Here is a 115,343-nt window from a genome sequence, read left to right as displayed (position 1 = left end):
TGGTCCGGACAAAATCGCGATGTGTTCGATCTCTATGGATGAGAAAGAATCTATTTTTACCGAGACGGTAAAGATTGACAAGTTGGATCTGTCAACGCAATTTCACGAAGGACTGGGTAAAGAGTCAGAGTTGTACAAGAAGTATGATTTAAGAAAAGGTTTCAAGAACTTCTTGATTAACGACGAAGGAGTGATAATCGCCGCCAACGTCACCCCGGAAAAACTGACCGAGATTCTGAAAGCAATTTAATCAGTATTATTTAGCAAAGAGGGCTGTTCCACTTCAAGATGGGACAGCCTTTTTTTATCGATTCACGAGTTTTCGTTTCGAGAAGATGAAATAGCATGTATAGTCTGAGAAGGAAATGTACACTTTCTTTTTAAGTCCGTGTTTATTATTAACTCTTTTTGATTTATTAACCCTAATGGATAGGGTGATTGAGAAGGTCCTCTGTCTTTACTGTAAATGAACAACTAACATCCTATAAATAATGAGATCTATACTTTTCTTTATTTGTTTGATCTTTACCTTTGAGGGACAGGCGCAAAAGGTAGAAAAATCCCATATGTGGAAAGTAGAACTCTCCGGTGCCTTGAATAATAATTCAGCATGGGAGGTAGAGCCATCTGTTACTTATCTACCGATTCCTTATGTGGGAATTACTATGGGGTTGCTTTTCTGTAATACGATTGAGAAAGATAGTTATACGGGGTTTTCAAGAGATAATCAGTGGTTCTGGGATTCAGATGAGAGTAATCCGGGCTGTCATTTCTTTGCGTTACGTCCGGCCATCCAGTTAGTAACTCCCGCTTTTAAATTCGGGAAAGACAAGGATACGGGACTCTCTTTGGTCGTTTCACCCGGATTAACCATTCCTTTGCCTGTCAATCAAGAGTTTAATATAAGCTATGTTCCAAACACTCCCGGGGTATGGATACCTCAAAAATTCGATCATATAAAGAACAAGGGAGGTAAATCGTTATTTTATCATATTAAAAGTATGTTGAGCCTTGATATAGACCAGCGGTATATATTCTCTTTGGGGTATATATTCTCGAATTTTGATTTATATAGTGGAGGGCGAAACTTCGTTGTAGAGGGAAAAAGGCTTAGTATGCCCCGGATTCGTTTTATGCATTCGTTCTTTCTAAGTATTGGATATCGCTTTTAAATCGTTTCATACATTGTCTTTCTCGTTTAGCCCAAAAAGGGAGAGCTGTTTTAAGGCTCCCCCTTTTGCATAAGCTTATATATAATAATGTATAGGATTTATCGAATTGCTTCTACTTCTTCCGTACGCAAAGGGATCTTCTTTCCTAATAGACGAGCGCCGTTCTCGGTAATCAGATAGTCTTCCTCGTTACGTATGCCACTGAAATCTTTATATGTAAACAACTTCTCGTAATTGATGAATTCGGTGAACTTGTTCTGGCCTCTCCATAAATCCATTAATTCGGGGATGAAGTATACGCCCGGCTCGATGGTCAAGACAAAACCCGGTTCCAGCTTACGTCCCAAGCGCAATGACTTACGTCCGAATTCCGTACTCTTCGGTTGTCCGTCATAACCAACGTATACCTCTCCCAGATTCTCCATATCATGTACATCCAATCCCATCATGTGGCCTAAGCCACAAGGCATAAACATGGCGTGAGCACCGGCTTTTACGGCCTCCATCGGATCTCCTTTCACGAAACCAAGGTCCTTTAAACCCTCCATGATCACTTTACAAGACAACTCATATACATCCACGAAAGGAATACCCGGGCGCAAAGCCGCTACGGCAGCCTCATGGGCGGCTACTTGAATATCATAGATGTCTTTTTGACGGGTCGTGAATTTTGAGTCGGCCGGGATGGTGGATGACATATCTCCGGCATATCCCATCTCAGTCTCGGCACCGGCGTCCAATAACAGCATATCGCCGCTCTTAATCATATGACTATGATCATGGTTGTGCAAAGTCTGCCCATTGATCGTGGCGATGATAGGGAAGGAGAGCTGGTAATTGTTGGCGAAAGCTACTTCCGCAACGGCAGCCGCTACATCCGACTCCCGGATTCCCGGACGTACGGTACGCATGGCAGTCAGGTGCATATCGGCGGTTACGATACAGGCTTTCTCGATCTCGGCGATTTCTTCCTCGCTCTTATAATTCCGTTGGTTTACGACACCCATGATGAAAGGTACGGAAGGTTTCTCCGCACCGGGTACGATACCCAACCATTGGAATAACTTGATCTGGTGTTCCGCACGATACGTCGGCAGATAATGGATTGGCTGGCCTTTTTGCTGGGCATTCTTCAAGTATGTCTCGATCTCCTTGAAAGGACGGACCTCCTTGATACCTGCGGCCTCGCTCTTCTCTTTTAGGGTGGGCTGCGTACCCATCCATACAATCGCGTCTATAGTCAACTCATCGCCAAAGATGATCTCCTTATCGTTATCGATATCGATGATAGCGGATAACCCGGCGTATGGCAATCCGAAGAAATACAAGAAGGTAGAGTCTTGACGGAAGTGATACGTATTATCGGCGTAGTTCATCCCACTCTCGTCGTTTCCAAGGAATAGCAACAAACCGGAACCTATGGTTTGTTTCAGCTTAGCCCGGCGGGCCATATAAGTTTCTTTACTGAACATAAGGATTATTTTTTGTTAGTGTACCAAAGATAGTAATTAATGTAATATACTAGGCCGACATTCGAAATTATTTCTTACATTAGCCCATGTAAAATGTAACCTCTGGTACCTTATGAAGATTCAAAGAATTCAAGAACTTACCGATGCCTCCATCGTCTGTGGCTCAGAGAAACGGGAGAACGATGTGCAGTGCGCTTTTGCCAGCGATCTGATGAGTGACGTGCTTACGCTGGATTGTGGCGATGTGCTGTTGGTGACAGGACTTTGTAATTTGCAAACGATCCGTACCGCGGAGATGGCGGAAGTTTCTTATATACTTTTCGTGCGGGGGAAGAAAGTAACCCCGGATATGCTGGAGCTGGCTCGTGAGAACAATATGGTTCTTCTGGAGACAGATCATTCTATGTATCATACGGTCGGAGAGCTTTATAGCGCGGGGCTCCTTCCTATATATTAAGAAAGGAGGTCGTGAGATATGCTATTTAAGTTTGAGTTGGAGGGCGGTAATTTCTCGAAGGCGGGTTATGCGTCTAGCCAGATAAAGAAGGTCTTGAAGCAATTGGCTATCGATCCCCGGATCATTAAGCGGGTGGTCGTGGCGCTTTATGAGGCGGAGGTGAATATCGTGGCTCACGCTTGGAGAGGAACGGTTGTCGCTGAATTGGACGCTGATAAAATATCTTTGGAACTGAAGGATGAAGGGCCCGGAATCCCGGATATATCGCTAGCTATGCGTGAAGGGTATTCGACGGCATCCGAGGCCGTGCGTGAGATGGGATTTGGTGCCGGAATGGGACTTCCAAATATGAAGAAGAACGTAGATGAATTAACGATCGAGAGCCAAGTAGACGTAGGTACCACGGTACGTATGGTCACATGGTTTAATAAAGAAGGAGCGTAGACCATGGAGGAAGCTAATTTTTATCATGCCTTGAAGATTGACAATGACCGCTGTATAGGCTGTACGCATTGCATGAAAGAGTGCCCTACGGGAGCGATCCGTATCCGGGATGGTAAGGCTTTGATCCATAAGGATTGGTGCGTGGATTGCGGCGAGTGCTTGAAATCGTGCCCGACAGAGGCTATCTATGTGGAGCAGGATGACTTCCAGCGTATATTTGATTATAAATGCAGGGTAGCGTTGATGCCCACGGTATTTATCGGGCAGTTCTCAAAGTACACGACCGAGAAGGAAATTATCAGCGCCGTTATGGAACTGGGCTTTACCCATGTTTTCCAAGTAGAGTTTACCGCCGATATGATCCATAAGGAAATGGTACGGCAGATGGAAAACGCCGAGGAAAAACCGGTGATCAGTTCTTTTTGCCCCGCTATCGTCCGGTTGATACAAGTCCGTTTCCCTGCGCTGGTGGATAATATCTTATTGGTGAAAGCGCCGGTAAACGCCTCGGCCACTTATTATCATAAGATATTGGAAGGGCAAGGTGTTCCCTCGGAAGAGATCGGTATCTTTTATGTTACGCCTTGCGCGGCGAAAATCGCGGCGTTGAAGGGAGCGGAAGGTTATTCATCTACGATCAAAGGCGTGATAAATATGGATACCCTATATAATAAGGTATACCATATTCTTAAGAATCGCCCGAGAGGATACGAGCCGGAATGTGAGCTTCCTCCGCCATTAACGAAAAAAGAGATGCGATGGAGCCAGACAGGAGGGGAGGCCAAACATTTCTCCGGTCGTTGCCTCGCGATCGATGAGATCCATAATGTGATCGATTTCTTGGAACGAATGGAAACGACCAGCGAGGTACGTAACGTAGACTTTCTGGAACTGAGGGCTTGCGACCGTAGCTGTGCCGGAGGTGTATTAGCCGTAGCGAACCGTTTCCTCACGGCCGAGCGTATCATGAAGCGATCCATGAACCGGGATAAAGTACCGATGATATACGCCGCCGATAATTTCGAGGCTTTATCCTATTTGAGGCAGCATATTACGATCCGTCCGGTGCAACCGAATCCCAAACGGTTGTACGAAGGAACGATCGATGAGATGCTGAAGAAAATGGAGCAAGTGCGGAAATTGATGTGTTACCTACCGGGAATCGATTGTGGCGCTTGCGGTAGCCCGAACTGTCAAAGCTTGGCCGAGGATATCGTACGCCACGAGGCTCAATTCAGTGATTGCGTATTTATGCAACGTAATATGGAGAAGCACGGTAAACTAGACCAAGAGCATGCCTTCCGTATCGTTGAGAAGACATGGGGGAAAGATCGTTTAAATAAGGATTGTTATAAGAAAGGAGCTAAATATGAAGGTTTGTGATTTAGTGAAGATGTTGAATCTTACTGTATTTTGTGGAGAAGAGGGCCTTGATACAGAGATAACCGGGGGCTATACGAGCGATTTACTAAGTGATGTCATGGGACATATCGAGGAGGGTATGCTATGGATTACCATGCAAACGCATCAGAATATACTGGCCGTGGCTACTTTAAAAGACGTCTCCGCGGTATTGATCGTGAACGGAACCTCTCCGGATGATGAGACCTTACAAAAAGGTAGGGAAGAGGCTGTCCCTCTTTTAGGAACTACACGTTCCGCGTTCGAGGCTTCCGGTATGATTTACCGCTTATTACAGAATGAGAATGGATGAAACAGTATTTAGCTGATTTACATATCCATACTTGCCTGTCGCCATGCGGCAGTCTGGAAATGAGTCCATCGGAGATCGTGCGTCGTTCCTTAGCGAAAGGTTTGGATGCTATTGCCATTACGGACCATAATACGACCTTACAATGCCCGGAGATTCAATCCCTTGGCGAGAGATTCGGACTAAGGGTCTTTGCGGGCGTAGAAGTTACGACCCGTGAGGAAGCGCATTGTCTGGTTTATTTCCCGACCGATGAATCCCGTAAGCGATTCCAACGATATTTAGAAGAGCATCTCCCTCCAATTCCAAATGATCCGGAACGTTTTGGCGATCAAGTTTGGGTGAATGCGGAGAATGAGATTCTAGGAGAAGTACCCTATCTTTTGCTCTCCGCCTTGGATCAAAGCGTAAACCAAATAGCCGCTCAAGCACGTAAGGTGGATGCTCTATTTGTAGCCGCCCATGTAGAACGTCCGTCATTCAGCTTGATCAGTCAATTAGGTTTTATAGACCCCTGCTTATCTTTAGATGCTATTGAATATAATAATCAGCAAAGATACAGTAAGTTATTGTCTATTCACGGGTATTTGAAAGAGCAGACTCAATACTCAGCCTCGGATGCTCATTGCCCCGAACAAATAGGTACTCAGCCCTCCATTTGGCAAACGGAGGAATTAACCTTCGATGGCTTACGAAAGGCTTTTGATCAAAAAGACAATCACTTAATTTTCGCCTCTCATGGATAATCTCTCGTTTCATATCACGGATATAACCGCTAATAGTATCAGAGCAAAAGCTTCTGACATAGAGATAGATATACAGATAAAGGACACATCCATATGTATTCGTATCGCGGATAATGGCTGTGGTATGGATCCGGAAACAGTCTCTCTGATCCGTAATCCGTTTTATACGACTCGCACGACACGAAAAGTGGGTCTAGGCTTACCTTTCTTGATACAAAACGCGGAGCAAACAGGCGGGAATGTGGAAATATCTTCCATACAGGGAAAAGGTACGGTAGTTGTTGCTTGTTTTGTCTCATCTCATATTGATTGTCCACCTTGGGGAGATTTGGCGGGCACGATGGCTATGCTTATAGGCAGTAATCCGGACATAAACGTTCATTTCTCATATCATTCAGATCAGGTTTCATTTGATATCAGTACGCGAGAGCTTAAAGAAATCCTAGAGGACATGCCATTAAGTCATCCGAAAGTCATGCTTTATTTGAAGGAGTTAATAGCGAATCAAATAGTTGCGTCAAGTTGAATTAATCTTTTCATATAGGTGATCTGATCTTTTCACAGCTGTGATACGATCTTTTCACATCCATGAAACAAACGTTTCACAGCCGTGAAAAGATCTGTGTCTTTACTCAAAGCAGCTACAAGCTTTGCTTGAATGCACTAATTTATCCTTATCTTGCTATTAATTTTATAATTCCCATTATGTTTAATAGTATTATGAACGATCAAAAAATGACTACTCCGCGATACATGATACACAAATAAAAAACCGCCTAGTAACCTTATATTACTAGACGGTTCCATTTATTCTGAAAGAAGAAATTACTTATTCATCTCTGCTTCAATAGCATCGAATTTATCACCCATATTCAAGTTGTAGTAAATACCTCTTAAAGCGGTCATATATTCTCTTTCTTCTGGTTTCATTTGGTGAGCTTTCTCAAAGTAAGGAAGAGCTAGCTTAAAGAATTCCTTAGCTTTGCCTAATTCCTCTTGATATTGTTTTGCGTCGTTGATCATATTAGCCTCACCTTGCTTGTTTACACCTTGGTTGTAATATACACGACCTAAGTTAGAGAGAGATTCGATATAGTCAGGATTGATCGCCAATGCTTTCTTGAAATACTCTTCAGCTTTAGCGTAATCTTTCAAACCAGTCTCATAAACACGGCCCATTACATCGTAAAGCTGTGGATTGTTGGAATCCTTAGCGATAGCTGTGTTCAAATATTCAATAGCTTTCTCATTTCTATTAGAATAGATGTAATTGTTTATAAGGCTCATTAAGAAATACTGTTCCTCAGGGAATTTATTCAAACCTTCTTCCAAAGTCTTCTCTAAATTCACGGTATCTTTAGCTTGCTCATACTCATAGCATAAGTATTGATATACCTCGCTTGCTCTATAATCCGTATTTTTAGCACGCTCTAACGCTGCGATAGCTTTTTGAGAATCGCCAAGTTGGGTCGCTGCTACAGCGGCATAGAACTGAACTGTCATGAAGTTTGAATCTCTTTCAGCGACAGCCTCACCTTTAAACATTGGCATATCAGATATTTTCAGGTATTGCTCGAAGAAATCGTAAGCTTTGTTATAATCTTTCTGATCGAAATAGTAAGCACCACCATTGATGTAATATACGTGGTTTGCTCCTAGGATACCTTTGATATCTTTCGTGAACTTAGGTTTAACTTTTCCTTTTTCATTAGGAAGTTGATCTAACTCATATGCTTTCTCAAAGTATGGCAAAATACTACCCAATGCCTCGTACATAACAGGCTCGTCCGGTTGTTGGCCCAAGACTTGTTTAGTTCTTTCGTTGCTGAACTGTTGATCCTCGATAAAACCGGCAACATACCAAGTTTTAGCGTCATCCTTTGTTTCAGGGTTTTCCAAAGCTCCTTTAATAAGAGTTCTGGCTTCCGAGAAATCAGGAGTTGTCCCCTTAGCTATACTTTGAGCCTCATTTACAGCTTTTTTCTGTGCAAAAGAGACCGATGCTGCGACACATAGTGCCACTGTTAATAATACTCGTTTCATTGCGATAGTAATTTTGAGATTAATATTTCTATTTGTTTGAAATTATTCAGTTATTTCTTCGTTATCATTTTGTTCGTTATCCTCCTCTGATTCCGGTAGATCAACATCGGTACCTAGACTAGCTTGATTCTCACTCAACTCTCTTCCCTCATTCTCTTGTCTGGCTTCTTGTTCCGCTTTTTGCTCGGCAATCTCCTCTTCACTCTCAGACAATACTTTACATACAGAAGCGATTTCGTCGTTGCGCTTTTCTAGATTAATCAAACGAACACCTTGAGTAGCACGTCCTATTACGTTCAAATCGGCCACTTTCATACGGATAGCGATACCCGACTTATTGATAATCATTAAATCGTTCTCGTCCGTAACATTCTTGATGGCAACTAATTTACCGGTCTTCTCCGTGATATTAATGGTTTTTACGCCTTTACCGCCACGATTCGTTATACGATAATCCTCGATAGAGGAACGTTTTCCATATCCCTGCTCTGATACGACGAGTACGGTCTCTTTTTCCTTGTCCTTGATACAGATCATACCAACGACTTCATCGGTATTATCCTCGTCCAAAGTCATACCTTTCACTCCGGAAGCCGTACGGCCCATTACACGTACCGCGCTTTCATGGAAACGGATCGCCCGGCCATTACGGTTCGCTATGATCACCTCGTTGTTGCCATTCGTCATACATACTTGGATCAAGCCATCGTCTTCACGCAATGTAATAGCGTTCACACCGTTTTGACGAGGACGGGAATAGGCCTCCAACAAGGTCTTTTTGATCACACCTTTCTTCGTACAGAATAATAGGTAATGAGAATTAATGAATTCCGTATCGGTGGTTAATTTCTTAACACGTATAAAGGCTTGTACCTTATCATCCGGCTCGATATTCAGAAGATTCTGGATCGCACGTCCTTTAGCGTTCTTAGCTCCTTCCGGAATCTCGAATACCTTCAACCAATAACATTTACCTTTTGCCGTGAAGAATAATAAGGTCGCGTGCATGGATGCCGGATAGATATACTCAACGAAATCCTCGTCTCTAGTCTCGGAACCCTTCGCTCCTACACCACCACGGCCTTGCGCACGGAACTCACTTAACGGGGTACGTTTGATATATCCCATATGAGATACGGTAATGATCATCTCATCATCCGCATAGAAATCCTCCGGATTTAATTCCTCAGAGGCGTAAACGATATCCGTCTTACGTTCGTCGCCAAATTTATCCTTGATTTCCAATAATTCATCTTTGATAACCTTCATACAAAGGTCCTCATTCTCCAGAATCTCATTCAAATAAGCGATCAACTTCTCGATCTCCTCATATTCCGCACGCAATTTGTCTTGTTCCAGACCTGTCAACTGACGAAGTCTCATCTCGACAATAGCACGTGCTTGAAGCTCAGATAAAGAGAAACGTTCGATCAAACGCTCGATAGCCTCTTGCGGGCTCTTGGAAGACTTGATAATCGCGATTACCTCGTCTATATTATCGGAAGCGATGATCAAGCCTTCCAATATATGAGCTCTCTCTTCCGCTTTCCTCAATTCATATTTTGTACGCCGGATAACGACCTCATGACGGTGCTCAACAAACGCCTTGATTAAGTCTTTTAAGTTAAGCAACCTCGGACGGCCGTTCACCAAAGCGATATTATTAACGCTGAATGAGGATTGCAGAGCCGTAAGCTTATACAATTTATTCAGTACGACACTCGAGTTCGCGTCACGTTTCACGTCAACTACGATACGCATACCGCTACGGTCGGACTCGTCATTGACATTGGAAATGCCATCGATACGCTTCTCGTTTACTAGGTCAGCGATATACTTGATCAACTCAGCCTTATTTACCAAATAAGGAATCTCGGTAATAATAATCTTCTCATGATTATTCTCCACCTCAATCTCGGCTTTACCGCGAAGGATGATACGTCCCCTACCCGTCTCGAAAGCGTCTTTCACGCCTGCGTAGCCATAAATTGTAGCGCCTGTAGGGAAGTCCGGAGCCTTGATATATTGCATTAAGCCTTCTACCTCGATATCTCCCTTGGCATCGATATAAGCGATACAACCATCTAATACCTCGCTCAAGTTATGAGTCGGCATATTCGTAGCCATACCAACGGCGATACCCGATCCACCATTTACAAGTAAGTTAGGAACACGAGTCGGCAATACGGTCGGCTCCTTCAACGTATCATCGAAGTTAAGCTGGAAATCTACCGTGTCCTTATCGATATCCCGGAGCATTTCTTCGGCGAGTTTACTCAGTCGTGCCTCTGTATAACGCATAGCGGCAGGACTATCACCGTCCACTGAACCGAAGTTACCTTGTCCGTCTACTAACGGATAACGCATAGACCATGTCTGGGCCATACGAACCATGGCGAAATATACAGGCGAGTCGCCATGTGGATGATATTTACCTAAAACTTCACCAACTATTCTCGCAGATTTTTTATAAGGTTTGTCGGATGTGTTACCCAGTTCATTCATTCCAAATAAAATACGGCGGTGAACCGGCTTAAAGCCATCCCTAACATCAGGAAGAGCACGTGAAACAATGACAGACATTGAATAATCAATGTATGCCGATTTCATTTCCTCTTCGATGTTAATCTTAATAATTCTGTCTTGATCAACCATTTAGTTTTATATTAATTACACTCAATATCTCACCTCTGAAAAATTGCACTAAGGTAAGGTTTTTCCGTATACTACGAAAGAATTTGTCTTGAAATTTTGCGCCTCTGGGCTTTTCAAGGCTTATTAAGGAATAATGGCACGAAATTTGATGATAGTTGGAATAGATTATGTAACTTTGCGTAATCAGTACATATATAATATAGTATGAAAAATTATTCGAAAAGATTGATTGACGTGATTGAGTATAGCCGTGAAGAAGCGGCTAGGCTCCAGAATAGCTATATCGGGCCGGAACATTTGATGCTAGGCATCATTCGGGAAGGCGAAGGCGAGGCAATGCGTGTCTTGCGAGAGCTACATACCGATCCGATGGATATTAAACGCAAGATTGAGCAAGAAATAAAGAACACATTCGATTCTGAGGATTCTGTCCAGCATGAGATCGCTATAAGTAAGACTACAGAACGTGTCTTGCGTATGAGTATGCTGGAATCTCGTTTATTCAAGGAAGATGAGACCGATACGGAACATCTCCTATTGGCGATATTGAAAGAGGAGTTTAACGTAGCCGCCAAGGTGTTGAACGATGCGGGTATTACTTATCGTTCCGCATATAATATATTAGTAAGCGGAACCGGTTTGAATAATATGGAGGAATTCGACGAGATCAGCGACGGATATACGGATGATGACGAAGATGACGAGGACGAAGGTTTCTCCTCTCGTCGTGAGGCATCTCGCCCCTCTTCCGGTACTGGAGCGGGAGCCGCTCAACCGAAATCCCCTAATGATACACCTGTTCTGGATAACTTCGGAACGGATATGACACGTGCCGCCGCAGAAAACCGTCTAGACCCGATTGTGGGACGTGAGAAGGAGATCGAGCGTTTGGCCCAGATATTAAGCCGTAGGAAGAAAAATAATCCGGTATTGATTGGTGAGCCGGGTGTGGGTAAGTCGGCTATCGTAGAGGGATTGGCTTTACGCATTATTCAGCGTAAGGTTTCCCGGGTGTTATTCGATAAGCGTGTGATTAGCTTGGATATGGCTTCTATTGTCGCCGGTACGAAATACCGCGGACAATTCGAGGAACGTATTAAGGCTATCTTGAATGAGTTATCGAAGAACCCGAATATCATCCTCTTTATCGATGAGATTCATACGATTGTTGGCGCTGGTTCCGCTTCCGGATCTATGGATGCGGCGAATATGCTGAAACCTGCGTTGGCTCGTGGTGAGATTCAATGCATTGGCGCTACTACTTTGGATGAATATCGTAAGAATATCGAGAAAGACGGTGCGTTGGAACGTCGTTTCCAGAAAGTGATCGTTGATCCGACTACGGCGGAAGAAACTTTGCAGATCTTGCGTAATATCAAACCTCGTTATGAGGAGCACCATAATGTGATCTATACTGAAGATGCTTTACAAGCGTGTGTAAAATTGACAGAAAGATATATCAGTGACCGTAATTTCCCGGATAAGGCGATCGATGCTTTAGACGAGGCCGGTTCCCGTGTACATATATCTAATATCATTGTTCCGAAAAGTATCGAAGAGCTTGAGGCAAAGATCGAGGATACGAAGAATGAGAAATTAGCGGCCGTGAAATCTCAGAACTTTGAGTTAGCCGCAAGTTTCCGCGATAAGGAGCGTCAGTATTTATTGCAACTGGAGGCCGCGAAAGCTAAATGGGAACAAGAGCTTCAAGAACATCGGGAGACCGTTGATGAAGAGAAGGTCGCTGAAGTTGTTGCCATGATGTCTGGTGTGCCTGTTCAACGTATCGCTAAGGCAGAGAATGTCAAGCTTCTGGAAATGGCGGACGTATTGAAAAGTAAGGTGGTCGGGCAGGATGATGCTGTTCAAAAGATTGTAAAGGCAATTCAACGTAACCGTGTTGGCTTGAAAGATCCGAATAAGCCGATCGGAACTTTTATGTTCCTAGGACCGACGGGTGTAGGTAAAACTCACTTGGCCAAGAAGCTTGCTGAATATCTATTTGATTCGGCGGATTCTTTGGTACGTATCGATATGAGTGAATACTTGGAGAAATTCGCTGTTTCCCGTTTGATCGGAGCGCCTCCCGGATACGTTGGTTACGAGGAAGGTGGCCAGTTAACAGAGAAAGTACGTCGCAAGCCCTATTCAGTGGTCTTATTGGACGAGATCGAGAAGGCGCATCCGGATGTATTTAACTTGCTGCTGCAAGTCTTGGATGAAGGCCGTTTGACGGATAGTCTGGGTAGACGTATTGATTTCAAGAATACGATCTTGATCATGACTTCCAATATTGGTACCCGGCAATTGAAAGATTTCGGCCGTGGCGTTGGTTTCAATACCCAGATGGCTGGTGAGCCGGATAAGGATTTCTCCCGTAGCGTGATCCAGAAAGCGTTGAATAAAGCATTTGCTCCAGAGTTCTTGAACCGTGTGGATGATATCATTATGTTCGATCAGCTTGATAAAGCCGCTATTCATAAGATTATCGATATTGAGTTACAGGGTCTGTATCAGCGTGTATCAAATCTGGGCTATGAGTTGTCGATCACAGACGAGGCAAAAGATTTCATTGCGACAAAAGGCTACGATATCCAATTCGGTGCCCGTCCGTTGAAGCGTGCGATCCAGAAGTATCTGGAAGATGAGATGGCGGAGATGATTATCCGTGCCTCAGTAGGTGAAGGCGATACGATTATCGTAGACTTTGATAAGGAAGAGCAGAAAATCACGACTTCGATAAAAAAGAAAGATGCTGAATAAGTTTGTCTATGAATATAGAAGCCGGGCGTGAGTCCGGCTTTTTTTATGTTCGTCCATCTTATTCGTCTGTCATTTTGACACACAAAAAAAGCATGACCTAATTGAATAGATCATGCTCTTATTTCTTTTTTTACTTAAGTACGCAGGATGAGACTTGAACTCACACGCCGTAACCGGCACTACCCCCTCAAAGTAGCGTGTCTACCAATTCCACCACCTGCGCATTTTAGGAAGGGTGCCCAGAACAGGACTCGAACCTGCACGATCGCAAAACCACTCGCACCTGAAACGAGCGCGTCTACCAATTCCGCCACCTGGGCAATCAATACGAGAAAGAGCGGAAGACGGGACTCGAACCCGCGACCCTAACCTTGGCAAGGTTATGCTCTACCAACTGAGCTACTTCCGCATATACAACCGCTTTGTTCTCGATTGCGAGTGCAAAGGTAGTGATTTCATTGAAACCACCAAGCCTTTGCGTTACTTTTTTATTGGATTTTTTTGACCAATTCCGTAAATAGTTGTGTCATAACAGATGCTGCTTTATTAGCCGCTACGATAACATCGGCACCATCATTTACAAAGTCGTCAGCGAAGTGATAACCTTCGTTCGTGATGACAGACATACCGAATACACGCAAGCCCGCATGACGTGCCACGATTACTTCCGGTACCGTACTCATGCCGATCGCATCTCCCCCGACTTTTCCATAGAAAGCGTACTCGGAAGGAGTCTCGAAGGAAGGGCCTGTCAAACCTACATATACACCTTTCTTTAACGGGATAGATCGGGAGGCGGCTATTTCTTCCACATAGCGGATAAATTCACGATCATAAGCACGGGTCATATCCGGGAAACGAGTGCCGAAATCCTCATTGTTCGGACCGATCAGCGGGTTCGGCATCATATTGATATGATCCCGGATGATCATCAGATCACCTACCTTGAACGTATTATTGATACCTCCGGCGGCGTTCGAGACCAAAAGGTTCTTGATTCCTAAGAGCTTCATTACACGTACGGGAAAAGTGACCTGTTGCATTGTGTAGCCCTCATAGTAATGAAAACGGCCTTGCATAGCCAAGACTTGCTTATCCCCTAGTTTGCCACAAATAAAATTCCCCTTATGCCCGGTAGCGGTAGATTTCATAAAATGTGGGATCTCCGCATAAGGTATCACTATAGGATCTGTTATTTGATCGGCTAAAGAGCCTAAGCCACTACCAAGGATAATGGCGGTCTCCGGGTTACCTTCGATCCGGCTAGCTAAATAGGCGGCCGCTTCCCGATATTGTTCGGTTTTAATCATTTCCATATTTAATCAATTTAACGTTTCATCAAGTTATAAGCTATCTCTGTCGCTTTCTCCATAATCTCGTCCTCTCCCGGTACCTTCTTATTCTCCATCAATATTTTACCATCACAGATAACGGTATCCACGCAACTGCCGTTGGCGGCGTATACAAGATTTGAGACGAAATTGAAGTTCGGGGTAAAAGCGGGGGTGTTGAGATCTATCAAACATAGATCGGCTAAATACCCTTCCTTGATCTGCCCGGCTTTTAAACCGAACATAGCGGCTCCTTCCGCAGTAGCGGCTTGCAGCATCTCATTTGCGGTCAAGGCTTCGGGATCCTTTCGCCAAGCTTTTCCTAACAGGGAAGCCAGCTTCATCGCCTCGATCATATCCAAGTTATTGGAAGAGGAACAACCGTCCGTTCCCAATCCCACGGTAATACCCAATTGGCGCATTTCCTTAAACTTAAAATGAATACCGGAAGCCAGTTTCATGTTTGAGGCCGGGTTATGTACGACTTTCACCTCGTGATCGGCCAACATGCGAAGCTCGTCATCATCGATGTAAATTCCGTGAGCGATAATCAAACGTGGAGAAAGCACACCTAACTTATATAAATAACGTACAGGAGTGAGTCCGAATCTATCGAGAGAGTCTTTCACTTCCCCCTCTGTCTCTGCTAGATGCAGATGGATCGGGATTTGATGTTCCATAGCGAACCGATGCGCCCATTTCAGAAGCTCACCGGAAACGGTATAGATGGCGTGCGGCCCGATCGAGAAGCGAACCCGTTTGCTGTAGTTATCCACATCTTGGATCAGTCGCTCGTTATGGCGTTTGCATTTCTCCGCCTCTTCTTTATCAAAACCATCGAAGCAAACGCCGGCTATGATACCTCGCAATCCCATCTCCTCCGTCACATCGGCCGTGACACGAGGGCGTTGATACATGTCGAAGAAAGTGGTCGTGCCACTTTTTATCATTTCCAAGCACGCTAATTTCGCTCCCCAATATACATCCTCACGGGTCATTTTCGCCTCATTCGGCCAGATCTTTTGCTCAAGCCATGGCATAAGCGGCATATCATCGCCGAAGCCGCGGAACAAAGTCATGGCAGCATGTGTATGAGCGTTCACGAAACCGGGAATGACGGCTTTACGGCTACCATCCAGTATCTTATCGGCAGGAAAAGACAAGCCCTCTCCTATTTGCTTGATCTCTTTTCCTTCGATATAGATATCAATCGTCCTATCGTTAAACAGGACATTCTTTATTAATATACTCATCTTCTTCCTTCTTATTTATATAAACGGTAGAATTCCGCTACCGACTCGATTCCCTTGAAGAAGATATCCAACTCCTGACTCTCGTTGGGCGAATGGATCGCGTTTTGCTCCAAGCCGAATCCCATCAGTACGGTCTTGATACCTAATACCTGCTCGAATGTAGAGATAATAGGAATGCTACCTCCGCGACGAACCGCCAACGGTTTCTTCCCGAATGCGATGCCAACAGCCTTTTCTGCCGCTTGATAAGCTGGCAAGTCTATCGGACAAACATATCCTTGCCCGCCATGGCTGGGCGTAACTTTCACTTTAACATAAGGTGGGGTCACACGAGCTATATACTCCTCAAACATTTGGGAGATCTTGGCATGATCTTGGTGTGGAACCAAACGAGTGGAAACCTTGGCATAAGCCTTTGAAGGCAATACAGTTTTGCTTCCTTCCCCCGTATATCCGCCCCAAATACCACAGATATCGAAAGAAGGCCGACAACTATTACGTTCTAGCGTAGAATAGCCTTTCTCTCCGAAAAGAGCGTCTACCCCGATCGCTTTCTTATATTTTTCCTCGTCGAATGGGATTTGGGCGATCATCTCCCGTTCTGCGGGAGATACATCCTCCACGTCGTCATAAAAACCCGGGATCGTGATGCGTCCATCCACGTCGGTGATATCTGCCATCAATTTGCAAAGTACATTGATCGGATTCGCTACGGCTCCGCCAAAATGACCGGAATGCAAATCGCGGTTCGGTCCGGTTACTTCTATTTCCCAGTAAGCCAAACCACGTAAGCCTGTCGTGAGCGACGGTGTTTCAGCGCTGACCATGCTTGTATCGGAAACGAGGATTACATCCGCTTTCAATAATTCTTTATGTTCCCGGCAAAAATCTTCCAAGCTAGGAGAACCTATCTCCTCCTCTCCTTCGAAAATAAACTTCACGTTACACTGTAACAAGCCTTCTTTAATCGCTGTCTCAAAACCTTTTACTTGAATCATACCCTGTCCCTTATCATCGTCTGCTCCACGGGCCCAAATGCGTCCGTCCCGGATCACCGGCTCGAAAGGTTCACTCTTCCACAATTCCAAAGGTTCGGCGGGCATCACGTCGTAATGAGCGTAAACCAATACGGTCGGAGCATTGGGAGATACCATTTTCTCGGCGTATACGACAGGATTGCCTTTCGTAGGCATTACCTCGGCCTTATCCGCACCAGAAGACAACAGCACCTCAGTCCAACGCTGGGCACATGTCAACATGTCCGGCTTATTCTCATGCTTGGCGCTGATTGACGGAATGCGGATTAAAGAGAACAATTCCTCAAGAAAACGATCCTTATTGGATTCGATATAAGATTTTACTGACATAGCGTTTTATTTTATCAAGTTTATAAATTGTAGCAAATATAACGAAACAGATGGGGATTGCAAGGAGTTTTATGGTATTTTAGCCGTGTTACTACAATAGGCGTGCAGTAACACGGCAAGGCGGGTTGCAGTATACGAAAGAGTTTCATCCCATGATCCATTTAGCTCGTTCACCTAATATACGGTACATGAACCAAGTAAACGCCCATGAGATTATGAAAATCAAAAGTGCCATTATGGGTACTTGCAAAGGTATCGGTAAATCAAACTTCCCGATCAAGATAAAGATCGGACCTACGACAAAATAATGTACGATATAGATTCCGAAACCATATTTGGATATTTTCGATAGTTTTTTAGCTATGAGAGTATTATGAATACGTACCTTTTGAAGAAGAATAAATACAGCTGCCGTCATTAAGACTACATTCGGACTACAGAAGGTGAAAAATAACTCCATATCCAATTCTGTTGCCTCGGGATTCGCTGCGGCCGAACTGAATCCACAATAGGTTATGGCATAACCAACCACAAACATGGCTGCGCAAATAGCGAAGGTTTTCCAAATATTCCAATTATTACCTTGTTTTAAGTAATGTCCTAATAGGAGATATCCGTTGAATCCTGCGAAATAATAAAACATGCCGAATTGATTCCACGTCGCTTCCCCGTATAAATATTTGCTGATATAGGCAGACATATAAGGCAAGAAAAGAGATACGAACCATATCCCTAAATAGACCCTCTCTTTGGAACGATCCGCCTTCTCGATCCATGCGGAGAAGAATGGCATATACAGATACAATCCGATAAGTAAATAAATATACCACATATGGTTTTCCTTAAAACTGAAATTGAACGGGATCATGGCGATGTCTTTCAATGCGTCGGATAAGGATTGTGACTCATTTCCTTGCACATAGCAGAAAAACTCACCGATTATCTCTTTCGGCAAACCTAATAGCCCTGTAACCCAAGGGAATATATTGTATAATACAGACCATATCAAAAAAGGAAATAATACCCTATATATTCTCTTTTTATAGAAAACACCTAAAGATTGTTCCCGTATAGGCAATAGTAAAAGTCCCGTCATCATAACGAAAAGAGGAACGGAGGGCCGTAAAAGAGAGCCGTAAACAGCGGCCCAATGTTTATATTCCGGTAAACTTCCGAGTGTAGGTGAGATATAAAAAGGATCTATACAATGTACTCCAATAACCATCAGCATAGCTACGGTTCGTATTACATCGAGCCACACGATATGTGACTGTGTTGTTGCGTTGTTCATGGATTTATGTGTTAAATTTAAAAGATGGGTGACAAAGATAGAGCTTAGTATGAGAATTTTGTTTATCTTTATTGTTAATTTATTGTATCAAGTATTATGGTCAAACGAATTATCATTATCGGCGCTACCTCCGGTATCGGCTATGAGGTTGCTAAGATTTATTGGAAACGAGGATATCAACTGGGATTGGCTGGTCGTCGGGTTGATCGGTTGGAGGAGTTTCGTAAGCAAGATCCGGAGCATATCCAGATAAAGCAGTTGGACGTGACCGCCGAGGATGCCGCTGATCGTTTAGACGAATTAATCCGTGATTTGGGAGGAATGGACATCTTCCTGCTTAGTTCAGGGATCGGCAACCAGAATAAAAACTTAGATACTTCCATTGAACAAGCTACGATACAGACGAATGTGACAGGCTTTACACGTATGGTACTAGCGGCCTATCGTTATTTTTCCAGTCAAGGTGGCGGGCATATATCTGTAATCAGCTCTATTGCCGGAACCAAAGGATTAGGTGTCGCTCCCTCCTACTCGGCTACCAAACGATACCAAAATATTTATATAGACGCTTTAGCCCAACTTTCCCGTATGGAGAAACAGCCTATTATACTTACGGATATCCGTCCGGGATTTGTCCGTACGGATTTATTGAAAGACGGCAGGAATTATCCTATGCTGATGTCTCCCCAATATGCCGCCCTGCGTATCGCCAACGCTATAGACCGGAAAAAGAGAAGGGCGATCATCGATTGGAGATACGCTATCCTTGTCTTTCTCTGGAGACTGATCCCTGAATGGCTTTGGGAACGGCTGCCGATACGGAATTAGGATCGGATATGTTAGAGGTTCATCTTTTTTGCTTCTACATTAGATTTTCTCTTGCGCCGGGAGCATGCTGAAGGACCGCACCGACTATCTGGCAACTATCCAATTCATCACAATCGCCACATGTATTAAAGCCTTTTCCGGATACACATTTGCATATTTCACAATAATCACTGCAATACGCAAATTTCACTCCGTCCGCACGACAACCCATACAGTTTATAGTTGCGGCTGTAATTTCGGGCGCATTGTTCATGGCGCTCCACTTTTGTGCGGTTTTTTCTCTTAGCTCATTATCATTCTTAACTGTGGCTATGCGGGCATCGCAACTTTCGCAATCTAATCCGCAACAGGCTATCAATTGTTTCATTATTTAGTTGTCTATTTATTTTCTTGTTTGTTTCTGTCCTTGCTTTTACTTTTCGGCAAACATAATAAAAATTCCTACCTTTGCGCCCAATTACTAATTTTTTAATCTATACAGATGGGTTTATTTATTAAGAAGCCTTTAGCGGATTTGATGACCGAGGCAAATGATTCGGGCAGTAAATCGCTGAAGCGTATCCTTGGCCCGTGGAGTTTGATCGCCTTAGGTGTCGGTGTTATTATCGGTGCCGGATTGTTCTCCATTACGGGTGCGGTGGCCGCCGGGTATACGGGGCCTGCCATTACTTTATCTTTCGCTATCGCCGCCTTGGGCTGTTGTTTCGCCGGGTTATGTTACGCCGAGTTCGCTTCCATGATCCCGGTGGCAGGTAGCGCATATACCTATTCGTATGCCACGATGGGTGAGTTGGTCGCTTGGATTATCGGTTGGGATTTGGTGCTCGAGTATTGCGTGGCCGCTACGACCGTTAGCATAAGTTGGAGTCGGTATTTGGTCGTTTTTCTGGAAGGATTCGGAGTACATTTACCGCAAGCCTTGACGGCTTGCCCTTGGGATGGCGGTATCGTGAATATCCCGGCTTTCGTGATCGTGGTGTTAATGAGTATTTTGTTGATACGAGGGACGGAAGGAAGTTCTATCTTCAATGGGATTATCGTATTCTTGAAAGTCTCCGTAGTCTTGGTGTTCGTAGTCTTGGGATGGAAATATATCCGTATGGAGAATTATACGCCTTATATACCCGCTAATACGGGGACCCTAGGCGAGTTCGGTTTCTCCGGTATCCTACGAGGGGCGGCTATCGTATTCTTTGCTTTCCTCGGTTTCGACGCTGTAAGTACGGCGGCGCAGGAAACCAAGAACCCGAAACGGAATATGCCGATCGGGATCTTGATGTCATTAGTGGTTTGTACTATATTATATATGTTGTTTGCCCACGTGATGACCGGAGTCGTACATTACTCAGCGTTTGCTGGCCAGAATGGAATCGCTCCTGTGGCAATAGCTATCGATCATATGGGGCAAATGGATGCTTCTGGTGTGATTCGTCCGGATTACCCTTGGATGAACCGGGCGATCGTAATAGCTATTTTACTGGGGTATTGCTCGGTTATCATGGTAACGTTATTAGGACAGAGCCGTGTATTCTTGAGTATGAGCCGGGATGGGCTGCTCCCTCCCCTATTTTCCCATATCCATGAGAAATTCCGCACGCCGGCACGAAGTAATTTCCTGTTTATGTTATTGGTCGGTGCATTGGCAGCTTTCGTTCCGGCGAGCGTAGCGGGCGAGATGTGTAGTATCGGGACTTTGTTCGCCTTTACGCTAGTTTGCGCCGGGGTATTGATTGTCCGTAAGACAATGCCGGACGCTCCCCGGTCTTTCAAGACCCCGTTGGTTCCGTTCGTGCCTATCGCCGGTATCATAACTTGTCTGGTGATGATGCTTTTTCTCCCGGCTGATACATGGATTCGTTTGGTATTATGGATGTTAATCGGTCTGGATATATATGTCTGCTATGGCATCAAACATAGCAAACTGGAACATATGCAGAAACATCGCTCGGGACAGACCACATTGGATATGATCGGTATTACCCTATCCGTGCTTTGCGTGATTACGGGGCTTTGGCACCAGCAAACCGTGGGATGGGGCGAAAGTAAAGTCTTATTGATTATCTCATTCGTATTCGCTTTTACGCATCTAGCTTTCTATCTTTACAGACTCGGGAAGCAGTTTACGAGCCTTACCCGTTAGCGATTCAGCACGATTAGTCTCGATGGTCAACACCAGTAGTGGTGAAGGCTTATGCGAATAGTCGCGTTGACCTTCACCACTACTGGCGTACTATACCACTTCCTTTGATACGATTTATCGGATTCTAGCTCTTAAAAGTAAGCCTCTTATTCATCATAAAATTAACGGCTCCGTAAACGAAAAGTCCAAGGAACTGACCCAGATATTCATTTAGATCGATCACCTCCACCATTAAAAGCAAGAATATGAATTGAGTAGCGTAAGCGCAACCAAAAGCGATTAGGAATAAAGGAATCTCCTTCCAGAAATTACCTTTCCCGGAAGAAAATACCCAGTATTTACTCCAAAAGAAGTTATTCACCAAGGCAGCCACATATCCAGCCATGTTCGACCACAAGTAATTACAATCCAGAATATCCATTAATATCCAGATTACCAATGCGGTGATCAAAGCGTTAGAAGAACCTACAATGGCGAAACGAAGAATACGAACAGATTCCTTCATGCTGTTAATTATACGTTTCGAATGACAAATATACGGGTTTATTTCTATATTTGTGCTGTACTTTTGATCAAGTATGTAACATTCTTAAAACAATTATGAGTATGATTAGACTAAATGTATTTATTCAAGTAAGTGAGGAGAATCGTCCCGCCGCATTGGAGACTGCGAAAGAATTGGTTGAAAAGTCTTTGAAAGACAATGGCTGTATAGCTTATGATATTTTCGAGAGCTCTACTCGTAGTGATGTATTGATGATTTGTGAGACGTGGAAAGACGCTGAATCCTTATCAGCTCACGAAAAAGCTGAGCATTTCGTAACGTTGGTTCCTAAATTGCAAGGATTAGGTGCGATGAAACTTGAGAAATTTACATTTTAAGGGTTTTATGTAGGATCTTATTATAAGCCTGAACATGCTAAAAAATCATAGTTATGAATCCTTCAACTTATAACTATGAATGAAAGAAAACATAACTATGATTTTTTTAGTGTTATCGCTCGTTGATTGAGATATATTCCCTATCGTCCAAAACGTTCTTGTAAGCCGGACGGATGATGCGTTTTCCGTCAAAGTTCAACTCCTCGATACGGTGAGCGGTCCAACCCACGATTCGGGCCATGGCGAATAAGGGCGTATAGATTTCCTGTGGCAAACCGATCATCTCATAAACGAATCCGGAATAGAAGTCCACGTTCGAGGAAACCCGTTTCTTAGTTCCTTTATGCTTGGCGAAACATTCGATCGCTCTTTCCTCTAATAACTCAAGGAAGGCGAATTCCTCAGAGCGACCTTTCTCTTTTGCCAGATCACGAGCCAGTTCCTTTAATACGACCGCACGGGGATCGGAAATCGTATAGACCGCATGGCCGATACCATAGATCAAGCCTGTCTTGTTATAAGCCTCTTTGTTAAGCATCCGCATGAAATAAGTATCGATCTCGTCCACGTTCTTCCAATCCGCGATATTCTCTTTTAAATGATGGAACATATCTACTACCTGAATATTGGCGCCTCCGTGCAACGGGCCTTTCAATGAGCCGATACCAGCTGCGATAGATGAGTACGTATCCGTTCCCGTAGAACTAGTGACGCGTACCGTGAACGTAGAGTTATTACCACCACCATGTTCTGCTTGCAATACCAAGAGCAAATCCAACGTACGTGCGTCCAGATCCGTGAAATCACGTTTCAGCATGTGAAGGAAATTTTCTGCGATCGATAAGTTCTCGTGCGGATGACGGATGTGTAAAGAACGCCCCTGTGTGCTATGACGATAAATATTGTAGGCATAAGCGATAATCGTCGGGAACTTAGAGATCAATTCAATAGATTGGCGCATTAAGTTATCTCGGGAGGTGTCGTCCGGGTTTGCGTCGAAGGTATACATCTCCAATACGCTACGAGCCAATATATTCATGATGTTCTGTCCTTCCAGATCCAGAATATTCATCTTGGTCTTTTGCTCCAAGGGCATATTATCGTTCAACAGTTCTTTAAAGGCTGATAATTCCTCTTTATCGGGGAGTTTACCAGAAAGTAATAAATAAGCCACTTCCTCAAAACCGAACCGTTTTTCCTTGATGAAATCACGAGCTAAATCCTCTACGTCGTAACCTCTATAGAATAACTTACCGGGGATCGCTTTAAGACCGCCCTCTGGCAAGCGTTCGTATCCTACTACATTACCGACTTGGGTCAATCCTACTAACACGCCGCTACCATCCTCGTTACGAAGGCCACGTTTCACATTATACATCGGGAAAAGTTCGTTGTCAATCTTGCAAGCCTCTCTGGCAGCCTCGGACAATTTGTAAATTAAATATTCTTTCTTCAACATTACTATACTAATTTAATTGTTTCGATAATAGAGATGATACGATCACCAAATTCTTTGGTGCCTAGAGATTTGCCGTTCGGCATAAAACGAGCCAAGTCATGAGTGGCCTCTCCAGCGGAGAAAGCTTGCTCCATAGCGGATGTAATCAGGTTAGCCGCATCACTCCATCCCATATATTCCAGCATCATCACGGATGATAATAATAAGGAAGAGGGGTTTACGAGATTCTTTCCCGCGATATTCGGAGCGGTTCCATGTGTTGCCTCGAAGATCGCATGACCACTGTTATAGTTGATATTAGCGCCGGGAGCAATGCCAATGCCACCTACCATCGCCGCTAATTGATCGGAGATATAATCGCCGTTCAGGTTCAAAGTAGCGATCACGGAATATTCTTCCGGAATTAATAGAGTGTTTTGCAAGAAGGCATCGGCTATGACATCCTTGATAATGATTTTACCGGCCTTTGAAGCTTCCACTAAGGCGGTATTGGCCGCTTCCTCGCCTTGCTCTTTCTTGATCTTCTCATATTGAGGCCATGTGAAAGTGAGATCCGCAAACTCCCGTTCCGCTAAAGCGTATCCCCATAGTTTGAAACCACCTTCCGTGAATTTCATGATGTTACCTTTGTGTACCAAAGTCACGCTCGGTAACTGATGCAATATCGCGTATTCGATAGCGGCACGCACCAGACGCTCCGTACCTTCCACAGAAACCGGCTTGATGCCGAAAGAGGAAGTTTCCGGGAAACGTATTTTCTTCACTCCCATTTCCTCGGTGAGGAACTTCAATAACTTTTGTGCCTCCGGAGTCCCTTGTTGCCATTCGATTCCGGCATAGATATCTTCCGTATTCTCACGGAAGATATACATATTCACTTTCTGCGGCTCCTTTACCGGAGATACGACTCCTTTAAACCAACGAACCGGACGGAGACAAACATATAAATCCAACGTCTGACGGAGGGCCACATTTAATGAACGGATACCTCCACCAATCGGAGTTGTCAACGGTCCCTTAATACCGACGATGTATTCACGGAATGCTTCCATAGTCTCATCGGGAAGCCAACTTCCGGTTTGCTTAAACGCCTTTTCACCGGCTAAGACCTCTTTCCATTCAATGGAACGGGTTCCGTTGTAAGCTTGCTTGATGGCAGCGTTTACTATCTTTTGGCTAACGGGAGTGATCTCATGCCCCACGCCATCTCCTTCAATATAAGGGATCGTCACGTGATCCGGAACGAAAATATGATTACCTTTCTTTGTTATCTTACTCATGATATCAAGATTTTTTTGTTTGTCTTAGTGAGCTGTATTTAAAGCGGAACCCGCCTTGAACCATTTAATTTGTAAATCATTATACGTATGGTTAACCGGGAATGATTCTTGCGTACCATCCGCATGAAGAAGAACGGCCGTCAACGGTTTGCCCGGCTGAAAATCTTTCAATCCGATGATCGAGATATGGTCATTCTCACGGATCTTGCTATAATCCTCCTTATCGGCGAAAGTCAGTGCTAACATTCCTTGTTTCTTCAAGTTTGTCTCGTGGATACGGGCGAAACTCTTGGCTAGGATCACTTTTACATTTAGGAAGCGAGGCTCCATGGCTGCATGTTCCCGGGAAGAGCCTTCACCATAGTTTTCTTCCGCTACGACGATCGAGGAAATACCATTTGCCTTGTATTGTTTCGCTACGGCAGAAACTGCTTCATATTCATTGTTCAGTTGATTCAATACAGAGTTTGTCTTCCCATTGAAAGCGTTTACGGCTCCCATCAACATATTATCCGATATATTTTCCAAATGCCCACGGAAACGTAACCATGGACCGGCCATCGAGATATGATCCGTCGTACATTTACCTTCAGCCTTGATAAGAAGGGGCATATTCGTGAAATCCTCTCCGTTCCAAGGAGCGAAAGGCTTTAATACCTGTAGGCGATTGGATTCCGGATCGATGTTCACCACTACGTTCTTACCCGTAGGTGCCAGATAGCCGTTATCCTTTACCTCGAAACCTTTCGGCGGAAAATCCGTGCCTTTCGGTTCTTTCAGTTTCACAACCTTACCATCCTCTGTCTTCAAGGTATCGGTCAAAGGATTGAAACATAGATCACCTGCGATGGTCAAGGCCAGTGTCAGTTCCGGAGAAGCGACAAAAGCATGTGTATTCGGATTACCGTCCGCACGTTTAGCGAAGTTACGATTGAATGAAGTAACGATCGAATTCTTACGGGTATTATCATCCGTATGACGTTTCCATTGTCCGATACAAGGACCACAGGCATTCGCCATAATGGTTGCGCCAATCCGTTCAAAATCACCGATAATACCATCTCTTTCCGCCGTATAGCGGATTTGCTCGGAACCCGGGTTGATGATCAAGGGTGCCGCTACCGGTATTTTATCCTCATAAGCTTGGCGAGCAATGGATGCCGCACGGCTTAGATCTTGATAAGAAGAGTTGGTACAGGAACCGATTAATCCGACCTCCATCTTTCGGGGATAGCCATTCGCTTTTACTTTTGCGGCAAACTCCGAGATAGGCGTAGCTGCATCCGGCGTGAACGGACCGTTGATATGCGGCTCCAATTCGGAAAGGTTAATAACGATTACACGATCGTAAAACTTATCTGGCTCGGCACGAACGTCCATATCCGCTTCCAGATATTCACCGATAGCTTCGGCCCAGCTCGCTACCTCGTCACGTCCCGTGGCACGAAGATATTGAGCCATTGTATTATCGAATGGAAATAAGGAAGTCGTCGCTCCTACCTCGGCACCCATATTACAGATCGTAGCTTTTCCGGTCGCTGAGATTGAGGCGGTGCCCGGACCAAAATATTCGATGATAGCGTTCGTTCCACCTTTTACGGTTAAGATGCCCGCTAGCTTAAGAATCACGTCCTTCGGCGAGGCCCAACCATTCAAATTACCAGTTAACTTAACACCAATTAGTTTCGGCATCTTCAGTTCCCATTCCATTCCGGTCATGACATCCACGGCGTCGGCTCCTCCTACTCCGATAGCGACCATTCCAAGTCCTCCGGCATTCGGGGTATGTGAATCAGTTCCTACCATCATACCGCCGGGAAACGCATAATTTTCCAATACCACTTGATGGATAATGCCTGCTCCGGGTTTCCAAAAACCGATTCCATATTTATCGGAGACCGATTTCAAGAAATCATAGACCTCGCTATTGCTTTTGGTAGCCGTATCGATATCCGTCTTGGCTCCCATATTCGCTTGGATCAAATGGTCGCAATGCACGGTAGCCGGTACTGCGGATTTTTCTTTTCCGGCGTTCATGAATTGTAAAAGCGCCATCTGAGCGGTGGCATCTTGCATAGCCACACGGTCGGGACGGAAATTCACATAATCCTCACCTCTTTTGAAAAGGCGAGTCGAGCTTTCATCGTATAGATGCGCATATAAGATTTTCTCGGCCAAGGTCATCGGGCGACCACCGATACGTTCGCGGGCTGTGTCCACTCTTCTGGGGAAATTTGCATAGAAATTTCTAAGCATGTCAATGTCGTACACCATATTCATATTCGTTTTTTATTGTAAGCCTTTTCGCAAATATATTTATCTATAACCAGCTAAAATGTAATAAATAAGACATCTGCCAATGAGTCTTTGTTTTTATTATCAACAAATATATAATATAATGAAATACAATTTGTTCGATAATTTCTATGAGGTTATAGAGGTTATTTATAATCTCCCGGATAACTTAGAAAAACGGGCTAATCGCACGTTTATTAATAAAACGTACCATTAGCCCGTTTTGTTCAAGCCTTGGAGCTGTTTTTTCTACTTATCGAGACTTTCTTTCCATCTTTGGGCATAACTATGCAAAATAGATGCGATACCCTCTCCGATCCGGACATAATCTTCCCGTTTAAGGTTGGCTAAAGATGCGCGGATAGACCACTCGGGAGCATCAAAACCTCCTCCGTTCAGTAAAACCAAGGAAGTTTCCTGTGCCAGACGGAAAACGACATCCAGAGGTTCGTAATTCTTTTTTAGATATTCCACGAAATCATCCCCATAGAATTTCTTAGCCCAGACAAGCATATCGATCTCACTATAATATCCCGCACGCAAAGGGTCGTCTAATAAGGTGAATCCGGTGCTTTCCCACAATGTGTGTAAACGCTCGTGGATCATATCCTGCATCCTTTTCTTATAGGTATTTTCCGCATCTAATAGAGCGAAAGACGCAAACAGAGACATTTGTGTTTGCTGTGGCAAGGAAAGACCGGCCGTATGATTCAAGGCTACTTGACGGCTATCGGCTACCATACGATCAATAAAGCGGATATCCTCGGGATGTAAGGATAGACTGCTATATCGTTTTTTTAGAAGCTCCTGTTTATCTCTTGGCAATTCACGGATCATTCGGTCGTAAATATTATCTTGATGTAAAGCGATTACCGCCAATCTCCATCCGGTTGCCCCGAAATATTTGGAGAAAGAGTAGACACATAACGTATTCTTTGGTAATTCGGCCATCATCGAGCGAAAATGCGGAATAAATGTCGCATACACATCATCCGTAATAATCATGAGGTTGGGATTGTCGTTCCGTACGATCTCAACGATCCTATTCATCAATGCTTTTGTCAATCCGTATGAAGGCGGGTTGCTCGGGTTTGTTATGAAAGCGGCTTTCACGCTAGGATCTTTCAGGACATCTAAATCTTTTTCTTGATATTGCCACGTGTGATAGCCGTCTTTTGTCATCTTCAAGGCTTTTATCTCTATGACATTAAAAAGATAACGAGCCTGTTCCGGAATCTCTATATAAGGAGTGAATACCGGAGCGAAGAGAACGATGTTGTCTCCCTTATTCAACAAGAAATTCTGCTGCAAGGAATCGAAGATATAACACATGGCGGCAGTTCCACCCTCGGTAGCGAAAAGGTCGAATATTCCCTCAGGGGGCTGGTTATCACATAATTCTTGGTCTAAATAATCCCGCACGAGCATTTCTGTATATTTCAAGATACGATCGGGAACCGGATATTGATCACCAATGACACCTTCCGCCCATTCATATACAAGCTCATTCTCATCTACACCTTTTTCCGTGACCAGATATTCATAGGTACCCTTCAATAAAGTAGCGCCGGGAGATTGCGCATGTTTCTTTAGGAACTGTACGAAGCGAGACGCGATCCTTTTCCGGTTGGGAATCCCTGCGGCTCCGGCCATCTCATCTGCCAATTCGGTTTCCCGCTGGCATTCCTCCAAGGCGAACTGCCCTAATAGGAAGAACGCCTCCCGTGGAACCGTACTGATCCAGTTTGGATTTCCCCTTCCGGCGTTCAGCATGATGTGCGTACTTTTACGAGCGCTTTCATCCGCTAACTCTATCAAGATGTTCTTTAGCTCGAAAGGGCTAATCTCCGACATCTTTTTCTCATATTCTCTCGTGATCTGTATTTTCTTCTTTTCCATACATTATATATATTACATGATTAGTACGATAACGACACCCCAGATAATTAATAAAGTATTACCTACCGCATAGGTAACGGTATAGCCCAAGGCTGGAGTCTCACTTCCTACGGCATCTTCCACCGCTCCCAACGCTGCGGTTGTCGTACGTGAGCCTGCCGTACAACCTAAAGTGATAGCCGGATGGAACTTAAAAACGTAACGTCCCATCAGAATACCGATGATAAGCGGGATAGATGTCGCTAAAGCGCCGATAATAAATAAACTTATACCGACTTCCTTCAATCCGGTCACGAAACTGGGACCCGCCGTGATACCGACTACGGCGATAAACATATTCAATCCCAAATTATTTAATATCCAGATGGAGGGTTCCGGAATACGCCCGAACGTCGGATGCTTAGAACGAAGCCATCCAAAGATGAGTCCGGCTATCAAAGCACCTCCACTCGTACTTAGGCTGATCGGGACACCCCCGAAATGAATTGCGAGCGAACCTAAAATTCCCCCTAAGAAAATACCGATACCCACGAAAATCAAATCGGTCTGATTGGTTGGGCGATCGGGATATCCCAAAGCCGTAGCCGCTTTATTTACCTCTGATTTCATGCCTACCAATTCCAGCATATCACCGGAATCTATTACCGTAGCGGCCAAGACCGGGATATTGATACCCGCACGCCTTATGGACTTGATGCTAACACCATGCATGAACGATTGATTGCGTAGATAGGAAATCTTTTTCCCCACGTATTCCTTATGGATCACTAGTACGGGTAACGTCTCCGCCGGAAAATCGAGCAATTCAATGTCGTTGACCTCGTCGCCAATCCAATTCTCCTCTCCGATCACGAATTCCCGGCGGCCACTTAGAACAACCTCATTTCCGGTATGTAAAACCAAATCCGGTTTAACATCGGTCACTACATTATTAATACGGACACGCTCCACGAACAAATGCCGTCCCAATTGGTCCAGATATTCCTCCAACTGCTTTACGCTTTTACCCTCCTTGAACCATTCATTACTAATCTTATAGGCCCGGAAAGTTACCGGACGGGCGGCAGGCATAAAGCCCGGTTGCTCGCTCTCGTCGTTATTTCCCATTTTAGCCTCTAGTTCTTTACACGCTTTTTTCACGTAGTCGAGTCCTCCTAAAAGACGTGGCCCGATATCACTCACCAACCATGCGGACCCTGCCGTACCGAAAATATAAGTTACCGCATAGGCCACGGGCATCACGTTGACCATAGCGCTTTTATCCGTATCGCTAATATTCATCTGTCCGATCGTATCTTCGGCAACTCCTAATACCGCCGACATCGTCTGGGAGCCCGCCAATAATCCTGCGGCCTCGCCTGCGTTATATCCCATAAGTTTCGCTAACAAAAAAGGAGCGATCAAACAAAATATACACATGACGGCGGCGAAAAGCATTTGAGGAAGACCTTCCTTTTTCAATCCCCGGAAGAACTGTGGCCCAACGCTATATCCTACAGCGAAGAGGAACATCAAGAAAAAGACGGACTTTAACGGTCCGCTTATATCGATTTTTAATTGCCCGATCAATACACCGACCAATAATACGCTGGTAACCGTTCCCAGCGTGAACTTCTTTATCTTAAACTTGCCAATCCAGAAACCGAGAGCTAAGGTTATGAAAATAGCTAGCTCCGGATAATGTTGAAGTAAATTAGTTATCCATTCCATATCTATTTATTTGATGTTAAACAAAAAAGATGCTATTGGAACAGGGATTATTTGAAAGATGTTGTTACATTTCGGGATTATTTATATAAATTTGCGACCGCTTAGGTGATAGAGTTTGTCTACCGACAACTCTATAAAAGGGAATCCGGTTAGAATCCGGAACAGTGCCCGCTACTGTGAAGCTCTTGAAAAGGAAAGCGTTCTGCTATGCCACTGTCTTAAGAAAGATGGGAAGGTTGCTTTCCGAGCCAGTCAGGAAACCTGCCAAGCGAAGTAATGATTAATTCCTCCCGGGGTCAGGAGTAATTAAGAGGATAGAAATATCACCTATATCTAAAAGATGTTGGAGACGTAATAATACGTTGTCTCCGTGGGATTGATATGTAATCTAATTATTAATATATTCATATGATGAGGAAACACTTACTATCTTTCTTCCTGCTGGTCATCAGCCTAGTTTGTCGTGCGCACGATGGCGAGAATTTTGTAGCATCCGATTTATTCGCCTCTTTACAACCGGGCGATAAGGCCGCTTTATTGATGGTACATTTTGGAACGACCCATGATGATACCCGTGCCTTGACAATCGATGCGATCAATCAAAAAGCGAAAGAAGCTTTCAAGGATGTTGAGTTGCGTGAGGCATGGACTTCTCGCATTGTAATGCGCCGCTTAAAAGCTCGTGGCGTAGAGAAACTGAACCCGATCGAGGCCTTGGAAAAGTTAAAGACTGATGGTTATACACATGTCTTGATCCAATCCACGAATATAATCGAAGGTATCGAGATGGAATCCTTACGTAAGGATGTTGCCACCATGAAATCTTCTTTCAAGGAGATTCGTATCGGTAATCCTTTATTGTATACACCGGAGGATTATGAGGCGGTAATCGTCGCTATCACAAAAAATGGGGCGAAAGAAGGCGCTACTTTATTGGTAGGCCATGGCACTTATACACCGGCGACGGCCCAATATGCCATGTTGGATTATATGTTGAAGGAGAAGGGATTCAAGGATTATTCCGTAGGAACCATCGAGGGCTATCCTTCTTTTGATACGATGGTAGCCCAAGTAAAGGCCAATGGAACGAAAAAAGTCTTGTTGATGCCATTTATGTTTGTCGCCGGAGACCATGCGAAAAACGATATCGCCGGTGATTGGAAAGAGGAATTGGAAAAGAAAGGCTACGAGGTAAGCGTATTTATGGAAGGTCTGGGACAGAATCCGGATATCCAGAAGATCTTCATCGAACATGCCCGTTTCATGGCTAAACATAAGATGATCGATATCGTTGATAAGAAGAAAGCTTATGCGGTAGAGAAGGACTAAAAAAGTTCTCCAAATCTATGTTTTATTCCTTTCGGAAGAAAAAGTAATTCCTTCCGAAAGAAACTAAATTTTCATTCGAAGGAAAATGGAATTTCTTTCGAAAGGGATTTCACATGCATACAATAAACAGTTATAATGCTAAATATATGAAAAGAGTTTTGACAATCTTACCGTTGACAGCCTTATGTATCAGTACGATGCAGGCACAACACAAGAATGAGTACACGAATTTCGCCGATACGACATTCAATATTCAAGAAGTCGTAGCGACCGCCGCACGCAAGCCACGTCCACAAATCACGAAGTTGGACGTACCTATGAAATATCTTCCTATTTCAATTAATAGCATTACGGCGAGTAGTTTGGAGTTGCGAGGTATCCGTAATATCCAAGATGCGGTACGCTTTATGCCGGGCGTACGATTCCAGACATCTTATGGCGCATTTCAACAATTGTCGATCCGTGGTTTCGATCATTCTATCATGATGATAGACGGTATCCGCGATGAACGTTCGGCAATAAACAACTCTTATCCCGTACCCGATCTATCCTGTATCGAGTCTATTGAATTATTAAAGGGACCGGCTTCTGTACTTTACGGACATTCAGCCGTAGGTGGAACCTTGAATATCGTTCGTAAATCCCCGTCAGAGAAACAGAGCGTTAATGCTCGATTGGCCTACGGTAGTTACGAGAATAAAGAGGCGACACTTGGCATGGGCGGTAAATTGGTCGGTCCGGTCAATTATTACGCCAATGTCAACTTTTCCGATCAAGAGGGCTGGCGTGATAATGGCAACCGTCGCTTTTCCGGTTATCTGGCATTGCAAGCTAAAATGACGGAACGTGACATATTAGATGTTCGCGGAGGTTTTAACCGCGACTTCTATGGGACGGAGATCGGTCTTCCCGATTTAATGGCAAATGATGTATATAATGTGCAAACAGGACAGTTATATCTCCATAAAAATGAGATGCTACCGGGACTTGACCGTGAGGCTCGCTACAATAACGAGTCCGACTTTATGAAGAATCACGCATGGAACGTATCGACGCAATACACACATACTTTTTGGAACGGCGCGAAACTAACAGATCGCCTTTCTTACAATAACGACGATATCAACTATTTTGGGACGGAAGCCCTCGACTATCTCGAAAGTGATGATCCGATCTATGATCATTATTATATGAAAAACGGCCAGAAAAAATATATCTGTTTGGACAGTGTATATCTTTCTTTCCCGCTTCGCTTCTCCCATATAGCCAAGACGGTAGCCAATACGCTCGAGCTAAGCGGTAAATTCAGGACGGGTGAGATAAAGCATACGTATATGGGAGGTTACTCTTTCGTCGCCTTGAATCGTACCAGCTATTCGGGCTATAATTTAGGAGATGATGTTCAGGGTCCCGGCCTTTATTCGCATGTATCCGTTTATGATCCGCATAGCATGGGATATATGACCAGTAAATTCTCGAAAGCAACGGTTACGCATCATTATTCCAACAGCCTTTATCTTCAAGATATGGTTGAGTTCAACGAGCAATGGAAGGTATTAGCCGCTCTACGTTACGACTTTTTCCGTTATATGTCCGCCAGCGCTACAACTCCTACCGGACGACGTGAGTATGAGGAACATTCAAGCTTCAATATGATAAAGAATAAGGCGTTGACTTATCGTTTCGGAGCGGTCTATCTGCCCCATCCGAATACATCCATTTATGCTTCTTTCGCTTCTTTCTTCAAACCGATCCGTACGTTCTATCAAGATAATGTCGTTTATGTAGGAGGTGATGGAAATCGTTTCGAGCCTGCTCGCAATGAGGAAGTATTTAAGCCGGAGAAAGGATACCAAGCCGAGGTGGGGCTTAAATATCAATTGAACAATATATTAAGCGCCAATGCCAGCTTGTTCTATATCCGGAAGATGAACAGTACGGCTACGTTGACCAACAACTATCAAGAGGAGGTAAACGGCGAGACTACCACGATGAGCGTAATCGGACAGGTGGGTGTACAAGATTCCAAGGGTTTTGATTTTGATGTCACTCTTTCTCCGGTAAGCACCTTAGCGCTGACGATCGGTTATGGATTGAACGACTCCAAGATCCGGGAGATGAAAGAAATAAAGGATCCGGAATTGATCGAGGCTATCTATGGCAATAACCCGGATGAGACAAAGCAACAATTGAATAGCCAAGAAGGAAACTGGCAGAGCAACGTACCGAACCAGACTTTCTACGCATACGGCAGTTATACCATCCCTCGGGGTGTCTTGAAGAATCTGGAATTTCACTTGAGTAGCAGTTATACCGGTAAAGTATACCGTAATACATCTAACAACTCTTGGTTCGATCCGTATTGGGTAACCGATTTCGGTATGTCTTATTTGTTGAACAACAATATTCACCTTACATTCAACTTGAATAACTTGTTTGACAACAATTATTATAACCAAGCGCTCGGACAACAGATGGTGCCAAGCATGCCTCGTAATTTCCAAGTGGCTATCTCCTATACATTATAATATATAGAACATACGCTCATGAATCTATTGACAAAGATCACGCTATTTATACACAGGATACTGGGCACGGCGTTCAGTATCCTGTTTCTCGTTTGGTTCCTATCGGGATTGGTAATGATCTACCATACGTTCCCGCGAGCGGACCGGGCCGATAAACGGGCGAAGATGGATATTCTCTCTCTGGAGAATCTTCCTTCGTTAGACCAGATAGAGAAACGTTTACCGCAGAACGAGCGGATAAGCCATGTTACCTTAAACAGCTATTTGGGACAAACTGTTTTTCATATCCGGACGGAGAAAGGGAGCTATGATATTCCTGCCGACTCGACGGAAAGATTACCCGTAATCGACTGGAATCATATCCAACGTGTGGCATCACTATGGAATACCTCTTCCATAGCGAAGGTAGATTCCTTGTACACCTTGGACCAATGGATTCCATTCGGTCGTTTAAAAGAGGAATTTCCGATCTATAAATTCCATTTCGCCGATCCGGAACGACATGAATTATACATATCCTCTAAATCCGGGGAGGTTTTGCAATATACGGATAAAAACAGTCGTTTCTGGGCTTGGCTCGGGGCGATCCCTCATTGGGTCTATTTCACTTCCTTGCGGCAAGACGCTGAATTATGGATAAAGGTAGTTGTCTGGTTATCCGGAATCGGGTGCGTTATGTGTATCGCCGGGATCTATTTAGGAATACGGGATTTCCGGTTAGCGAGGAGACGTCATTTGATTTCCCCTTATAAGAAGTTCTGGTATAAATGGCATCATATTCTTGGGGTGTTATTCGGTTTATTTGTCCTCACCTTCTGCTTTAGTGGTATGATGTCTTTGGCTCGTGTACAGGATTGGGGGTTGAAAGCCAAGCTTGATATAAACCCGGTTCAAGAACTGCGGAAGATGGCTCCTTCCCCACTCGATTATCCGTTGGATTACAGGGCGGTCATACAAGCCTATCCCGGCCAGATCCGTCAATTGGAATGGAGTAGTTTTGGTGATATACCCTTTTACATCGTACAAACAGACACGAAGGATATTGTCGTGAACGCAAATAAGAGTGACGGGATATCTTTATTGAACCTGCGACCGGAAGAAATCCGTTCCGTATTGTCTCAGATACATGGTATCGGGACCACGGCTGATATCAAACTGTTGGATGCTTATGATACGTATTATATCTCACGAAAAAGGAATTTAGAACTCCCGGTCTGGAAAGTATCTATTCAAGACGTGGATAATAGTTGTTATTACATTAATCCCCGTAATGGACAATACCGTTATGTAAATACGCCGTCTCGTTGGAACCATTGGATGTATCCGGCATTGCATAGCTTGAATCTGAAATTCTTGGTAGATCATCCGGTCTTATGGAATATCGTGATGTGGGGAACCATGTTGGGAGGCACGTTCGTTTCCTTATCCGGTGTATGGCTTGCGATAAAATATATCAGGCGAAAAGCGAGAAGAAAGAAGTAAAGCCTGTATATTTGTATTATATTTATTGAGAACATTGTATTATAAAATAGATTTGAATGAATAAAGGCAAGATTATAGTCGCCGGAATCGGCCCCGGTAGCGAGGCCGATATAACGCCTGCGGTTTTGGCCGCTATCCAAAGCTCGGATGTCATCATAGGATATAAATATTATTTCCGTTTTATCACCCACTTGCTTCGTGAGGGAACGGAATGTATAGATACAGGTATGAAACGTGAGCAAGCTCGTGCCGAGCAAGCTTTCGCTTATGCCAACGAGGGAAAGACGGTTTGCGTGATCAGTTCCGGTGACGCCGGTATTTATGGCATGACTCCTCTGATTTATGAGATGAAGAAAGAATCCGGAAGCGAGATCGAGATCGAGTCGTATCCGGGCATCAGCGCTTTCCAGAAAGCTGCGTCCTTGCTTGGCGCTCCTATCGGACATGATTTCTGTGTGATTTCCCTCTCAGACTTGATGACTCCTTGGGAACTGATCGAGAAACGGATTCACGCGGCGGCCATGGCCGATTTTGTTACGGCGATCTATAATCCAAAAAGCGAGGGACGTTATTGGCAACTCTATCGTTTAAAAGAATTGTTCCTGCAAGAACGCAAGCCGGAGACTCCGGTCGGTTATGTACGTCAGGCCGGACGGGAGGAGCAAGAAGTATTCGTCACTACGCTCGCAGATCTGGACCCCGAGCAGATCGATATGTTTACGGTAGTCTTGATCGGAAACTCACAAACATATCTTTCCGGGAATCATATGATCACTCCCCGGGGATATTATGGCGAGATCAAACAAAAGAAAATGGATACGGGTATCGGACAGGACATCATGATCCGTAGTTTCCGTACGATCGAGAAGGAATTGAAAAACCAAGAGATCCCGTTGGATAAGAAATGGGCGTTACTCCATGCCATTCATACGACGGCCGATTTCGATATGGAAAATATCCTTTATGCCGACCCGGATGCTGTCTCTACATTATATAATAAGATCAGCGGCGGGGAAGTTCCTACGATCATCACCGATGTCACGATGGCTGCTTCCGGCATTCGTAAGGGAGCTCTGCAACGTCTGGGTGTCGAAGTGAAATGCTACCTTCAAGACGAGCGGGTCGCTGAGATGGCTTCGAGCAAAGGAATTACCCGTACTCAAGCCGGTATTCGTCGGGCCGTGGAAGAGCATCCGACCGCTCTGTTTGTCTTCGGGAACGCCCCGACCGCCCTTATGGAATTATGCGATTTAATACGTAAAGGTAAAGCCACTCCAGCTGGCATTATCGCGGCTCCGGTAGGTTTCGTACATGTGCAGGAATCCAAACATATGGTGAAACCTTTTATCGGTATACCGAAACTAATCGTGGAAGGTCGTAAAGGAGGTAGTAATTTAGCGGCTACGCTAGTGAATGCCATCCTTTGTTTTAATGACGCAGAACAATTAAAGCCGGGAAGAGACGTATGAACCGATTTTATGTCATAGGGCTGGATGATAATATGCGGCAATACTTTCCGCCGGAGATATTGGAGATAATCTCGTCCCACCGGGTGTTCTCCGGAGGCGTGCGGCATCATGAGATCGTACGTTCGCTCTTGCCCGAGAAAGCGGACTGGATCGATATAAAAGTCCCGTTGGACGAGGTCTTCGATCGCTATCGTTCGTACGACGGTCGGGAAAGCATCGTTGTATTCGCTTCCGGAGATCCTTTGTTTTTCGGATTCGCCGTTACGATTCAAAACCGATTGCCGGATGCGCAAATCCGCCTGTACCCGTCATTTAATTCCTTGCAACTCTTGGCACAAAATCTATTGATGCCTTACCACGATATGCGGATCGTCTCCCTTACCGGACGGCCTTGGCACGAGTTCGATCGTGCCTTGATCGAAAGTGCGTCTAAGATAGGCGTGCTCACGGATCGGGAACATACGCCTACGACTATCGCTCGCCGGATGCTGGAATACGGCTATGATAATTATACCATGTTCGTGGGAGAACGGTTAGGAAATACCGAACGGCAGAGCATCCGCCAATTCAGTATACAAGCCGCGGCAATGAATAATTTCGTTCATCCGAATTGCTTGATTCTCCGGAAAGAGCGTGACGGGCATTCCCGTAAGTTCGGCCTGCCGGATTTCGCGTTCGAGCATTTGAGCGGGCGGGAGAAGATGATAACCAAAATGCCGATCCGTTTGTTATCTTTAAGCATGCTGGATCTGAGAAACCGGGAACGTTTTTGGGATATCGGCTTTTGCACGGGTTCTGTCTCGATAGAGGCTAAATTGCTGTTCCCGCATTTGCATATCACGAGTTTTGAGATCCGGGAAGAGGGACGAAAGTTAATGACTGAGAATTGCCGTCGTTTTGGGACTCCGGGTATCGAGGCTATAATCGGAGATTTCTTATCGGTGGATTTATCAGCGTTGGAGGCTCCGGATGCAATCTTTATCGGCGGACATGGCGGGAAATTAGTGGAGATCCTTATGGTAGTTTCCAAAAAGATGAAAGAGAGCGGTGTCATCGTCTTCAACTCCGTATCCGACGAAAGCAAAGCGCTTTTAGAGGAAGCGGTCCGCCAAACCGGTCTTCGGATATCCGCCCAAACCCGTATCACGATTGATGATTTTAATACGATTACCGTGAATGTTATTTATAAATTATGAGTACAATATCAATTATTCCAATATCCGATAGTAGCCGGGTGCTTGCTGAGCGAATTCTTGCTTCTTATCCCGAGGCGAAGATCTTACCATTCGGCTCTTTCTCAAAAGAGGTTTTTCACGAATCCAGTAGTTTGGTATTTATAGGAGCGATGGGAATTTGCGTACGCAGTATCGCTCCCTTCGCGGAAGATAAACATACCGATCCGGCCGTGGTTTGTATAGATAGTACCGGCAAATACGTGATTCCTGTCTTATCCGGACATATCGGTGGAGCGAACGATCTTTCCAAAGAGTTAGCGAACCTATTAGGAGCCGAAGCGATTATTACGACACAAAGCGACAACGCAAACCTATGGGCGCTCGATACATTAGGGAAGAAATACGATTGGACCTTGATCGTCAAAGATAGCAATGCCGCCATCTCCACTTTTGTCAATGGAAAACCGACAGCGCTACTCCTTGATATACGAGATAAAGGAACGGATTATTTGGAGCGTACGGTCCCGTCTCATGTCTCTATCTTTTATTCCTTCGAGGCGATACCGCAGCAAGACTATGAGTTATTGATGATCGTCAGTCCCCAACAATACGATACTTCCATCCCTACGATCACCTATATACCGAAAGTCCTCCACCTAGGAATGGGTTGCCGCAAGGATATGCAAGGCGATCCTACGGTCGTTTACGAACATATTAAAGATGTATTGCGTGATAAACGCCTATATCCGGAAGCTTTGGCGGATGTAAATACAATCGATTTAAAGAAATGCGAACCGGTGCTGACATTACTGGCTTATGGAGTTATGGAATGCCCTTTCCACACCTATACATCGGAGGAGCTGAAAGATATCCCGGTACCCAATCCCTCGGAGAAAGTACTGGAGGTAACCGAATCCCCAAGTGTATCGGAAGCTTCCGCCATTTATGCGGCTCATGGCGGTCCGCTTTTGGTCGAGAAGCAAAAAGCGGATTTAGGGAAAGGAAATGAATATACCTTTGCCGTAGCGTTAGATCGGACGGCCTGCCGCAAGGGACATATCGAGATCGTAGGAGCCGGTCCCGGCGATCCGGACTTGATCTCTATCCGCGGACGGCAAATGTTGGAGAAAGCGGATTTGATCCTGTATGCAGGAAGCCTCGTCCCGAAAGAACTTACCTTATGCGCGAAGGCAGGCGCTACGGTGCGAAGCTCGGCGGATATGAATCTGGAAGAACAGTTCGCGTTGATGAAAGAGTTTTATGATAAAGGATTGTTTGTCGTTCGTTTGCACACGGGCGATCCTTGCATCTATGGAGCTATTCAAGAGCAAATGAATTACTTTGATCAATACGGGATGGATTATCATATCACTCCGGGTATTTCCTCTTTCCAAGCCGCCGCCGCCGCTCTTTATTCCCAGTTCACGATTCCGGAGAAAGTACAAACGATCATCCTCACTCGTGGCGAAGGACGTACGCCCATGCCTGAGAAAGAGCAACTGCACAAACTGGCTCAAAGCCAAAGTACGATGTGTATCTTCTTAAGCGCCGGTGTCGTAGAGAAGGTCCAAGAGGAATTATCGCGACATTACGCTCCAACCACTCCGGTAGCCGCTTGCTATAAATTGACATGGAAAGACGAGCGGATCTACCGTGGGCAACTGAAAGATCTCGCGAAAATCGTAAAAGAGAATCATCTTACACTGACAACATTACTTGTCGTCGGGGATGCCATCGATAATCGCAAGGGTCTATCCCGCTTATATGCGGATGAATTCAAACATCTTTTCCGTAAGTAATGATACTGATCCTTGGAGGAACGACAGAAGGCCGTGTGGCTGTGCGGGTAGCGGACGAGGCAGCCGCTACCTATTACTATTCTACGAAAGGAACTTTGCAATCCATTGAATGCGCGCATGGAATCCGTTTGACCGGAGCCATGAATGCGGAGGAAATGGAGTGTTTTTGTCGTGACCACGCGATTAAGCTATTGATTGATGCGGCACACCCTTTCGCTCAAGTGTTACACCAAACGATCGAAAAAGTATCGAAATGTTTACAGATTCCGGTGATCCGTTACGAACGTCGGTATCCACCTCGTGATGAGGACTTGATTTGGTGCGATAGTTATGCAGACGCAATTCACCAAATGGAAAACAAAGGTATCCAACGGCTACTTGCCCTCAGTGGCGTGAACACCCTTGCCCCGCTCCGCCCTTATTGGCGATCGCATACCACTTGGTTCCGTATATTGGAGCGGGAGGAATCTTTGTCGTTGGCCGAGAAGCAGGGCTTCCCCCAAGAACGTCTGGTTTTCTATCGAGAAGGTGAGGATGAGTTAAAGTTGTTGGAGCAACTCCATCCGGATGCGATCTTGACAAAGGAAAGTGGTTTCTCCGGCTATTTTACGGATAAAGTGAACGCTGCCCGCCAATTCGGAATACCAGTATTTGTCGTGAAGCGTCCCGCATTACCGGAAACTTTCTACCGAGTGTATGGTGAAGACGGATTGCGCAAACAAATCGAACGCCTATTACCCGAATTCTTTCCCTTGAAAAGCGGATATACGACCGGAGCTTGTGCTACCGCCGCCGCAAAAGCCGCTTTATTGGCCTTATTATCAAGGAAGGAACAAACAGAAAGCCAGATAACATTACCCTCGGGAGAACAGATAACGTTGCCGGTAGCCTATACCGAATGGGCCGGGTGTTCCGCCACCTGTACCGTGATCAAGGAGTCTGGGGATGATCCGGACGTGACGAATCATAGCCGGATCCGGGTTACTGTTCAATTATCTCTCGATGCATCCGGTTGTGCCATCGCCGTGGCAGAGTCGTGCCACGGTGATGGCACAGCTGTGCCAAGCCGATGGCACAAGCGTGCCACGGTAATGGCACAAGAAGAATATTGTCAAGAAACAGAAAGCGACGATACGGGAAGAGTCATCTTCCAAGCAGGTGAAGGAGTCGGAACCGTGACCCTTCCGGGACTCGGCTTGAAAGTCGGCGGCCCGGCTATAAACGCCACGCCCCGTAAGATGATCCGGCAAGAGCTGATTCCACTCCTGCCCTCACCCGATTCCGTCGCTATTGTCACGGTCTCGGTTCCCGGTGGCGAGGAGTTGGCGAAACGTACCTTCAATCCGAAACTTGGAATTATCGGGGGAATCTCCATTATCGGGACATCCGGAATCGTGCGTCCTTTCTCATCGGACGCTTTTATCGCCTCGATACGGAAAGAAGCCAGTGTCGCCAAAGCGATAGGTTGCGAGACGTTGGTTATTAATTCCGGGGCGAAGAGTGAACGCTACCTTCGGAGCTTATACGCTTCTTTGCCTCCACAATCATTCGTCCATTATGGGAACTTTATCGGAGAGACGCTAAAGATCGCTGCCGATTTAGGTTTCAAGCAGGTTATCTTAGGTATCATGATCGGCAAGGCGGTGAAACTTGCGGAAGGTTTCCTGGATACACACAGCAAAAAAGTCGTCATGAACAAAGGCTTCCTTCAAGATGTAGCGAAAGAAGCAAAATGCGAGGAGGCGACCGTAGATGCAATCAATCGGATTACGTTGGCCCGTGAATTATGGGAGCTTCTTGCGGAAAAAGAACAAAATCGTTTCTTCCCATTACTTTTACAAAAATGTAAATCGTATTGCGCTCCTATCCTTCCCGACGGCGAACTAACCTTGCTGTTAATATCCGAAGAGGGCAAGGTCTTGTACCAATCTTAGCTGTAGAGACGCAGCGCGCACGCTACGTCTCTACACCCCCCAGACTGTAATAGCATTTCTTTTTAGCTGTTTATTCTTTTTTATTAGGGATTCTTTAAGAATACATATTAGGAGGATTTCGTACTTTTGCCCTCTAAATATTGATTAAAATAATGTTTAGATATCTTTTAATTTATATGGCCTGCCTTCTATTCGCCTTTTCCGTAAAGGCGCAAGGCATTTCCAATGACACGATTCCGAAAGAAGTGCTGATGCTGGATGGTAAGCCTATGACCGAAAAGCAAATACAACGTTATCATAAACAATTACATAAAGACTCCATACGGGCCAACAAAAGGATCTGGTGGTCTATCCTTGGCGGACCGTCTTACACGCCGGAAGCCTCCTTTGGCGTAGGTGGCGCGGTTTTGGCTAGCTTTCGCTTAAACAAGAATGATACGATATCCCAACGATCGTTTATCCCTGCGGGATTTAACATTACCTTAAACGGGACGTTCGTTTTTGCCGGTGCCGGTACCTTATTCTTCAACGAGAATCGCTTCCGTATTTATATCAGTTACGGTTATCGGAACGAACCTTCGCATTATTTCGGGAAAGGCTATGAGACGATCGAGCAAATCGAGAAGAGCGACTCGACAACGAAATTCCATAAGAGTTCTTTCCAACTATATCCCCGTTTCGTATGGGAAGTTAGGCCTCATTTATATACGGGTCCTCTTTTTGATATTAATTTCAGCAAATCAGATGATATCAACCCGGTGATGGCCGAAGATCCTTATTTCAATAAGTTCAAACGAGATTATGTCAATATCGGTGTCGGCGGCTTGATTCAATACGATACACGAAATGACGTGGCGACCCCAAGTTCCGGTATGTTACTAAGCGCGATCGCTAAAGTGTATGGAAAGTATTTAGGCGGTGCATATAATTATGAGATGTTCGAGTTAGAATACCGCCAATTCCAGCAAGTATTTCGTCCTCGTAGCACCTTGGCATGGATCGCCAAGACACAAATCGGTGTGGGAAACGTTCCTTTTACGGAGCTTCCTTCGTTTGGCTCTCCTTTCGATCTTCGCGGATACTATTGGGGCAAGTACCGTGACAAGACCATGGCGTATGGGATTCTGGAGTATCGTCATATGTTCGGCAGCGTGGAGAAATATAAGAGCGGTAATTTCTGGGCGAAGTGTGGTTTTGTTGGCTGGGTCGGCACGGGTACGATCGGAAACGCTCCTATCGTAGACTGGAATAAATGGAAGTTCAACTACGGCGTAGGCTTACGTATCCAAATGCAACCCGGCAAGAACTTCCGCCTAGACGTAGGCAAAGACCCGAACCAAAAAGGGATGGCGGTTTATATGAATATGACGGAAGCCTTCTAAAACCAGAAGGCTCCCGTCTACGATTTATGGAAGTATAACCTTGCGTTAAAATTATCGTTTAAAAGCCGGAAATATCTTAATATCGATTTTTTTCACTAAGTTTGCGTCGTCGAAGGGGTGCCATACTATATGGGCTGAGATCATACCCTTACTACTTGATGCGGGTAATGCCGCCGTAAGAAAAACGAATGTTAGATGGATAAAAATGAAACGTACCGTTATCCGGTAGCTTTAACGATCGCGGGCTCTGATAGTGGCGGTGGTGCCGGAATACAAGCGGATATTAAGACTTTTTCCTCGCTGGGGGTTTTTGGAGCCTCGGCGATAACGGCTATAACCGCTCAAAACACACAGGGAGTGCGAGGGATCCAAGCGATCTCTCCCGAGATTTTGAGAGGACAAATCGAAGCTATTCTTGAGGATTTCATCGTAGATGCCGTAAAAATAGGGATGCTACATAACAAGGATGCCGTAAAGGTCGTATCTGAAACTTTACCTTCCTTCCAACAGACTTCTATCATTTTAGATCCAGTGATGATATCCACGAGCGGAAGTAAATTATTGGAGGATGACGCCATCCGAACCATCATGGATGAGTTGTTCCCTAAAGCGACACTGCTTACTCCGAATATTCCCGAGACGGAATATCTTTCCGGTATAAAAATCAATAACGAGGCGGATATCTTACTTGCCGCCCGGAAATTGCAGGAAAAAGGATGTAACGCTCTATTGATCAAGGGGGGGCATATTCCCGGAGTAGAAACGGTGGATCGGTTATTTATCAATGAGAATAATCCGATTTGTCTGGTCTCGCCAACAGTGGAGACCTTCAATACCCATGGAACGGGCTGTACGCTATCGTCCGCCATCGCCGCTTATATGGCACTCGGCCATTCATTGGTGGAAGCCGTACGATTAGCCAAGGAATATATGAATAACGCGCTCGTTCACGGGGCAAATGTATGCATGGGAAAAGGGCACGGACCTGTAAACCACTTCTTCTCACCCTCTGCCCTTCATAAAATCCGATGGAATCATGAATAAGCTGGTCGTAATTACTACACCTTATTTTTTCGCGGATGAAGCTTCTTTGATCGAACTTCTATTTGCGGAAGGAATGTCTCGTTTACATCTACGTAAACCGGATTGTAAACGTGATGAATTGGAGGGCTTATTGGATAACATCTCTCCGGCCTATTACGACAGGATCGTTCTTCATGATTGGTTTACCTTGGCAGAAGAAAGGGCTTTAGGAGGAGTCCATTTGAACAAGAGGAACCCGGAAGCTCCACCTTTATATAAAGGCAGTATAAGTCGTTCTTGCCATAGTCTGGAAGAGATTATCGAGTATAAACCGGTATGCGACTATGTATTCCTTAGCCCGATCTTTCAGAGTATATCCAAAGAAGGATATGGTAGCGGATTCCCCTTAGATGGATTGCGAAACGCGAAGGGCATCATCGATGATAAGGTGATTGCCTTGGGAGGAATCTGCCCGCAGACAATAACGAAATTAAAAGATATCCCCTTCGGCGGTGTCGCCGTTCTCGGAGCCCTTTGGGGAAACGATCCCTCCCTTCTAGTCGCGGATCAACTCATAAAACAATTCAAACGATTACAAGTATGGCCTTAAATTATTATTTCGGATATGATGAGAATGGAAGAGTCGGTCGGAGAACAACCGGATTACGCCCCCCTTTTGGTGGAAACAATCGCTTGATGTTTATAACGCATCGTACGCCTAAATATACGGAATGCGACGAGGTACGCATGGCAATCCAAGGAGGGTGCTCATGGATACAGTTGCGCATGAAGGATGGGATTTATGAGGATACCGTACGTACATGTGCCACTATCTGCGCGGAAGAATGTGAGCGAATCGTGGATTTCTGCGTAAACGATGATCTGGAGGCTGCCGTGACATGTGGCGCTACGGCTTGTCATCTGGGTAAGAATGATATGCCCTTGGATATCGCTTGGGAAGTACTGAAAGACAAGTTGGATTCCAATGCCATCTTCTATATCGGGGCTACGGCTAACACGTTCGAGGATATCCGGCTGGCCGTAGAACGAGGCGCCTCGTATATCGGACTAGGGCCGTATCGCTTTACGGGTACCAAGAAGAATTTGAGTCCCATCTTAGGTCTGGAAGGTTATCGTAAAATTATCGCTCAATGCAAGGAGGCTGGCATTGATATTCCTATCTTCGCGATAGGTGGTATTACGCTGGAAGACGTAGGCCCTTTGATGGAGACGGGTATAACCGGAATCGCTGTTTCGGGCGCGATTATCAATGCCCCCGATCCCGTGGAGGAAACCCGCCGGTTTATAGAGGAAATCAATAAGTACTAAACTAAATACATATGGCTACTAAAAAGAATATGCGTATTTCCTATCCGTCCTCGGAAAAGATTTATGTCCCGGGCGAGATCAATAAGATCAAGGTTGGTATGCGTAAGATTAAATTGTTGGACACGGTAACTTTGGATGAGCATGGAGAGCGAATCTTCAAGAAGAACAATCCGGTAATCGTTTACGATACGAGCGGCCCGTATTCCGATCCCAAGATATCGATTGATATCGCTAAAGGACTTCCTCGTATACGTGAGGAGTGGTACGGTAAGCGTAAAGATGTGGTTCAATTGCCGGAATTGACTTCCGCTTATGGCCGTGAGCGATTGGCGGACGCGAGTCTGAATTCCCTGCGTTTTCCCAAGCGATACTTGCCTTTCCGGGCTAAAGAGGGTAAGAATATCACCCAGATGTATTATGCGAAGAAGCGTATTATCACTCCGGAAATGGAGTACGTGGCGATTCGTGAGAACCAGCAAATCGAGGCTTTGGGACTGAAGTCGTATATCACGCCGGAGTTCGTCCGCAAGGAAATCGCCGCCGGTCGCGCGATCATCCCGGCGAATATCAATCACCCGGAAGCCGAGCCGATGATTATCGGTAAGAAGTTCTTGGTAAAGATCAATACCAATATCGGTAACTCCGCTCTTTCCTCCGGTATCGACGAGGAGATCGAGAAGGCGATATGGAGTTGTAAATGGGGCGGAGACACGTTGATGGATCTCTCTACCGGCGATAATATCCATGAGACGCGCGAGTGGATTATCCGTAACTGCCCGGTTCCGATGGGTACGGTTCCTATTTATCAAGCCTTGGAGAAGGTGAATGGTAAGGTAGAGGACCTTTCTTGGGAGATCTATCGGGATACGTTGATCGAGCAGGCGGAACAGGGCGTGGATTATTTCACGATCCATGCGGGTTTGTTGCGTAAACATGTGGAGCTGACGGCGACTCGCCTGACGGGGATTGTCTCCAGAGGCGGATCGATCATGGCTAAATGGATGCAGCTTCATGACGAGGAAAACTTCCTGTACACACATTTCGCCGAAATCTGCGAGATACTAAAGGCATATGACGTGGCGGTCTCTATCGGAGACGGGCTTCGTCCGGGTTCTATCTATGACGCGAACGATGCGGCACAATTCGCCGAGCTTCACACGATGGGAGAACTGACGAAAATAGCTTGGGAGCAGTTCGTACAAGTGATTATCGAAGGCCCGGGCCATGTTCCCATGAATAAGATTCATGAGAATATGAAGGAACAACAGTATGCCTGCCATGGAGCGCCGTTCTATACGTTGGGCCCGTTGACGACCGATATCGCTCCTGGATACGATCATATCACGTCGGCTATTGGTGGTGCGCAAATCGCTTGGCATGGGACGGCTATGATCTGCTATGTTACGCCGAAGGAACATTTGGGATTGCCGAATAAGGAAGACGTGCGTAATGGGGTGGTCGCTTATAAGATAGCGGCGCATGCCGCTGACTTGGCGAAAGGGCATCCCGGCGCTCAAGTACGTGATAACGCGTTGAGCAAGGCCCGTTTTGATTTCCGCTGGAAAGACCAGTTCAATTTGTCCTTGGACCCGGAAAGGGCTTTACAGTATTATAAGGAGAGTGCTGTTACGGATGGAGAGTACTGTACGATGTGCGGTCCTAATTTCTGCGCTATGCGGTTAAGTAAGGATTTGCAAGGTTGTAAATAAAATACTGTTTTGAGGGGATGAGACGGGGCATGCCCCGTCTCTACAATTGAGTGATTTGTCTTCCGCATTCGTAGCCTTCCTCATATAGTTCTTCCAGTTTCTTTGTGTCGCTTCCGGTACGGCCGACTTTAATTGGGTTTTGCGGACGGATGATGAAGGCTTTTCCTTCGGCCTCCAGTTGGTCTATGTAATCCAAGACCTCGTTGTACTGCCGGTATCGTAGTCGCAACTGTTCCCGGATCGCCGGGTATTTGTTATAAATAAAGCCGGGAAGGTAAAAATCTTTCTCTTCTTTCCGATAGCCTTTGTTACGGGTAAGGATGATGACGTTCTTGGAGAAGCCGTCGGCGATAGCCCGTCGGATAGGGATGGCATCGCATACGCCTCCGTCGACCATCGGTATCCCGTCTACATACGTAATTGGACAGAGGATCGGTAATGTGCAAGATGCTTTACAGATATCCACCAAACGTTTCTTATCTTTCTTCTCCTCGAAATATTCCGCTTTACCCGTCAAGCAATTGCTCGTGACCATAACGAACCGATCCTTGGACTTGAAATAGGTATCGTAATCCAACGGATAATACAAATCCGGATAGACATAAAACAAGAAATTCAGATCGATATATCCCCTCCCCCGTAAGAAATGACGAAGACCTATGTAATTATATTTCTTCAATAGGTCGATATTGCTAAAACGAGAGCGTCCCCGCTGGCGGGAAGCATACGAGATTCCGTTACTCGCGCCCGCCGATACTCCGATCGTATAAGGAAACCAAATATCATGATCCATAAAATAATCCAATACTCCCACCGTAAATATGGCACGCATTCCGCCACCTTCCAACACCAAACCTGTCTGACTATCTATTTCCATATATATACCTCTGAATTAAAAAAGCCATTGCTGGGTTCCCACCAAGCAATGGCCACAAAAATATAATAAATCAGCGATAAATAATAGTTCCTTTTTAGAATTTACTTGGTCACTTCGTTCACTAAGGGACGGCCTTCCTCGAAATCCTTGATGTTCCGCAAGGTAGTCTCGGCGATATTATGCAGAGCCTCTTTCGTGAAAAACGCCTGATGGGAAGTAACGATCACATTGTTGAACGAGAGCAGACGGGCCAAGACATCATCATCGATAATCTTATCCGATTTATCCTCGTAGAAATAGTCTCCCTCCTCCTCGTAGACATCCAATCCAGCGGCAGATACTTTCTTGGTCTTCAATCCCTCGATCAAGGCGTTGGTATGGATCAGTAACCCGCGTCCCGTATTGATAATCATTACGCCGTCTTTCATCTTGGCGATCGAATCGTCGTTGATCAGATAACGGGTCTGGTCGGTCAACGGGCAATGCAAGGAAATGATATCGGACTCTTTGTATAACTCGTCTAAAGAGACATAGGTGATCCCTTCCTCCTTGGCGAATTTCTCATCCGGATACAGGTCGTTTGCCAATACACGCATCCCCAATCCTTTTAAGATATGAATCAATATCTTGGCGATCTTTCCGGTACCGATAATACCGGCGGTCTTGCCATGCATATCAAATCCCATCAAGCCATTCAAGGAGAAGTTGCCATCTCTCGTACGCCAGTATGCCCGGTGTATCTTACGGTTTAACGATAACATCAAGGCCAACGTATATTCAGCGACCGCATAGGGTGAGTAGGCCGGTACGCGTACGACCGGTAATTTCCCCCTGGCGGCATTCAAATCCACATTATTAAAACCGGCGCAACGAAGCGCCAACAGTTTCACACCATTGGCAACCAAAGCGTCTATTACGGCGGCATCAGCCGTGTCGTTCACGAAAATACATACTGCGTCTACCCCTTGGGTTAAGACGACATTATTGATATTCAAATGTCCTTTATAGTAACGAATATCGAACTCATACCGCTCATTGATCTTATCGAAAGAAGCGATGTCGTAGGGTTTAGCACCAAAAAACGCAATCTTATACGCCATATAACTTTAGTTTTTTAATATAACTAAATTAAGCCCTTGATTGTTTATCGAAAAAGAAATCCATTCGTTTAATTATAGTACTTTTGTCCGCTGGGTAACAATATAGATGAGCATGAATCAATCCCATAAAAGATCTTTTATAGCAGTTCTTATTTTTATTGGCTTTCTCTTGTTTATGGCATTTTGGGGCATCGACTTGATCTTAGGGGCGTATGCGGGACATAAATTGAGTAAACTTGCCGAAAGGCATCATCTTGACATACGCTATGATAAGATCTGGTTGATGGGGCTGAGTACCGTACGTATGGAGGGATTGACCGTTATCCCGGTTGACGCTGATACGTTGATACATGCGGACAGGCTTCAAGCGAAACTGGAGCTTGGCAGATTATTGCTACTTACCCCTTCCATAGAGAGTGTACAAGCGGATAATTTGCATATTCATTTTATTAAGAAGGGAGAGAGAGCTAATTTTGATTTCCTTTATAAACCATCGAATCACCCAGGTGAGCCAGTGGAAACAGCTGTAGATGATAAGGAACGGGATTACGCACGCAAGGCTGAACGCTCCCTTAGTCTACTTTTCAATTTATTGCCCGGAAATGCCTTGGTACATGATTTATGTGTTTCTTATAGTAATAAAGGAGATGAACTAATACTAGAGATACCCGAACTCAATCTTGCTAACAATCAATTCTCTACGCATATAAACAGCACGGAGAACGGAGTTCGTAGCGAATGGATTTGCGAAGGCTCTCTCTCTGATAAGGAGCGACTCGTGAAAGCCCGTCTCTACGCCGACGAGCATACGAAGATTCCTCTTCCTTTTCTGGAATATCGTTGGGGGGCATCGGTACGTTTCGACACCTTGGCCTTCGAGCTTAAGGGACCTAAAATAGAAGAAGACATACAATCCTTACTCGGAAGCGCCTATGTGAGCGGGCTTACCATCCACCAAGAGCGTATATCTCCGGACACGGTCTTACTGGATAAAGGCTCTATACACTTCCGGACAAACATCGGTAAGAACTATATCGAATTAGATAGCGTCAGTGATATCCGGTTTAATCATCTGGATTTCCATCCTTATCTGAAGATCGTTAAAGATACCAGTTGGCAAATCACGGCCTCTGTGAATAAAAGGGATTTCCCTGCGGATCAACTGTTCTCCTCCCTGCCTAAAGGCTTATTCTACAATCTGGAAGGCCTGAGAACAGAAGGTACCCTCTCCTATCATTTTCGATTGGATCTGGATTTCGGACAGGTAGACAGCTTGATCTTGGAATCTACTTTGAAAGCGAAGGGCTTCCAGATCCTTGCCTATGGGAATACGGATTTGCGGAAGATGAATGAGCCATTTGAATATACTGTCTATGAGCAAGGCGAGCCGGTACGCTCTTTCGAGATCGGTCCGGCGAATCCCTCTTTCCGCCCGTTCAACGCCGTATCCCGTTATCTTCCTTTAGCGATCATGCAGAGTGAGGATGCCGGCTTCTTTTATCACAACGGTTTTATTCCAAGCGCTATCCGGGAATCGTTGATACAGGATATCAAGGAACGACGTTTCGCCCGTGGCGGCAGTACGCTCAGCATGCAATTGGTGAAGAATGTATTCTTGAGCCGTAATAAGACGATCGCCCGCAAACTGGAGGAAATGTTAATCGTATGGCTGATCGAGAGCAATCATCTGACCTCTAAAGAGCGGATGTTTGAGGTTTATCTGAACATCGCCGAATGGGGTCCCATGATTTATGGAGCCGCCGAGGCCTCACGTTATTATTTCGCGAAGGAACCTTCCCAATTAAACCTTGCCGAGTGCATTTTTATGGCCAGTATTATCCCCAAACCCAAACAGGTCCGCTATTGCTTCGACGGGTTGCGGTTGAAGCCGTATTATGAGGATTTTTACAGGGTAATACTGGATCGCTTGGTAGATCGCGGACTTATATCTTCGGAAGAGGCGGTAGGGGTAACGCCGGAGTCTGTCGAAATAACAGGTCCGGCTAAAGAATATCTGACGGCTACCCAAAGTCGATCTCCACGCTCGTCCCAACCCCTAGATCAGAAATAATATTCACCTTCGCTCCATAGGTGCTCAATATGCGTAGCGAGAGGCTTAGCCCGACACCATGCCCGGCGTATTCCCGGGTATTGCTCGCCCTGTAAAAGGGTTGGAAGATTCGTTTCAATTCCTCGGGAGGAATGCCGATACCTCGGTCGGATATGGTCAAGATACTGCCTCGAAGCCGCATCTCTACCGGTTTATCGTTCGAATACTTACAGGCGTTGCTCAAGATATTCTTGATCGCTATCTTCAATAAATAGGGATTGGCACGGATCATATAAGAGAAATTATCCGGGGAGAACGAGATCCGGGCCGAGGAGAACTGCATCAAGAAGTCCGCTAGGAAGATCGTCTCCATCGCGCTTTTCTGGATCTCCTTATCCCCGTGCGACAGGAACAGCAGGTGTTTGATCAATTGTATGATACGGCTCGTCTCCGTGGCGATACGTCTTAATGCCGCTTGGTATTCCTCCGGGGAGCGCTCTTTCAGCAGGCTGATCTCGCATTCGCCTTGAATGGCTGTCAGTGGATTGTTCAACTCATGCGAGGCGTTGCTGATAAACGCTTTCTCACTTTGGTAAGCAGCGTCGATCCGGTCTACCATCCGGGTCGCGTATAGTCTGCCGACAAAATAGATCAATACCGAGCTAACCAATATCAATCCCAGCAACAGCCAGCCGATCCGATGCTGGATATCCATCCCATACTGATTCCCGGAAAGGACAATCACGATGAAATTCCCCTCGTTGTCGGGATAATACAAAGCCGCTCCCATTTGCGTATCGTGCTTGAAGTGAACGATATCCTCTTGGTATAGAGATCTCACCTGCGTGGCGTCCAGATAACGGGACAGCACTTGCCGGGTCTCCAAGCTATCGGCGTTCAGCAATATCTCGGTAGCGACGGGAAGGGTTTCCTCGTAACGCTGTTGGATACGGGCATAGCTCTCGTCGTCGGTCTCGTCCTTCTCCCAATGCTTCTGTGCCGTGGCATAGGCTTTTTCCGTCAGGTAAGAATAGTACAGGCGAGAGATATAGCTCGTGGAAACCCAATAGAAGACAAGCGTCACGACGGCTATCACGCCTATGGTAATGGCCGAGTAAAAGAGAGCGATCTTGTTTCCTGTCTTCATGCTTCCATCATATAGCCCACGCCCACCACGGTATGGATTAGCTTAGGTTCGAAGTCCTTGTCTATCTTCGTGCGCAAATAATTCACGTAGACATCAACCACGTTCGTATTGGTATCGAAATCCTTGTCCCAGACATTCTTTAGCAAGTTCATCCGGCTCAAGGCCGTTCCTTGGTTCTGTATGAAATATTCCAAGAGCCTATATTCCTTTACGGTCAAATCGATGACCTGCCCATTCCGTATAGCCCGATGGCTTGGAGGATCTAAGACCAGATCCCCGCACCGGAGAGCCATATGGACGGATTCGTTTCCCGATCGACGTAATAACGCCTTTATGCGGGCCTCGAGCTCTTGGAAGCTGAAAGGTTTTACCAGATAATCATCCGCCCCGGCATCCAGCCCGCTAACGATATCCTCGGTGGTTCCCAAGGCGGTCAGCATGATCACGGGGGCATGGTAACCGAACCGTTGCCGGTACTGTTTGCAAAGTTGCAGGCCATTCATCTTCGGCATTATAATATCCAGAATCAGCAATTGGAAATCGTTCTTCTGTGTCAGTTCCCAACCGGCGGCACCGTCGTAAGCGACATATACCTCATGCCCGAACTCCCGCAAGCCTCTTTCTATAAAAGAGGCGATGTTTATCTCGTCTTCTACTAATAATATCTTCGCCATTGTATCGTATGTATTAATAAGAATGTCCATCATTAGTAATGCGTACTTAGGGTGATGCTAATCGTATCACAGAGGTGAATCGTTCTTTTCACGGTTGTGATACGATCGTTTCACCTCTGTGATATGATCTTTTCACAGCCGTGAAAAGATCAGTAAGTATAATCCTTTCGCATAATAACTCCAGTCGCCCTCCCTAATAGTTCCGGACTTTCTTGCTACAAATATAGCAATTACAACCTACGTTGCACTAATTTACCGTTCTTATCGTAAAGCATTCGTCGATAAAAAGCCTCCACCATCAACGGAAAGACAAAGAGGGTGAAGAACGTGGCTCCTATTAATCCGCCAATGATCACGATCGCCAAAGGACGCTGACTTTCCGATCCGATACCGTGGCTCAAGGCGGCCGGAAGCAGGCCGATAGCGGCCATGGAGGCGGTCATTAATACGGAACGTACCCTTGATTTCACGCTCATCTTGATCGAATCTTCCAGAGGATGCCTCTCCCGCAGGTTATTCTTGATGTCCGATATCATGATCACGCCATTCTGTATACAGATACCGAAGAGGGCGATAAAGCCGATACCCGCTGAGATCGAGAAGTTGAAATTCGTGATTAATAGGGCCAAGATACCTCCGACGGCGGCGTAAGGCACGTTCAATAAGACCAGTCCGGCATCCCGGGCGTTGCCGAAAAGGACGAATAGGATCACGAAGATGATCGCTATACTTACGGGGACGACTTGGGCCAAGCGTTTGGTAGCCCGTTGTTGGTTCTCGAAATCTCCGGTCCATTTCAAGGTATAGCCTTCGGGGAGCTTTACCTGCCTCTCCACTTTCCGCTGGGCTTCAGCCACGGCGCTACCCATGTCGCGGCCCCGGACCGAGAATTTCACGGCGCAGAAACGAGCGTGGTTATCCCGGTAGATAATCAACGGGCCGGTAATCGTATGGATATCCGCCAGCTCGCGGATAGGAATCATGGAACCATCCTTCGCCGGAACCAGTATCTTGCCTATCTCATTCTCGCTACGGCGGAAAGCGGATTCGTAGCGGACCATGATATTGAACTTACGCTCGTCCTCATAAAGCAGAGAGGCACTCTTACCTCCTATCGCCATCTCGATAATGGATTGCACGTCCTCCTTGGCCACGCCGTAGCGGGCTAAACGAGACTCGTTCAACTCGATCCGTAGCTCCGGCTGGCCGATATTCCGGATAACGCCCAGATCTTCGATACCGTCTACGGTCTCCAAGACCTTGAAAACTTCTACCGCCTTTTTCTCCGACTCGTATAGATCCTTACCGAAGACTTTCACGGCGATGGAACCCTTCACGCCGCTGGCCGCTTCCTCTACATTGTCCGAGATAGGCTGCGAAAAGTTAAAATCCACGCCCGGATAGATCGCCAGATCCTCTTGCATCTTCTCGATCAGACCCGCTTTCGAGCGTTCGCTTTCCCACTCTTTCTCGGGATATATATCCACATGGAACTCGATGTTGTAGAAACCTGTCGCGTCCGTGCCATCGTTCGGCCGGCCGGTTTGCGACAAGACCTGACGAACCTCCGGATAAGCCGCCAGCTTCCGGCGCATCTGGTTGGCCAATGTAACGGATTCATCCAAAGATATACTTTGCGGTAAGGTCGCACGGATATAAATAGAGCCCTCGTTCAGTTGCGGGAGAAACTCGCTGCCCAACAAGGTGAAGCACCAGATACCTACGGCGGCTACCAGCGTGGCGAACGTGATCGTCCGCTTCTTACGGGCGTGGCACCAGTCGAAAATACCGATCGACTTCCGATTGATCCACGCAAGGAACGGATTATGTTTCTCACGCACCTCTTTCCTTAATAGCATGGAAGATAGAACGGGTACCAATGTCAACGTAAAGATCAACGCTCCCAACAAGGCGAACCCCAAGGTATAAGCGAGCGGGCTGAACATCTTTCCTTCCACCTTCTGGAAAGAGAAGATCGGGACCAAGGCTGTGATGATAATCAGCTTAGAGAAGAAAACCGCTTTCGCACGGTCCTTCGCCGTATGACGGATAATACCCATCTTACTCATCAAATTGAAAGCGGGCATGCCTACTTCACGGGCTTTCCGGTCCAATGCCACGAAAAGCCCCTCCACCATCACGACGGCGCCATCGATAATAATACCGAAGTCGATCGCTCCCATAGATAAGAGGTTGGCGCTCATCCCCATCGCCCGGAGACAAATAAAGGCGAAGAGGAGTGCCAACGGGATAATGATCGACACGATCACCGTCGTACGCCAATCCGCCATGAAGATTAATACGATGAAAGTTACCAGCAGAATACCTTCCGCCAGATTATGTGTTACGGTCTTGACCGCCAGATCTACCAGATTCTCACGATCGTAGAACGATACGATTCGCACGTCTTCCGGCAAGGCGTTTTGTTGGATATCCTTGATCTTATCCTTCAAGGCGGCGATTACCTCGCCGGGGTTCTCCCCTTTTCGCATGACAACGATGCCTTGTACGACATCATCTTCCTCCATGCGGCCCACTTGCCCTAGGCGGGGAAGACTGGATTCGTGCACGGTAGCCAAGTGCTTGACAAGGATTGGCGTGCCATTGATATTCTTTACGACGATATTCTCGATCTCTTTTACATCGTTAATCAAGCCGATACCCCGCACGACATAGGCTTGCGAGCTTTTCGTGATCACGTCGCCGCCTACGTTGATATTACTTTTCGCGATAGCGTCATAAAGTTCCAAGGTCGTTACCCCGTAACTGATCAGTTGATTCGGGTTGACGCTAACCTCGAATGTCTTTACCTCTCCTCCGAAGCTGACGATATCCGCTACACCGGGTACGGCCCGCAACTTCCGCTCGATCACCCAATCCTGCAAGGTCTTCAATTCCCGGACGGAACGCTTATCGCTACGTAATGTATAGCGGAAGATCTCGCCGGTCGGGCCGTATAAGGGCTGCACTTCCGGCGTGACCCCTTCCGGCAGGTCGGCGTCGTTCAAGAGATTATAAACTTGCTGGCGGGCGAAGAAATCATCCACCTTATCTTCGAACATCACGTTGATGACGGAAAGACCGAAAAGGGTCGTGCTCCGGATATCCGTCTTTTTCTGTACCGGGTTCATGGCGATCTCGATCGGGATTGTGATAAACTTCTCGATCTCCTCGGCGCTCCTGCCCGGCCATTGGGTGATAATCGTCACCTTCGTATTCGTCACATCCGGAAACGCGTCGATCGGCGTATGGATAAAGCTGGTGATACCGGCGATTACGGTGATCGTGGTACAGAAGAAGATAAAGAATTTGTTCCGGAGGGAGAACGTTATGATATTATCTATGAATGTGTGCATATCGTCTGGTTACTTTAATTCGTTATACACCAAGAGAGCGTTCCGATCTACGATCCGATCCCCATCCTTCAAGCCGGATCGCAGGTAACAGAACTTCTCGGTTTGCTTATACACCGAGATCTCACGCATTTGCAAATATCCCTCCTTCGAGACATAGACAACGTATTCTTTACCATCCTCGAAAATCACGGCATGGGCGTTTACGCAAGGCATACTTTCTCCTTTTACCGCGCTCTGTACATATACGTTCGTAAACATTCCGGGTTTAAGCATATACTTCTCGTTCCTTAATTTGACTCTTACGCTCATGGTCTTACTTTCTCGGTCTAGCATATGATAGACCTTATCAATCGTTCCCGTAAACTCCATATCCTTATAGGCCAAAGTGGTGATACGAACGGTAGCCCCCTCTTTTACCTTGCTGATATCTCCCTCATAGACATCGGCCATCACCCAGACATCGTCGAGACCGGAAATGGTAAACATCTCCTCCCCTTGATCAGAACGGATCTGCATATCCCGGTTTATATTCTTATCGATGATAAAGCCGGAGACCGGCGCTTTCACCACATAGGTAGATGGGTCTGTTATGTTATAAATGGAATACATTTCTTGGATACGTTTGGTCTCGGCCTCGGCATCGGCTTGCTCTTGCTGGGCTTGCAGGAAGTCCCGGTCGGAAGCCATACCGCTCCGGGCCATATCTTGGGTAGCCTCCAAGTTACGGTTAGCGATAGCCAGTTGATGCTCGGCCTCCTTTCGCTGCTTGTCGATATCAGCGATCTCGCCGCTCCGGATCACCGCTAGGACATCTCCTTTCCCTACGTAATCGCCAACTTCCGCATGAATGGAGGTGACATTTCCACCAAATATCGGATACACATGGGCCACTCGCTCTGGATTGAAACTGACACGGCCATTGAGCAATAACTCGTTGGTTAATGGTGTGTCACGAACCGTATCCAGTGTTATAATCTCCTGTAAACTGTCATTTAATAGTAAAGGTTCCCGGGTATCGACCGAGGTGGTCGCCTGTTTCCCGCAGGAACATACCAAGGGTACTAAAAGGATGCATGTGATTAGATGCTTATTCATATCGTTTGATTTGCTTTTAATAGTTGAATACATGGCTACCCGTTACGGTATTTACCTCCTCCAAGGCCAGTAACACTTCTTTTTGAGTTTGGTAAAGTTGCAAGCAGGTTGTTTTGTAGGTCTCATAATAATCGATAAACTCAAGGAGACTGATATTCCGTTTTTGGAAATTCAAGTTCACGCCTTCGATAATCAAGGCGAAATCCTTCTCCAATCCATAGTTCGAGGAACGATAAAGCTGAATCGCCTTTTCCAATCGGGCATAGCTGGTGAATAATTCATTCTCGGCCTGGCGGCGTGCGTATTCTTCCTTATGGGCCTTTTGAGCGACAGATATTTTCGCCGCCCGGATATTCCCTTGATTCCGGTTAAATATAGGAAGGGAGACGCTCAATCCGATCGCCCAATAATCATTGATAAAGTTACCGGCCTTATCATACGTACCCTTTACGCTCACTTCCGGGAAAGCGAGGGAACGTTGTAATCTCACGTCCGCCTCCGAAGCCTTGATGCTTACTTGCGCCAACTTAAGATCCGGACGTTCGTATAATAAAGAGGTCAATTCTGAGAAAGGGACGGAGTCCATATCGATCTGGTTCAACACAGACTCATCGAATATCGGCTCGAAGGTATCATTGCCGGATATTCCTAGTAAAAGCCGCATGTCTCCTTGAAGGGAGATTGCTTGATTGGCGATATCATTCCGCTCTTGCCGCAAGGAAAGCAATAGGGCCTCGATACGGGACTTCTCTAATAAAGAAACATTCCCTTTCTCATTCTGCTCCTTGAGAACCTCCAGCAGATGAGCCAAAGAATCGATCTCACGATCGTAAATGGATTGGGATTTCCGGGTGAAATAAAGCGTTACGAATTTCTCCTTCAACTCGCTCCGGAGGGTTCTTAATACTTCCTCGAATTGGTAAAGGGCCATTTCCTTATGGATCTTCTCCAAACGGACACGTTTGTTTCGCTGTCCGGCGATATAGATCAACTGTTCCACCTCTACGATCGTTTCCCCTTGTTTCCCGAAATCAAAGTAATGTCCGTTCAACCGGTTATAAACATTTTGCTCCAAAGAGACCACGGGATTCTCGAAAAGTTTGGCCTGTACTACTTGGGCCTCGGCTATATCGATATTATACCGTTCGGCTATCACTTCCAGATTGTGCTCAGAGAAACGTTGCTCGGACTCTTTCAAGGAGAGGGAGACAACAGAGGCTTTTGCCCCAGAGAAAAGAAGAGATAAAAAAAGTAAAAGAGTGACTTGTCTGTCCATTTGCGTTAAATTTTACGCAAAGGTAGAAGTCACTCTTTTATCGCTTATGAATATTTAGTTAGAATACTCTTAGGCCAAATTAGAAATTTATTAGAGAGATTTAAAGTATAATATCGTTTTCTTTAATCCTTCCTCCAAACAAACCGTAGGTTCCCACCCATCTAATTTCTCTTTGGCCAACGTAATATCGGGCTTACGTTGCTTGGGATCGTCTCCCGGCAACGGGCGGTATACGATCTTAGAGGAGGAGTTTGTCAAACGGATCACGATCTTGGCCAACTCGTTCATCGAGAACTCTCCCGGATTTCCGATATTTACCGGACCGATAAAATCATCCGAGGTATTCATCATACGAATCATCCCCTCGATCAAATCGTCTACATATTGGAAACTACGAGTTTGGTTTCCATCCCCATAAATCGTAATGTCCTTATTTTGTAATGCCTGTATAATGAAATTAGAGACGACACGGCCATCGTTCGTACTCATATTAGGCCCATACGTATTAAAGATGCGGATGATTTTAATGCGAACCTTGTTTTGGCGATGGTAATCCATAAATAAGGTCTCGGCGCAACGCTTGCCCTCGTCATAACAAGAGCGAGGCCCTATCAGGTTGACATTTCCCCAATAGCTTTCCGGCTGCGGGTGTATCATGGGATCTCCATACACCTCACTGGTAGATGCTTGTAATATCTTAGCGTTCACCCGTTTTGCCAGACCTAACATATTGACCGCTCCTAACACGGATGTCTTGATCGTCTGTATCGGATCTATTTGATAATAAACTGGAGATGCGGGACATGCCAAATTATAAATCTCATCGACCTCGGCTTGGAACGGTATAGAAACATCATGCCTGATCAACTCGAAATGTGGATTTTTCAGCAGAGGAATCACATTCTCCTTACTTCCCGTAAAATAGTTATCCAGACAAATTACTTCATTTCCTTCTTCTAAAAGACGGGCACATAAATGAGAACCGATAAAGCCGGCGCCCCCGGTGATAAGTATTTGCTTCATTATATTAAATTTATTTCGTGAATTTCACCCTATAAGGTGGATCCGGACGTAAATAATCTATATCCAGATAAGGAATCTTAGGATAGATCAAGTCCAGATAGCGGAGGTCTAAGGGGCCGGGAACGACTTCTATCCGTACCTTAGCGACACCTTTATCGATAAAATCCAATATTTCGGCGGCGCTCGCTGATACATCAATGATTCGTTTTCTATAACGAGGTCCACGATCCGTTACGCATACAATGGTACTTTTCATATTCTCCAAGTTCGTGACTCTTAAAAAAGTACCAAAAGGATACGTACGATGCGCGGCGACTAATTCTTCTTTATCATGAACCCTTCCACTGGATGATTTCCTGCCGTGGAAACGATGATGGTAATACGAAGCAAGTCCTTCCTCCTGTGCCCATATTCCTTCTCCACACTTAACTGCGGCAAATATAAGTAATATGTAGAACAAGCGGAAGGACATGTACCTTTTTTAATCAATTATTGAAGCATTTTTCCATTATATTCTCCGTTCAAAGTCCTTAGAAAAACAACGATTTTTTCAACTTCTACATCATTGATCTCCTTTCCGATCTGGAACTCATGCATGATACGGATCGCATCCTCTACAGAGGCTACCGTTCCGTCGTGCATGTACGGATAAGTCAGCATCACGTTACGAAGTGTCGGGGTTTTGAACTTATGACGATCGGATTCTTTCTTAGTCACGGCATAGCGTCCGTTATCACCGTCCGTCAACCCTGTATTCCGGTAATCGAAATAGCTGTTCTTGATACCCATGAACTCGTAAGATTGACCACCGACATTTACACCAACGTGGCAAGTAGCGCATTTATTGTCCTTGAATAGTTGATAACCCTCTAATTCTTCCGCTGTAAGCGCATTTTTATCTCCCATCAAGTATTTGTCAAAACGACTCGGCGTAAGCAAGGTCTTCTCAAACTCAGCGATAGCGTCCGTGATCGTAGATTGAGAATAACCTTCCGGATACACTTCCGTGAATTTCTTCGTGAAATCCTTATCTTGCGCTAAAGCCTCGCAAATCTGGTCGAATGAGGTACAACCCATTTCCACTGGGTTCAATGGAGGACCAGCCGCTTGCTCTTTTAGGTCTGCCGCACGTCCGTCCCAAAATTGAACGAAATTAAGCGCCGCATTATATACGGTCGGAGCGTTAACACCACCGAACTGTCCATTAATACCTTCCGAATATTGCTTACGGTCTACACCACCTGTGTTCAATCCGTGGCAAGTAGCGCAAGAGATCGTATTGTCCGCAGACAAACGAGTATCATGATACAGGGCAAAACCCAACTCTACCTTCGCCGGATCTGTAGGCAAGCTCTTCATTAGAGGCTGAAGAGGCTCATTCTTAAATTCTTCCGCTACGGTTTCGGTCGTGAAACGATCTTTACGGACATTCTTCGCCCATGAAATGATCACCGCTTTCTCATTGTCGTCAAGGCTGGTTCCCCAGTGCATCGGCATATGGGAATACTTAGCCGGGGGCATAGAGCCGCTTAGGGCCGTATTCTCCACCTTCGCCAAATCAACCTCTGAAACGGGCTGCCCGTTCTCCAAGGCTTCCACCATAGCAGTCAAGTCCACATAGTGAACGGCCTCCTTCATGTCTGCCTGTACTACGGGACCGATCAACGGTAAATTACCGTAAAATGGCAGAGGCGCATTTTCAGAGTGGCAGGCCAAACAGTCGTTTTCCCGCAGGATAGAGGCCACTTGCTTACCTTCATTGTCGGCAAATTTCTTGTATTCGGAAGAACCGCACGAGGTAACCGCAAAGGCTAAAGCGCAGAGTCCTACCGGTAATGCCGTCATTTTAGCATAAATTGTTTTACGCATAACTATATTTATTTAGATTTATTAAGTGCAAATATAGAACAATTCACTTACATGTACCCTAAAAGCCTTGGATTTCATTGATCAGTTTTATCTATGGGAAGATAAATAGAATCTATGCGGTGGGCTTCCATCCGCAGCATCGCGGCAAGCTCCTTCCTATAATGCCCAGTATGAGGTTCTAACAATGGGCAATATAAGGATGTTACAATGCCCATTATAAGCAGCTAACAATCGCAGTTATAAGCAGCCGCCAATCGCTATGTGGATAATCCGATTTTTTTATATAGCTTTGTCTCATTATGTATAATCAATAAATTATAAGGCAAAGATGTTTAAGAACAAAGTTGTATGGATTATCATCGCTATCGTAGCGATATTATTCTTTTGGGTGAAAGGCGTGTATAATAATATGGTAACTCAAGACGAAGGCGTGAAAACCGCATGGAGCCAAGTCGAGAACCAATATCAACGCCGTATGGATTTGATCCCGAATCTGGTAAATACGGTAAAAGGATACGCTGCGCATGAGAAAGAGACTTTAGAAGGTGTGGTCAACGCTCGTGCCGAGGCGACGAAGACTACGATTGATCCTTCTAACCTTACTGAGGAATCCTTGAAGAAATTCCAGTCCGCACAAGGTGAGTTAGGAAATGCCCTCTCCCATTTGATGCTTGTTTTAGAGCGTTATCCAGACTTAAAAGCGAATCAAAACTTTATGGAGCTTCAAGCTCAATTGGAAGGGACCGAAAATCGTATCTCAGTAGAGCGTAAACGTTTTAATGAGGTAGCTCAGTCTTATAATACCTATATTCGCCAATTCCCGAACAATATTTTGTCCGGAATGTTCGGCTTCCAATCGAAAGCTTATTTCGCCGCTGAATCCGGTGCGGAAAAGGCTCCTAAGGTAGAATTCTAATAGCCATTCGCTGAATGAGTGAGATAAAGAATATAAGATCTAGACGCAAGTGTCCGGTAAGCCTTTTATGGATCAGTTTATTGCTGGTTGGTTTTGCCTCCTCTATTTTCGCGGCAAAGGATTATTCGATCGAGACCATTCCGAACGTACGTCTTTCCAACCGGTTGAACCATGTCAGTAATCCGGATGGTATCATTACCCCGGATGACGCGGCACGTATCAATCAATTATTAAATGTAGTGGAAGATAGTCTCGGTATCGAGGTAGCTGTCGTTGCCGTGAATAGCATCGGGGATCAGGATGCCCGGATGTTCGCTACGGATTTATTCAAACATTGGGGATTGGGACAAAAGAGCAAGGATAATGGTTTATTGATCCAGTTGGTGACGGAACCTTCCCAACGTTCGGTCGTTTTCGAGACGGGATATGGCATCGAGGGTGTCTTACCCGACGCGATTTGCTACCGGCTCCAGCAGCGGTATATGATGCCCGATCTAAAGGCCGGGGATTATAGCGCCGGCATGTTGAAAGGAGTCATGGCGGTTACCAAGTATTTAATGTCCAGCGACTATGAACGGGCAGGCATGACTGGCAACCGTTCTCCTTCCTCGTCCGATGATGATTTTATGTGGATATTCGTGGTGGGGATTATCGGGATGATCGGTTTCTCGGCGTTTATCGCATACTTAAAGTATCGTCCGAAGGCATGCCCCCGTTGTGGAAAGAAAACCTTTGTGTATATGGGGCAGCAGGTGATCCGGGAAGCGACTCGTTTCTCGGAAGGTCTGGCCGAAGATGTATACCGCTGTAAGAGTTGCGGGTATACAGAGAAAAAAAATCGTACCATCGACCGCATACACCGAGGAGGAGGTGGCCCTATTATTATGGGTGGCGGTGGTGGTTTCGGAGGTTTTAGCGGAGGCGGCGGTGGCGGCTCTTGGGGAGGTGGAAGCTCCGGGGGTGGCGGTTCGATTAGTCGTTTCTGAAAATACAATTATTCGCATTATTTTATACAAGCGGTCACGTAAAACCTTATGTGACCGCTTGTGTTTTCGTATCTTATTGCTCTTTCAGATAGTAGTCGGAAAGTATATCCCGTACCTTCTCGGGAGTAACCCTTCCATAGACCTTCCCGCCGATCATGACCACCGGAGCCAATCCGCAAGCACCGACACAGCGTAAGCAATCCAAGGAGAACAAACCGTCCGGTGTAGTCTCTCCTACCTTTATTTCCAATTGACGTTGCATTTCTTCCAGAACATTTTCTGCGCCACGCACGTAACAGGCCGTTCCCAGACAAACCGAGATGGGGTATTTCCCCTTGGGGGTCATCGTAAAGAATGAGTAAAAAGTAACTACGCCATATACCCTTGAGACCGGGATATTCAATTCGGCGGCGATAACCTGTTGGACTTCCGGTGGTAAATATCCGAACAAGCCTTGGGCGGCGTGCAAGATATTGATCAACTCCCCGGGATCGTTGTTGCGTTCAGCGCATATCGCATGTAGCTCCGCTACTTTTGTTTTAGGCAAATGTATCTCATTCATGGCTTATTTACTTTTTTCAGTTTCTATATACATACCGATTACTTCCTTACGATCTATGTAATGGGTATGCAGTAATTTGTGGGCTTTCGGTCCGCAAGGCTCTCCCAAATACTCGCTGTATAATTGCTGGATATACGGATTCTCATGGCTCTTGCGAAGCGGTTTGTTAGCGTCTTCCCGGTAAAGAGCGGCAGCACGCCGGCGAAGTACCTCCATACGGCCTCGGTGGAACGGTTGTCCGCCACCGCCGATACAGCCTCCCGGACAAGCCATCACCTCGATCGCATGATAAGGAGAGGTACCGTTCTTCACCTCCTCGATCAATTTGCGGGCATTCCCCAGACCATGAGCGATACCGATCTTTACCGGAGTCCCATTAAAATCGATCGTAGCGCTACGAATACCTTCCAGCCCGCGTAACTCCTCGAAATCCACTTTATCCAGATTTTTCTTCGTATATAATTCATAAGCTGTACGGCAAGCGGCCTCGATAACACCGCCGGTAGTACCGAAGATCACGCTCGCTCCGGTAGATTCACCCAACGGGCGATCGAACTCACCATCCGGCAGTTCATTGAAATCTATATTCGCATAACGGATTAAACGGGCTAACTCACGGGTATATATCGAATAATCTACATCGGGATTACCTTCCACGCTAAACTCCGGGCGGCTAGCCTCATACTTCTTCGCCAAACAAGGCATGATAGATACGACTACCAAATCCTTACGGTCCACTCCCAACTTCTCGGCGAAATAGCTCTTGGCGATCGCTCCGAACATTTGCTGCGGGCTCTTGGCTGTAGATAAATTATCCCGTAACTCGGGGAAATGTTGTTCCACAAAGCTAACCCAGCCCGGACAACAACTCGTCATTAACGGTATTTTCACCTCTTTGTCTCCATTCAAGTAACTACCTAGGCGATGTAATAATTCCGTTCCCTCTTCCATAATGGTCAAGTCGGCGGCAAAGTCCGTATCGAATACATAATCAAAACCCAATTGACGCAAAGCTGAAACCATCTTGCCTGTAACCAATGTACCCGGCTCATACCCGAAATCACGTCCCAACGCTGTGCGAACCGCCGGCGCTGTCTGGGCGATAACAATTTTAGTAGGATCGGCCAAAGCGTCCAAGACCGGCTGTTGCGTATTACGTCCGCTAAGCGCGTTTACAGGACAGACGGATACGCATTGTCCACAATAAGAACAGGTACTTCCGGCCATATCCCGTTCGAAAGCTGTCGATACGGCCGCGTTAAATCCACGGTTCACGGCAGTCAAGGCGCCAACCGTCTGTATCGTATTGCACATGGTCTCACAACGGCGGCACATGATGCATTTGTTCATGTTCCGGACAATAGAAGGGGAACGATCTATCGTAAATGTAGACATTTCTCCCTTATACCGGATCTCGCGGATTCCTAGGTCGTGCGCGATCTTTTGTAACTCGCAATGTCCGTTGCTACTACATGTCAGGCATTCCGCCGGATGATTCGAGAGGATCAGCTCCATCACCGTCCTGCGGGCATTCATTACCCGAGGGGTATGTGTCCGTACGACCATACCTTCCGTACATTCCATTTTACAGGATGGGGCTAAATTTCTACGTCCCTCGATCTCTACGACACAAATACGGCAAGCTCCCGGATTATTCTCATAATGCAAATCCTCCAGTTTCATATAACAGAGTGTCGGGATATGGATACCTACACTTTTTGCCGCATCTAAAATGGTGGTTCCTCTCGGCACTTCCACCTCTTTATTATCTATGATTAATTTAATTGTTTCCATGATTGTAAATGAATTTAGTGGACATAAATCGCTCCGAACTTACACTTCTCCATACAGGTACCGCAACGGATACAAGCTTGCGGATCGATAATATGAGGAATTTTCCGTCCACCTGTAATTGCATGCACCGGACAAACACGGGCACAGAGCGTACATCCTTTACATTTCTCCGGATTGATGAAATATTGAGTAAGTTCCCGGCATTGATGAGACGGACAACGATGCTCCCGGACATGCGCCAGATATTCATCGTAGAAATTATCCATCGTAGATAAAACCGGATTCGGAGAAGTCTGTCCCAAGCCGCATAAAGCGGTATCCTTAATCACCATCGCCAGATTCCTTAGACGGGTCAAATCCTCTTCGGTTCCGTTTCCACTCGTAATTTTCTGCAATATTTCATGTAAGCGTTTATTACCGATACGGCACGGTGCGCATTTACCGCAAGATTCCTCGACCGTAAAGTCCAGATAGAACTTAGCCATGGCTACCATACAATCATCCTCGTCCATGACGATCATACCTCCGGAACCCATCATGGAACCAGCGGCAAGCAAATTATCATAATCGATAGGAAGATCTAGATGCTTTTCTGTCAAGCAACCTCCTGACGGGCCACCGGTTTGCACAGCCTTAAACTTCTTTCCATCCTTGATACCTCCCCCAATTCCAAAGATAACCTCACGCAAAGTCGTACCCATAGGAACCTCGATCAGCCCCACATTGTTTACCTTTCCAGCCAAGGCGAACACCTTTGTTCCTTTGCTTTTCTCCGTTCCGATACTACTGAACCATTTAGCGCCTCTTAACAAGATCACCGGGATATTCGCATAAGTCTCTACGTTATTTACATTGGTCGGACAACCTTTATACCCGTGTTCACTAGGGAACGGCGGCTTTACGGTAGCCTCGCCTCGCAAACCTTCCATACTGTGGATCAAAGCGGTCTCCTCTCCACAAACAAAAGCTCCGGCACCGTACCGGATCTCGATATCGAATGAGAAATCAGTCCCAAATATATTCTCGCCCAGCAATCCATATTCTTTCGCTTGCCGTATGGCTATTTTCAAACGTTCAACGGCTAGCGGATATTCGGCACGGATATATACCAAACCTTTGCTAGCTCCCGTACAATATCCATTAATCGCCATAGCCTCCACAATCGAATGCGGGTCGCCCTCCAATATGGAGCGATCCATAAAAGCGCCCGGGTCGCCCTCGTCCGCATTACAAACCACATATTTTTGAGGCGCTTGTACCTTACGGGTAATCTGCCATTTCAAGCCTGTGGGGAAACCACCGCCCCCACGACCCCGTAAACCACTATCCATGATTTCCTTGATTACTTCCTCGGGAGTCATTTCCACAAGGGCTTTTCCTAACGCTACATAGCCGTCACGAGCGATATACTCATCGATATTCTCCGGGTTGATAAAGCCACAATTTCGAAGGGCGATTCGTAGCTGTTTCTTATAGAATCCGATATGCTTGGAGTCCGGAACCAGCTCACGGGTTTCCGGATTCATATAAAGTAACCGTTCCACTTTACGGCCTTTTACCAAATGCTCCCGTACGATCTCGTCCGTATCCGATGGTTGAACTTGTACGTAAAAAGTGTTATCGGGGATCATCTTAACCACCGGACCCTTCTCGCAGAAACCGAAGCATCCGGTACGGATCACTTGTGTATCCTCTAATCCGTATTGCTCGACGGCGGCTCTCAGATTCTCGATGATCTGCTCGCTTTGTGATGCACGGCAACCTGTGCCACCGCACACCAATATATAATTCGTGTATTGTGCCATTTATGTAAGATATTAAATTTCTTATTCGGGTTTTACGGTGGTGTAAGTTACAGGAATGATGCCGTCTACCAAGATACCCTTACGGATATACTTGTCTATGATCTCTTCTACTTTTGCCTTATCGACATAACCGAATACCAACGGCTCCTGACCCGGAAGCTTGATTTCGATAGTCGGTTCCGCATAACAATAGCCCATGCATCCGGTTTGAGTTACCAACGCATCGATTTTCTGCCGGTCTAAAACCTCGATAAAATAACTCATTATCTCCTTGGCTCCGGCAGCTATACCGCAAGTGGCCATAGAAACCTTAATTTGTACGAGCTGATCAGGGGTATTGCTTTTTTCACGCAGATCCAAAGACGCACGAAGAGATTCACGCATTTTCTTGAGATCATCTAATGTCTTTACTTTGTTCATGGTCATATTCTATTATTTAAGGAAAACACCGTAATGTCATTTGCACAAACATACGGAATCTCTTTCAAATAATATCATATTTCCGTGAATTTTTCTTCGACACGTGATTGAGATATCTTGGAATTGGGAGGTACACTATGGGTGAGCCAGATGTTACCCCCGATAATAGATCCTCGGCCAATAGTGATCCGCCCTAATATGGACGCGTTGGAATAAATGGTCACATAATCCTCGATGATCGGGTGACGGGGCAAATCTATCGGAAGTCCTTCCTCGTCCAGCGTAAAACTCTTGGCTCCTAACGTCACACCTTGATAAAGGCGGACATGGTTTCCTATAATGGCGGTTTGTCCCACGACAATACCCGTTCCATGATCGATACTGAAATATTCTCCGATCTGCGCCCCGGGATGAATGTCAATCCCGGTTTGAGAGTGTGCCATTTCCGTAATGATACGCGGGAGTACCGGTACGCCTAGCTCGAATAATTCATGAGCGACCCGTTGATGTAAAAGCGCGTAGACCGCCGGATAACAGAATATAATCTCACTCACGCTCTTGGCTGCCGGATCACCATCCAAGATGGCCTTTACATCGGTGGACAGTAAATATTTGATATGAGGAATCCGGTTAATAAAAGCGATCGAGATCTCGGAAGCCCGGTCCTTGGAATCACAACAACGCTCTACCTCAAAACAAAGTCCATTATATATTTGCTCTTGCAAGAGATCATAGATCTTTTCCAAATAGACTCCCGTATAATATTGGATAGAGCCTAATTGAGCCTCTTGTTCCGTACCAAAGAATCCGGGGAAGATAACCGTACGTAATAGGCGCATGATCTCATGCAACGTAGCGACTGAAGGCGATGGCTTCTGATGCAACGGGATATATTTGTATTCCGGTAGATCAGGAGCCGACAGCCGTTCTACGTTCTTCTGTATCTGTTCTAAAATCGCTGTTCTATTCATCTTTAATTATCCCAAGTAGGATCGTAACTGATTAATGAGTTAGAGGCATTGCCCAAACCTATATAGATATAATTATCCAAGACATACATGCAATGTACAGATCTGTTAGCCGCTGGTAACTGGGATTTCTGGCTCCAGTTCTGAGAGTCCGGATCATAGCGCCAAATATAACCGTCCCCGTCTACGCCATATACGTAATTACCATAAGCGATAGCACATAAAAGCATCCTTCCGGGGAACGAAGCCTCCTTTTCCCAAGCTACAGCGTTCTTGTCTGTAGACCAAAACTGTGTCGTATATTCCAAAGAAGGATCCGCTTTATTAATAATCCCCAGTCCGGCATATATACGGTCACCAATTACAACGGATATTCCGCCGTATTGTTTAATCGGGAAATTAGATTTCTTGCTCCAAACGAAAGCGCTCGGTTCATAAGTCCAGACTTCATCGATTAGTTCGTTACCTCTATGTCCACCTATGAGGAACGCTTGATCTTCCATTCTGCAACATGCCGCCCGATACATACCTTTAGGCCGTTGCTGGTCTGTTTGTACGGCGCTCCAAGAATTATCGGATGTGGAGTATACATATAAACTGTCACATATCTTTCCCGTGTTATCCAAACCACCAAAAGTCCATAGGCCAAATCCGATGCTGAAACATGCTTGGCCCGATAATTTCTCAGGCTGAGACCTTAAGGGCAACCATTCTTTCTTAGAGGTCATATATCCCCAAAACTCATCGGTGTATTCCCTACCCGTGTCACCGCCTAACAAGAATCCCGTGCTATTAGCCAAGGTACAGAAAGAGGTAGATCCCGGTATCCGGAAAGCTCCCTCAAACCTTGCCCCTGCTCCAAATATATCCGGAGTTTGGAAGCGAACTTCCTCTCCGTAAGCGATACCATTCTTATTTTTAGCGTAAGCCCTTAAATAATAGCTCGTGCCTCCTCTCAATTCCTTTATCGTACCCGTAAACGCTTGTGTACCGGAAGAAAGAGCTACCGCTCCTTCACAATTACCAAAGGCCGGACTAGGACTAGTTCCCCAACATACACCGGCCTCTGTAACCGGTGAGGCACCTTCGGCTAAGACCTCTCCTCCTACCCATGCGGTACCGTTTTTAATAGTAGACACCTCCTTCGTATTGACTGTAGGCAACTCACTTTCCAGAATCGTATGGATACCTTCGCCTGCGCTATAGGTAGTACCTAAAGCGTTTGTCGCATAAGCACGTACGTAATACCCTTTCTGCTGTTGCATATCATAGATTTTCCCGGCAAATTCTCCGATACCCGCTCCGCAAATAATCGTATCCCCATTTTCTATTGTCGGCGATTTATCAGCACTAAAGCAGAAACCACATGCCGTGATCGGAGAATCTCCCTCGCTTATTATTTCCATGGAGAACTCCGCATAGGTAAACTCTGTCGCTATTTTCTTGAATTTGTTATCATCTAATACAGGACGACCATTCGTGGTCTTAAAGGTCTCGACTTTCGCCCCGTTATACTCACCATATTTACTTTTTGCGTAAGCTCTAACGTAATAGGTAGTTTCCGGTTTTAAATCGGAGATCGTACAATAGAACGAATCGGCTTCCATGTCTATACGAATCGTAGAGTCGGATGCTGAAGGCTCCGGATTCAGCATTAAGTAAATACCCCTTTCCTCGATTTCGGCTTCCCCTTGTTTGGTTATCATACCTCCACATTGAACGGAAGTAGACATCACGTTGACTGGCAATAAGGTCTTAACGCTTCCTAATCCATCTTTCGTCTTAAAAGGTAAAATCTCTCCATAAGCGGTATCTACCGCATTGATCGCATAGGCCCGGATATAGTAATCCAGATCATTGGTTAAGCCCTCGATCGTAGCCTCATATCTTACCTTACGCTTGGATACGGCTTTTTTATTTTTCTCTATCACAGTAAAGGTTGATTCCGTGCTCCAACAAAAACCGGCCTCTGTCACGGGAGCGCCGTTTTCTTGCAAGACCTCCCCCGATACTGTCACGGAACTAGCCGTGGACTTCAATATCTCGTCTGTCTTAACAGACGGTTTTTTAGCGTTTCGAATGCCACCATCTATATCCGGATCATTCACGCATCCGGCCATTAATAAAGCCGCAAATAGAATAGAGAAGAGTGAGTATATATGTTTCATAAATAATCAATATTAAAAGAATACACCTAAGCCAGCGTTTAGATCCAAGTACTTAAAATTAACCGTATTGCATCCAACGCTAATAAATACAGAGTTCGTTATTTTCATCATCAAGTCAACCTCGGCAGCGACCCCTTTGTATGAGGAATCAATATTCCGGCACCATACCTCTCGTGTACTATCGTAGTTTTCATAGGAATGGGTCGTGAACGAATGTAGTAAAGCTCTTTCACCATATCCCAAACCAACGGAGGCATATAACCACGGAAAGCATTTTACGATTAAACCGGCCGTTCCGGCTATACTATTTGTCTTCGAGGATTTACCTGTATTAAGCTCATAAGATTCCCCTTCCGAATTAGAGAACTTAATAATCTGCCCTTGGTTATTACATTCGTCCGTATAATTCATAAAAGACATATTCGTCTTGAAACGGACATACCAACCGAAGCGTTGCCCCATACCTCCTACCGTGATTCCATAAGGAGATTCGATCGAATACGAGTATCCCGCGAAAAACTCCATTCGTTTCTTAGGGGATACCGCCGCGGAATCTATCGGTTGGGCCTCCGGTTCCGCCGGCTTTAACAATATCTCTTGGTATTCTTTCCAATAGGTTGCTAGCTCCTCACTTTTAGGGGTTCCGATACCTTCCGAATAATAAATGATTAATTTAGAGATGGCATCCGGATCATCTTCCGTAGCTTTGACCGTCAGGCAGTTTAAACATTTATTCATCAAGCTACGCATGGAAGGCCGCATTCGCTCGTTGGAAAGCCAAATCGTAGTCAGCTGATCAATACTGTATGCGTCGCATTGCGATACGCCTTCCTCGTACCACATTTTAGCGTCACTATAATCAAGACGTTTCATCGCTTCATCTCCCTTACGGTTGTATTCCGTACGCTGTTGCGCCAGCAGTCCGAGGGGAAATACCGCACATATCATCAATATCCAAAGTCTTTTCATATAATAGGTAAATACATGTTTAGTTGTTCATAATATTACAATCAATAATAAGTAAGGCCTTCGCTAATCAATGATCCGTCAGAATTATAAATATCAAACAAATTGTCTTCCCGTTCGAATGCCCGGCCGTTATCCGCGATACCGACACTTAAGTATTTGCAAGGAATACGTTCCTCGGCTTTCGAATCGATCGCCCCGTATCTGTTATTTGACTTCTTACGTACGATCTTATATCGTCCGAAAGCCATTTTCTCCTCATACAGGGCCTTTTTGTCCGCTATACGTTTCTCCTCGGTTTTCTCATCGCAAGCGATGATCAACCGGACTACCTCTTCCGTTAGTTTCGTATCCTTTGCTTCCGACAAATCTTTCTTAGCTCCCGAATAATCAGCTTTGGCCATTTTTTCCTTACCGGAGGCGATTAACGAGTTATATTTCTCATTCATCTCATTTTCCGATGGCTGATCCGGGAGAACATTCTCTTCTATCGTATGCTCTGTTTCCATAGGTCGTTTCTCTTCCACTTGAGGCTCTTGTTTCTCCGCTTCCTTTATCTCAGAGATAGGAGGTTCCGTATGTAAAACTGGGTGATCTGGCATTTCTACTTCTTTTGAGACATTGCTATCCGGCTCCACAGCTGAAGGTAAATCAATACTCTCGACAACCTCTTTTGTGGGCCTATTGCTATGCACTAAAAGAGCTGTAGCGGATCCTACAACGACAAATATAGCGATTCCGATAGGAATTATTTTCTTTCTGGAATTATTCTTTTCTGTTACTGGCTCCACGGCAGGTGGATTAGCCACATTGACAACAGTCTCTTCATCATCCGATCCTACTAATTTAGAATCTACAGGTGATGAATAAACCACCGTTGTTTCCTCATTCACAATCTCGGGAGATGGACTTGGGACAACCTGAACTTCCTTTTCCGCTTGAGAAAAATCCAAAGACGCCAACATCTCGCCCACCGTCTCAAAGCGATCCGCAGGAATGATTTGCATCGCTTTTATGATAACAGCCTCTGTTTTCGGGCTGATCGCCGCATTGATTTCAGAGGGGTTTCGCAAAGGACGTGCGGCACGTAGTATAGATTCTGTAGGGATTGTTCCCGTTAACAGATTATACATCGTGGCTCCCAAGGAATAAATATCCGGACGGGGCGAGAACACTTGTGTTCCTTCGTTATCGTATTGCTCTATGGATGCGAATCCTTTAGAAAGGGTTAACATCGTAGTGCTGGTCTCTTCCTGCTCGATATCGTAACGTTTGCTGACTCCGAAATCGATCAAGCGGGCGTTCCCGTTCTTATCGATCAAGATATTGCTAGGCTTGATATCCAGATGCAAGATACTCTTATCATGAACGAATTGTAACGCCTCGCCAATTTGCCGTACATATTTAAGGACCGTAGCTTCGGGCAATATCCCGTTTTTCTCAAGCATATATTTTAGCGAGAAGCCGGAAATATACTCCATGGCAATATAAGCCGTATTGTTTTCCTCGAAAACCTCCAGCACATTTACGATATAGGGATGGTGAACTTCCGATAGGATCTTTGCCTCTTTGATCAGTTTTTCCTTGAACTTGTTAAATAAGACCTTTCCCGTCTCCGAATGTACTTTTACGGCTTGGGAACCGGGTTCTCTATAACAATAATCCTTGAAGAAATATTCCTTGACACAGATAGGAACCTCCGTCTTTACGGTACCTAAAGATCCTTTAACCTCTGTGTACCAAACTCCTCTGTAGGTTATGCCAAAACCACCTTGACCAACCACATGAGTAAGTCTGTATTTTCCGTTTTGAAGAAGATGTCCGTCTGGCAGATTCATAACCTTGAATAATTCCATTTAATCTGCCAAAAGTACGTTATTTATATAAAAGAATAAAGAAAAGAGAGAATATTTTGCTTAAAACCCATGCTATCTTCCACTTTTTGAATAGGTATGATATAAAAAGAAAAGTTATCCCGGGTTTTGCCGTCACAGGCTTCCATGAGGGCGTCCTTTATTTCCGGAACAGATAAACGACCATTAAATATCTCTGCGATCTTTTCATTCTTCAGTCTTTCAAGAACCCCGTCCGTACAAAGAAAGAGGAAATCGTCGGATTGAATATCGTTCAAGGTAATAATGTCCGCTTCTGTTGGAGTATGAGTGCCTTGTATAGCCCGGATAATCACATTCCGCTGGGGGTGGGTTAGCGCTTCTTCCGGAGTGATCTTACCTAATTTAACCAACGAATTTACCAATGAATGATCTTCTGTTTGATATAAAATCTCCCCCTTCCTCAGATGATAAATCCGGCTATCTCCGATATGAGCCAATACGATTCCGGAAGAAGCGATATAGGCCATGGTGAGCGTAGTAGCCATACCCATCGCTTCCGGATGCTCTTGAACATAGGAGTCGAAACAGACTTCCGCATAATGTACGGCTTTATGGATAAACTCAGGCGTGGGATCATCCTTTAGGAACGTAGAAAAGAAAGTTTGTATGGACTCGCAAGCTAATGAGCTGGCTACCTCCCCTTTCTCGGCTCCACCCACACCATCGCAAACCATAAACAATTTTTGGTCAAGGGGCACTTGTTCGGGAAGCGGGTAAATGGAATCCTCGTTATTCGATCTGCCTCCTTTTTCCGTAATAGCACATGGCTTACCAATCGTTATAATCATAACAAATGAGTTTTATTCATTAAAACGTAAGACGGTGCGACCAATAATAATCTCGTCATTATCATTGAGCACGACCACCTCGCCATTCTCTAGGTAACTGTTATTATATAACGTATGGTTTTTACTATTATTGTCGGTAAGGAAATGTTTATATCCACCTTTTGAATCTTTTTTCACCTCAATGCAAATATGCTCGCGACTCATCGTGCGATCAGCCGTGATAATTGGCATCGTAGCTTGTGAGGCGTTCGACTTCCGGCCAATGACAACCTTCCCTTCGTGAAGAGGAAACGCTTGTTCAGGTGTATCGGCGTCTGGAAGAACCGTCAGTCTGCCGATTCCAGTCTTGACAGGTGTCACTAAAATCGTATCGGAATCGACTTCCTGATGATTACTTTTCTCGGATAATAAGGACAAAGGAATAGGCTCTTTGCATTTCGGACACTTAAAGGAGGTAATGCCGAGGGGAATCTTCCCCTCGTCTACCTTTAATCCTACATGGCAATGTGGACATTTAACTGCGATCATACGATAAACGAAATATCTGCGCCATCCATATCCGTAGAGTACAGATCCATCATATCTGTATCGGAAAGCATAACCGTATCGTCCGCCAAGGTTATAAAGTCTGAATGATCGAAAGACTCGATGCTACTATCGTCTATAACTATGGCGTCGCCTAGGTCGACACCTCCTCCTTCCACGTCTATTATGACAGCATCCGCTGGCATGACGTCATTGCCGTCTAAAGTTACGAATGTATATTCCTCTTCTTGCATAACCTTTGTTCCTAATATATTAATATTCCGAAAACAAAAGTACAAAAAGCAATGGATTAATAAACTTGTTATTCTCTCTTATAATCAAACATTTGGGTTTCATGTACAAAAGAGGCTGTTTTACTATACGAAAAGAAAAGGCTCATTCTCTCACCCATTTGGCCTTACAGGAAGAAACTGGGCATTGCTTTCGGTTTTTCAATGATTCCCAAGGGATCTCACCTAAGAATGTCCCACATTTCGGGCAAACATAGTCTATCTTAAATTGATTGGCGATATCCTGCAATTGCTGGGGAATCTTGGCCGACTGCTTGGCTCCTAGATAGATTCCTACCGTAGGGGCACAAATCGTTATCAGGAGGCTGATGCCGAATAGTTCCGGGCTACCTTTCCCTAAGAAGCCTATCACGACCCCCACTATTCCGGGCAAAGCAAATGGTAAGGATTGAAATAATCTGGTCTTAAACTGATTAGAGGATTGAATCTTAACTTTTGCTTGAATATAATCATCGTAGACTTTTTTCAATGCGGCAAATTCATCGCTATAATCATTATTGTATTTAAGCACCTCGGAAAGATTTAAGACATAGCTATCCCCCAAGCGAATATGATCCGTAGGAGTAACACGTTTCTTTACGATCTGGGCTCCATTCACGAACGTACCGTTAGTAGAGCCCGTATCCTCCAATAATAAGTTGCCACCATCCTCACGTATCAGACGGGCATGATGGCGGCTTACATGAGGATCGTTTGCAATAAAATCGTTGTCTTTTGCTTTTCCTATCTTTATAATCATAGTCTTATTCCTTTTCCTCTTCCTCTTGAGGCTTTCCCATCTCCTTCTCAAGATTATCTTTCAGCACTTTCAACGGATCCTTGGATATTACCAACTCTTTAGGCTTACCCTCTTCCGTCAATAATAATAAACGCTGCTTAGGGAGATTTATTTGTAAGATATGATTTTTATTTATGATATGACTTTTTCCGACACGCATTAATATCTTGTTACAACCAGCGACCTGCTTCTCTAAGATCTCTTCTATTTTTCCGATATTTATAGCGAAGGTAAATTGGATGCCATTTGACAACAATAGTTTCGTATAGTTCCTGTCTGCTTCAAAATAAAGGATCTGACCAATCTTAATGCGCAACAACTCATCCCTTGTTTTTATAATTAAATACCGCTCCATACGTAGAAATTGTTTTTTCGTTTCTCTTTCAAAAACAAATATACGGTATTTTCTTTATTTAATAGGTATCTTTTGGGGGAAAGATTGGTAAAGTGCACCAAAAACAAGAGCCTTTTCCCTGCTCAGAAGAGACACCGATACGCCCTCCCAGCCTTTCAATTATATTTTGGCAGATAGAAAGTCCAAGCCCTATGCCTTGCTTTTGGTTTCGTCCTTTATAAAAACGATCGAACACATGAAGTTTTATTTCCTCCGACATTCCTTCCCCCGTATCGGTCACGGATAACAGAACCTCGTTCTCCATGGCTTGATATGACAAGATGATGCTACCTATAGAGGTGTACTTAATTGCGTTTGTTATAAAATTGCCAAGAACTTGTTTCAAACGGATACGGTCGGAGCGTAATAAAAAGGAATCCAAAGATGCCGGATAGCTCAAAGCTACCCCTCTCGGTACTTTGATCTGGAAAGAAGCTACCGTTTCTACAATAAGTTGTCTTAGATCAAATTCCATGAAATCAAAGGTCATGGTACCAGACTCGAGCTTAGCCAGATCCAATACATCATTAACGATACCCAATAATAACTCATTATTGGTCTGAATAAGATTAATATACTCTTGTCTTAGCTCACCATCCTCTTCATCCCCTAAAAGAGAAGAGAATCCGACAATAGCGTTTAATGGCATGCGGATCTCATGGCTGATGTTTGCCAAAAAGGAGGATTTCAAACGCTCTGATTTCTCGGCCTTCAGCATTCGTTCTTCCATCGCTTTCAGTTCAGATATATCATAATTCATCAGTAATAGGATGGGGCTTGATTTCTCCAGACCCGCCTCCATTATATCCAGACGAACCCATTTCCATCCCTCGCCATCCCTAACCCGGACTTCCCCTTGATCATGATCAGTTTCTCCATGGACAAGTCGGCTCAAGGAAGTTTTCAAGCATTCACGGTCTTCTGGCTTGACATTGGAATATATGCCTACTATCTGGCTCAATGGAGTTCCCGGAACTTCACCCATATTCAGATACCATTGTTCCATCGCCACTCCTTCCCCAGTGGACAAATCATACTTTGCGCAGCCGATCTTGGCACGATGACTTATCTGAGGAAAAAAAGGCTCGAACTCTATGCCTAATGTCGTTTTCATATATATCCGTTCTCATTATATTTATGCAAAAAGAGGGTTTAGCCATAAAAAACGAATGAATTAATCGTTCGTTTTGTTGCCTTCCCCACCACTTCAATATCCTGATATATAAGATTATACCATATGACTATAAAAAAATAGAGGGTAGATTGATCACTCAATCCACCCTCCTGTCTATCGTGTGCTTAAACTATTAAAAATCAACCCCTTGATTAGTCTTCTAGAGCCGCTTGCGCCGCAGTAATTCTATATATGATTATCAGATGTTTAGCAAAAAAGGTAAAACAATATACAAACATTTAGGTTTAATTTTTGACACTTCAATAACTGCCGAAAAGCTTAAAAGTAAGTCATTGGAACAGTTAAAATCAACCACAGCACATACCGTCATTTTCAAACGCTTCGCAATATACTAAAAAATCCATATGTTTCCTCGTGCGCGTACATATAATATATAAGCATAAAAAAAGACCGCATTAACGGCCTCTTTCAAAAAAACTATGTGCTATATTCTTATATAACGCACATACACCTTATTCCCTACCCTTCGATATGGAACCAACTTTCCATAAGGATAAACCTTAACTTCTTCCTGCTCATCAGCAGATATCTCTATCGGGTGGATTAGATCCGACAAAGAACTTGTTTTTTGTTTCATTAGACTAACATGATGAATTGTCTTATTATAACACGAAAACGATCCTATATGATGCGATCTTTTACATGTTATACAACACGATCTATGTCTTTTACCTAGGCAGTCTTGGAAGCCTTGCCAGATGCTCCCCTTCTCTCCTCCTTTAATAAACGTTGATCCAACTCATCACCTAATCGCTGAAGTTCTCTTTCCAATTCTTTAATACGATCTTTCTTCTCTGTCACCTCCTCACTCATGGAAAGAGCCACGTGTTTCCAATAAGCGACATCTTTTACTTTATCATCCGAAGAGGCTGACGTATCATTTGAAGTTACAGTCTTTAACATACTACCTTCGCCTCGTAAAAGCCATTCTGCCGATAATTCTGAAAACAAGTCTAATAAGACTAACAGAGTAGACAACGACATCGAAGTCTCTTTGTTAATTTGCTTATTCAAGGTTGATTGAGGATAATTTGCATTCAAACTTATTTGATTAATAGACATGTTTTGCTCTTTCAAGAAACCCCTAAGTCTTTGTTTTACTGAATCTTCCATATTTTTATGTTTTATAACATAGTCTATACAGACTAGAATTGTGTTATTTTATTTTGTTGTTAATCCAATTAGACTTACTTTTACATCGTGTTAAGAACAAAACACGTTTTCAACCCGAAACATTTCGGGTTAGTATGCAAATATAAACATTTAAGATATAATAAGCATGAGATTCAATGAAATTGTAGTCCCGTATGGGACAATAAGAAAGCTAGCCAAGGACACGGGGCTGTCCGAACCATGTATAAGGCACGCCCTAAAAGGCATCACGAACTCCGACAACTCCTTCTTGATAAGGAAGATTGCGAGGGAAAGGTATAGAGGTGTAGAAATTAAAAGTAATCCATCATGATAGCCGAGATAACATTTCCTGATAGATCCGTGTCCTATAGCGACTTCATTCGTGACTTAGCGGCGAAGATAAACACCTTCGCCAAAGAGGATAAAGATGATCCAGCTTACATTTCCCAAAGGAAAGCAGAAGCTCTTTATGGTAAAGCCAATGTATTAAGATGGAGAAAAATGGGAGCAATAAGCCCAATATGCCGTCCCGGTAAGATTGAATATCCAACAGTAAGGCTGAAAGAACTAAGTCGGACTGATGAGATTTACATCCGATGGATGTCAAGCAAAGAGGATAAAAAGAGAAAAAGATAAATCCTCGGCCCCATAGCTCAACGGATAGAGCGCTCCTCCCCTAAAGGAGATATCCGGTTTCGATTACCGGTGGGGCTACTAAAAAAAAGAGTTCTTTGACTTATTGAGAAAAAATCCTTATGGCTATCAAAAGGTATACGAGATATAAACGGGATAAGCGTAAGGTGAAAATACAGGAATGGACGATAGTCCTTGCTCCCGATGTAGTTTAATCGGTTCCGGTATTGGATTTATACATATAATTAATAGTATATATAATAAGTACGATCCCATTCGGGTATCCTTGCGGTGGTTGGTAAAGAAGACCGTATCGTACTAAATAATACGACTTTTCTTGCGAGTCGTATCTAAGATATAGCAGGAGGTTAATACTGCCAAAAGTATGACAGATTGGACAGACAATCATAAGATGACGACAGATCGGAAAGACGGTCAATCCGAGAACTACGGCTTTACGTTAGTTGATTAATACTCCCCCACCCGTCTATGATTCGGGTTCGAAACCGTTGGAGGTTGTGGGGGATCAAATCTATAAACAACATTAGTATGAGATACATATTTATATCATTTACATTGCTGGCCATGTTAGTGGCTAGCATCTTAAAGGTTTTAAATTATATCAATTGCAGTTGGTGGGTAATAACCTCGCCATTATGGTTGTACTGTATATTTTATATCATGCTATTAGTTATAGCATTTATATTTCTTTTTTATCCTTCTAAAAAAGAAAAAACGAATATTGATGATACCTCAAAGTCAAAGGTGGAGAAACTGCTTAAAGAAAACTTCGGAAGACGAAAGAATAACTGATAAACCAAATTTAATCTTATGAAAGAAAGAAGGATTCCACCCTAGGAATTACCTAGGGAAGGTAGCGAACCATGATCAGTTTTAATATTGTATGTTTAGCCGCACGATCAAGGCGTGCGTCCAATGTTAGATTGGTTATCTAGTTATATTATTATCTAGGGTTACAGGGGGTGCGAGTTCCCCCGGCTACCACGCTTAAATCACATTGCTAATTATTATACACTTCTTAACCAAGACCTTAATATACCGCCGTGAGGCAGGCAGAAAGAATTTTTAAATAATTAAGAACTCGCCGGGGTGGGATTCCCCGGCAAACGCTCCCTTAGCTCAGATGGTCAGAGCCTTTAGGGTCGCCGGTTCAAGCCCGGCAGGGAGCACGTTTCACCCCTAGGGGTGCTTATTCAATCAGAAAATCAGTCACAATTTTGCAACGCAGGTCTCCGTCCGTGAGGATATGAGGGCCTTTTCACATCAAGAAATTTAAATCAACAACATATGATAAAGAGAAACCAAGCATGGTTCTGGAAGATATTCCGGGCCATAAAGAGCATTATCATCTTCTCGTTAAGGATGATCGCTGCTACCGTACTAGGGCTAATGTCAATAGTGTCAATATTTGAGTGGTACGAAAAACCTCTCAATATTCACCTCTTGATCCTAGCGATCATATCAATCTTTATTGTGGTACACCAAATAGTTATAATGACTTATGAGTCAGAAAAATGATTTCGGAGTACTATACGTGGTGCAAGCCCCTTCAAGGCCTAACCGATCCAAGAAGGACGATATCCTAGACGAATTAAAGACACTTAGCAAAGAAGAATTGATAGAGATAAGAAAAGACATTGTAGAACTAATAAACGAAAAATAATGAAGACATTCGAGGAATTAAAAGAAGATCTGCTTGAACGGGCTAAAAAACATAATGCTTGTCAAGATGGATACAGGATGGGGTTAAACGCAAAAAGCAAACAGGACTTACTGAAAGCGATAACCGATAATTGGTATTGGGTCTTGAGTGCATCCAAGATGATTGACGCAAATTACCTAGAAAATAACTTTTCTGAAGAGGAACTAGCCGAAGCCGGCATTTACACAAGAAAAGAACACACCTCTAATGCTAAATCATTTGCTTGCGGCTCTGCCACGGTCAAGGCTTACGACTCTGCCACGGTCAAGGCTTACGACTCTGCCACGGTCGAGGCTTACGACTCTGCCACGGTCGAGGCTTACGACTCTGCCACGGTCAAGGCTTACGACTCTGCCACGGTCGAGGCTTACGACTCTGCCACGGTCGAGGCTTACGACTCTGCCACGGTCAAGGCTTACGACTCTGCCACGGTCGAGGCTTACGGCTCTGCCACGGTCAAGGCTTACGGCTCTGCCACGGTCGAGGCTTACGACTCTGCCACGGTCGAGGCTTACGATAACTCATATGTTGAGGATTGCACTGGAAACATAAATACAGTTTCCGATCATGGAATAGTCAAAGACTACTACAATCATAAGATATATATAAAGAAAGGAAAATTCGAGATTATCGAGATCGAATAAATTCAAGGTCTTAGCTTATCGGTAGAGCGCCCCTAACATGGGGATGGCCGGGTTCGACTCCCGGAGGCCTACAAATCAAGATATATGAGAGACATCTACATCAAAGACCCCGACGGCGAACCGGAGTACGACGGGGAGGAAGAAACAGAATCCGAGGACGATCGGTATCAACGAGATTGGGAAACCAGCACTTTATATTGGTAAAGGAAATCATTCAAAATAAATAATCATGGAATCAAGCAGTTACGAGGTACTTCCAGCAGAAAGCCATGAAGTACAAATTTTACAGGTAGATGCGGTTGAGAGAGCAAACGTGGACTCACAAGTTGCGACCGCGAAAAGATATCCTAGGGATATCAGAAGGAGTATTGATAATTCCGTGGTAATGGCCACGATGAATCAAGACACGGCAAGGTCATGCAGTTATGCCTTGCCAAGAGGAGGGAAACCTATTACTGGGCCATCCGTACACCTCGCCAAGATAATCGTATCCAATTGGGGTAATATCAGGACTGAGGCCAAGGTTATCCAGATAACGGACAAGCAGATCATCAGCAGGGGTACATGCTGGGATCTGGAGACAAACGTAGCGTCCGCGTTCGAGGTTCGCAGGAGCATAGTGGATAGCAAGGGGAAACGTTACTCAGACGACATGATTACCGTAACGGGAAACGCCGCCAACTCCATAGCTTATCGCAATTCCGTATTCGCCGTTATCCCCAAGGCCATAGTGGACAGGGTCTATCAAGCCGCCCAAAAATTCATCACGGGGGATCTATCCGACGCTGACAAGATATTAAAAACGAGAACTAATATCATCAACAAGTTCAAGAACGAATACGCCATAACGGAAGAGGAGGTCATTAAGCTATGCGGCAAACAGACCAGCAATCAGATAGGCCCCGACGAGATCGCCATGCTGATCGGGATCATACAAGCGTTAAAGGACGGGGATACCACGGTAAACGATCTAATCCTTCCAATTCGTGAGACAAAGAAAGATGTCGATCAAAAAAAGGAGGCGATGAGACAGTCTAAGGGCAAAAACAAAGAGGACATGCCATGAACAAGTACTCATCCTATACCAACGCCGAGCTGGAGGAGCATTTATCAAACTACCTTATCGACTCTTGGAGTTACAGCAAGGTAGCCTCTTTCTCCCGGAACGAGAAGGAGTTCGAGAAACGGGAGATTTACCGGGAAAGATCCAGATCATCCTCCAGCACGGTGGCGGGTAACGCCTATCATTCGGCCTTGGAGTATTTCTTCATGGAGCTACAGCGCAAGGGGCAGATAATACCGATCACGGAAATGGAGAGGGTAGCGTTCTCATACATAGAGGAGGTACACCCGAATGATTGGAAAATACAGAAAACGACACCTACCGTAGAGGAATGCAAGATCGAGGCCACCAAGAACGCCACGAGGCTTATCAATAACTTCTACGGGGAAAAGGATATATATCTTTCCGGTATCAAGGAGATAATCGCCGTGGAATTAAGATGCGAGGAATGGGTAACGGTAAACGGGGTGGACATCCCCCTGCCCTGCCACGCTAGGCTAGACTTGGCGATAAGGACGGAGAGCGGTCGGACGGTCATCATAGACCATAAGTCAAGGGCCAAGTTCACCGATGACGAGGAACTAACGTTTACCTGCGGGAAACAGGCGATGACCTACGTTAAGTGCTATGAGTCCCGCTTCGGGGAGAATGTTGACGAGGTATGGTTCGTGGAGAACAAGATCTCGAAAAACAAGGACGGCTCCTCCCAGTTGAAGAAATTCGTGATCAATCTCGATAACGACACGAGGAAGCTTTACGAGGCCATATTGTACGAGCCGCTAAAAAGGATGATAGAGGCCGTGTCCGATCCGGATTACGTGTACATGATCAACGATAGCGACAACTTCGTGGACAGGGCCGAGCTTTATAATTTCTGGGCCAAGACGCTGATAGCGGAGGTCGATGATTTCAACGTGCCCGAGTCAAAGAAGGAATTGATATCGAAGAGACAGAAAAAAATACGGGACGCTTCCCTTGGATCGGTAAACCCCAAGGTAATATCCGAGTTCAAGAGGAACGCTTCCTCATTCATTCAATATGATTTATCCAATAGTAATATGACAAACAGCGAGAAAATAGAGCATATCCTACGGACATTCGGGGTGATCGTGAACGTGGCCAAGGAGATTAACGGGTACTCGTCAGACACGTATCTGCTAGAGGTATCCGCTGGGACAAAGATCACGACAGTGATGAAATACAAGCTAGACATAGCGAACGCGCTGGACGTGCCATCCATAAGGATGGGTAACGAGCTTATGGTGTATGAGGAAAAATCCTACCTCTCCATAGAATCACCGAAGAAAAGAACCAAGTCCTTGTATTGGGACAAGAAGTATATCGACGGCATGAGGATTCCCATAGGAACGGATAACTTCGGTAGGCTCGTGGTGTGGGATCTCGATAACAACTCCACGCCTCACGCCTTGATTTGTGGAGCTACCGGTAGCGGTAAATCCGTGTGTATCATATCCACGATAGAATACGCCCGCTTAGCCGGTATCCGGGACATCGTAATTTTCGATCCGAAATACGAGTTCTGTAATTATTCCTCCGAGAAATACATAAAGGTCTATAATGATATAGAAGAAATAGAGGCCAAGATGAAAGAGCTCGTACAGGATATGCAAGAAAGGGCTAAATCGAGGGCATCATGGAAAACGCTGGTGGTGTTCGATGAGTTCGCCGACGCGGTAGCGTCCTCCCGTTCGGGAACAGAACTTGACATAAAGGAAATGGTCGAGGTTGGCCAGCGAAAGAACGCCTTCGGATTCCTCGAGCCTAAAATGGAACTACGCACGGTCGGTCGTGAAAAGTCATTGGAGGAGAATCTGAAGATGTTGCTACAAAAGGGACGATCGCTTGGGTTCCGGATCATGGCGGCTACGCAAAGAGCGTCGGTTAACGTGATCACGGGAGACGCTAAGGTGAATTTCCCCGTACAGATATGCTTCCGTGTACCTAAGGAGATTGACTCCAAGGTTGTCCTTGACGAGCCGGGAGCCGAGACGTTGGGCGGCATGGGGGACGGACTAATGAAATCTCCCGAGTATCTAGGTATCGTGAGGTTCCAAGGTTTTTATAAAAAATAACGGCCATGGCTAAAAGGTACCAGCTATCCGAGTCTTTCATTAAAACACTGTCCCGCCATCTATCGGTTATCCTAGAACACGTGGATTCCAAGGGAAGACCAAGGATAGCCGATACCGTAAGATTGGCCAAAAAGGATCTAAAGAAACTCGAGAAAATAATCCAAGATGAAAGAACTGATATTATGCCTCAATGAGGCATGTTCTAAAAGACATTGCCTTTGCCATCAACGGCAGAGGCATTGGACAGACCCGTCTAAAAAAGAAGGGGAAACTGTGAGGCCGGAATCGGCCTTACTTGACGGGAATACTCCTTGCAAAGGGTATGTCCCACAATACGAAAGAAAGAAGTATAACATTAATTATTAAAGTATATATGAGAAACTGGTTTATTAGCAAGGTCGCATATGAGAAGATGCTGGAGAACGGCATGCAAAAACGAGTGGTCGAACCCTATTTAGTGGATGCCCTCTCCTATACGGAGGCTGAAGCACGCACGATAGAGGAATTAAGGCCGTACATTACCGGAGAGTTCACTATCGCCGACATAACACGTAAAAAGATAGCGGAACTATTCTTTAACGATAACGGTGATAGATTTTATGAGATTAAGATCTATTTTATCACGCTTGATGAGAAGAGCGGCATAGAGAAGAAAACAGCGGCCAGATTCATAGTACAGGCGAGCGGCCTAAAGGAAGCGATCTCATGCTTCGAGGAGAATATGAAAGGGACCTTGGCGGATTATACCTTGGCAATGGTAAGCGAGACCCTTATTATGGACATCTTCCCGTTTGACGCTGATAGCGTACCAAAGGGCAAAACAGATAATTAATATTAGAGTGTGTTTTTCATGGTATTAGATTTAGTTTTTATTCCCGCCGTCCGTGAGGATACGCGGGGATTTCGGGCGGTAAGTATTCCGGGATGAAACGTTACGGAGTGCGCATGACGTAAAGAGGCCGGTTCGATCCCGGCACCGTCCACGAATAACAAACATATAATTATGGAAACAATACAGAATTTAGATCACTTGACAATGGCCATATACCTTATCACCGCAATACTAGGACTGATCGCATTGATATTGGCCGTATTCTTACTAATAAACGATAAAGAAAGGAGGAATCCATGGGAAAGAAAAGATACGAATTAGTGATAGCCGTTGACCCGGACATAGATAAATCCGGTATATGCGTACTGTCTCCTTCAACGAGACAGCTAATTCTAAAGAGCCTCCCCTTCCCTGTGTTGGTCGATTTCATAAAGGAGGCAAGAGAGAGATACAAGGGGGTAGACATAGTGGTCATTGTCGAGGCCGGATGGCTTAACGAAAAAAGCAACTACCATAAGGCTAGGGGTAAATCCGGCGAGAGGATAGCCAAGTATGTAGGTCGTAACCAGCAAACCGGGATATTGCTTCTCCAGATGTGCGAGCACATAGGGATTCCCTGCGAGGAGGTAAAGCCTTTGACCAAGCATTGGAAAGGGGACGAGGGCAAGATAACCCATGAGGAACTCTCCTACATAGTCGGTCCCTTGCCTAAGAGAACGAACCAAGACCAACGTGACGCTACGATTCTGGCTTGGTGGTACGCCGATCTACCAATAAAAATAAAGACTTGGTGATATGGCGAAGAAGAAAGACGAGCAAGAAAAGGTGAAATGTGGCGATTGCGCCAACGGACATCCTCACAAGGGGCTATGCGTTTGGTGCATCATACATGACGCTGGACGGGTAGCTAACTCCACGAGATTTTGTAACACTTTTAAAAAGAGATAACATGGATATAAAGAAAATGTCAAACAGGGATCTCAAATATGGCATAGACCGATGCAACGCAAGGTTGGCCGGGATAATGCCAATGGAATACATGGACAAGGAACGATGCCTTCAGGCGTTGGAGCAATATAGGGAGGAATTGTATAATAGAGGAATAATATATTGATTAATAATATAAAAATATAGAAAGACATGAGCACATTTATGAAATTTATATCAGAGTCTGAGCCTTGTGTAGCATTAGAGGTAAGTCCTTTATGTGAATCTGATGAGTGCATAAGTTTTTTCATATCCGAATATTCGGACTACATGACCAAGAGTGTCGAAATAAGTAAGGATGATATTAGAAGATTGATAAAGTTCCTAGAAGAAGAATTGGAAAATGCCGACAACTGATATGGATAAAGGATTTATCATGTTATCTCGTAAATTATTTTCCCACAGAATATGGAAAGCATCCCGGACTTTTAGCGAGTGCGAAGCGTGGATAGACTTGATACAGTCAGCACGATTTGAGGCAACGCAGCTTACGGCTAGTATCGGAGGTAGGGAAATAACATACGGAAGAGGACAATATCCGGCATCCATAAGTTTTCTTTCCCAAAAGTGGAAATGGAACTCAGATAAAAAGGTTCGAAATTTCTTGGATATGCTAAAAAAGGACGGAATGATAACAACAGACGCGTCCCAAGGGATGAATGTTATAACGCTATGCAATTATGACTTATACAATCCTATAAATATATCCAAGGGCGAGGATAAGGGCAAGGGTAAGGGCATAGATATAGAACAAGAAATCAAAGACTTAAGGCTATCTTTGGGCAAGCTAAGGGCAAGCCTAGGGGCAAGCAACGAAAATGAAGGGCAAGGTAGGGGCAAGAATAATAATAAAGATAATAATAATATACCCCCTACCCCCAAATCGGGGGACACCGTCACTCCCGTTCCGGACGCGGGCGATAACTCAGAAAAGGTAAAAACATGGAAAGATGATTTCAACATCTATTTGGATTTAGTCCGTAGCGCATATAAGAGCATATGCGACGATCCAAAGATCATGGAGACCCAACAAGCCTATTATCCCGGCGTAAATATAAAACTATCTCTCGAGAAGGCTTGCGCAAATTTCTGGGCAACGGATGCCGGATGGAAGCACAAGAAAAAAAGCAGGGCTAAAGAGATTGACATGAGAATGACATTGATTAACGCAATAGACAAAAACAAGGTTTATTATGGCAAGAACGAGCATCGCACAGACCTCACTTACATCGTCCCAGATTGACGGGAAACTACCTCCCCAAGCCAAGGAGATAGAGCAGATAATACTAGGGGCTTGCCTCATAGAGAGCGACGCTTTCGAGAAAATCGCCTCGGAACTATCTGAGGCCGATTTCTACGACAAGAGGAACCAATCTGTATTCAAGGCCATATCCGGGCTATACAAAGAGAGAAAGCCCATAGACATGATGACGGTCACGCAAGCGATGCTGTCATCCGGGGAGCTTGAGAGTATTGGGGGGCCGATCTACATAGCCTCCCTTACCTCCAAGATTGGGTCATCGGCCCATATACTGGACCACGCGATGATAGTCAAGGAGCGATCCATACAAAGGAAAGGGCTGGTGATAGCCAATGAACTTGAGAACGCTATCTATTCCAACGAGGATATAGGGGACGTACTGCACAAGGCCATAAACGGATCAGAGAGCCTCATGGAGGAACTTATCGGGAAGTCTAATGGCGAGCATATATCCAAGGCTCTTAAAGGCTCCATGGACGGTTTATACAAGCGTGTGGAGATGGCGAGGAAAAACATCCGGTCTGGTGTAGACACTGGGCTTCACGACCTGAATAAGATCACTAACGGCTGGCAACCGGGAAACTTGGTGATAATAGCCGCTAGGCCCTCCATGGGAAAGGCTCTAAGGATGGATGCCAAGGTATTGACACCTTCAGGATGGAAACTGAACAAGGATCTTGCGATAGGCGACCAAGTTTGCTCCGTAGACGGGGCTGAATCACGTGTGACCGGCATATTCCCGCAAGGACATGTCAAGACATACATGGTCGAGTTCTCGGACGGTCGCAAGATCGAATGCTGTGGCAGCCACTTGTGGAGCGTAATATCTTCCAAGTTCAACGCCAAGGCCGAAAGGGTCGTATCTACCCTAGAGCTTATGGACTTGATAAGCAAGGAAAGATATTCCGGCAGAATAAGCATTCCTCGTTTCTCCGGGATATTCGGAGAAAAGAAAGATTTCGTGATCCACCCATATCTCATGGGAGTCTTGCTAGGAGATGGAGTCTTGAGCAAGGGGGTTAGCTGGTGCAAGCCGGACAAGTTCATCGCTGATAAGATCCAAGGTATGGTCGACTACGATGTTATCGTGTCGGATGATCGCTTCCTAGTGACCAACAAGGAGAACAGGAAGGTCAATAAATACCTGTCAGAGCTAAAGAGCCTAGGATTGTTGAATGTCCATTCCTACGAGAAGTTCATCCCGGACATGTACATTGACGCATGCAGGGATCAAAGGGTTGAGCTGTTGAACGGTCTTCTCGATACAGACGGGGATATAGACAAGAATGGGGCTATATGCTACAACACCACGAGCGCTAAATTGGCGAGAGGCGTACAAACACTTTGCTGGTCTTTAGGATATAAATGTTCCTTGAGAGAAAGACGCTCATTCCTTTATGGCGAGCGGAAAAGGAACAGTTTCAGGCTCGTGATCGTAGCGGACAATCCTAGGGAATGCTTCACGCTCCCAAGGAAATTCGACAGAGTGAGGCCAGACCGGAGGAACAAACCTTTGACCGTGATGTCCGTGACACCGACCAACCGCAGGGTTGAATGCCAGTGCATATCGGTATCGCATGAGAAGGCCTTGTACATAACGGATGACTACATAGTCACCCACAATACCGCCGTGATGCTTCACTTGGCCAAATCGGCGGCAAAATCCAACACGCCCGTGGCTATATTCTCGCTTGAAATGTCCGACATAAGCTTGGCTAACAGGCTGATCCTATCCGAGTGCGACGTAGATCCGGAACGGTTCAAGTCCGGGTATATGACAAACGAGGAGATTAACAAGGTAGAGACGGCAGTGAATGAGCTTTGGAGACTTCCGATCTACGTCGATGACAACCCGTGCGTGACGATGGACTATATCCGGTCACGATGTAAAATACTGAAGAAACAAGGCAAGTGCGGGATAATCATGGCCGACTATCTCCAATTGGCGGAGAGCGGTGAACGGGAAGGAAGCCGTGAACGTGAGGTAGCGAAGATGTCCAGAACCGCCAAGATCACGGCGAAGGAGTTAAAGGTTCCCTTCTTGCTCTTATCCCAATTGAACAGGGGGAACGAGGCCAGACCGGACAAGAAACCCCTCCTATCCGATCTTAGGGAATCCGGGGCTATCGAGCAAGACGCTGATATCGTAATGTTCATTCATAGACCGGAGTATTACAAGATCGAGGTCAAGGACAAGAACGGTAACGTAGAACGCAATTACGGAGAGTTGATCGTGGCCAAGAATAGAGATGGAGCCACGGGATTAGTGAAATTTAAGCATAATGACGGCATGACCAAGTTCTACGATTACGGGAGTTGTGACAAGGACATGCCATTTTAAAAAACAGATCATGGAAATAATCAACAGACTGAAGAACACCCCTACCGGTTTGATCGTGTTGGTAGGAGACATGAAAATTGTCGTGGAAAAGTACAGGCCGTACTACACATTGCGAGGTGTGTGGAACAGTAGACCCTTCTAAAAGATATGAATGGGCCAATGTTACCGGAGATTACGCTGATGTAGAACATGGATATAGGAGAATGTGCTGTAGCTGCCATAGAAAATTTGACAAATCAAAAGAAGGAGTAAAGAATAATGTTAAACGAAAAAAATAAGAAAGGAATATTTGCCAGAGAAGGAGGCCGGTTAACTCACGGATCTCTGTTCTCTGGCATTTAGGTTGGCGGTTTTGACCTTGCCGCCGAATGGATGGGATGGGAGAACCTGTTCCATTGCGAGATTAACGAGTGGTGCCAAAAGGTACTGAGGTTTCATTTCCCAAAAAGCATTCAATATGACGATATTACAAGAACTGATTTCACTCCGTGGAGAGGGAAGGTTGACGTACTCACAGGAGGGTTTCCTTGCCAGCCTTTTTCAACGGCAGGAAAGCGAAGGGGAGCGGAAGATGACCGTTACCTCTGGCCGGAAATGCTTCGGGCAATACGGGAGATACGCCCCGCTTGGGTCATTGGTGAGAACGTTGCTGGAATCACCAGCATGGTACAACCCGGCAGTGAGGTTACGGTGGAAAGTCAAGCCTCTTTGTTTGAAACGTCTGACAAGGAAACGCTACTCGAGCAAGAATACGTTATCGAGACCGTCTGCCGAGATCTTGAGCGTGAGGGATATTCCGTCCAGCCGATTCTTATTCCAGCTTGCGGTGTCGGAGCCCCGCACAGGAGAGACAGGGTATGGTTCGTCGCTTGCAAAACTTTGGAAAACACCGGTAACGTCGGATGCCTCGGACAGAAGGTTTTATACGAACAGCAGGGGCGAGCCGAACCTGTCGGCGCAAGCGAAAATAGGGCTTCCTGTTTCTGGGAAGAATTGGGAAAAACTATTGCTAACCGTTCAGACACAGGGATTGAAAGTTTGCGACAAGGACGGGAAAACGAAATTCATGAACTTGAGTCTACTTCCCACCCCAACTGCTCAAGAGGGCTTCAATTCGGGGAAAGGAGAGATATTCGTGACAAGGAACAATACGATCCGGATAAGGAACCAGAACGACACGAGCAGCCGTCTAGGTTTGGAGGGAGCGGTGAAGCATATGTTATATCCGACACCGACAGCCCAAGATTTCAGGCGAAGGGGACCGAACAGCAAACAACAGGGATTGCCGGAAGCCGCTTACAAGGACTTATTGCCAACGCCGAAGGCAAACAGTTGGAAAACACCTTGCAAGCATGGAGAAGGATCACCGGATCTACAAACTTATATCGCAAAAAAGATTGGAGAAACTTCCCAACTCAACCCCCTGTTTGTAGAAGATATGATGGGTTACCCTTTGATGTGGACTACCTTGCCATTCCTTTCACAAAATGGAGACAAGAGTCAATAAAAGCCTACGGAAATGCGATAGTTCCACAAGTAGCATTTGAGATATTCAAGGCGATAGAAACATCAACCTTTCATCATAGTTGAAAACTGCATTCATCTATGATGGGCACGATAAAAACATATAATGGATAAACAACAGGCATTTAAATCGTATATAGATTACTTGTACTCTCCTTCTACAAACAAGAGCTATGATTACATAGGGAGATATATAAAGATCGTAAAAAGGTTCCTTGACAGCGAATATCCTGTGAGCATGACTGGGTATAAACAGTATATGAGGAAAAACGCAATACTGGTAATTGACGATCCATTAACAAAGGAGGCTCTGTGCGACTTCTTGTGGACTATAGGGAAAAACACCTCAAGAAAAAAGAGAATGGAAACAGTCAAGCCGCTGGAAAAGCTGAGCAAGATAAGTGAGAGGAATAAAAAGCTAATAAACGATTTCATATACTATCTCACACAAGAGGAAGATTATTCTTCTCATACTCTAGACACGTACGTGTTTGCTGTCAGGAAGTATTTCGAGTATGCCAATGAGGTATCAGTTGACAACTATAAGCGGTTCGTCCGTTTGCTTGAGGAGGAAGGTCTTGCTCCACAAACCATCAGGTTGCGCATCACCGCCCTTGAGAGGTTCGCGAAATTCGTAAAGAAACCAATTGAGCTGAAGCGGCCTAAATTCAGCCGCAAATTGGAAACTGATAACATCCCTACCAAAGGGGAATACGAAAGACTCTTGGAATACTTGAAAGCGCAACCGAACAAGGATGGTTACTATTTCATCAGGATACTAGCGTCTACAGGTGCTCGTATATCCGAGTTCCTCCAATTTAAATGGGAGGATATACTTAATGGGGAGGTCACTCTCAAAGGGAAAGGGAATAAATACAGGCGGTTCTTTTTTAGCAAACAATTGCGAGAAGAAGTGAAAGCGTATGTAAAAGATACCGGGAAAAACGGATACATCGCCATTGGGAAATATGGTCGTATCTCGACAAGAGGTTTTGACCAAAAACTGAAAGCATGGGGAAAGAAATGCGGAATCGATAAGAAAAAGATGCACGCACATGCCTTTCGGCATTTCTTCGCGAAAATGTTTCTGGAAAAGAACAAAGACGTTATCCAGCTTGCTGATCTAATGGGACATGAGAATATAGATACTACACGAATTTATTTACAAAAGAGTTATGAGGAACAGAAAAAAGAATTTAATAGAAGCGTTACATGGTAGTTTCATGTTCTTGGACAATTTGCCTGAACTCATAGACAAGGAAACTATATATGACGAAACCGGGCACGTTGATTTGGAATTTATGACAGCCATCCTTCAATGGATGTCGCGCATGGCTGACATATCGGTAAAAGTACAGACGTCACTAAATAGGTTATTGGGTTGCGAAGAACTTGCCGACCGGAAAGCGAAGAAAGCCGACAATGGAAGCAAATGGAACGTAGAGGAAATACTAAGACACTGTACGCTCGAAGACAACGTACTGAAGCTTCCTTCCGTCCAATTCAACAAGAAATCCTATTTGGAGGCAAAGAAATGGATAGAAGAGGCTGGGGGGACATGGGCCGGCGGGAAAGTGCAAGGATTTACTTTCCCGTTTGACGCGACTCGTGTATTCTCAGTCCTTCATGAGGGTAAGCGATGTAATCTCAAACAGGACTATCAATTCTTTGAGACCCCAGAAGATGTCGCCGACTGGCTGGTCATGATCGCTGGAGGTATTGAAGAGACGGACACCGTATTGGAGCCAAGCGCAGGGCGTGGCGCTCTGGTAAAAGCTATACATCGATCGTGCCCATCTGTCATGGTAGATTGTTATGAGCTGATGCCAGAGAACAAGCAATTTCTATCCAGTATGGAAAATACCAATATTATTGGTGATGATTTCACGAAAGGCGATAACAAGAAGTACACAAAGATTATAGCGAACCCTCCGTTCAGTGGAAACCAAGACATTAAGCATGTACGCATGATGTTTGATTTGCTTGAGAATGGCGGCACGCTTGCAGCCATAACAAGCGCCCATTGGGAATTTGCAAGCGAAACCGTTTGTATCGATTTCCGTCAATGGCTGAAAGATTTGAATGCAAATGTATATGTAATCAATGATGGAGAATTTAAAGAAAGTGGCACATCTATAGAAACACGAGCGATCGTAATAAAAAAAACTCAAAATAAATAACACATGAAGGAAGAAGATATCGAAAAAGCAGCGGCAAAATACTCAGGGAAAGCATTAGGATATAATGGGGCGCCTGTAATCGCTATGCACGAAGCGTTTAGGGATGGAGCTAACTGGCGTATAAACTCTGCATGGAATGAGGGAAAAGTATTCCCCGCCAAAGGGAATATCATATTGATCGAGTTTGAGAGTGGAGCTATACTTATCGGCGGACCATGCATGAGTGAAAAGGGCTATAACGATCTGTGTGGAAAGATGCCCGTAAAGAGATGGGCATATATAGATGACTTATTACCAAAGAATGAAATATCTATGATGAGAGTAAATATAACAACATGAACGATTTGGACTTTTGCAGAGGCGTATGGTACGCCATACAAATGCTCGTTGTCGAGCTAAGGGCACCATCTATGGCCGCTAATATAGCTAGGGAGGCCAATTTTTCCAAGGATAAATGCTTGGAGCTCCAGCGTGACAGCGGGGTTTACGATGAAGAGATGAAGGATTTTATTAATGAGGAAATAAAATAACAGTCATGAGAAATAAAGAACTAATAGCTCTACTCCAAGAGCAAGACCCGGAAGCGGAGGTAATGATCCGCACGTCCGATGATCAATATTACTACGATTTAGTGGACGTGTTCACGGATAAGGATGGGGATGTCATAATACAGGAGGGGTAAATGTGGATAATATGGATTATCTACTGGGAGTATTTCTTTTCTCAATATATATGTCTCTCCATATACATCATAGTAAAGCTGACCTTTATCGTCCTTCCGAATATCTTTCCATCCTGCTACATTGCATTCATTGTCTATATATAGGATTACCATGTCCGCCGTCTCCGGTCTCACCCCGGCCTCTAATAGCCGGGCTGATTGTTCTTTATTCGTGCAAATTTGATTCATATTATAATTCGTTGTTAAAATATTCCATATTACGATCATTCATATCAAAATGATTGCCCCGCTTGGTCCCTATCCGCTTTAATAGACATGATACCCGATCATATAGAATGTGAGGGATACAACTATTACCTATTCATACTTCCACGAGATAAAGAATTCACTGTAAAGTATTCCGCAGGAAGTAACCTTGCCCAGTCATATTGCAGGGAGAGCCTTTTTGATGCTATCACTGAAATGATTGAATGGCTTATCAAGGAAGGACACCTTGACAAGAAATTCCTAACAGATAAATGCGGCGATTGCCGACTTATCGAGGATGAAGACGCTAACGGGGAAGCTTGGTGCGCCTTCCATCAAAAGCCGGTAAGGTGCGATAGCAAGGCTTGTGATGATATTTTAGAGAAAGGAGGTAATGATGATCACACGTGATGATTTACAATTAAGGATATTGTCCTGTATGTCTATGGAAGGTAGTGGAATCGTTAAGTACAGGGATGACGTTAACAAGATTTCCGCTGTTACTATCACCCCAAGAAAACACGAGCTATCATACGGCAAGCCAAAAACGACATACTACATCGATAACGTGGAAAAGGAATTTACAGACCTCGATGAACTCATAGACTTCTATAACGAGAAATTTAGGTTTGAGGAAGAAAATCCGGATCAAGAAGTAACATTTGTAAAAGTTATAAAAAGGAGAAATAAATATGAGCAAGATTGATATGAGACAGACAGTAGAAGAAGCGGCAAAGGATTACGCCATAAGAAAAACGAGTTTTCGCAAGAATGTTCTCAAAGAAGTGGATGCGGATGACTATGTGCTTCGCAAAGATAATTGTCGTGAGGACTTCAAAGCAGGTGCCGAATGGCTGGCAAAGCAATCACCGTGGGTAAGCGTGAAGGAACGTCTACCGGAAAATCAAGACATAGTCTTGGTTAGAGGTGAGTACGGGGGCAAAGCCACCGCTTATCTACATGGCAAGGATAGCGGCTTTATCGTTTACGGGGAGGACGCTTATAAGGTATTCGGGGAGGTTACCCATTGGTGCCATATTCCCGATCTTGGGGAATAGTATTAACCGAGCCTTCCCTTGAAGGCTCTTAATTAAAAAAATAACGAGTATGAACGGAGAACAGATAATTCCCCCAATCACAGACCCGCTGGGGGCATATTGGGAACAGCCGCACAGACGGTATATCGAATTAGACGAAACGCATGCCCTGATGAGTGAGCAAACATTTAAGGGGTTGATGGAATATTCCTCTACTTTACCGTCAGGCACATACGATGGTAAGATGTGGAAAGCCCAAAGAGGTGACAAATGGTTCTTAGCATGGTATTGCCCAGATCAAAACCCGGCTTATATCGGTATTCAGTGGAGAGAAATATTAATTGCATAAATATATATGAGTACACGAACCTAACAAATAAAAGTAAGCGACAAACATGGCTTTATACATGATGTCACATTGGAACACAAGCCTCATTTTGGTTTTTCCTCTGCAATTTCTGGTAGTGAAGTCATTGCTCAGGTTGAGAACGGAAAGATACACGAACCTCTTTCTGACGATGATTTAGAATGGGAAAGGTATGAGGAACTTTACGGAGAATGGACAGACGAGGTAAAAACTACTATCGTCCTAGAATGTGAGAACTATTTTAACACTAAGGATATATGAGGCTATTACGATACAGAGAGCTTAACCCGTATGAGATACGGGATTTACTTGATGAATATATTGGACTGACAGATTATCAAAAGGAAAAATTGGTAGATACAGGATGGCTTCCATTTCATATTATAAAATATGAGTCGCCCGAACCTGTCAGACCTATATGGAGACTTACTATTCTGCTTTATTGGATGTTCTGTCTCCTCATGCTCTTGTTGGTCATGCCCCTAAAGTGGCTCTTGACTGGCAAACGGTATTTTTCCGATAAACATTGGACTTATAAAGTTTATGTCTTCTGGACAAAGAAATTAGGATTAACATAAAACTAAAAATAAGTGAATATGGCAACAAAATATAAAATCAAACAACATGTGTGGTGTACGAACGAAAGGCATAAGTCGGAAGTCGGCGTTATCGCTGAAGTCGTGGAAGAAAAGTCTTTAGTTAAAACCAAAGATGGGGTACGTGAAGAAAACCTTTATTGTGTTATGCTCCATTATCCTAACGGGAAAATGTATTTCGAGGAATTTTTTGAATCAGAGTTAGAGTTAGTAGAACATTAAGAATAACAGAATCATGAGTAAAAGTAATCATCAAATCGAAGTTGGAAAACTTAGCAAAATAGAATCTGAACTGCTCAGATTAATATCTGACTCGGGAAACGAGGAATTACAAAATAAGTTTCTTGAGTGGCAGAGACAAAGAGCTATCTGCAATGTGTCATTGGTTACGGAATTAGAGCATTCTATTAATAATAAATAACCATGAGATTAAGACAAGCCAAGAAGATAATGAAAAACTTCCAGTTATATCCCGGGATGTTATGGATATATGGAACCGGAAGACTGGATAAAGCCAACAATATAGTGCTACATCATTATTCTAGGGTGAAACCCGGAATAAAAGTATGGAACGCTTTAACGGATAAAGATCCGCTATTGGCGATCAAGATACTTAATGAGTCAATCAAATCAAAGAAACCATGAGTTTATTTAAACTTTTATTGTTTATTTGCAAAAAATATTTTTTATGAGAATTATAAAATCGGACACAGGAAACGAGGTGAAAGTATTCGCCGAGACATTTGAAGATGAAGCTTATGAGCAAGTTAAAAGACTCGCAAACTATGAGGCTTATCAGAATTCAATTATTAGAATAATGCCAGATAGCCATGCAGGTAAGGGATGTACTGTCGGTACTACAATGACAATAACCGATAAGGTAACCCCCAATTTAGTTGGGGTGGATATTGGTTGCGGTATGCTTACCGTGGAATTGGCAGATCAATCCATAGACTGTGAGAAATTGGATTCCGTTATAAGGGAAATGGTTCCTAATGGGTTTGATATACATGACACCCAAAAGGAGAATTTTGATTTTTCAAACCTACGATGTGCGAAGCAAGTAGATTTAAATAGGGCTTATCTATCACTCGGTACGCTTGGAGGCGGTAATCATTTTATAGAGGTGGACTATTCAGAAAGAAACCATAGGTACTATTTGGTTATTCACTCTGGCAGTAGAAAACTGGGAGGCGATGTTTGTAAGCACTATCAAAATTTGGCCGCAAATACAGAAAGTGATCGGGCGATTGAGCTACGTAATACTATTGCCAGATTGAAAGCAGAAGGTAGGGAAAGGGATATTCAGGAAGCGATTAAGAACATTTCTATTCCCGGTAAGGACAAAGAGCTAGCGCATCTTTCAGGTAGTGATTTTCACGACTATATTAATGACATGGCAATAGTACAACGCTTTGCGATGCTCAACCGTGCTACTATGGCAGCGATTATCATTAAGGGGATGGGATTTACTGAGGTAAATAGATTTGAAACCATACACAACTACATTGATTTTAGCCGTATGATCCTTAGAAAAGGAGCTGTAAGTGCTGAGCTTGGAGAAAAGCTACTTATTCCTATCAATATGCGTGATGGATCTCTTATCTGTATCGGGAAAGGAAATCCCGACTGGAACTATTCAGCGCCGCACGGGGCCGGACGTTTGATGAGTCGGAACAAGGCAAAGGAGTTACTCAGCATGGAGGAATACCAAGAATCCATGAATGGAATATACACAACTTCTGTAAGCAAGGCCACAATAGACGAGGCCCCACAAGCGTACAAGTCCATGGAAGAGATCATGGATGCAATTACGGGTACTGTCGAAATTATAGATGTTATAAGACCAGTCTATAACTTTAAGGCGCAATAAACCAAATCATAACAGGCACATCAAGTGTCTAATCCGAGCCATCACCTCGTAAAAGTTGACAGGCTCGAAATCTAAGGAATCCGTGAGGCGGTCTATCTCCCGTCTTGCGGATTCCTTCTTTGCGTGTCCTTTATTTTTGGTTTTCTTAGTCATCCATGGCACACATATAAATCCAGACCTTGCCTTCCGGAGCGTCATCGTCAAGGAAATAGAAATTTATAGCGTCCTCGATGATTTTCTTTTCAGCGTCATGGTCAAACCATTCCGTGAATTTAATCTCCTTGTCATGCCAGTTCGCGTTAAGAGCAACGTACACGTCCCATATGTTGGTATTTCCCGGTATGCTCATGCCTTTTATAGCGGTAGCCACCTGCTCCATATTCCAGTGCTCGCCTTTATGCTCTCCCGCCTTGCCTTTATGACGCATTGCCGCCACGTCCATCTTAGCGAAATGCTCATTATAATGAGGACCGCAAAAAACCTCATGTATATCACGTATGGCCTCGTCATACTTCTCGGGATCTTTTTCCTTTAGACACTCCATCGCCTCGTCCAGTTCTCCTATGGCCTCCCACATCTTTTTTTCGGATACCATCCCTTTTGAGTGGTAATCCTTCATCAGTTCTTTGTAACGCATGATCTTGCATTTTAAACATTAATGAATCAAGCGCCGGGAGCCGCTGGAAAGGTAGCGGAAATAGTCAATGGGGTAGCCAAACTTACACCGTAGGCACGGTTACAACACTTGACGTTCTCGGGCGTGACTTGGGTGACGAGAGGGGTAAGAGATATCGTGGGAACAGCGCCAGCGGCCCCGATAAAAGCTACCTTGAATTGCTCGACCCATTGCTTGGTAACCGTCCTGCAGGATCCCTTGGGCGTATAAGCCACAAGTACAGCGGCATTGATCGTAACCGTCGTTTGCGTATTCACCGTACTTTGCTCGGCGACGGTGAAATTGACTATGCCGGTAGGCTGTACGCCATTGTCTGCGCAATAGGCCTGACACAAATTCTCCACTACATTAGTCAAGTATTGTTGGCTGGTAGCGGCGATCGCAATTGGTGTTAATTGAATCATGATCGTAATTATTATTGATTATTTATTTATCCACATCATCACCTTGTGGAATAGGTTCCTCTGTCAATACCTCATATGAGCCGGTCTTCTCCGGGACCGGAAGATTGTAACGCAACAACGTCCTTAGTTCCTCCAAGTCATCGGTCTCGAACTCGACCTTTCCCTCAAACAGGGAAAGCCCGCCGTTTCTTATAGCGTCCTCCACCACCTTGTGCGCCAACTCCGGGATAGCCTCATCGGGGATGCCTTGAAGGTACCGAGCCAACATCGGCTCAACTAATGAGGATGACAATCCGTCTAGCAATGGGGATATCTCCTTGGATATGCTCCACATGGGACTTACCCAACCCGTGGAGCGTAACTTAGCGTCTATGTTCGCTATGAAAGGAAGTTGTCCCAACCGAGTTCCCAAGAGACCTTGGATAGCGGGCTGTGCCCACTTATTGAGCACAGCCGCCAGTTTTTGAGCGTTAGAGTACATGGCCATCATCAATTACATCCGCAACATCCCGTATCACAAACCTTACGCTGCGGGATCACCAACTCGCTCAATGCCGCTAGATCCGCGATCTGCTGTTGCATGCATTTCAATGTAGCGGTGTTAGTCCCATTGTAAACGGCTTGGTTCATGTTAATTGAGGCTTGTTCCTCCTTGTTCCTGTTGATGATTGTCAACAAGCGGTCATAAACATCCGCCAACTTTTGGTCAGTGTAAGTGTTGGATTTCAACAAGGCGATCTCAGAGTCCTTAGCGGAAATCTTATCCATCATCCCAGCCTCATAGCGGGAAATAGGCCTGTCTTCGGATGTGATTACCTCAACCGGACCGCCATATCCAGCGTTCCTTACGTTGCCACAACCACCCAAAAGATTCCCGGCGTTCAATCCCAAGAAAGAAGCGATACCTGCGGAAGCTCCCACGGTGTTGTAATTACCTTGGCCTTGCCCGGTGACACTGTACTCCTCACCATTCATTCCTTTAATTCTCATAACCTAGATTTTTTAATGATCATGTCCGGGTATCCCGGACACCACAAAAATCCAGAGAAGTGCCTTGCTAAATAAATATCTCCTTGCTAGCTTGTTGCGAGGTTGTTGCTAGTTCTTTGCGGAAGGGAATGAGACAAAAAAAGCCCCCAGATTTTTGGGGGCCATAGGAAGCATAAGGATAGCGGTTAATTATAAATTTATAGCCAATAATTCTTCTCCTAGTTTATGAAGGGCATTTTCTAATTTAACGGTTTGTTCTGGGCGTGGGTTACGCAAACCTGACGCATAATGCCATAATTGTTTTTGGTTTATGCCCGTAATACGCTCTAATCCTGCTTTGGTGAATATCTTTGAATAGAAATCCAAAAGAGATTTAACATCCATTTTAAACGCCAAACAATACTCACCCTTAAGCGCCTCTGGAATGGTATCGCCAAACTCATTACATTCATCTATTAGCACGTTAATAGAATCAATTATACATTTTTTTATTTCTTCCACGCTTTTACCTGTTGCCACGATGCCATCCACTTCTTGCAGATATGCCGAGTAATTATTCTCGGTTCTCTCGATTATAACAGTCAACGTTTTCATCTTGATATTTTTTTTAGGTTCATGTTTGCAAATTTATCACTCATCCAAAATGAAAGCAGGACTGGCTATATGTCCTGCTATCCATTGGATGTTAATCAAATTTTATCAAAGTCAGACTCGCTTAGCCCGGCTTGTTTTAATATTGATTTTAGCGTACCGATTGCTAGATCGTCACTAGGACTCCCCGGAATAGGAATAGAACGGGGTTCTCCGTCTTTCCTGAATATCCTGTGATCTCCTCTAGTTCTTATGTGCGCCCATCCATTCGCTTCCAATAAGGCCATAACAGCCTTGATCTTTCTTACCATGTGCTAATCCTTTTGGTTAATAAAATCATCATCTTGGATGAATGAACGCACAAAGATAACTATTTTTCTATCACCTACAATGTTTTCGGTAACTTTTTTTTCTATCATTAGTATAACATTTGAACTTTGAAAAAGTTGTAATATAATCATAACTATTCATTTATGTTATCTTTAACGCTCTCCACCGTCCTCCTCAGGTAGTAACTTCTCCTTATTCTGTCCGGGTACAAGTTACGCATCCTGTTGACCGCCTGCCTCGTCATCCCCGTCAGATCGGATATGATATTGTCGCTCAACTTGCGATCGGCCAGTATGGTTATAGCCACTCCCCTAGCGTCAACGTTCCTCTCCTTATTGTTGCTAAACATCATTACCGGATCGGTTCCGCACTCCTTGCAGACAGCCTCTATCACTTTTTTGTAAAAAATTTCCACCTTATTCATAAACTTTTTATTTCGTGGTTTGTTTTACTATCAAAGCCGGGCACAAAAAATGCACGGCAGAAAGACATATAAGAATCTTCCCGTCGTGCGTGGCATGAAAAAATAATCAAACTTCCGATCCGATTATTTAGGGAAGATTCTTTTTTCTTCATCTTCCCTTTCCGGTTCGTTCTCACGAAGTCACCATCAAACTAATATTAAATTAACCATGAACAAAAAAACGTCAACCCTTGTTATTCATATGACGAATTATTATTACTAGTTAATAGGGGCTTCCCGGACGTGAGTCATGGAGGCCTCACCAAATCCTGCAGAATCCACCCAATCCAACGTAAGGTGATAGTCCATGTTTCCCGATCCCATAACCGGCAATAACACCTATTCCCCATCTACGGGGGGTGATCGTCTTGGTTATATACTCAGTCCTTCTATAAACCTCGATGTAATCAAGATTAGGCTTATAGCCGGATATTGACAGCCGGTAATCATCCGTCTTGTACTCCTTTTGAGTTATCGGCACCGGGACATATATAGGTTCCTTAATCGTGTCACCGTCTAATGTAATGTAGACAGGAAAAGGCTCTGGTATCGTCCGCACCAATGTCTCGTAAACAGGATACGGGATACTGTCATGGATCGTGTCGGTTATTAATACGGTATCAGATTTAGACACGACTTTATCAGTCACATCCCCCCGGATATGGTAGCCAGCCGTGAAACTGGCTACCAAGCACACTAGTATTAATATTACTTGCCAAGGTTTCATATATTGCGATACTCCTCCTCGGCATTAAAACACGGACACATCTTCATCCACTCGTCCGGTTCAATCTTACCGTTACCGTTAAGATCCGGGGATAGGTCACGATGACCGCAGATCCTACTATCCGGGAACTGTACGACCAAATCCAACAACAGCCTTATAATCGACTGTCTCTGTGCCTCCGTACGTGTATCATCCGGATTCCCGTCCGGATCAAGACCACCCTCATAGCATATTCCTATACTGTTCTTGTTATATCCGGTCACATGAGCCGGAATCAATTCCAATGGACGCATAGATACTATCTCCCCGCTCTTCCGGATATAATAGTTATAACCCGCGGAGTTGAATCCTCTCGCCTTGTGGTCTCTCTCTAATTGCTCAGGGGTATAATCCTTATCTACCCTAGTGGCCGAACAATGGATCACGATCAAGTTGATTTTCCTGTTAATCGTTCTCATATCAATTATTTTTTATACTTTTATGCGCTTTGTTAACCTTGCTATCCTCCCTTGCGAAAGACAGGAAGCTAAAATTTATCCGGCTCCCCTATCCTTTTGGATCTGGGGATCCTTCTTTATCGCAATCTTTATCCTCCTTATCCTCACTATTTATATTGTTCTCGATAGGAGGATTCCTATTGGTACATTTCAAATCTCTGCATTTAAGTACTTTGTATACCGCTATCTGGGTTGTAAGACGGTTATTCTCGTCACGAAAATGTCCCTGATCGTCGTATAGTTTATCTATAAGATTGCTCAAACCTTTCTTTTCCTCCTGACTTTTAATATACAATTCCTTCCATTGTTCACTCGCTTTCGTCTCATTCTCCAACTCTGCCGATTTCCTCTTTTGCGGAAACATCAGCACTGCTCCAAGACCGCCTCCTCCAACAAAGGTTAATACGGCGGTTAACATCATCGTCCAATCCATTCTTCCGATCCTTTTTTTATTTAGTTATAAAACCACTACGCTCTCATCCTCTCTCGCCGCCTCCCACTCGGCGAAATCGCTATCCACACGGTCTTTCAACGCCTTCCTCTCGTTAAGGAACGTCTTATAAGACTCCACGTATGACAAGTCCAGTATGCCTAGCTGGGCGGCATTGTAGTCGTTCAGCTTCTTTTGCTCCACGTCCTTGTCCCATAGGGCGTTGATACAGGCCTCCAATATCTTGTTGGCCGTCAACGTGGGCCATACCCTGACCTCGTTGTAACTATAGGAGATCACGGGGGCCATATCGTCACCCATCTCCCTTGTCTCCTCTCTAACGTCCCACCGGTACAGGTAGGAACCGTCACCGTCCCGCTCTATTTTAGGCGGCATTGTGTCGCTCCATGATCGCTTCATAAAACTCTGGTTTTAAAATTTTCTTAGCTAAATGCTTGCTATCGCTATCATATATCCAGCCCAGCCAACCGGCTAGACCTGCCTTGTATTCCGTTAAGGATATATTCGGGACTTTATTCAATCTAGCCGCCGCACGGCATAGATTTTGTTTTGTCCTCTTCCTTATCCGTATATGCTCCTTATAGAAAACGAACCCCACGAAATCTATACCACGGCCGCTTTTATCCGATCTTCTCTCAGCGATCTTAAATATCTGGTAATTCCCTTTCAGCTCCAACTTCAACACGGCCAATCTATCGATAAGCCACGGAAGTAATACGTTTCTCAAGAAACACTTATCATGATGGAAAAAAGTCATGTCATCCGCGTATCTGATATAATGCCTTATATCTATAATCTCCTTTATCTCGTGATCCAGATAGGCGAGATAAAGATTCGCAAGATATTGGCTAAGATAGTTCCCGATCGGAACGCCGGGAGCGGAATCGATGATCTCATCCAACAACATAAGCAAGCGATCGTCCTTGATCTTCTTCCGAGCGATGCCTTTCAACACCTCATGGTCTATTGACGGATAGAATTTGCGGATATCAACCTTGAGGCAATAGACGGATTCACGATCGGACAAAGCCCGTCTTGTCCTCTTATACGCCTCCGTTATTCCTCTTCCCTTGATACATGATGTCGTATCAGCCGTGAACACGGAAACCCATATAGGTTCCATGACGTTCATTATGGCATGATGCAATATCCTGTCCGGATAATAAGGGAGCTTGAAGATGATCCTTTCTTTTGGCTCATAGATGGTATCAGTCCGGTACTTGGAAGTCTTGAATGTGCCATCCAGCAGAGACTTTAGCAAACGGCTTAGATTACCCTCTTTGTCCTTGTCAAACAACCTTATGCCGTATGAATCCTTCTTTCCCCTTCGGGCTTTCATGTCCGCAAGTATCAAGTTGTCCATATTCGCTATCTTATCAAATAAATTCCCTATTCTCTTCATTTTATTGTCATTAATTTGCTTTTTATCATAGGGAGTCTTCGGTTTCCCTACCAACACCCTTTATATGGGGAGACTTTTTTCGCCAAGAGGCGAGGCCACCATCCCTGTTTGTTATCTAAATATCTTTTCCCCTCTCTAAAAGTATAGGCGTGAACCGATGTTACGATTCGCATCGGAAGGCGCATTATTCGTATTCACGTTAGCGAGGCCTGCATTCGACCTGTTGTCCGCATTACCGCCAACCAGCACCACCTAGGGATGATCGACCCTCATTCCGTCATTCGAGATAATACCTGTTCCCGGAGGCTCGCATCGTCACTTTCCTCGGGAACTTGTCCATCTCCTTTATCTTACCAAGAACGTACTTGATCTCTTGGGAGTTCGTAAAGAATTTCTTGGCATCACTATCCTTATCCTCTAGATTCTCCTTGATCATGACAAGCGCCCTGTCTTTCCCGAACTTGGTGGACACGCCATCCATGTAATCGATTACCCAGAACGTGAGATTCGTCAACTTCTGTTGGGTGATCTCCGGACAATTAAAATGCCTTGAGTTCTTATCCCTTAGGATATTCAAGAACGACAAGCTGCCGTCATCTTTATTCTTTTCTTCTTCCATTTTTATCTTCATTAAACGTTATACAAAAAATTCCCGACGTGAGACGTGCGGCTACGCCGACGTTTTACGAAATTCGGGGAAAAAGCAAAGGCGCGAACCGAAGTAACGATACGCAGCGGAAGGCGCATCAGCCGTAGTCACGCCAGCGAGGCCCGCCCTCGACCCGTCGCCCGCATAACCGCCAACCAGCACCACCTGCATGCGGTTAGCCGATGTGTAGGTGTAGTAGTAGTCGCACCAGTAGGTAGAACTACTACCGCCGATCTCCGTAGCTACGATATCACCATCCTCACCTAGGAGCATCTTCTTGGCATAACCATTGGTACGGCAGATGTTGCCTTTCTTGTTATAGCCTGTGTAAGATGTGTCGCTGAAATTCGATGGGTCATCGGTAGTCCATAATATGGATAATCCCGCATCGCCCGTGGTGACCTGTATATTGGCCCCGTCAGTGTATTTCCATATGTGTCCGAACGGATTCTCTATACCACGGTACCTGTTAGCCATCAACGTGGCATGAGTACCGCCGGAAGCGTTCTTCACGACATATGCCTTCTCTCCCGATCCGTTCCCGAACTCGTTGGTATAGCCGCATGGGATAAGGGGATTGGCGTTATTGAAGTTAATCCAATCCGTCATTTGCGTCGGTCCCGGACCTAGGCCACCTTGGGCGAAACCGTTAGCGTCTTTCTGGGCGTTGAAAGGCTTCTGGCTGTCCAGCGTGGCGTACTCGACGGCGAATAACCAGAACAGTATCTTGTGGGCGTTGTAGGTGTACATTTCCCATCCGCTGCCTCTTTTCCTCGCGGCTTGTCGGAATTGGTCTCGGGTGAGGTTGGTGACGGGACGGCCTAGCAAGGAACGGTAGGTGCCGTCCCAGTCGGCGGTGTTGTCGCCACCTCTTCTATTTACGTTTGTGCTACCTACTCCATAGGCAGACAATAAAGTCATCGACGGCCTATCTATTCCTCCCTCGAAAGCACTCATATAACGTTTATTAATATAGGTATATCCGGGCATAGGAGTATCAGACATCATACATCCAAACTTAAGGCCTTTTATGTAGAAACGAATCCAAAACCTATCCATTTCTGCCATTATAGCCTCTAAAAGATAATCTATAGACATATCCTCTTGTGACCAAGAAGATGCTCCTAAATATTTTTTCACTCCCCCGCTATTATCTAACACGCACCCTCTTATCTTACTCTGCACCGGCAACTCCCGATGTAGTTGCATATTACCCACACGCTTCCCGTCCGGGCTTGACGAAGCCATGTCCCACTCTACACCGTAGGCGTACCGCTCCTCTATATCCGGGATGTCCTCCCAAGCGGGGGTCCACTCGGTGGAGATGTCTCCGTACTCGAGCTTGATCTTGTAGATGGTAGAGATATCCGCATGAGCACCCCCAAACGGATACGTAAAAATAGCCAAATGCGTATTTGAAACTACTGAGGATGAATCATGAATATTCCAATTGAAAGTTATACTCGCCTTACCGTTTACTGGAACCAGAAGAGGAATGGGAACACCAGCACTAGCCCCTCCGCCAGAATTATATAAGGCAAACGAAGTGACATCTTCTCCTAATTCCCCCCATATTGTAACAGTTACTTGTGTGCCTTCTGGTATCTGCTCCGCCAACCAATAATTAGCTATATTATAATTCGAGTTACTCACCTCCTTCCCAGACCCAAGCAATAAATTCTTCCCATATACTGGCAGTTTGCGGTAATTGCCGTCGGCCATCAGCGACTTATCCTTGTCCCCCTTGGTCTCCAGCGTTATCGACACGTCCGGATCGTCGTTTTTGGCCTTGTCCGGCGTTATGGTTATCTGCCCGTTAGACGGGGTGGAGGTGACAACGGGCTTTAACTTATCAACGTCCGTCCTTAGACCGGTGACCAGATTCCGGATATTCGTATCGTCGTAATGGTCACGCAAGTTAGGCGTGGTTATGGTTCCCTCAGCGGAGGTTATCTCCAAGACGTATTCCGTGTCCGTGTTAGTCTTTATCCTCACCTTGATGTCTTGCATCATCAACGGAAGCTCGGAGTACGTATGGATACCGTCCGAGAACTTCATGTTTAAATTTCCGTTTGCTAACCGCTCGAAAAGCCATAGCGACGGCGGGTATATGGTGCTGTCAGCCGTCCACTCGGCGGTGGACTGCTCTATCTGTTGGTATACGTAAGCTCCTCTCTTGCTCATGATAATATCCCTTTATCGATTATTGTTACTGATTCATTGTAGTAATTCGCCCCGGTCAAGTAGACGTTCCCCGGTAACGCAGCACCGGAAGACTCCTCCCATATGGCCTTACCCTCCACTATGTCGTGGAGCTTGTAGAACGTAACGTCTCCGGGAGACTCCCTTAGATAGACCTCACCGCCTATAGGGTAGCTCTTGGTCTCGCCGCCCTCCTCGTAGGTCACGTCGTTAACCCCCGGGACATGGTCGATCTCCCTTGTCTTGTATACGCCGACTACCGATCCGTCCTGTCCTTGCGGGATGGTAAGATCTAATTCCGCCAATGGTACCCCTTCCTCGGTCTCTCCCTTCTCGGTTATCGTGGCTTGGGCCGCCGTTCCCGGGAGACCGGTCGTCACCTTCCCGATCGATATCTTGGGAGAGAATCCCCTAGGGCCTCTCTGCAACACGAAGTTCATCCTGTATACGGGGTTGCCGGATGCGTCCGTGCCCCCGTCGGACAACGATACGGAAGGATACGTGCCCGCCGTTATGGTGCCTATGGAGAATTGCGGGGTCTTCCCGGTGAAGCCTCTCATGCCGGACACGTCCACGATGTAATCGTAGCCCGTGGATGTCCTGAGATACAGCTTGCCGGTATCCTCCTCCTCCACGCTGCCCGTGTTGATGATGACGAATTTACCCTCCGGGACGTTAGACTTGTCCGCCTCCATAGCCGATATTGACTTATAGACCCTGTAGATTGTGAACGCCTCCGGTTTCAGTATCCTGTCCGTCTTGATATAGGTCCCGGTAGCGTAATCCCACGTGTAGACATGGAAATCATCGCCGATATAGCCCGGGTGGTCAGACACCGACTTGGCGTTCTCTGCCGCCGTGTTCGCTTTCTCCGTGGCCGCGTCCGCCCTCTCCAAGGCGTGCCTCACGTCGTTCTCGAACTGGGTCTTCAAGGCGTTCACCTCGCTCACGATAGCGTCCATCCTCTCACGCACATCGGCGGCGGCTTCCGTGGCCGGCCTCTTCAAGTCGGCGAGCGGTATGAGGTTCTGCCACATCCCGTCCTCGTAACGCCACTGTATGTAATCTGCGGTGACCTGCAAGACGATCTGCTTCCCGTCAACGCCCCTCAACAAGGATATGGCCACACGCACGAGATCATAGGCCGAGCCGGATTGCCTGAACACCGGCAAGGACGATATACCTTGCAGGCTATCGGCCTCCTCGTACTGCCCCGGGTCTTTCGACGTGGTAAGCAAGAGGTCGTTGACCGCCGACGCTATCTTCTGGATGTCCTCGGGGGTCACCTCAGTGCCCGATGATAGGATGATGCTTTCCATATTACTCCACCGCTTGACTGTTCAACATCCCGTAAGTGTCGTTAAAGAATTGAGTGGCGATGGCCACCGCATCCTCCTTGCTCGTTATCACGCCGGGCTTGTCCACCGACATGAAGAATTGCCCGTTACGCTCGTAGGCCAGAGATCCCACACGTACCCCGTCCTTGATAAAAGAGCCTGTTATCCGGTCTATCCGCTCATCGGTCTTGACCGAGGCGGAATACTGTATCTTGATACCGGCTACTTCCGAGTAGCCGTTTATTGTCCTAGTATCGCTCGTTATCTCCATGGTCTCATACGTTTAAAATGTTAAAGATCTGACCGAAGGCCCCTGCGGTCAACGTCTTGTCGCAACATTTCTTTATCAATACTGATTCCTTGTCGCTGATATCTAATTCACCCTCGGCGGCGTTGATCCGTGTCATGAGGTTGTAAGCCTCGAACTTCTCGTCTTGATTCATGTCATCGCCGGACGAGTAAAGCCTAGCGCATACTATATCCTTGATGATTTGTACTTTTCCGAACTCGTCCTTCATGTCTTCCCCCTTGAATGTCTTTAGGGGCTTGTTGAAATTTACTTTCATGATTTACTGTATTTTAATTGTTAATATTATCCCAAAGATATTTTAAGCATATTCCCATCCCGCCATATAGCTCCTTTCACCTTTGGATCTACTGTTGACATATACGGAAATGTCATTAATCCCGATGGGGAGATATTAAACAAGACATTTCCTCTATTATCGTAAGATCCAAATCCGAAATATCCCATGGAAACTCGATAATTGGAGACACCTGAAGATGCGTTTCTCATATAAATATGGAATGCAGGTAATGACTGATATCCAGTCATATCATTAAACAAGATCTCTCCTGTTAAGGAGTTTTTATCATTAATCATACGAATACTTCTCGTCGATGGGTCTATTATGATTCTATTCCCATTATCTGAGGTTTGTATTTTGCCTATTATACTTAAATCTCCAGATGTATTCCAAGAGATATTCTTATTAGCTAGGAATCCTGACCCATCATGCCGTAAGACAATCTTAGCTTCATTATTCACGGCTTGTCCATATGTACCTCCAGTCCAAAAACATACGTTATTTACATCTGGTGAAATGCCTCCTTTCACGGAGAGATTATCAATAGAACCGGAACCAACCTCTATCCTACGATTCAAACTCATGCCATCGTTACTAAACCGATAGAAAGCACTCGTTATATCGGAAGCTTTATTTACATCAAAGACTGTGTCTTTAATAGTATCACGCAAGTTACTATCAAGCATTGATATAGTTACCACACCAACAAGGTCAATCCTCTCCGCCTTGATCGTGGTGGTGGTTGCCGTCTGGTTGATATACGATATGATATTATCGCCGTTCTCCAAGCTCTTGGCGGCGAACAACGTATTTCCCTGCGTAGTGTTGATCCATCCCGCCGTGTCTATCTCATTCCTTATATTGTCCACCCTAGTGGAGATACCCGTGATTTGTCCCGCCTGTACCGACAAGTCCGACTCCAGCTTCACCTTCACTTGGTTTGTCGCCGTATCGGTATAGTCCTTCAACTTGTCCTGTATATACTTGTTCGCCGTCTCCACGGCGCTCTCGAACGAGGACATGGCAGTGTTGAAGGCCGCAAATTTCTTATCCACGTCGGCCTTCTCCGAGGCCGTGGTCTTTCCGTCCGCTATGGCCGTGTTGATACTGCTTATCAAGGCGCTTATAGACGAGTCCAAGACATCCTTGGCCGATTTAAGACCGGTCTTGGCCGCCCCGTCAAGGTAAGTGTTGGAATACAGCTTAGTATAAGTGGCGGTCACGCTGTCCTTGGACGTGTTCACCGTATTAAGGTACTTCTCTATGGCCTTGGCCTCGGCCTCCGTTATGATACCGTCGGCGAAAGCGCCGTCAACGTAGGAGTTCAGGCTTGTCACGGACTGGTTAGCGTTATCGGCGGCGGTCTGGGCGGCCTTGGCGGCGTTATTGGCCAGCGTTATGGCCTCTTGCGCCGTGGCGAATTGCTCCTCCGTCACACGGGCGGATATCTCCTCGGCCATGACCGACAACTCAGCGTCATACTTGGTATATATCGCCCCGGTCTCCGAGTCCACGTACTCCTTCGTGGCCAGTAACTTGATATACTCCTCTGTCTGTAATATCCGCGTCTCAAGCTTTATCACGGCATCGGCCAGCCTGTCATTGAACAACGACACGCCGTAGATCAATATCTCGCCGGTGAATCCGATCCGGAAATCCCCGGTACCGTCCCATTTGCCGACTTTTGACAGCTTGACGTACTCGCCGGACGGATCGAGGGTCAAGGAGTCGTACAACTCCTGCCCGGCGAAACCCACCGTCAAAACACCTCGTCTCATGACCTTGTAGAAAAAGGCGTACGAGTAGGTCCCAGCCGCCTTATCGCCTTTCATGTTGGCGTTTGACTGGTATATGGTAGTCCCCAGCAGACGGAGTACGTTGCGCTCACCGTCACGGTAGATGTCCGCCACCTCTCTCTTCTCCGAGTAGAAAGCGCCGCCTATCCATAACAGGTCGCCCCCGACGTTGATGAAATGGACCTCGTTCTCCGACCGCCAATAATTCGTGTCCTTCCCGAACGTGGAGTTGACAAGTATATTTCCGGATTCCAGAGACATGTCGTTCCTCACCCCCTCGATCTCGCTCCTCAGCTCCCCGTTCATCACGGAGAACTGTTGTTCCACGGTCATGCCGTTATCGAGGTATATGGACGAGTTCTCTATATAGATCCCGTTAAGGTAAGCTCCGTAACCCTTCAGTTGCGTACCGTTCTTGGTACGGATCATGGAGAGGTTGCCTATCTGGGCCTTCAGCGTGTCTTGCGTGGAAACGCCCGTGATACCGTCATATACGGCGATGAACGGCGCTCCTTGATCCGCCGATGTCAGGTAGATAAGGCCCTGTCTGGTGGTATCCCTGTCGTTACCCCATCGCATGGCGAAATCCCCAGCCTCTGGCTCGCCGGTACCCTCTATCAGCGGGTAAGCCACGTCGAAATAGTCGGATGAGATACCGATACAGCGACCGAAGATATATTTAGTGGACGTGATACCGTTCCTTCTCTGTATCCTCACTCCATCACCTTCCCTGAGGTTCATCAGCATGAGACCGTCCATGTCGTCCATGTAGCATCTCCAACGATCGGACAGCCTCTCGACCCTCCCGATCTTGTTGATATCGGACACGATCTGGTTGCCGCCCAACCCGTATATCTGCGAATACACTATCTCGTAGGCCGTGAAGGTCTTCCTAACGAATATGTTGTCAAAGGTTCCCGTGGCCGTGGGGATGTCTATCTCCGTGCCCCAGCCGGTGAAGCCGGGGGCGAACGATATGGAGCCGATCTTGTTACCGGCGTATATGTCGGAACGCACCTTCAACGCCTCCATGATACCGGAACCGTCGGCCTTGATCTCCCAGCCCTTACCGTCCATGCCGTCGAGGAAGATGGAGGAGCCTATCTTCTTGTCGAAGATGATCTCTCCCGCCGCCTCGTCATTGATATCCTTGCGAAGATACCTCTTATCCAAGTCCTCAAGATCGAGGATGTCACAGGTATCCAAGCCCGTGACATGGCCGAAGCCATCTAGCAATACGGACGCAATACCTTTCTTCTTCGTCTTATTTATACTCTCTTGCGAAGAGGTATCCTTATGGGAAATCGTATATATATTATTGATATCCGATTTTATCTCTATACCCGGACCTTGCGCCAAGGAGAAATCGCCTCCTCCCCCCTCACCTCCGCTTCCGGAACCTTGACCGCCTATCCTTCGCACCTTATTATCACTGGCAAGGATGAACAAGGCGGGGTCTCCGGCGTAATCGTTCACGAACAACTCGCCCCTCGTCAACCCGGAGAGGTGCCATTCCTTGGTCCCGTCATCTATAGCGACGGGAGGAGGAGCCGCTTGCAGCTTACCCTCGGACATCACCGTGTCCGACCCGTACCATATATGTTTGGTTAATTTCTTTTTGCTCATAACGAATCCAAGTTTGATTGATTGACAAAGGCCCCCACGGAATCATCATACACCAGAACCTGCCCGTCCTTGGCGTTTGCCACGTTCACGCTTATGGAACCCGT

109 protein-coding genes, 6 tRNA genes and 2 riboswitches (2 of these 117 cut by a window edge) are annotated in these 115,343 nt (G+C 45.3%); of the genes, 54 read left to right on the top strand and 61 right to left on the bottom strand.

What is annotated here, in order from left to right:
- Nucleotides 1–250, top strand: the final stretch of a protein-coding gene (locus tag DW033_RS02630; RefSeq protein ID WP_005856939.1) for a thioredoxin family protein. It extends 251 nt beyond the left edge of the window; only the last 250 of its 501 coding nucleotides appear in the window; its start codon lies beyond the left edge, outside the window; it ends in the stop codon at nucleotides 248–250.
- A 241-nt stretch (nucleotides 251–491) separates the two neighbouring features.
- Entirely contained in the window at nucleotides 492–1,172 is a 681-nt protein-coding gene (locus DW033_RS02625; protein ID WP_122382408.1) for a hypothetical protein, read from the top strand.
- A 98-nt stretch (nucleotides 1,173–1,270) separates the two neighbouring features.
- Here DW033_RS02625 and DW033_RS02620 read toward each other — a convergent pair whose 3' ends face one another.
- Nucleotides 1,271–2,644, bottom strand: a complete 1,374-nt coding sequence (locus tag DW033_RS02620; RefSeq protein WP_005856943.1) for an aminopeptidase P family protein — start codon at nucleotides 2,642–2,644, stop codon at nucleotides 1,271–1,273.
- A gap of 112 nt (nucleotides 2,645–2,756) precedes the next feature.
- Here DW033_RS02620 and DW033_RS02615 point away from each other — a divergent pair, with 112 nt between their 5' ends.
- From DW033_RS02615 to DW033_RS02590, 6 genes are read left to right on the top strand one after another with little or no spacing between them, the layout of a single operon-like run.
- The gene (locus tag DW033_RS02615) at nucleotides 2,757–3,101 is read left to right on the top strand and encodes a hypothetical protein (RefSeq protein WP_005856945.1); all 345 of its coding nucleotides are present in this window, start codon (nucleotides 2,757–2,759) and stop codon (nucleotides 3,099–3,101) included.
- 18 nt (nucleotides 3,102–3,119) lie between these two features.
- Nucleotides 3,120–3,545 carry an ATP-binding protein gene (locus DW033_RS02610; RefSeq protein WP_005856948.1) on the top strand — a complete coding sequence of 142 codons (426 nt, stop codon included), beginning with the start codon at nucleotides 3,120–3,122 and terminating at the stop codon, nucleotides 3,543–3,545.
- Between the two features lie 3 nt (nucleotides 3,546–3,548).
- Nucleotides 3,549–4,928 (top strand): [Fe-Fe] hydrogenase large subunit C-terminal domain-containing protein, encoded by a 1,380-nt coding sequence (locus DW033_RS02605; protein ID WP_022192653.1) that lies wholly within the window; start codon nucleotides 3,549–3,551, stop codon nucleotides 4,926–4,928.
- Complete coding sequence (locus DW033_RS02600) at nucleotides 4,915–5,259, top strand: DRTGG domain-containing protein (protein ID WP_022192654.1); 345 nt, start codon at nucleotides 4,915–4,917, stop codon at nucleotides 5,257–5,259. The genes DW033_RS02605 and DW033_RS02600 overlap by 14 nt, the downstream gene beginning before the upstream one ends.
- Nucleotides 5,256–6,002 (top strand): PHP domain-containing protein, encoded by a 747-nt coding sequence (locus tag DW033_RS02595; RefSeq protein ID WP_048927298.1) that lies wholly within the window; start codon nucleotides 5,256–5,258, stop codon nucleotides 6,000–6,002. The genes DW033_RS02600 and DW033_RS02595 overlap by 4 nt, the downstream gene beginning before the upstream one ends.
- Nucleotides 5,995–6,528 (top strand): ATP-binding protein, encoded by a 534-nt coding sequence (locus DW033_RS02590; protein ID WP_122382407.1) that lies wholly within the window; start codon nucleotides 5,995–5,997, stop codon nucleotides 6,526–6,528. Before DW033_RS02595 ends, DW033_RS02590 begins: the two co-directional genes overlap by 8 nt.
- Before the next feature lie 299 nt (nucleotides 6,529–6,827).
- Here the strand turns inward: DW033_RS02590 and DW033_RS02585 are convergent, their stop codons facing one another.
- Both DW033_RS02585 and gyrA read right to left on the bottom strand, forming a co-directional pair.
- Complete coding sequence (locus DW033_RS02585; protein WP_122382406.1) at nucleotides 6,828–8,045, bottom strand: lipopolysaccharide assembly protein LapB; 1,218 nt, start codon at nucleotides 8,043–8,045, stop codon at nucleotides 6,828–6,830.
- Nucleotides 8,046–8,087: 42 nt separating this feature from the next.
- On the bottom strand, nucleotides 8,088–10,700 hold the full coding sequence (gene gyrA / locus DW033_RS02580; RefSeq protein WP_122382405.1) for a DNA gyrase subunit A: 2,613 nt from the start codon (nucleotides 10,698–10,700) through the stop codon (nucleotides 8,088–8,090).
- 204 nt (nucleotides 10,701–10,904) lie between these two features.
- Between gyrA and DW033_RS02575 the strand changes: the two genes are divergently transcribed.
- Complete coding sequence (locus tag DW033_RS02575; protein ID WP_008779884.1) at nucleotides 10,905–13,463, top strand: ATP-dependent Clp protease ATP-binding subunit; 2,559 nt, start codon at nucleotides 10,905–10,907, stop codon at nucleotides 13,461–13,463.
- A 139-nt stretch (nucleotides 13,464–13,602) separates the two neighbouring features.
- Here the strand turns inward: DW033_RS02575 and DW033_RS02570 are convergent.
- The 7 genes from DW033_RS02570 to DW033_RS02540 all read right to left on the bottom strand — a co-directional run bounded on the left by DW033_RS02570 (nucleotide 13,603) and on the right by DW033_RS02540 (nucleotide 18,705).
- Nucleotides 13,603–13,686 (bottom strand) — tRNA-Leu (locus DW033_RS02570).
- A 13-nt stretch (nucleotides 13,687–13,699) separates the two neighbouring features.
- Nucleotides 13,700–13,783, bottom strand: a tRNA-Leu gene (locus DW033_RS02565).
- Nucleotides 13,784–13,799: 16 nt separating this feature from the next.
- Nucleotides 13,800–13,872, bottom strand: a tRNA-Gly gene (locus tag DW033_RS02560).
- 79 nt (nucleotides 13,873–13,951) lie between these two features.
- Nucleotides 13,952–14,779: a purine nucleoside phosphorylase I, inosine and guanosine-specific gene (locus DW033_RS02555; protein ID WP_005862304.1), complete on the bottom strand. Its 828-nt coding sequence runs from the start codon at nucleotides 14,777–14,779 to the stop codon at nucleotides 13,952–13,954.
- Between the two features lie 11 nt (nucleotides 14,780–14,790).
- On the bottom strand, nucleotides 14,791–16,047 hold the full coding sequence (locus tag DW033_RS02550) for an amidohydrolase (RefSeq protein ID WP_008772160.1): 1,257 nt from the start codon (nucleotides 16,045–16,047) through the stop codon (nucleotides 14,791–14,793).
- A gap of 11 nt (nucleotides 16,048–16,058) precedes the next feature.
- Entirely contained in the window at nucleotides 16,059–17,414 is a 1,356-nt protein-coding gene (locus tag DW033_RS02545; RefSeq protein ID WP_009017450.1) for a dipeptidase, read from the bottom strand.
- A 145-nt stretch (nucleotides 17,415–17,559) separates the two neighbouring features.
- The gene (locus DW033_RS02540; RefSeq protein ID WP_008772162.1) at nucleotides 17,560–18,705 is read right to left on the bottom strand and encodes an acyltransferase; all 1,146 of its coding nucleotides are present in this window, start codon (nucleotides 18,703–18,705) and stop codon (nucleotides 17,560–17,562) included.
- A 96-nt stretch (nucleotides 18,706–18,801) separates the two neighbouring features.
- Between DW033_RS02540 and DW033_RS02535 the strand changes: the two genes are divergently transcribed.
- Nucleotides 18,802–19,533, top strand: coding sequence for an SDR family oxidoreductase (locus DW033_RS02535; RefSeq protein WP_087342683.1), 732 nt, complete (start codon nucleotides 18,802–18,804; stop codon nucleotides 19,531–19,533).
- 34 nt (nucleotides 19,534–19,567) lie between these two features.
- Here the strand turns inward: DW033_RS02535 and DW033_RS02530 are convergent, their stop codons facing one another.
- Entirely contained in the window at nucleotides 19,568–19,900 is a 333-nt protein-coding gene (locus DW033_RS02530) for a DUF3795 domain-containing protein (RefSeq protein ID WP_087342680.1), read from the bottom strand.
- 114 nt (nucleotides 19,901–20,014) lie between these two features.
- On the opposite strand from DW033_RS02530, the gene DW033_RS02525 reads away from it, so the two are divergent.
- The gene (locus tag DW033_RS02525) at nucleotides 20,015–21,673 is read left to right on the top strand and encodes an amino acid permease (protein ID WP_008772164.1); all 1,659 of its coding nucleotides are present in this window, start codon (nucleotides 20,015–20,017) and stop codon (nucleotides 21,671–21,673) included.
- Nucleotides 21,674–21,797: 124 nt separating this feature from the next.
- On the opposite strand, the gene DW033_RS02520 is transcribed toward DW033_RS02525, so the two are convergent.
- Nucleotides 21,798–22,178, bottom strand: coding sequence for a GtrA family protein (locus tag DW033_RS02520; protein ID WP_005856979.1), 381 nt, complete (start codon nucleotides 22,176–22,178; stop codon nucleotides 21,798–21,800).
- Nucleotides 22,179–22,279: 101 nt separating this feature from the next.
- Between DW033_RS02520 and DW033_RS02515 the strand changes: the two genes are divergently transcribed.
- On the top strand, nucleotides 22,280–22,555 hold the full coding sequence (locus DW033_RS02515) for a putative quinol monooxygenase (RefSeq protein WP_005856980.1): 276 nt from the start codon (nucleotides 22,280–22,282) through the stop codon (nucleotides 22,553–22,555).
- A 112-nt stretch (nucleotides 22,556–22,667) separates the two neighbouring features.
- On the opposite strand, the gene DW033_RS02510 is transcribed toward DW033_RS02515, so the two are convergent.
- The 5 genes from DW033_RS02510 to aspT form a co-directional block, all read right to left on the bottom strand.
- Nucleotides 22,668–24,011: a citrate/2-methylcitrate synthase gene (locus DW033_RS02510; protein ID WP_008772165.1), complete on the bottom strand. Its 1,344-nt coding sequence runs from the start codon at nucleotides 24,009–24,011 to the stop codon at nucleotides 22,668–22,670.
- A gap of 5 nt (nucleotides 24,012–24,016) precedes the next feature.
- A complete protein-coding gene (gene icd / locus DW033_RS02505) occupies nucleotides 24,017–25,294 on the bottom strand; it encodes an NADP-dependent isocitrate dehydrogenase (protein ID WP_005856984.1) in 1,278 nt (425 codons plus the stop codon).
- 24 nt (nucleotides 25,295–25,318) lie between these two features.
- Entirely contained in the window at nucleotides 25,319–27,568 is a 2,250-nt protein-coding gene (locus DW033_RS02500) for an aconitate hydratase (protein ID WP_122382445.1), read from the bottom strand.
- A 270-nt stretch (nucleotides 27,569–27,838) separates the two neighbouring features.
- Nucleotides 27,839–29,488 (bottom strand): bifunctional aspartate transaminase/aspartate 4-decarboxylase, encoded by a 1,650-nt coding sequence (locus DW033_RS02495; protein WP_122382404.1) that lies wholly within the window; start codon nucleotides 29,486–29,488, stop codon nucleotides 27,839–27,841.
- A 12-nt stretch (nucleotides 29,489–29,500) separates the two neighbouring features.
- A complete protein-coding gene (aspT, locus tag DW033_RS02490) occupies nucleotides 29,501–31,198 on the bottom strand; it encodes an aspartate-alanine antiporter (RefSeq protein ID WP_122382403.1) in 1,698 nt (565 codons plus the stop codon).
- An 86-nt stretch (nucleotides 31,199–31,284) separates the two neighbouring features.
- Nucleotides 31,285–31,482: riboswitch (cobalamin riboswitch) on the top strand.
- A gap of 127 nt (nucleotides 31,483–31,609) precedes the next feature.
- Between aspT and DW033_RS02485 the strand changes: the two genes are divergently transcribed.
- The 12 genes from DW033_RS02485 (at nucleotide 31,610) to thiC (ending at nucleotide 48,357) form a co-directional block, all read left to right on the top strand.
- Nucleotides 31,610–32,527, top strand: a complete 918-nt coding sequence (locus DW033_RS02485; protein ID WP_122382402.1) for a sirohydrochlorin cobaltochelatase — start codon at nucleotides 31,610–31,612, stop codon at nucleotides 32,525–32,527.
- A gap of 146 nt (nucleotides 32,528–32,673) precedes the next feature.
- Entirely contained in the window at nucleotides 32,674–35,055 is a 2,382-nt protein-coding gene (locus DW033_RS02480) for a TonB-dependent siderophore receptor (RefSeq protein WP_122382401.1), read from the top strand.
- A gap of 18 nt (nucleotides 35,056–35,073) precedes the next feature.
- Nucleotides 35,074–36,537 carry a PepSY domain-containing protein gene (locus tag DW033_RS02475; protein ID WP_122143818.1) on the top strand — a complete coding sequence of 488 codons (1,464 nt, stop codon included), beginning with the start codon at nucleotides 35,074–35,076 and terminating at the stop codon, nucleotides 36,535–36,537.
- Between the two features lie 56 nt (nucleotides 36,538–36,593).
- Nucleotides 36,594–38,006 carry a precorrin-3B C(17)-methyltransferase gene (cobJ, locus tag DW033_RS02470; protein WP_005862324.1) on the top strand — a complete coding sequence of 471 codons (1,413 nt, stop codon included), beginning with the start codon at nucleotides 36,594–36,596 and terminating at the stop codon, nucleotides 38,004–38,006.
- The gene (locus tag DW033_RS02465; protein ID WP_005862325.1) at nucleotides 38,003–39,202 is read left to right on the top strand and encodes a bifunctional cobalt-precorrin-7 (C(5))-methyltransferase/cobalt-precorrin-6B (C(15))-methyltransferase; all 1,200 of its coding nucleotides are present in this window, start codon (nucleotides 38,003–38,005) and stop codon (nucleotides 39,200–39,202) included. Before cobJ ends, DW033_RS02465 begins: the two co-directional genes overlap by 4 nt.
- Nucleotides 39,199–40,980 (top strand): precorrin-4 C(11)-methyltransferase, encoded by a 1,782-nt coding sequence (cobM, locus tag DW033_RS02460; RefSeq protein WP_122382400.1) that lies wholly within the window; start codon nucleotides 39,199–39,201, stop codon nucleotides 40,978–40,980. The genes DW033_RS02465 and cobM overlap by 4 nt, the downstream gene beginning before the upstream one ends.
- Nucleotides 40,980–42,914 (top strand): cobalt-precorrin-5B (C(1))-methyltransferase CbiD, encoded by a 1,935-nt coding sequence (gene cbiD, locus DW033_RS02455; protein WP_121961126.1) that lies wholly within the window; start codon nucleotides 40,980–40,982, stop codon nucleotides 42,912–42,914. Before cobM ends, cbiD begins: the two co-directional genes overlap by 1 nt.
- A gap of 152 nt (nucleotides 42,915–43,066) precedes the next feature.
- A complete protein-coding gene (locus DW033_RS02450) occupies nucleotides 43,067–44,296 on the top strand; it encodes a BamA/TamA family outer membrane protein (protein ID WP_005862328.1) in 1,230 nt (409 codons plus the stop codon).
- Nucleotides 44,297–44,399: 103 nt separating this feature from the next.
- Nucleotides 44,400–44,497: riboswitch (TPP riboswitch) on the top strand.
- Nucleotides 44,492–45,340, top strand: coding sequence for a bifunctional hydroxymethylpyrimidine kinase/phosphomethylpyrimidine kinase (gene thiD / locus DW033_RS02445; RefSeq protein WP_005862329.1), 849 nt, complete (start codon nucleotides 44,492–44,494; stop codon nucleotides 45,338–45,340). Its footprint overlaps the riboswitch before it by 6 nt.
- Nucleotides 45,333–45,929 carry a thiamine phosphate synthase gene (locus DW033_RS02440; RefSeq protein ID WP_005862330.1) on the top strand — a complete coding sequence of 199 codons (597 nt, stop codon included), beginning with the start codon at nucleotides 45,333–45,335 and terminating at the stop codon, nucleotides 45,927–45,929. The genes thiD and DW033_RS02440 overlap by 8 nt, the downstream gene beginning before the upstream one ends.
- Entirely contained in the window at nucleotides 45,920–46,648 is a 729-nt protein-coding gene (locus tag DW033_RS02435) for a thiamine phosphate synthase (protein ID WP_005862331.1), read from the top strand. The genes DW033_RS02440 and DW033_RS02435 overlap by 10 nt, the downstream gene beginning before the upstream one ends.
- 11 nt (nucleotides 46,649–46,659) lie before the next feature.
- Nucleotides 46,660–48,357, top strand: a complete 1,698-nt coding sequence (gene thiC, locus DW033_RS02430; protein WP_005862332.1) for a phosphomethylpyrimidine synthase ThiC — start codon at nucleotides 46,660–46,662, stop codon at nucleotides 48,355–48,357.
- A gap of 40 nt (nucleotides 48,358–48,397) precedes the next feature.
- Here the strand turns inward: thiC and DW033_RS02425 are convergent, their stop codons facing one another.
- Together DW033_RS02425 and DW033_RS02420 are read right to left on the bottom strand one after the other, a co-directional pair.
- Entirely contained in the window at nucleotides 48,398–49,234 is an 837-nt protein-coding gene (locus DW033_RS02425; RefSeq protein WP_048927287.1) for a patatin family protein, read from the bottom strand.
- A 101-nt stretch (nucleotides 49,235–49,335) separates the two neighbouring features.
- Nucleotides 49,336–50,334 (bottom strand): 2-hydroxyacid dehydrogenase, encoded by a 999-nt coding sequence (locus DW033_RS02420; protein ID WP_005862334.1) that lies wholly within the window; start codon nucleotides 50,332–50,334, stop codon nucleotides 49,336–49,338.
- Between the two features lie 112 nt (nucleotides 50,335–50,446).
- On the opposite strand from DW033_RS02420, the gene DW033_RS02415 reads away from it, so the two are divergent.
- Nucleotides 50,447–52,405, top strand: a complete 1,959-nt coding sequence (locus DW033_RS02415) for a biosynthetic peptidoglycan transglycosylase (RefSeq protein WP_122382444.1) — start codon at nucleotides 50,447–50,449, stop codon at nucleotides 52,403–52,405.
- Here the strand turns inward: DW033_RS02415 and DW033_RS02410 are convergent.
- From DW033_RS02410 to DW033_RS02375, 8 genes are all read right to left on the bottom strand, one after another.
- On the bottom strand, nucleotides 52,356–53,531 hold the full coding sequence (locus tag DW033_RS02410; protein WP_122382399.1) for a HAMP domain-containing sensor histidine kinase: 1,176 nt from the start codon (nucleotides 53,529–53,531) through the stop codon (nucleotides 52,356–52,358). The genes DW033_RS02415 and DW033_RS02410 overlap by 50 nt on opposite strands.
- The gene (locus tag DW033_RS02405; RefSeq protein ID WP_008772182.1) at nucleotides 53,528–54,205 is read right to left on the bottom strand and encodes a response regulator transcription factor; all 678 of its coding nucleotides are present in this window, start codon (nucleotides 54,203–54,205) and stop codon (nucleotides 53,528–53,530) included. The genes DW033_RS02410 and DW033_RS02405 overlap by 4 nt, the downstream gene beginning before the upstream one ends.
- A 230-nt stretch (nucleotides 54,206–54,435) precedes the next feature.
- Nucleotides 54,436–57,561 carry an efflux RND transporter permease subunit gene (locus DW033_RS02400; RefSeq protein ID WP_122382398.1) on the bottom strand — a complete coding sequence of 1,042 codons (3,126 nt, stop codon included), beginning with the start codon at nucleotides 57,559–57,561 and terminating at the stop codon, nucleotides 54,436–54,438.
- A 9-nt stretch (nucleotides 57,562–57,570) separates the two neighbouring features.
- Complete coding sequence (locus DW033_RS02395) at nucleotides 57,571–58,656, bottom strand: efflux RND transporter periplasmic adaptor subunit (protein WP_121961134.1); 1,086 nt, start codon at nucleotides 58,654–58,656, stop codon at nucleotides 57,571–57,573.
- A gap of 16 nt (nucleotides 58,657–58,672) precedes the next feature.
- Nucleotides 58,673–59,932, bottom strand: coding sequence for a TolC family protein (locus DW033_RS02390; RefSeq protein ID WP_122382397.1), 1,260 nt, complete (start codon nucleotides 59,930–59,932; stop codon nucleotides 58,673–58,675).
- 90 nt (nucleotides 59,933–60,022) lie between these two features.
- Nucleotides 60,023–60,955, bottom strand: a complete 933-nt coding sequence (locus tag DW033_RS02385; protein WP_122297240.1) for a UDP-glucuronic acid decarboxylase family protein — start codon at nucleotides 60,953–60,955, stop codon at nucleotides 60,023–60,025.
- Between the two features lie 10 nt (nucleotides 60,956–60,965).
- Nucleotides 60,966–61,427, bottom strand: coding sequence for a septal ring lytic transglycosylase RlpA family protein (locus DW033_RS02380; RefSeq protein ID WP_005857026.1), 462 nt, complete (start codon nucleotides 61,425–61,427; stop codon nucleotides 60,966–60,968).
- Nucleotides 61,428–61,444: 17 nt separating this feature from the next.
- A complete protein-coding gene (locus DW033_RS02375) occupies nucleotides 61,445–62,824 on the bottom strand; it encodes a cytochrome c peroxidase (RefSeq protein WP_009017426.1) in 1,380 nt (459 codons plus the stop codon).
- A gap of 328 nt (nucleotides 62,825–63,152) precedes the next feature.
- On the opposite strand from DW033_RS02375, the gene DW033_RS02370 reads away from it, so the two are divergent.
- A complete protein-coding gene (locus tag DW033_RS02370; protein ID WP_044546034.1) occupies nucleotides 63,153–63,740 on the top strand; it encodes a LemA family protein in 588 nt (195 codons plus the stop codon).
- A gap of 14 nt (nucleotides 63,741–63,754) precedes the next feature.
- The gene (locus DW033_RS02365) at nucleotides 63,755–64,726 is read left to right on the top strand and encodes a YgcG family protein (RefSeq protein ID WP_044546035.1); all 972 of its coding nucleotides are present in this window, start codon (nucleotides 63,755–63,757) and stop codon (nucleotides 64,724–64,726) included.
- 73 nt (nucleotides 64,727–64,799) lie between these two features.
- Here DW033_RS02365 and DW033_RS02360 read toward each other — a convergent pair whose 3' ends face one another.
- The 15 genes from DW033_RS02360 to DW033_RS02290 all read right to left on the bottom strand — a co-directional run bounded on the left by DW033_RS02360 (nucleotide 64,800) and on the right by DW033_RS02290 (nucleotide 80,408).
- Complete coding sequence (locus tag DW033_RS02360; RefSeq protein WP_005857033.1) at nucleotides 64,800–65,288, bottom strand: NAD(P)H-dependent oxidoreductase subunit E; 489 nt, start codon at nucleotides 65,286–65,288, stop codon at nucleotides 64,800–64,802.
- Nucleotides 65,289–65,291: 3 nt separating this feature from the next.
- Nucleotides 65,292–67,082, bottom strand: coding sequence for an NADH-dependent [FeFe] hydrogenase, group A6 (locus DW033_RS02355; protein WP_005862352.1), 1,791 nt, complete (start codon nucleotides 67,080–67,082; stop codon nucleotides 65,292–65,294).
- A 14-nt stretch (nucleotides 67,083–67,096) separates the two neighbouring features.
- The gene (locus DW033_RS02350; RefSeq protein ID WP_122382396.1) at nucleotides 67,097–68,887 is read right to left on the bottom strand and encodes an NADH-ubiquinone oxidoreductase-F iron-sulfur binding region domain-containing protein; all 1,791 of its coding nucleotides are present in this window, start codon (nucleotides 68,885–68,887) and stop codon (nucleotides 67,097–67,099) included.
- A 21-nt stretch (nucleotides 68,888–68,908) separates the two neighbouring features.
- Complete coding sequence (locus tag DW033_RS02345; protein ID WP_005857039.1) at nucleotides 68,909–69,307, bottom strand: ferredoxin; 399 nt, start codon at nucleotides 69,305–69,307, stop codon at nucleotides 68,909–68,911.
- Nucleotides 69,308–69,381: 74 nt separating this feature from the next.
- Entirely contained in the window at nucleotides 69,382–70,278 is an 897-nt protein-coding gene (locus tag DW033_RS02340; RefSeq protein ID WP_005857041.1) for a serine O-acetyltransferase, read from the bottom strand.
- A gap of 2 nt (nucleotides 70,279–70,280) precedes the next feature.
- Complete coding sequence (locus tag DW033_RS02335; RefSeq protein ID WP_044546037.1) at nucleotides 70,281–72,443, bottom strand: kelch repeat-containing protein; 2,163 nt, start codon at nucleotides 72,441–72,443, stop codon at nucleotides 70,281–70,283.
- A gap of 12 nt (nucleotides 72,444–72,455) precedes the next feature.
- A complete protein-coding gene (locus tag DW033_RS02330) occupies nucleotides 72,456–73,412 on the bottom strand; it encodes a hypothetical protein (protein ID WP_008772192.1) in 957 nt (318 codons plus the stop codon).
- A gap of 41 nt (nucleotides 73,413–73,453) precedes the next feature.
- Nucleotides 73,454–75,247 carry a serine/threonine-protein kinase gene (locus DW033_RS02325; RefSeq protein WP_158595237.1) on the bottom strand — a complete coding sequence of 598 codons (1,794 nt, stop codon included), beginning with the start codon at nucleotides 75,245–75,247 and terminating at the stop codon, nucleotides 73,454–73,456.
- A gap of 41 nt (nucleotides 75,248–75,288) precedes the next feature.
- Nucleotides 75,289–76,092 carry a PP2C family serine/threonine-protein phosphatase gene (locus DW033_RS02320; protein ID WP_122382395.1) on the bottom strand — a complete coding sequence of 268 codons (804 nt, stop codon included), beginning with the start codon at nucleotides 76,090–76,092 and terminating at the stop codon, nucleotides 75,289–75,291.
- 12 nt (nucleotides 76,093–76,104) lie between these two features.
- On the bottom strand, nucleotides 76,105–76,620 hold the full coding sequence (locus DW033_RS02315; RefSeq protein ID WP_008772194.1) for an FHA domain-containing protein: 516 nt from the start codon (nucleotides 76,618–76,620) through the stop codon (nucleotides 76,105–76,107).
- The gene (locus DW033_RS02310; RefSeq protein WP_005857054.1) at nucleotides 76,617–76,871 is read right to left on the bottom strand and encodes a hypothetical protein; all 255 of its coding nucleotides are present in this window, start codon (nucleotides 76,869–76,871) and stop codon (nucleotides 76,617–76,619) included. The genes DW033_RS02315 and DW033_RS02310 overlap by 4 nt, the downstream gene beginning before the upstream one ends.
- 142 nt (nucleotides 76,872–77,013) lie before the next feature.
- Nucleotides 77,014–77,667, bottom strand: coding sequence for an FHA domain-containing protein (locus DW033_RS02305; protein WP_005857056.1), 654 nt, complete (start codon nucleotides 77,665–77,667; stop codon nucleotides 77,014–77,016).
- A gap of 4 nt (nucleotides 77,668–77,671) precedes the next feature.
- The gene (locus DW033_RS02300) at nucleotides 77,672–78,061 is read right to left on the bottom strand and encodes a LytTR family DNA-binding domain-containing protein (protein WP_005857058.1); all 390 of its coding nucleotides are present in this window, start codon (nucleotides 78,059–78,061) and stop codon (nucleotides 77,672–77,674) included.
- 58 nt (nucleotides 78,062–78,119) lie between these two features.
- Nucleotides 78,120–79,214 (bottom strand): HAMP domain-containing sensor histidine kinase, encoded by a 1,095-nt coding sequence (locus DW033_RS02295; RefSeq protein ID WP_122382394.1) that lies wholly within the window; start codon nucleotides 79,212–79,214, stop codon nucleotides 78,120–78,122.
- 753 nt (nucleotides 79,215–79,967) lie between these two features.
- On the bottom strand, nucleotides 79,968–80,408 hold the full coding sequence (locus DW033_RS02290; RefSeq protein WP_121773219.1) for a hypothetical protein: 441 nt from the start codon (nucleotides 80,406–80,408) through the stop codon (nucleotides 79,968–79,970).
- A 348-nt stretch (nucleotides 80,409–80,756) separates the two neighbouring features.
- Between DW033_RS02290 and DW033_RS02280 the strand changes: the two genes are divergently transcribed.
- The 27 genes from DW033_RS02280 to DW033_RS02140 all read left to right on the top strand — a co-directional run bounded on the left by DW033_RS02280 (nucleotide 80,757) and on the right by DW033_RS02140 (nucleotide 100,511).
- Nucleotides 80,757–81,065 (top strand): hypothetical protein, encoded by a 309-nt coding sequence (locus DW033_RS02280; RefSeq protein WP_121773221.1) that lies wholly within the window; start codon nucleotides 80,757–80,759, stop codon nucleotides 81,063–81,065.
- Nucleotides 81,066–81,071: 6 nt separating this feature from the next.
- A tRNA-Arg gene (locus DW033_RS02275) sits at nucleotides 81,072–81,143 on the top strand.
- 1,048 nt (nucleotides 81,144–82,191) lie between these two features.
- Nucleotides 82,192–82,252, top strand: a tRNA-OTHER gene (locus DW033_RS02265).
- A gap of 493 nt (nucleotides 82,253–82,745) precedes the next feature.
- Nucleotides 82,746–83,429, top strand: coding sequence for a hypothetical protein (locus DW033_RS02255; RefSeq protein ID WP_122382392.1), 684 nt, complete (start codon nucleotides 82,746–82,748; stop codon nucleotides 83,427–83,429).
- A 4-nt stretch (nucleotides 83,430–83,433) separates the two neighbouring features.
- Nucleotides 83,434–83,498 (top strand) — tRNA-Val (locus DW033_RS24470).
- Between the two features lie 160 nt (nucleotides 83,499–83,658).
- Nucleotides 83,659–84,495 (top strand): hypothetical protein, encoded by an 837-nt coding sequence (locus DW033_RS02250; protein ID WP_122334875.1) that lies wholly within the window; start codon nucleotides 83,659–83,661, stop codon nucleotides 84,493–84,495.
- Complete coding sequence (locus DW033_RS02245; protein WP_122382391.1) at nucleotides 84,492–86,585, top strand: DNA translocase FtsK; 2,094 nt, start codon at nucleotides 84,492–84,494, stop codon at nucleotides 86,583–86,585. The genes DW033_RS02250 and DW033_RS02245 overlap by 4 nt, the downstream gene beginning before the upstream one ends.
- A 373-nt stretch (nucleotides 86,586–86,958) precedes the next feature.
- Nucleotides 86,959–87,417 (top strand): DUF4494 domain-containing protein, encoded by a 459-nt coding sequence (locus tag DW033_RS02235; protein ID WP_122382389.1) that lies wholly within the window; start codon nucleotides 86,959–86,961, stop codon nucleotides 87,415–87,417.
- A 413-nt stretch (nucleotides 87,418–87,830) separates the two neighbouring features.
- Nucleotides 87,831–88,211 carry a hypothetical protein gene (locus DW033_RS02230; RefSeq protein WP_147423667.1) on the top strand — a complete coding sequence of 127 codons (381 nt, stop codon included), beginning with the start codon at nucleotides 87,831–87,833 and terminating at the stop codon, nucleotides 88,209–88,211.
- Nucleotide 88,212: 1 nt separating this feature from the next.
- On the top strand, nucleotides 88,213–88,365 hold the full coding sequence (locus DW033_RS24465) for a hypothetical protein (RefSeq protein ID WP_158595236.1): 153 nt from the start codon (nucleotides 88,213–88,215) through the stop codon (nucleotides 88,363–88,365).
- Between the two features lies 1 nt (nucleotide 88,366).
- Nucleotides 88,367–88,531: a hypothetical protein gene (locus DW033_RS24460; protein ID WP_158595235.1), complete on the top strand. Its 165-nt coding sequence runs from the start codon at nucleotides 88,367–88,369 to the stop codon at nucleotides 88,529–88,531.
- Nucleotides 88,532–89,032: 501 nt separating this feature from the next.
- Nucleotides 89,033–89,647, top strand: a complete 615-nt coding sequence (locus DW033_RS24825; RefSeq protein ID WP_233554126.1) for a hypothetical protein — start codon at nucleotides 89,033–89,035, stop codon at nucleotides 89,645–89,647.
- The gene (gene dnaB, locus DW033_RS02215) at nucleotides 89,598–92,006 is read left to right on the top strand and encodes a replicative DNA helicase (RefSeq protein WP_122382386.1); all 2,409 of its coding nucleotides are present in this window, start codon (nucleotides 89,598–89,600) and stop codon (nucleotides 92,004–92,006) included. The genes DW033_RS24825 and dnaB overlap by 50 nt, the downstream gene beginning before the upstream one ends.
- A gap of 10 nt (nucleotides 92,007–92,016) precedes the next feature.
- Nucleotides 92,017–92,148 (top strand): hypothetical protein, encoded by a 132-nt coding sequence (locus DW033_RS25195; RefSeq protein WP_255419870.1) that lies wholly within the window; start codon nucleotides 92,017–92,019, stop codon nucleotides 92,146–92,148.
- A 230-nt stretch (nucleotides 92,149–92,378) separates the two neighbouring features.
- Nucleotides 92,379–93,596, top strand: a complete 1,218-nt coding sequence (locus DW033_RS02210; RefSeq protein WP_370453711.1) for a DNA cytosine methyltransferase — start codon at nucleotides 92,379–92,381, stop codon at nucleotides 93,594–93,596.
- A 40-nt stretch (nucleotides 93,597–93,636) separates the two neighbouring features.
- The gene (locus tag DW033_RS02205) at nucleotides 93,637–94,749 is read left to right on the top strand and encodes a tyrosine-type recombinase/integrase (RefSeq protein ID WP_122135424.1); all 1,113 of its coding nucleotides are present in this window, start codon (nucleotides 93,637–93,639) and stop codon (nucleotides 94,747–94,749) included.
- Entirely contained in the window at nucleotides 94,706–95,710 is a 1,005-nt protein-coding gene (locus tag DW033_RS02200) for an SAM-dependent DNA methyltransferase (RefSeq protein WP_122382385.1), read from the top strand. The genes DW033_RS02205 and DW033_RS02200 overlap by 44 nt, the downstream gene beginning before the upstream one ends.
- Before the next feature lie 3 nt (nucleotides 95,711–95,713).
- Complete coding sequence (locus DW033_RS02195) at nucleotides 95,714–96,049, top strand: hypothetical protein (RefSeq protein WP_122135422.1); 336 nt, start codon at nucleotides 95,714–95,716, stop codon at nucleotides 96,047–96,049.
- Nucleotides 96,046–96,240, top strand: a complete 195-nt coding sequence (locus DW033_RS02190; RefSeq protein ID WP_122135455.1) for a hypothetical protein — start codon at nucleotides 96,046–96,048, stop codon at nucleotides 96,238–96,240. Before DW033_RS02195 ends, DW033_RS02190 begins: the two co-directional genes overlap by 4 nt.
- 5 nt (nucleotides 96,241–96,245) lie before the next feature.
- Nucleotides 96,246–96,392 (top strand): hypothetical protein, encoded by a 147-nt coding sequence (locus DW033_RS24455; RefSeq protein WP_158595234.1) that lies wholly within the window; start codon nucleotides 96,246–96,248, stop codon nucleotides 96,390–96,392.
- A gap of 315 nt (nucleotides 96,393–96,707) precedes the next feature.
- Nucleotides 96,708–97,049 (top strand): hypothetical protein, encoded by a 342-nt coding sequence (locus DW033_RS02185; protein ID WP_122382384.1) that lies wholly within the window; start codon nucleotides 96,708–96,710, stop codon nucleotides 97,047–97,049.
- Between the two features lie 28 nt (nucleotides 97,050–97,077).
- A complete protein-coding gene (locus DW033_RS02180; RefSeq protein ID WP_147423666.1) occupies nucleotides 97,078–97,344 on the top strand; it encodes a hypothetical protein in 267 nt (88 codons plus the stop codon).
- The gene (locus DW033_RS24820) at nucleotides 97,331–97,696 is read left to right on the top strand and encodes a DUF551 domain-containing protein (RefSeq protein WP_233554125.1); all 366 of its coding nucleotides are present in this window, start codon (nucleotides 97,331–97,333) and stop codon (nucleotides 97,694–97,696) included. Before DW033_RS02180 ends, DW033_RS24820 begins: the two co-directional genes overlap by 14 nt.
- 49 nt (nucleotides 97,697–97,745) lie before the next feature.
- Complete coding sequence (locus tag DW033_RS02170) at nucleotides 97,746–98,024, top strand: hypothetical protein (RefSeq protein WP_122382382.1); 279 nt, start codon at nucleotides 97,746–97,748, stop codon at nucleotides 98,022–98,024.
- Nucleotides 98,025–98,638: 614 nt separating this feature from the next.
- On the top strand, nucleotides 98,639–98,860 hold the full coding sequence (locus DW033_RS02155; protein ID WP_122382379.1) for a hypothetical protein: 222 nt from the start codon (nucleotides 98,639–98,641) through the stop codon (nucleotides 98,858–98,860).
- A gap of 201 nt (nucleotides 98,861–99,061) precedes the next feature.
- A complete protein-coding gene (locus DW033_RS02145) occupies nucleotides 99,062–99,283 on the top strand; it encodes a hypothetical protein (RefSeq protein WP_122382377.1) in 222 nt (73 codons plus the stop codon).
- Nucleotides 99,284–99,326: 43 nt separating this feature from the next.
- The gene (locus tag DW033_RS02140; protein ID WP_122382376.1) at nucleotides 99,327–100,511 is read left to right on the top strand and encodes an RtcB family protein; all 1,185 of its coding nucleotides are present in this window, start codon (nucleotides 99,327–99,329) and stop codon (nucleotides 100,509–100,511) included.
- A gap of 145 nt (nucleotides 100,512–100,656) precedes the next feature.
- Here DW033_RS02140 and DW033_RS02135 read toward each other — a convergent pair whose 3' ends face one another.
- The 19 genes from DW033_RS02135 to DW033_RS02045 form a co-directional block, all read right to left on the bottom strand.
- Nucleotides 100,657–101,148 (bottom strand): hypothetical protein, encoded by a 492-nt coding sequence (locus DW033_RS02135; protein ID WP_147423665.1) that lies wholly within the window; start codon nucleotides 101,146–101,148, stop codon nucleotides 100,657–100,659.
- Between the two features lie 26 nt (nucleotides 101,149–101,174).
- Nucleotides 101,175–101,591, bottom strand: a complete 417-nt coding sequence (locus tag DW033_RS02130; protein WP_121956687.1) for a hypothetical protein — start codon at nucleotides 101,589–101,591, stop codon at nucleotides 101,175–101,177.
- A 22-nt stretch (nucleotides 101,592–101,613) separates the two neighbouring features.
- A complete protein-coding gene (locus DW033_RS02125) occupies nucleotides 101,614–102,072 on the bottom strand; it encodes a hypothetical protein (protein WP_147335017.1) in 459 nt (152 codons plus the stop codon).
- A gap of 8 nt (nucleotides 102,073–102,080) precedes the next feature.
- Nucleotides 102,081–102,581 (bottom strand): hypothetical protein, encoded by a 501-nt coding sequence (locus DW033_RS02120; protein WP_121955740.1) that lies wholly within the window; start codon nucleotides 102,579–102,581, stop codon nucleotides 102,081–102,083.
- Between the two features lie 189 nt (nucleotides 102,582–102,770).
- The gene (locus tag DW033_RS02115) at nucleotides 102,771–103,175 is read right to left on the bottom strand and encodes a type II toxin-antitoxin system HicB family antitoxin (protein ID WP_121772354.1); all 405 of its coding nucleotides are present in this window, start codon (nucleotides 103,173–103,175) and stop codon (nucleotides 102,771–102,773) included.
- 95 nt (nucleotides 103,176–103,270) lie between these two features.
- Nucleotides 103,271–103,459, bottom strand: a complete 189-nt coding sequence (locus DW033_RS25275) for a type II toxin-antitoxin system HicA family toxin (RefSeq protein WP_370453713.1) — start codon at nucleotides 103,457–103,459, stop codon at nucleotides 103,271–103,273.
- A 176-nt stretch (nucleotides 103,460–103,635) separates the two neighbouring features.
- Nucleotides 103,636–103,926: a hypothetical protein gene (locus DW033_RS02105; protein ID WP_121772356.1), complete on the bottom strand. Its 291-nt coding sequence runs from the start codon at nucleotides 103,924–103,926 to the stop codon at nucleotides 103,636–103,638.
- Between the two features lie 298 nt (nucleotides 103,927–104,224).
- Nucleotides 104,225–104,692 (bottom strand): DUF6808 domain-containing protein, encoded by a 468-nt coding sequence (locus DW033_RS02100; protein ID WP_122382374.1) that lies wholly within the window; start codon nucleotides 104,690–104,692, stop codon nucleotides 104,225–104,227.
- Complete coding sequence (locus tag DW033_RS02095; RefSeq protein ID WP_057319708.1) at nucleotides 104,689–105,150, bottom strand: N-acetylmuramoyl-L-alanine amidase; 462 nt, start codon at nucleotides 105,148–105,150, stop codon at nucleotides 104,689–104,691. Before DW033_RS02095 ends, DW033_RS02100 begins: the two co-directional genes overlap by 4 nt.
- An 88-nt stretch (nucleotides 105,151–105,238) precedes the next feature.
- Entirely contained in the window at nucleotides 105,239–105,622 is a 384-nt protein-coding gene (locus DW033_RS02090; protein ID WP_122128762.1) for a hypothetical protein, read from the bottom strand.
- 24 nt (nucleotides 105,623–105,646) lie between these two features.
- On the bottom strand, nucleotides 105,647–106,039 hold the full coding sequence (locus tag DW033_RS02085) for a hypothetical protein (RefSeq protein ID WP_122382373.1): 393 nt from the start codon (nucleotides 106,037–106,039) through the stop codon (nucleotides 105,647–105,649).
- Nucleotides 106,005–107,042: a reverse transcriptase domain-containing protein gene (locus DW033_RS02080; protein WP_122128808.1), complete on the bottom strand. Its 1,038-nt coding sequence runs from the start codon at nucleotides 107,040–107,042 to the stop codon at nucleotides 106,005–106,007. Before DW033_RS02080 ends, DW033_RS02085 begins: the two co-directional genes overlap by 35 nt.
- Before the next feature lie 277 nt (nucleotides 107,043–107,319).
- Nucleotides 107,320–107,661, bottom strand: a complete 342-nt coding sequence (locus DW033_RS02075; protein WP_122382372.1) for a hypothetical protein — start codon at nucleotides 107,659–107,661, stop codon at nucleotides 107,320–107,322.
- Nucleotides 107,662–107,712: 51 nt separating this feature from the next.
- Nucleotides 107,713–109,875 (bottom strand): hypothetical protein, encoded by a 2,163-nt coding sequence (locus tag DW033_RS02070; protein WP_122382371.1) that lies wholly within the window; start codon nucleotides 109,873–109,875, stop codon nucleotides 107,713–107,715.
- Nucleotides 109,872–111,212, bottom strand: a complete 1,341-nt coding sequence (locus DW033_RS02065) for a hypothetical protein (RefSeq protein WP_122382370.1) — start codon at nucleotides 111,210–111,212, stop codon at nucleotides 109,872–109,874. Before DW033_RS02065 ends, DW033_RS02070 begins: the two co-directional genes overlap by 4 nt.
- A 1-nt stretch (nucleotide 111,213) precedes the next feature.
- Nucleotides 111,214–111,501, bottom strand: coding sequence for a hypothetical protein (locus DW033_RS02060; protein WP_121956693.1), 288 nt, complete (start codon nucleotides 111,499–111,501; stop codon nucleotides 111,214–111,216).
- A 4-nt stretch (nucleotides 111,502–111,505) separates the two neighbouring features.
- Nucleotides 111,506–111,796, bottom strand: a complete 291-nt coding sequence (locus tag DW033_RS02055) for a hypothetical protein (protein WP_121956694.1) — start codon at nucleotides 111,794–111,796, stop codon at nucleotides 111,506–111,508.
- A gap of 26 nt (nucleotides 111,797–111,822) precedes the next feature.
- Entirely contained in the window at nucleotides 111,823–115,239 is a 3,417-nt protein-coding gene (locus DW033_RS02050) for a hypothetical protein (RefSeq protein WP_122382369.1), read from the bottom strand.
- A protein-coding gene (locus DW033_RS02045) for a hypothetical protein (RefSeq protein ID WP_147423664.1) crosses the window boundary here: on the bottom strand, nucleotides 115,236–115,343 show its 3' end. The gene runs 774 nt beyond the window's last position; 108 of the gene's 882 nt are visible here — the last part of the coding sequence; its start codon lies off the right edge, out of view; it ends in the stop codon at nucleotides 115,236–115,238. The genes DW033_RS02050 and DW033_RS02045 overlap by 4 nt, the downstream gene beginning before the upstream one ends.

It is taken from the genome of Parabacteroides sp. AF39-10AC, from assembly GCF_003635405.1.
In the GTDB taxonomy this organism is placed as follows: domain Bacteria; phylum Bacteroidota; class Bacteroidia; order Bacteroidales; family Tannerellaceae; genus Parabacteroides; species Parabacteroides distasonis.
This window is presented reverse-complemented; position numbering and strand designations above follow the sequence as displayed.

What these genes read in the sequence shown, in the direction of transcription:
- DW033_RS02310 (WP_005857054.1), bottom strand. Translation starts at nt 76,871, where the DNA reads ATGCAAGAAGAGGAATATACATTCGTAACTTTAGACGGCAATGACGTC.
- DW033_RS02300 (WP_005857058.1), bottom strand. Translation starts at nt 78,061, where the DNA reads ATGGAGCGGTATTTAATTATAAAAACAAGGGATGAGTTGTTGCGCATT.
- DW033_RS02595 (WP_048927298.1), top strand. Translation starts at nt 5,256, where the DNA reads ATGAAACAGTATTTAGCTGATTTACATATCCATACTTGCCTGTCGCCA.
- DW033_RS02180 (WP_147423666.1), top strand. Translation starts at nt 97,078, where the DNA reads ATGTCTATGGAAGGTAGTGGAATCGTTAAGTACAGGGATGACGTTAAC.
- DW033_RS02420 (WP_005862334.1), bottom strand. Translation starts at nt 50,334, where the DNA reads ATGGCGTATAAGATTGCGTTTTTTGGTGCTAAACCCTACGACATCGCT.
- DW033_RS02475 (WP_122143818.1), top strand. Translation starts at nt 35,074, where the DNA reads ATGAATCTATTGACAAAGATCACGCTATTTATACACAGGATACTGGGC.
- DW033_RS02335 (WP_044546037.1), bottom strand. Translation starts at nt 72,443, where the DNA reads ATGAAACATATATACTCACTCTTCTCTATTCTATTTGCGGCTTTATTA.
- DW033_RS02620 (WP_005856943.1), bottom strand. Translation starts at nt 2,644, where the DNA reads ATGTTCAGTAAAGAAACTTATATGGCCCGCCGGGCTAAGCTGAAACAA.
- DW033_RS02325 (WP_158595237.1), bottom strand. Translation starts at nt 75,247, where the DNA reads ATGAATCTGCCAGACGGACATCTTCTTCAAAACGGAAAATACAGACTT.
- gyrA (WP_122382405.1), bottom strand. Translation starts at nt 10,700, where the DNA reads ATGGTTGATCAAGACAGAATTATTAAGATTAACATCGAAGAGGAAATG.
- DW033_RS02610 (WP_005856948.1), top strand. Translation starts at nt 3,120, where the DNA reads ATGCTATTTAAGTTTGAGTTGGAGGGCGGTAATTTCTCGAAGGCGGGT.
- DW033_RS24455 (WP_158595234.1), top strand. Translation starts at nt 96,246, where the DNA reads ATGAGAAATAAAGAACTAATAGCTCTACTCCAAGAGCAAGACCCGGAA.
- DW033_RS02105 (WP_121772356.1), bottom strand. Translation starts at nt 103,926, where the DNA reads ATGAATAAGGTGGAAATTTTTTACAAAAAAGTGATAGAGGCTGTCTGC.
- DW033_RS02555 (WP_005862304.1), bottom strand. Translation starts at nt 14,779, where the DNA reads ATGGAAATGATTAAAACCGAACAATATCGGGAAGCGGCCGCCTATTTA.
- DW033_RS02190 (WP_122135455.1), top strand. Translation starts at nt 96,046, where the DNA reads ATGAACGATTTGGACTTTTGCAGAGGCGTATGGTACGCCATACAAATG.
- DW033_RS02495 (WP_122382404.1), bottom strand. Translation starts at nt 29,488, where the DNA reads ATGGAAAAGAAGAAAATACAGATCACGAGAGAATATGAGAAAAAGATG.
- DW033_RS02120 (WP_121955740.1), bottom strand. Translation starts at nt 102,581, where the DNA reads ATGAGAATTAAAGGAATGAATGGTGAGGAGTACAGTGTCACCGGGCAA.
- DW033_RS02140 (WP_122382376.1), top strand. Translation starts at nt 99,327, where the DNA reads ATGAGAATTATAAAATCGGACACAGGAAACGAGGTGAAAGTATTCGCC.
- DW033_RS02290 (WP_121773219.1), bottom strand. Translation starts at nt 80,408, where the DNA reads ATGGAAGATTCAGTAAAACAAAGACTTAGGGGTTTCTTGAAAGAGCAA.
- DW033_RS02625 (WP_122382408.1), top strand. Translation starts at nt 492, where the DNA reads ATGAGATCTATACTTTTCTTTATTTGTTTGATCTTTACCTTTGAGGGA.
- DW033_RS02255 (WP_122382392.1), top strand. Translation starts at nt 82,746, where the DNA reads ATGAAGACATTCGAGGAATTAAAAGAAGATCTGCTTGAACGGGCTAAA.
- DW033_RS02375 (WP_009017426.1), bottom strand. Translation starts at nt 62,824, where the DNA reads ATGCGTAAAACAATTTATGCTAAAATGACGGCATTACCGGTAGGACTC.
- DW033_RS02080 (WP_122128808.1), bottom strand. Translation starts at nt 107,042, where the DNA reads ATGAAGAGAATAGGGAATTTATTTGATAAGATAGCGAATATGGACAAC.
- DW033_RS24825 (WP_233554126.1), top strand. Translation starts at nt 89,033, where the DNA reads ATGATAACAACAGACGCGTCCCAAGGGATGAATGTTATAACGCTATGC.
- DW033_RS02520 (WP_005856979.1), bottom strand. Translation starts at nt 22,178, where the DNA reads ATGAAGGAATCTGTTCGTATTCTTCGTTTCGCCATTGTAGGTTCTTCT.
- DW033_RS02600 (WP_022192654.1), top strand. Translation starts at nt 4,915, where the DNA reads ATGAAGGTTTGTGATTTAGTGAAGATGTTGAATCTTACTGTATTTTGT.
- DW033_RS02315 (WP_008772194.1), bottom strand. Translation starts at nt 76,620, where the DNA reads ATGATCGCAGTTAAATGTCCACATTGCCATGTAGGATTAAAGGTAGAC.
- DW033_RS02550 (WP_008772160.1), bottom strand. Translation starts at nt 16,047, where the DNA reads ATGAGTATATTAATAAAGAATGTCCTGTTTAACGATAGGACGATTGAT.
- DW033_RS02100 (WP_122382374.1), bottom strand. Translation starts at nt 104,692, where the DNA reads ATGAAACCTTGGCAAGTAATATTAATACTAGTGTGCTTGGTAGCCAGT.
- DW033_RS02585 (WP_122382406.1), bottom strand. Translation starts at nt 8,045, where the DNA reads ATGAAACGAGTATTATTAACAGTGGCACTATGTGTCGCAGCATCGGTC.
- DW033_RS02330 (WP_008772192.1), bottom strand. Translation starts at nt 73,412, where the DNA reads ATGAAAAGACTTTGGATATTGATGATATGTGCGGTATTTCCCCTCGGA.
- icd (WP_005856984.1), bottom strand. Translation starts at nt 25,294, where the DNA reads ATGAGTAAGATAACAAAGAAAGGTAATCATATTTTCGTTCCGGATCAC.
- DW033_RS02340 (WP_005857041.1), bottom strand. Translation starts at nt 70,278, where the DNA reads ATGAATAGAACAGCGATTTTAGAACAGATACAGAAGAACGTAGAACGG.
- DW033_RS02435 (WP_005862331.1), top strand. Translation starts at nt 45,920, where the DNA reads ATGGCCTTAAATTATTATTTCGGATATGATGAGAATGGAAGAGTCGGT.
- DW033_RS02450 (WP_005862328.1), top strand. Translation starts at nt 43,067, where the DNA reads ATGTTTAGATATCTTTTAATTTATATGGCCTGCCTTCTATTCGCCTTT.
- DW033_RS02365 (WP_044546035.1), top strand. Translation starts at nt 63,755, where the DNA reads ATGAGTGAGATAAAGAATATAAGATCTAGACGCAAGTGTCCGGTAAGC.
- DW033_RS02200 (WP_122382385.1), top strand. Translation starts at nt 94,706, where the DNA reads ATGAGGAACAGAAAAAAGAATTTAATAGAAGCGTTACATGGTAGTTTC.
- DW033_RS02500 (WP_122382445.1), bottom strand. Translation starts at nt 27,568, where the DNA reads ATGGTGTACGACATTGACATGCTTAGAAATTTCTATGCAAATTTCCCC.
- cobJ (WP_005862324.1), top strand. Translation starts at nt 36,594, where the DNA reads ATGAATAAAGGCAAGATTATAGTCGCCGGAATCGGCCCCGGTAGCGAG.
- DW033_RS02615 (WP_005856945.1), top strand. Translation starts at nt 2,757, where the DNA reads ATGAAGATTCAAAGAATTCAAGAACTTACCGATGCCTCCATCGTCTGT.
- DW033_RS02070 (WP_122382371.1), bottom strand. Translation starts at nt 109,875, where the DNA reads ATGAGCAAGAGAGGAGCTTACGTATACCAACAGATAGAGCAGTCCACC.
- DW033_RS02320 (WP_122382395.1), bottom strand. Translation starts at nt 76,092, where the DNA reads ATGATTATAACGATTGGTAAGCCATGTGCTATTACGGAAAAAGGAGGC.
- DW033_RS02170 (WP_122382382.1), top strand. Translation starts at nt 97,746, where the DNA reads ATGAACGGAGAACAGATAATTCCCCCAATCACAGACCCGCTGGGGGCA.
- DW033_RS02205 (WP_122135424.1), top strand. Translation starts at nt 93,637, where the DNA reads ATGGATAAACAACAGGCATTTAAATCGTATATAGATTACTTGTACTCT.
- DW033_RS02210 (WP_370453711.1), top strand. Translation starts at nt 92,379, where the DNA reads ATGGGATGGGAGAACCTGTTCCATTGCGAGATTAACGAGTGGTGCCAA.
- DW033_RS02535 (WP_087342683.1), top strand. Translation starts at nt 18,802, where the DNA reads ATGGTCAAACGAATTATCATTATCGGCGCTACCTCCGGTATCGGCTAT.
- cbiD (WP_121961126.1), top strand. Translation starts at nt 40,980, where the DNA reads ATGATACTGATCCTTGGAGGAACGACAGAAGGCCGTGTGGCTGTGCGG.
- DW033_RS02525 (WP_008772164.1), top strand. Translation starts at nt 20,015, where the DNA reads ATGGGTTTATTTATTAAGAAGCCTTTAGCGGATTTGATGACCGAGGCA.
- thiD (WP_005862329.1), top strand. Translation starts at nt 44,492, where the DNA reads ATGGATAAAAATGAAACGTACCGTTATCCGGTAGCTTTAACGATCGCG.
- DW033_RS02395 (WP_121961134.1), bottom strand. Translation starts at nt 58,656, where the DNA reads ATGAATAAGCATCTAATCACATGCATCCTTTTAGTACCCTTGGTATGT.
- DW033_RS02085 (WP_122382373.1), bottom strand. Translation starts at nt 106,039, where the DNA reads ATGAAGCGATCATGGAGCGACACAATGCCGCCTAAAATAGAGCGGGAC.
- DW033_RS02075 (WP_122382372.1), bottom strand. Translation starts at nt 107,661, where the DNA reads ATGGAAGAAGAAAAGAATAAAGATGACGGCAGCTTGTCGTTCTTGAAT.
- DW033_RS02155 (WP_122382379.1), top strand. Translation starts at nt 98,639, where the DNA reads ATGGCAACAAAATATAAAATCAAACAACATGTGTGGTGTACGAACGAA.
- DW033_RS02575 (WP_008779884.1), top strand. Translation starts at nt 10,905, where the DNA reads ATGAAAAATTATTCGAAAAGATTGATTGACGTGATTGAGTATAGCCGT.
- DW033_RS02465 (WP_005862325.1), top strand. Translation starts at nt 38,003, where the DNA reads ATGAACCGATTTTATGTCATAGGGCTGGATGATAATATGCGGCAATAC.
- DW033_RS02195 (WP_122135422.1), top strand. Translation starts at nt 95,714, where the DNA reads ATGAAGGAAGAAGATATCGAAAAAGCAGCGGCAAAATACTCAGGGAAA.
- cobM (WP_122382400.1), top strand. Translation starts at nt 39,199, where the DNA reads ATGAGTACAATATCAATTATTCCAATATCCGATAGTAGCCGGGTGCTT.
- DW033_RS02060 (WP_121956693.1), bottom strand. Translation starts at nt 111,501, where the DNA reads ATGGAGATAACGAGCGATACTAGGACAATAAACGGCTACTCGGAAGTA.
- DW033_RS02145 (WP_122382377.1), top strand. Translation starts at nt 99,062, where the DNA reads ATGAGATTAAGACAAGCCAAGAAGATAATGAAAAACTTCCAGTTATAT.
- DW033_RS02385 (WP_122297240.1), bottom strand. Translation starts at nt 60,955, where the DNA reads ATGAAGCAAATACTTATCACCGGGGGCGCCGGCTTTATCGGTTCTCAT.
- DW033_RS02115 (WP_121772354.1), bottom strand. Translation starts at nt 103,175, where the DNA reads ATGAAAACGTTGACTGTTATAATCGAGAGAACCGAGAATAATTACTCG.
- DW033_RS02410 (WP_122382399.1), bottom strand. Translation starts at nt 53,531, where the DNA reads ATGAAGACAGGAAACAAGATCGCTCTCTTTTACTCGGCCATTACCATA.
- DW033_RS02545 (WP_009017450.1), bottom strand. Translation starts at nt 17,414, where the DNA reads ATGTCAGTAAAATCTTATATCGAATCCAATAAGGATCGTTTTCTTGAG.
- aspT (WP_122382403.1), bottom strand. Translation starts at nt 31,198, where the DNA reads ATGGAATGGATAACTAATTTACTTCAACATTATCCGGAGCTAGCTATT.
- DW033_RS25275 (WP_370453713.1), bottom strand. Translation starts at nt 103,459, where the DNA reads ATGGCCTTATTGGAAGCGAATGGATGGGCGCACATAAGAACTAGAGGA.
- DW033_RS02380 (WP_005857026.1), bottom strand. Translation starts at nt 61,427, where the DNA reads ATGTCCTTCCGCTTGTTCTACATATTACTTATATTTGCCGCAGTTAAG.
- DW033_RS02590 (WP_122382407.1), top strand. Translation starts at nt 5,995, where the DNA reads ATGGATAATCTCTCGTTTCATATCACGGATATAACCGCTAATAGTATC.
- DW033_RS02540 (WP_008772162.1), bottom strand. Translation starts at nt 18,705, where the DNA reads ATGAACAACGCAACAACACAGTCACATATCGTGTGGCTCGATGTAATA.
- DW033_RS02345 (WP_005857039.1), bottom strand. Translation starts at nt 69,307, where the DNA reads ATGAACAAAGTAAAGACATTAGATGATCTCAAGAAAATGCGTGAATCT.
- DW033_RS02485 (WP_122382402.1), top strand. Translation starts at nt 31,610, where the DNA reads ATGAGGAAACACTTACTATCTTTCTTCCTGCTGGTCATCAGCCTAGTT.
- DW033_RS02245 (WP_122382391.1), top strand. Translation starts at nt 84,492, where the DNA reads ATGAACAAGTACTCATCCTATACCAACGCCGAGCTGGAGGAGCATTTA.
- DW033_RS02280 (WP_121773221.1), top strand. Translation starts at nt 80,757, where the DNA reads ATGATAGCCGAGATAACATTTCCTGATAGATCCGTGTCCTATAGCGAC.
- DW033_RS02355 (WP_005862352.1), bottom strand. Translation starts at nt 67,082, where the DNA reads ATGGAAACAATTAAATTAATCATAGATAATAAAGAGGTGGAAGTGCCG.
- DW033_RS02360 (WP_005857033.1), bottom strand. Translation starts at nt 65,288, where the DNA reads ATGAATGAGATACATTTGCCTAAAACAAAAGTAGCGGAGCTACATGCG.
- DW033_RS24465 (WP_158595236.1), top strand. Translation starts at nt 88,213, where the DNA reads ATGGCGAAGAAGAAAGACGAGCAAGAAAAGGTGAAATGTGGCGATTGC.
- DW033_RS02515 (WP_005856980.1), top strand. Translation starts at nt 22,280, where the DNA reads ATGATTAGACTAAATGTATTTATTCAAGTAAGTGAGGAGAATCGTCCC.
- DW033_RS02480 (WP_122382401.1), top strand. Translation starts at nt 32,674, where the DNA reads ATGAAAAGAGTTTTGACAATCTTACCGTTGACAGCCTTATGTATCAGT.
- DW033_RS02370 (WP_044546034.1), top strand. Translation starts at nt 63,153, where the DNA reads ATGTTTAAGAACAAAGTTGTATGGATTATCATCGCTATCGTAGCGATA.
- DW033_RS02350 (WP_122382396.1), bottom strand. Translation starts at nt 68,887, where the DNA reads ATGGCACAATACACGAATTATATATTGGTGTGCGGTGGCACAGGTTGC.
- DW033_RS02425 (WP_048927287.1), bottom strand. Translation starts at nt 49,234, where the DNA reads ATGGAAATAGATAGTCAGACAGGTTTGGTGTTGGAAGGTGGCGGAATG.
- DW033_RS02390 (WP_122382397.1), bottom strand. Translation starts at nt 59,932, where the DNA reads ATGGACAGACAAGTCACTCTTTTACTTTTTTTATCTCTTCTTTTCTCT.
- DW033_RS02090 (WP_122128762.1), bottom strand. Translation starts at nt 105,622, where the DNA reads ATGGATTGGACGATGATGTTAACCGCCGTATTAACCTTTGTTGGAGGA.
- DW033_RS02095 (WP_057319708.1), bottom strand. Translation starts at nt 105,150, where the DNA reads ATGAGAACGATTAACAGGAAAATCAACTTGATCGTGATCCATTGTTCG.
- DW033_RS02135 (WP_147423665.1), bottom strand. Translation starts at nt 101,148, where the DNA reads ATGCGTTACAAAGAACTGATGAAGGATTACCACTCAAAAGGGATGGTA.
- DW033_RS02250 (WP_122334875.1), top strand. Translation starts at nt 83,659, where the DNA reads ATGGAATCAAGCAGTTACGAGGTACTTCCAGCAGAAAGCCATGAAGTA.
- DW033_RS24820 (WP_233554125.1), top strand. Translation starts at nt 97,331, where the DNA reads ATGAGCAAGATTGATATGAGACAGACAGTAGAAGAAGCGGCAAAGGAT.
- DW033_RS02440 (WP_005862330.1), top strand. Translation starts at nt 45,333, where the DNA reads ATGAATAAGCTGGTCGTAATTACTACACCTTATTTTTTCGCGGATGAA.
- dnaB (WP_122382386.1), top strand. Translation starts at nt 89,598, where the DNA reads ATGGCAAGAACGAGCATCGCACAGACCTCACTTACATCGTCCCAGATT.
- DW033_RS02405 (WP_008772182.1), bottom strand. Translation starts at nt 54,205, where the DNA reads ATGGCGAAGATATTATTAGTAGAAGACGAGATAAACATCGCCTCTTTT.
- DW033_RS02050 (WP_122382369.1), bottom strand. Translation starts at nt 115,239, where the DNA reads ATGAGCAAAAAGAAATTAACCAAACATATATGGTACGGGTCGGACACG.
- DW033_RS02530 (WP_087342680.1), bottom strand. Translation starts at nt 19,900, where the DNA reads ATGAAACAATTGATAGCCTGTTGCGGATTAGATTGCGAAAGTTGCGAT.
- DW033_RS02415 (WP_122382444.1), top strand. Translation starts at nt 50,447, where the DNA reads ATGAATCAATCCCATAAAAGATCTTTTATAGCAGTTCTTATTTTTATT.
- DW033_RS24460 (WP_158595235.1), top strand. Translation starts at nt 88,367, where the DNA reads ATGGATATAAAGAAAATGTCAAACAGGGATCTCAAATATGGCATAGAC.
- DW033_RS25195 (WP_255419870.1), top strand. Translation starts at nt 92,017, where the DNA reads ATGGAAATAATCAACAGACTGAAGAACACCCCTACCGGTTTGATCGTG.
- DW033_RS02235 (WP_122382389.1), top strand. Translation starts at nt 86,959, where the DNA reads ATGAGAAACTGGTTTATTAGCAAGGTCGCATATGAGAAGATGCTGGAG.
- DW033_RS02305 (WP_005857056.1), bottom strand. Translation starts at nt 77,667, where the DNA reads ATGATTATAAAGATAGGAAAAGCAAAAGACAACGATTTTATTGCAAAC.
- thiC (WP_005862332.1), top strand. Translation starts at nt 46,660, where the DNA reads ATGGCTACTAAAAAGAATATGCGTATTTCCTATCCGTCCTCGGAAAAG.
- DW033_RS02065 (WP_122382370.1), bottom strand. Translation starts at nt 111,212, where the DNA reads ATGGAAAGCATCATCCTATCATCGGGCACTGAGGTGACCCCCGAGGAC.
- DW033_RS02125 (WP_147335017.1), bottom strand. Translation starts at nt 102,072, where the DNA reads ATGTACTCTAACGCTCAAAAACTGGCGGCTGTGCTCAATAAGTGGGCA.
- DW033_RS02295 (WP_122382394.1), bottom strand. Translation starts at nt 79,214, where the DNA reads ATGAAAACGACATTAGGCATAGAGTTCGAGCCTTTTTTTCCTCAGATA.
- DW033_RS02130 (WP_121956687.1), bottom strand. Translation starts at nt 101,591, where the DNA reads ATGATTCAATTAACACCAATTGCGATCGCCGCTACCAGCCAACAATAC.
- DW033_RS02055 (WP_121956694.1), bottom strand. Translation starts at nt 111,796, where the DNA reads ATGAAAGTAAATTTCAACAAGCCCCTAAAGACATTCAAGGGGGAAGAC.
- DW033_RS02605 (WP_022192653.1), top strand. Translation starts at nt 3,549, where the DNA reads ATGGAGGAAGCTAATTTTTATCATGCCTTGAAGATTGACAATGACCGC.
- DW033_RS02185 (WP_122382384.1), top strand. Translation starts at nt 96,708, where the DNA reads ATGATACCCGATCATATAGAATGTGAGGGATACAACTATTACCTATTC.
- DW033_RS02400 (WP_122382398.1), bottom strand. Translation starts at nt 57,561, where the DNA reads ATGCACACATTCATAGATAATATCATAACGTTCTCCCTCCGGAACAAA.